Raw genomic sequence first — 113,414 nt, forward strand, 5'->3', positions numbered from 1 at the left:
TTGAGACCTGAGACCCGGTTATGGCCACCCGCTGCGCTATTTGCGGGCTGCGCGTGTGGCCATAACCTTAAAAAGCGCTTCTTCCCGACGTGCTACGGCAGCGAGTTTATCTCCCGTGACCTGGACCTATGGGCCTATGCCAACGATGTCACGCTGGACTTCTCACGGCCAGGAAAGCCGACCGACAACGGGTTCATCGAGGCGTTCAACAGCAAGCTCCGGTCTGAATGCCTGAACGCCCACTGGTTCATGAGCCTTGCCGACGCGCGCGAAAAGTTGGAAGCTTGGCGTCGACATTACAACGAGGACCGACCCCACAGCGCGATCGGATACAACGTCCCGATTGCCATGCATTATCCCGATGGCGTCACCGGCCCGTCATCGTGAGGCAGCCGGAAAAATCCAACTTTCGGCGGTCCAAGGTTGGGGAGCAGTGCATCGCCGTCGCGCATCAACATAGTTGTAGATTGAGAGAAGGGTCCCTGTTGCGCCCAGGAAGAGCAAGACAAGGTCGCGCACGATTTCAAAGCTCGTCATCAGCTGAACTCTTCGTTTGGAATGATCTTGTTACCCTAAGCGTTACCCTGACGGAGGATTCCGATTTTCAGAAGGAACACGATGAAGCAAAAAAGCCCTCCAAGTCACTGACTTGAAGGGCTTTTTATGGCTCCGGCGGTAGGGATCGAACCTACGACCAATTGATTAACAGTCAACTGCTCTACCGCTGAGCTACGCCGGAACACGAGGCGCGTATAGCAACCACGATTCAGGGCGTCCAGAGGATTTTGCGACAAAAGTGCAGGGAATTTCGGTAGGACGTCAGGTCAACCAAGCGACGCTCGCCTCGGAGAGCGGTTCATCAATGCCGACGCAAGATCGTCTTTGCAGATCAATGAGATGGGCGAGGACATTTCGTCGGGCTGCCGACAGAAGCGGGGCAGGGGTCTCGGTGTAGATCCGCGTGGCGAGGCCGATTGCACTGGCTGGACCGGATTCAAGCGCCGCGAGGATTGCCGCCTCGCGCGCCTCGCGATGCGCGACAAGCTCGGCCAGGCGATCCCCGGGCGAGGTCACCGGCGCACCGTGTGCCGGGTAGAAGACAGACCAGCGGTGCGCCTGGAGCCGTCGGAGCGAGGCCATGAAGGCCGTCAGGTCGCCGTCCGGGGGCGAAACCAGCGAGGTCGCCCAGCCCATGACGAGGTCACCGGAGAAGAGCGCGTCACCCCAGGCAAAGCCCATGTGGTTTCCGAAATGGCCCGGTAGATGCATCGCCGTCAGCCGCCAACCGTCTCCCTCCAAGCTTTCGCCCTCCCCAAGGGTGCGATCCGGGCGAAAGGATATGTCCACGCCCTCGCCACCGCCGACTGTGGCAGCGTCGGCAAGGCGCGCCATGTCGGGCGCCCGTCCGCTTTCAGCGTCTCCGAAGGCCAGCACCGGTGCGCCTGTCGCCTCTGACAGGCGCCGCGCAAGGGGTGAGTGATCGAGATGAGCGTGGGTCACAAGGATGGTGGAGATACGCTGGCTGGGCTCCAGCGCCCCGAGGATTGCGGCCTGCTGGCTCGGGTCGTCAGGCCCCGGATCGATCACGGCGATATCGCTCGTGCCGAGCAGGTAGGTGTTGGTGCCGCGATAGGTCATGGGCGAGGCGTTGGGAGCGAGGATGCGTCGCAGGCCGGGGGCGATCCTTTCCGGGATCAACGGGGAAGGGCGGAAATCTGGCTGCGGGTCGGTCATCGCGGAGTTGTCCATGGAACAGGGAACAGGGGCAGGGTAAGGCTTAGCCCATGACCTTCGCTTGGCTCAAACGCTACATGCCGCGCAGCCTTTATGGCCGCGCCGCGCTGATTCTCGTGCTTCCCGTCGTGACGCTCCAGCTGGTGGTCTCGGTGGTCTTCCTGCAGCGTCACTTCACCGGGGTGACAGAACAACTGAGCCAGGAGCTTGCCCGGACGGTCAACCTCGTGCTGTCAGAGGGCCCGGACGACCCGATCCTACCCCTCGCCCTGGAGCTGGACGTCGAGGAAGTCTCCGAGGAGGCCCTTCCGGAGGCGGACAGCCGGCGATGGTACGACCTGACCGGGATCGTGGTGAACGCCACACTGCGCGCGCGCGTCCACGGGTTGGAACGAGTCGAACTGCCGAACGACCGTAACCTCGTGCTTTTCATCGAACGCGACGGGCAGCTGTGGCGCGTGGAAGCGGCCAGGCGGCGCGCGTCGCCGCCCAACGCTCACCAGCTTTTCGTCAACATGCTCTTCTTCGGCGTGCTCATGACCGTTGTGGCCTTCATCTACCTGCGCAACCAGCTGCGGCCGATCACCCGGCTCGCCGACGCCGCCGAGGCCTTCGGCAAGGGGCAGGTGGTCCGCTATTCGCCGGCCGGTGCTGTGGAGGTCAGGGCAGCCGGGCATGCCTTTCTCGACATGCGGGCGCGGATCGAACGCCAGATAGAACAGCGGACGCTCATGCTCTCGGGTGTCAGCCATGACCTGCGCACACCTCTGACGCGGCTGCGCCTTGGCCTTTCAATGCTCGACGACGAAGATCGCGAGCCGCTGGAGCGGGACGTGGAGGACATGCAGCGTCTGATCGACGCCTTCCTCGCCTTCGCGCGTGGAGAAAGCGAAGCCGGGCCGCCTGAGGCGACCAATCCGGTGGCGCTGGTGCAGGGTATCGTCGAGGATGCCGTACGGAGCGGGCAACCGGTGAAGGTTGCCGATATCGAGGGCGAGGGCATCCTCGTGCTTCGGCCGACGGCGATGCGCCGCGCGATCGAGAATCTTATCGCAAATGCAGTACGTTACGGGACGATTTGCGAGCTTTCGGTGAAGATCACGCCGAAATCCCTTTGCATTCGCGTCGAGGATGACGGCCCCGGAATCGCGCCGGATGCACGCGAGCAGGCCATGCGCCCCTTTGTGCGGCTCGATCCCGCGCGCAACCAGGATCGGGGCACCGGTGTGGGCCTCGGGCTGGCCATCGCCGCGGACATCGCGCGCGCCCACGGCGGCGTGCTGCGGCTGGCGGAATCCGAGCGTCTGGGTGGGCTCCGGGCGGATATCGTGATCGCGCGCTAGACGCGGAGTGATCAGAACATCCGTTCGACCTGCCGGGCTCCTGCCGAGATGTCCTGACCGATGCCGTCAATCGTGGCACATGCGGACAAGAGGGTGAGTGCTCCGACAAGGATAACAATGGGTTTCATGCTCTGCCTCGTTCATTTTGCCTTGGGCGGCCGGTTTGTCCGGCCTGCCCGGCGCGTGGCTACAGCGCCGCGCAAGTTGATGCTACGTCACTCTTCCTCGTACCACCAGACGTCGGGTTGCCAACCGATCCAGTCCCCGTAGATCGGCAACTCCTCGGGATACTTCAGTTCCGCGGCATGGGCGATCCGGCTGATGTTCCACTGGTAGATCGGGATCACGTAACGCCCGGCGGTCAGCACGCGGTCGAGCGCCCGCGTCGCGGCGACGAAGTCCTCGCGGCTTTCCGAGTTGAGAAGGGTGTCGATCAGCCCGTCGGCCGCTTCGGAACACATGCCCATCATGTTGCGCGACCCGACCGTATCGGCCGCGTCACATCCCCAATAGCTACGCTGCTCGTTCCCAGGGGAGAGGGACAGGCCCCACCGGTGGTAGGTCATGTCGAAATCGAAATTGTCGGTCCGCTCGTTGTACTGGGCCGGATCGATAACCGTGATGCGGGGCGTGATCCCCATGCGTTCGAGTGCGCTGGCATACAGGTCGATGATCGACTGTTCCTCGGTCGCCCCCTGCGGAAGCACGATCTCGAAGGTGAAGGGCTGACCCTCCGCGTTGCGCATCCGGCCATCTTGAATGGTCCAGCCCGCATCGGCCATGAGCGAAATGGCCTTGCGCAGGTTCTGGCGGTTGCGGGCGCTTCCGTCGCCCATGGGCAGGCTGTACCCTTCGAGCGCGCCCTGAGGCAGCGTGTCAGCGTAGGGTTGGAGCATCTCGCGCACGCGCCCTTTGGCGGGGCCGTCCTCCATGCCCAGCACCGAGTTCGAGAAATAGGAGGCGATCCGGGGCTGTTCGCCGCCGGTCATAGTATCGTTGATGTACTCGAAGTTGAACGCATGCAGCATGGCGGAGCGCACCTGCCAGTCTGAAAACACCCCGCGGCGCGTGTTCATGACAAAGCCCGTCATGCCCGAGGGGCGCTCGTGCGGGATCACCGACTTGATGACGTCGCCGCTCTGGACGGCGGGGAAGTCGTACTGCGTGGCCCATTTCTGGGCATTCGTCTCACGGTTCGAGGTGACGAGCCCCGCCTTGAAGGCCTCGAAAGCGGCGGTCCCGTCGGTGAAGAATTCCATGACGATCTCGTCGATGTTCGCCTGGCCGCGCATGAAGGCAACGTCCTTGCCCCAGTAGTCGGGATTGCGCTTCAGCGTCACGCTGCGCCCGGGCTCGAAACTGTCGACCACGTAGGGCGCGGTCGAGATCGGAATGACATCAAGACCGCTGTCGGTGAAATCTCGCCCTTCCCACTGGGCCTTCTTCAGGATCGGACGCATCCCGATCAGAAGGGCAAGCTCGCGGTTGTCGGTCGCAAAGGTGAAGCGCAGGGACCGTGGCCCGGTCTGCTCCATCGTCTCGACCTGGTTCCAGACGCTGGCGTAGCGCGGATGCCCCTCGGTGCTGAGCGTCTCGTAGGACCACATGACATCGTCGACCGTCACGGGTGTGCCGTCCGAGAAGGCGGCTTCCTCGCGCAGCGTGAACTCCACCCATTCGCGCTCGGGGCCGACTTCCAAGGTCTCGCAAAGCAGGCAATAGAGCGTAAAGGGCTCGTCGTAGGAACGCCCCATGAGGCTTTCGTAGGCCAGGAACCGAAGCTGCCAGGGCGTGCTGCCCTTGAGGATGAGCGGATTGAGACTGTTGAAGCTGCCGACTTCGCCGGTGACGATGCGCCCGCCCTTGGGCGCGTCGGGGTTGGCGTAGGGCAGATGATCGTAGTCGGCGGGCAGCTGGGGCTCTCCGTACATCGCGATCCCGTGCTGTGGCGCGGCGCTTGCGAATCCGGCTGAAACCATCACTGCAAGAGTGGCCGTCAAGCCTCTAATAGAACGCGAAAAATCATGCTTCATGCCCGCAACACTTCCTCACTGCCCTTATTTTATTGGCTCAAACTGTACCGGCTGGACCGAGGCATTTCAAACTTTTAGCTTGGACTCCGGCGCTTAAACGCTTATAAAGAACTCACTGCTCGATAGGTTTCTTGCCTGTATGAAACCTGCCTCAATGACTGAACGCCGGCCTTGTGCCGGCGTTTTTTTGCCTTCCGCGCACTCTGTCACCTTTCCCCGAGCGGGGACGCGCGCCATGTTACGCTGCAGATGCAAACGGCGCTGAAGGAAGATCCAATGTCACTGCAAGGCAAGACCGCGGTTATCACAGGCTCCAATTCCGGCATCGGGTTGGGGGTCGCGCACGAACTGGCGCGCGCCGGGGCCGATGTGGTCATCAACTCCTTCACCGATGATGACGAAGATCACAAGCTCGCCGACGAGATCGCCAGGGAACACGGCGTGAAGGTCCGCTACATCCAAGCGGACATGTCCAAGGCGGACGAGTGCCATGCCCTGATCGAGAAGGCCGGCGCCTGCGACATCCTCGTGAACAACGCAGGCATCCAGCATGTCGCACCGGTAGAAGAGTTCCCGGTCGGGAAATGGGATGCGATCATCGCGATCAACCTCAGTTCGGCCTTCCACTGCACGGCAGCCGCGCTTCCGATGATGCGCAAGGCGGGTTGGGGCAGGGTGGTCAACATCGCCTCGGCGCACGGCCTGACGGCATCGCCCTACAAGTCCGCCTACGTCGCGGCCAAGCACGGCGTCGTCGGCCTCACCAAGACCGTGGCGCTCGAGACCGCGCAGGAGCCGATCACCGCGAACGCGATCTGCCCCGGTTATGTGAAGACCCCTCTGGTCGAGGCGCAGATCCCCGACACTGCCAAGAAGTACGACATGACCGAGGAAGACGTGATCCAGAAGGTCATCCTGGACCGCCAGCCGTCGAAGGAATTCGCGACGGTCGAAGAGATCGGCGGGACGGCCGTCTTCCTCTGCTCGTCCGCGGCGAACCAGATCACGGGCACGACAATCAGCGTGGACGGCGGCTGGACAGCGCTCTGAAACCGTCCCTGAGGCATTCCCGAGAGGCGGCCACATGGTGAAACGCATCAACCTTGCCCTCCAGGGCGGAGGCGCCCACGGCGCGTTCACCTGGGGGGTCTTGGACCGTATCCTCGAAGAGGACGGGATCGAGATCGCCGCGATTTCCGGCACTTCGGCGGGTGCCCTGAACGGGGCGGCGGTCAAGGCGGGTATCCTTGCCGACGGCAACGCCGGCGCGCGCGAAATGCTCGACTGGGTCTGGACCCAGGTCGCATCGCTGGACGACATGCGCATGCCGGCCTGGATGCAGGCTTGGCTGCCGTCGCCCGGCATCATCAGCAAGACGCTCGAGTACTCCTTGCCCTACATGCTGACCGATACGGCGTCGCGCATGGTCTCGCCCTATGCTTGGGGGCCGTTCTACAAGAACCCGCTGCAGCCCATCGTCGAAAAGCTCGATTTCGGGCGGGTCTGTGCGGACGCGGGGCCACGGCTCTGCATCTGCGCGACTTCCGTGCGTGACGGCAAGATCCGGGTTTTCACACGCCACAACATCTCGACCGAGGCGATACTTGCGTCCGCCTGCCTGCCGACCATGTTCCAGGCGGTCGAGGTCGAGGACCCTGTGACAGGTGTGATGGAGGCCTTCTGGGACGGCGGCTACACCGGCAATCCGGCACTTTTCCCGCTCTTCGAGCGTGATCTTCCGGACGACATCGTCATCATCAACATCAACCCGCTGCACAGGCAGGACCTGCCCGTGACGCCCCCCGAGATCCAGAACCGGATCAACGAGATCAGCTTCAATTCCTCGCTTCTCCGGGAACTGCGGGCCATCGATTTTGTGCAACGTCTGCTCGTGGAGCGGTCGGTGCCGGAAGGGACGATGAAGCGCGTGCTCGTGCACATGATCTCCGACGACGGGCTCATGAACGACCTTTCCGTCGCGACAAAGCTTGTCGCGGTCCCTTCGGTCATTGCCGAGCTGAAGGCCGCCGGGCGCCGCGCGGCGGGCGACTTCCTGCGGCTGCACTACGACGACATCGGCGAACGCCAGACCGTCGACCTGCGCAGCATGTTCGGCTGATCGCTCAGATCTCCCGCGATTCCAGCGCGGCCTTGGCATCCTTGCCGTTGGGATAGACAAGCCCCGCCGAGATCACCAGCTTGGCCGCGTCCTCGATGCTCATGTCGAGCTCGATCACGTCTTCCTTGGGAATGAACAGCAGAAAACCCGACGTGGGGTTCGGGGTCGTCGGCACGAAGACCGAGATCAGCCCCGCCATATGCGACGCCTTCTCCGCGATTTCGCCCCTTGCATCGGTCGAGATGAAGCCGATCGCCCAGATGCCCCGACGCGGATACTCGACAAGGCAGGCGGTTTCGAAGCTGCGCTCGCTCTGGGCAAAGACCGTCTCGGCGATCTGCTTGATGCCCGAGTAGATGGAGCGCACGATCGGCGTCCGGTCCACGACGCCCTCGGCCGCGCGGATCAGAGACCGCCCGATCAGCCCCTTGGCGATCCAGCCCACCATCAGCGTGAAGAGCAGGAACACCACAACGCCGACGCCACGGATATTGATGTTGATCCAATCGCTCGACGTCGGATCGGTGTTGCCGATCCAGCGGTTGATCAGTCCTTCGGGCTGGTAGGCGTCCGGCACAAAAGGCAGGACGAAGCCATCCACGAAGCCGATCACCGACCAGAGGAGCCATACAGTCAGGCCTACAGGGGCGATGACCACGATCCCCGTCAGGAATGAGGCACGAAGGCTGGAGAAAGCACCCGGGCCGCGTTTTTCGGGGTCGTTCGGGGTGGTCATCTCTTCTCTCGGGTCGTTCAGCGGGAAGCTAGGCAGTTTCTGCTGCCACTACAATGGTCCTCGCGCGGGATGGTTCACCGCCCCTCGGCCTTGCCCAAGGCCTGAGCAATACCAGCGGCAAGACGCGCGTTGTTGAGGACAAGCGCGATGTTGGCGGTCAGCGACCGGCCCTCGGTCAGCTCGTAGATCCGCTGCAGCAGGTAGGGCGTGAGATCCTTGCCGCTGATGCCATGCTCGGCGGCATCGGCATTGGCGCGCTGGATGACCGGCATCATGACGGCGCGCGGGATCTCGGCCTCGGCCGGGATCGGGTTCGCCACCAGTTGTCCGCCGGGCAGCCCGAGCGCACCCCGCGTCGCATGCGCTTTCGCAATCGCCTCGGCGCTGTCCATGCTGAGCGGCGCGCGCAGGCCAGCGTCGCGCGACCAGAAGGCCGGCAGCGTCTGCTGGCCGTAGGCGATGACCGGCACACCAAGCGTCTCGAGCACCTCGAGGGTCTTGGGCAGGTCGAGGATCGCCTTCGCACCAGCCGCGACGACGGTCACCGGTGTCTGAGCAAGCTCATGCAGGTCGGCGGAGATGTCGAAGCTGCTTTCGGCGCCCCGGTGGACACCGCCGATACCGCCGGTGGCAAAGACCTCGATCCCGGCGAGATGCGCGCCGATCATCGTGGCGGCCACGGTCGTGGCACCGGTTCCACCTGTCGCCATGCAGGCGGCCATGTCGGCGCGGCTCAGCTTGGCGACGCGCTGCGCCTGCGCGAGTGTCTCCAGCTGCTCGGCTTCGAGGCCGACGTGCAGCGTGCCCTCGATGACGGCGATGGTCGCCGGAACCGCGCCGCAGTCGCGGATGGTCTGTTCGACCTCACGCGCCATTTCGAGGTTCTTCGGCCAGGGCATGCCGTGGGTGATGATGGTGGACTCGAGCGCGACGAGGGGCAGCCCCTCGGACTTGGCCCGGGCCACTTCCCGGGAATACGTGGGGGTCATTCGGCGAGATCTCCGGAAACATGGGCGGCGGCAGCAGATAGCGCCCGGGCAAGTGCCGCGGGCCGGTCGGCGCCGTCGCGTTCGGCCGCGATATGCGCGGCCATGAAACTGTCGCCAGCGCCGGTGACGCGGGTGACAAGAACCTTTGGGGGCAGGGCGGTCAGAAGCCCGTCGGCCGTGGCGTCACAGCAAAGCTGCCCGCCGTTGGTGACGATGGCCCGCGCCGCCCCGCGACCGATCAGGGTGCCGGCAGCGGTTTCGGCATCGTCGAACCGGTCCTGGCACAGCAGGCCGGCTTCCTCGAGGTTGACGTAGAGCGTTCCGTGCCCGGCCCGCAGGAAGGGCAACAGGCGCTCGGCCTTGCCGGGGCTTGCGGGCGCGATGCGAAGATCGGCCCCGGCGAATGACTGCGCATGCGCGATCTCCTCGAGAAGCGCCACGGTCAGGTTACCGTCAAGCGCAACAAGCCCGCGCCAGGGCTTCGCCTCGGTCCCGAGCGCGCCGTCTTCGAGCGGACGAAGCACCTTGGCACCGGCGGCTTCGAGGGAATGGGCGTCGGCGATGGCCGCAACCAGGCCGTTCGCGCCCTCGATCGCCATGTAACGGTCCGTCGGAAGATCCTCGGATCTATAGAGAAATTCGGTCTGGATGCCGAGCGCCTCGCAGGTGGCGACAAGCGCGTCACCCTCGGTATCGCGTCCCACCGAGGACAAGAGCGCGGGCCGCAGCCCGAAGCGCGTCAGAGTGACGGCGATGTTCAGCGCCACGCCGCCCGGCAGACGCTCGATCCGGCCCGGCACGTCTGCACCTGGCTGCATGTGCAGCCGCGTACGTCCGATCACGTCCCACAGGACGGAACCGATGCAGAGAATGTCGGGGCGGGTCGTCATGGCCGCCTTGTGACGCGGCGCGCGAAAGGGCGCAAGAGCGGGCAGGGCACCAATGGGCTTTTCCCAGCGGCAACAGTCACTATGCTGCGCACGACGAGTCAAGGAGAGCCCAGATGAACGAGATGCCCAAGACCCAACCGGCGTTGAAGGCCAAGGATGCGCCCGACCTGGGGCGCTTCGACTGGGAGGATCCGTTCCGCCTGAGCGACCAACTCGACGAAGAAGAGCGCATGATCGCTGAAAGCGCGCGCGCCTACGCCTCGGAAAAGCTCGCGCCACGAGTGATCGACGCCTACAACGAAGAGAAGGTCGAGCCCGAAGTCTTTGAGGAAATGGGAGAAATGGGCCTTCTGGGTGTGACGGTCCCAGAAGAATACGGCGGTCTCGGCGGTTCTTACGTGTCCTACGGGCTTGTTGCCCGCGAAATCGAGCGGATCGATTCCGGCTATCGCTCGATGATGTCGGTGCAATCGAGCCTCGTGATGTATCCCATCTACGCCTACGGCAGCGAGGAGCAGCGCCAGAAATATCTACCCGGACTGGCAAGCGGCAAGCTGATCGGCTGCTTCGGCCTGACTGAGCCCGACGCCGGCAGCGACCCCGCCGGCATGAAGACGCGCGCCGAGAAGATCGACGGCGGCTACCGTATCACCGGTACCAAGATGTGGATCTCGAATTCGCCGATTGCCGACGTGTTCGTGGTCTGGGCCAAGTCGGACGCACATGACGGCAAGATCCGCGGCTTCGTGCTCGACAAGGGCATGAAGGGCCTGAGCGCACCCAAGGTCGGCAACAAGCTGAGCCTGCGCGCCTCGGTCACCGGCGAAATCGTCATGGAAGGAGTGGAAGTCGGAGAAGACGCACTTCTTCCGAATGTTCAGGGCCTTAAAGGGCCTTTCGGATGTCTGAACAGGGCCCGCTACGGCATCTCCTGGGGCGTCATGGGCGCCGCCGAGTTCTGCTGGCAGGCCGCGCGCCAGTACGGGCTGGACCGCAAGCAGTTCAACCGGCCGCTGGCGCAGAACCAGCTTTTCCAGAAGAAGCTGGCCGACATGCAGACCGAGATCGCGCTGGGGCTCCAGGCGAGCCTCAGAGTCGGCCGGCTGATGGACGAGGCGCAGGCCGCACCCGAGATGATCTCGCTCATCAAGCGCAACAACTGCGGCAAGGCGCTCGACATCGCGCGGATGGCCCGGGACATGCACGGGGGCAACGGTATCTCGGCCGAGTTCCAGGTGATCCGGCACATGATCAACCTCGAGACGGTCAATACCTACGAGGGAACACATGACGTCCACGCGCTTATCCTGGGCCGCGCCCAGACCGGACTTCAGGCGTTCTTCTGAGCAAGAGAGCAGCAGCCCCAATGGCTGCTGCGTTCGCCTATTTAAATCCGATAATCAGTATTATGTTGATATATGAACGTCCAGGAAATTCCATCGGTCGCAGGTTGGCTGATTGACGTCTCGATGTAACATCGCCGGGGCTATCCACGGTCTCGACACGAGGTAAGGTTTGACCGATAGTACGGCCTTCTTCAAAGACGTTGCAGGTCGCCCAACGCCCATATTCAATCCGTCCAAGTCCACGGTAGCAGATGCATTCGATACTCGTCCTCAACGGCCCCAACCTGAACCTGCTCGGGACCCGCCAGCCCGAGGTCTATGGCAGCACCACGCTTGCCGATATCGAAGAGATGTGCCGAAGCCACGCGGAAAGCTCCGGCGTCTCAGTCACCTTCCTGCAGTCCAACCACGAAGGTCAACTCGTCGACGCGCTGCATGACGCGCGTGGCACACATGACGGTGTCGTTCTCAACGCAGGCGCCTACACGCACACGTCCGTCGCGCTGATGGACGCGATCTCGTCCGTGCAGCTCCCGGTGATCGAACTGCACCTTTCCAATATCCACGCGCGTGAGAGCTTTCGTCACAAGAGCTATATCGCACCCGTCGCGCTGGGACAGATCTGCGGGTTTGGTGCCCGCGGCTACACGCTCGCGGTCGACGCGCTGATTGGTCATCTGGAGGCAAAGTCATGAAGCCGGAACTTCGCGCGGAAATGATCGAGCTGACCCAAGTCGACAGCGTCGAGCACCTCTGGCAGATGCACTGCCGCCGGATGGCGAGCTACGGGTTCGATCGGCTGCTTTACGGATTCACCCGGTTCCGGACGCCGAATTCACTTGGCGATCCGAACGATTTCATCGTCCTCACGAACCACGAACAGACCTATCGCCAAGGGTTCGTCGAAGGTGGCCTCTACAAGCATGCGCCCATGGTCAAATGGGCCCTCGAGAACGAAGGCCACTGCAGCTGGCGCGCGATGGTCGATCGGATTTCCAATGGACAGCTGACCGAGCAGGAAAGCAAGGTCGTGGAGTTCAACCTGAACCACAAGGTTCACGCAGGGTATTCGATCAGCTTCCGATCCGTTTCGAGCCGATCCAAGGGCGCGATCGCGCTCGTCGGCCGCGCCGACCTTACACAGGACCGTGTGGACCAGATCTGGCAGGAAAGCGGTGAGGACATCCTGCTGCTGAACAACATCGTGCACCTGAAGATCCTGACGCTACCGGTCACCCTGCCCCATCAGAACCTCACCCCCAGGCAGCGCGAAGCGCTGGAGTGGGTCGGCGACGGCAAGACCATGCAGGATATCGCCCAGATCATGGGTCTGACACAGGCCACCGTGGAGAAACATCTGCGCCTTGCCCGGGAAACGCTGAACGTCGAGACGACGGCCCAAGCCGTCGCGAAAGCGGCGTTCCACAACCAGATGTACATCCTGCCGGCCTGAGGCGAACGACTCTGATTTCCCGAGGCGCGTATTGCCTTTTCTCACTCCACCTGGAGTTGAACTCAGAAAGCGACGGAATTAAGCGCGTCAGTGCTATATTTCGAAAACCAAAAATCACCCTTCGCAAAAACCAAATATTATCAGCCGATTGCAATCAATGATGTCAAATTTCGCCTAGGTCCGGAAATCCGGACTTTTTTAACGCAACGTTAATTGTCAATGTAGGGGTGTTCCGTGAGTGGTGGCTTTGGCCATGGAACATAGGAGGAGCAACCCCGGCGATTTCCGGGCCAGGCTTCTCCTCCGGTCCCAACCGGAGCTGGTCGTAGCGTTGAAATTTGAGCAGCGCTGCGGCCGGCATCCTCGAACGACGCCCTGCCGTTTCATCCCCATTGTCCTGGCGGGGATCGCCAGAGGTTGGGAGTCGCCCGATGCCCGGGCGGCTCCCTGCTTTCTTTCGGACTTCAGCCCTGCGCCGCCTTGGCGACTTCGGCTGCGAAGTCTTCCTGTTCCTTCTCGATGCCTTCGCCGACCTGCAGGCGGACGTAGCCCGTGATGGTCGCGCCGGCTTCTTCTGCGGCCTTCTCGACCGTCAGGTCGGGATTCACCACGAACTGCTGACCCATCAGCGTGATCTCGGCGAGGTACTTGCGCATGCGCCCTTCGATCATCTTCTCGATGACGGCCTCGGGCTTGCCGGACTCGCGCGCGATGTCCATCTGGATCTGGCGCTCTTTCTCGACGGCGTCTGCGTCGAGCGAGTCAGCGTTCAGCGCCTGCGGGTTGGCCGCCGCGATGTGCATAGCAACCTGGCGGCCGAAGGCCTCGTCACCGCCGGTCATCGCGACGACGACGCCGATCTGGCCCATGCCGGGCGCAGCAGCGTTGTGCACGTAGGTTGCAACGGTTTCGCCCTCAAGCTTCACCATGCGGCGCACCGACATGTTCTCGCCAATCGTGGCGATCTTGTCGGTGATCGTATCGTTCACGGACTTGCCGTCGATCGTCGTGTTCTTCAGCGCCTCGACGTCGTCGACCGAAACGGCGGCGTCGGCAATCTTGGACACCATGTCCTGGAAGTCAGCGTTCTTGGCGACGAAGTCGGTTTCAGAGTTCACTTCGACGGCGACACCGGTGCCACCCTCGACCTTCACAGCGACAAGGCCCTCTGCCGCGGTACGACCGGATTTCTTGGCCGCCTTGGCAAGGCCCTTGGTGCGCAGCCAATCAACGGCGGCGTCCATGTCACCGTCGGACTCGGTCAGCGCCTTCTTGGCATCCATCATGCCTGCGCCGGTCATCTCGCGCAGTTCTTTCACCTGTGCAGCAGTGATCGCCATCTTCGGCTCTCCTCGTCTCGTCTTGCTATCGGGTGGCCCGGGGGCCACCCGCTCATGTCACGGATGCATGTCGCTTTTGCGACGGGCTCAGCCCTGCGCGGGCTCGGCAGCGGCTTCTTCGACCGGCGCGTCTTCCAACGAACCCAGGTCGACACCCGCGGCGTCGAGCTGCGCGGTCATGCCGTCCAGCGCGGCGCGGCTGACGAGATCGCAGTAGAGCGAAATGGCGCGTGCGGCGTCATCGTTGCCCGGGATGATGTAGTCGATGCCCTTGGGCGAGCAGTTGGTGTCGACCACGGCCACGACCGGAATGCCCAGCTTGTTGGCTTCTGCCACGGCGAGCTGCTCTTTCTTGACGTCGATGACGAAGAGCATGTCGGGAACGCCGCCCATCTCGCGGATGCCGCCGAGCGAAAGCGTCAGCTTCTCCTGCTCGCGCTCCATGTGAAGGCGCTCTTTCTTGGTGAGACCCTCGGCACCTGCGTCCATCTGTTCGTCGATCTGCTTGAGGCGCTGGATCGACTGGCTCACGGTCTGCCAGTTGGTCAGCGTGCCACCGAGCCAGCGGTGGTTCATGTAGTACTGGGCGCACTTCTCGGCCGCTTCTGCGACGGGTGCGGAAGCCTGGCGCTTGGTGCCGACGAAGAGAACGCGACCGTTCTTGGCGACGGTCTCGCGGATCGCGTTGAGCGCCGCGTCGAGCATCGGCACGGTCTGCGTCAGGTCGATAATGTGGATGCCGTTGCGCGCACCGTAGATGAACTCGCCCATGCGGGGGTTCCAGCGCTGCGTCTGGTGGCCAAAGTGAACGCCAGCTTCGAGCAACTGGCGCATGGAGAACTCGGGAAGAGCCATGCGTCTATCCTTTCCGGTTTATGCCTTGGCGAAGGATCAGCCCGGCGGGTGCCGGAACAACCGGTGGACCTTCGGGGATGTCTCCCCCGACGGCCCGCCTTCGCCTGCGGGATTAGTGAGCGCGCGTCTAGCGACGCTGGCGGGCAAGGTCAAGCGCAATCTCGCGCAACGCCCCTGCCCTTCGCGTCAGAGAAACACGCGCTCGATAAACCACCATGCCCCGACCAGTGCGATGAAGACCGAGGCCGGCATCGCAACGAAGCGGCGGTAGGCATGCAGGCGATCTACGAAGGTGGCCGAGGCGAAGCAAAGCAAGCAGAGCCCGGCAAGCGGCCACAACGCGGTCGGGGCGCTGACACCCATGCTCTGACTGAACGCCGGCCCGTCGAGGACAACACCGAGCCCTGCGAACCCCAGGGCCGTGATCGCATAGACCACCTGTCCCGTCCGCACGTCGGCATAGCCCGCGTCCACCCGTTGCGCGAGAAGCACCAGCATGAAGGCCAACGCGATCACCGTCAGCTGGCCGATCTCGACGCCGACGTTGAAGCCCAGAAGGCCTGCCACGAAGGCGTTCTGCGGCAGACCGAACTCCTGAAGGACCGAGGCAAAGCCCAACCCATGCAATAGCCCGAAAACGAAGACCACGACGGGCCGCCAGCGGTGCAGCCGATGCGAGAGCAGATTCTCGACCGCGACATAGACGATGGAGGCGGCAATGATCGGCTCCACGATGCTAGCGGGAATGCTCACGATCCCGAGCGCGCCAAGGGCGAGCGTCACCGTGTGCGCCGCCGTGAAGGCCGAAATCTGCCAGAGCAGCGGCCCCGCCCGCGTCGACAGAAAGAAAAGCCCCAGAACAAAGAGGATATGGTCGAGCCCCTTGGGCAGGATGTGATCGAACCCTACGGGGATATAGCCGAGGAAGGTCCCGAGCGCCCCCTTGGCGTTCCCGCCGGAAAGGTCGATGGGTCCCGAGGACTGTCCTTGCAGGTAGCCGGTGTAGCCCTCTTCGACGTCCATCTGGCGCAGCACGAGGGTGCCGTAGCGGGCGGGCCATGTCAGCTCCAGCGTCCGCGCGCTTGCGGGAAGCGCCCCCTCGATCATCAGAACCGTGTCCCGTGGCAGCGCGGTATTGCCCACCGGCGGCACACGGATCTCCGTCACCTCAAGCGGCACGTCCTCGCCCTCCGAGGTCACCTCGACCGGTTCGAGAATACCCGGCAGATCCTCCCGCAGCCGCTCGACAAGCTGCCCGGGTTCGAGGGCGCGAAGCGCGTCCACCTCCGACGCCACCCCGCTTCCATCGGTATCCTCGAGCCCTTCAAGATCGACGCCCGCCATCAGCGGCTCGATCCCGAGGCTCATCTCGATCTTCAGGGTATCGTTCTCGGTGATGAAGTCCGCGATGGCCGCGCGCACCTCGTGGGCACGCGCGCCTGCAGCCGCGAGCACGAAAAGCATCGCACCGATCATAACCCTCATGGACGCGGTCTCCCTGTTCCGTTCGACAGGATGGAGACGCAGCCTCGGGATGCAAGGCGCGGCCCCCCGCGCCCAGACAATTAACTATTTTTGTCGGCCATAAGACCTATCCGAGGGCATATCCCGCGCCGCGCACCGTCCGGAGGGGGTCGCCGCCACCGTTCTGACACAGTGCCTTACGCAGTCGGCCGATGTGGACATCGACGGTTCGGGTGTCGACATAGATGTCACGCCCCCAGACACGGTCCAGAAGCTGCTCGCGCGACCAGACGCGACCCGGTTTCTCCATGAAGGTGGTCAGCAGACGGAACTCTGTCGGGCCGAGCTTCAGAAGCGATCCGCTGCGTGTGACGCGATGCGTCTCCGAGTCGAGCACGATGTCCTCGTATTCGAGCCGCAGGCCCGCCGCTGCCGGTCGCGTCCGCCGCAGCTGTGCCTTGACCCGCGCCATGAGCTCGACGACCGAATAGGGCTTCACCACGTAGTCGTCGGCCCCGGTCTCGAGCCCGCGAACCCGGTCGACCTCCTCGGAACGCGCCGAGAGCATGATGATCGGCACGTTGCGGGTCTCGGGACGCGTCTTGATCTGGCGACAGACCTCGATCCCCGATACGTTGGGCAGCATCCAGTCAAGCACGATGATGTCGGGATGCTCTTCATCGAGAAGCATCAGCGCCTCCTCGCCGTTCTCGGCGCGGGCGACACGGAACCCTTCCGATTCCAGGTTGTAGCTCAGAACCTCCCTCTGGGCGGCCTCGTCCTCGACCACCAGCACTGTGGGTTGATCTGCGGCCATGCGTCAGTCCTCATCCCCGTTCAGACTCGGGCTCAGTCCCGCATCCGTCGACGTCCGGTCCGCCTTCACGCGGGTGTCCTCGGGTTTGCGGCCGGAGGTCAGGAAGACCACCTGCTCGGCAATCGAAGTGACGTGGTCGCCCATGCGTTCGATGTTCTTGGCGATGAAATGGAGGTGCATGCAGGCGGTGATGTTGCGTGGATCCTCGAGCATGAAGGTTAGGAACTCGCGGAACAGCGTGTTGTACATCTGGTCGACGTCGCGGTCGCGCTCGATCACGTCGAGCGCCAGCGCCTCGTCGCGCTGGATATAGGCGTCGAGCGCGTCCTTGAGCATCAACTCGACCTCGCGCGCCATGCGGCGCAGCGACGTGGCGGTGCCGCCGATGGCCTGCATCTGGACCAGCACGCCGGTCCGCTTGGCCATGTTCTTGGACAGGTCGCCGATCCGTTCGAGGTTCGAGGACATGCGCATGACCGACAACACGACCCGCAGGTCGGTCGCGGTCGGGGCCCGCAGCGCGATCACCCGCGCGGCTTCCTCGTTCAGTTGATCCTCCAATGCGTCGACGGCCGCGTCGCCCTTGCGCACCTCTTCTGCCAGTTCCTCGTCGCGGCTTTCCAGCGACTTGGCGGCCTTCATGATGGCGGCCTCGACAAGGCCGCCCATCTTCATGATCTGTGCCTGGATGCCTTCCAGGTCCCGGTCGAAGGCCGAGGCGATATGTTCGTGAAAATTGCTCATGAGTTCAGCCGATCCGCCCTGTGATGTAGCTTTCGGTGCGCTTGTCTCTGGGATTGGTGAAGATCGTCCCGGTCTCGTCGAATTCCACTAGATTGCCGAGATGGAAGAAGGCCGTCTTCTGGCTCACTCGCGCTGCCTGCTGCATGGAGTGCGTCACGATCACCACCGAGTAGTTCGCCTTGAGTTCGTCGATAAGTTCCTCGACCTGCGCCGTGGCGATCGGGTCGAGTGCCGAGCAGGGCTCGTCCATGAGCAGCACCTCGGGCTCCGTCGCCACGGCCCGCGCGATGCAGAGACGCTGCTGCTGCCCCCCCGAAAGACCGGTGCCGGAGGCGTCGAGCCTGTCCTTCACCTCGTCCCAGAGCGCACCGCGCCGCAGCGCCTTTTCGACGATCTCGTCCAGCTCGGCCTTGTTCTTGGCCATGCCGTGTATCTTGGGGCCATAGGCGACATTGTCGTAGATCGACTTGGGGAAGGGGTTGGCCTTCTGGAACACCATGCCGACCTTGGCGCGCAACTGCACCGGGTCGACGCGCTTGTCGTAGATGTTCTCGCCATCGATCAGGATCTCGCCCTCGATGCGGGCGATGTCGATGGTGTCGTTCATCCGGTTCAGACAGCGAAGGAAGGTCGACTTGCCGCAACCCGATGGGCCGATGAAGGCCGTCACGGTGTTGTCCTCGATGTCGACGTCCACGTCCTTGATCGCGTGAGTCTCACCATAGTAGACCTGCACGCCACGGGCGCTGATCTTCACTTCCTTCTGCTCCACGTCTCTCTCCGTATGGGGTGCGTCGTACATATCCATATACCCTTCTTACCAGCGACGCTCAAAGCGACGGCGCAGGACGATGGCCACGATGTTCATGGTCAGCAGGAAAACCAGCAGGACGATGATCCCGCCCCAGGCCTTCTCGTAGAAGATCTGGTCGGCCCGGGAGGCCCAGGTGTAGATCTGCGCCGGCATCGCCGAGTTGCTGTCGAGCAGCCCCTCGGCCACGCCGTCGGGATATTTCAGCGCCACGAAGCCGACCATGCCGATCAGCAGCAGCGGCGCGGTTTCGCCAAGCGCCTGCGCGAGGCCGATGATCGTGCCCGTCAGGATTCCCGGCATGGCCAGCGGCAGGACGTGGTGGAACACCGACTGCATCTTCGAGGCCCCGACCCCCAGCGCCGCGGCGCGGATCGAGGGCGGCACCGCGCGCAGCGCGGCGCGGGTCGAGATGATGATGGTCGGCAGCGTCATCAGCGTCAGCACGAGCCCACCAACAAGCGGCGCCGAGCGCGGCAGTCCGGCGAACTGGATAAAGAAGGCCAGCCCGAGGATGCCGAAGACGATCGAGGGCACCGCCGCGAGGTTCGAGATGTTCACCTCGATGATGTCGGTAAAGCGGTTCTTCGGCGCGAACTCCTCGAGGTAGATCGAGGCTGCCACGCCGATGGGCAGCGACAGGATCAGCACCACGGCCATCATGTAGAAGGACCCCACCACCGAGGCGCCGATGCCGGCGGCCACCGGGTTGTCGTCCGAGGCCTCGGTCCCGGTCAGAAACTGCCAGTTGAACTCGCTCGTGATGATGCCGTTTTCCTTCATCTCGTCGGCAAGGTCGAGATCCTCGGGCGTGAGGAACGTGGACCTTTCCTGTCCCTCGCGGGTAATCCGGCCTTTGAAGTAGCCGTCGGTACGGCTTGAGGTCGGCAGCTTGAAGGTCACCGCTTCGCCAAGCTGGTCCTCGTTCGCGGTGTAATAGTTGCGCAGCATGGCGCCGGGGCTGCCGATGATGCGCTCAACAGATTCCGGGTCGACATCCTCGCCAAGCTCGGCGGCCAGCGAGCCGACCAGCAGGTCCTGGTAGGCGCGCGTCTTGAAGAGCTGGTCCTCAGCCGCGGCATATTCTTCCTGCGTGACGGTCAGCTCTATCTCGACGACGGTCCGCGTAAAGGCGGGCAGACCCGAGGACAGGATCGACCAGACGAGCATGACCAGAAAGGAAAGCCCGATAGCGATGGCCGCGATCCCGTAGGACCGGAAGCGGGCTTCGGCGCGGTTGCGCTTCCTGGTGTTCACGTCGATCGTCAGGAGCGAGGTATGCTTGCGGGCGGTCGGTCCCGAGGCTCCGGGATTGTTGGTGGCGTCGGTCATTACTCGTACTGCTCCCGGTATTTGCGCACGATATAGAGGGCGAAGACATTGAGCCCGAGGGTGATGACGAAGAGCGTCATCCCCAGCGCAAAGGCGACAAGCGCCTCGGGACTCGTGAAGTCGGCATCGCCGGTCAGCTGGCTGACGATCCGGGTCGTTACGGTCGTCATCGCCTCGAAGGGGTTCATGCTCAGCCGGGCCGCGGCCCCTGCCCCGAGCACCACGATCATCGTCTCGCCGATGGCACGCGATGCGGCGAGCAGGATGGCGCCCACGATTCCCGGCAACGCGGCCGGCAGGATCACTTGGCGGATCGTCTCGGATTGCGTTGCGCCAAGCCCGTAGGATCCATCGCGCATGGCCTGCGGCACCGCATTGATGATGTCGTCGGACAGCGACGACACGAAGGGCACCAGCATGATCCCCATGACGAGCCCGGCGGTCATGACCGCGGTGGCACCGCTCATCCAGTCGACACCAAGTGCCCCGCCATCACCGAAGACATCCAGCAGAAAGGGCCCGACCGTCAGCAGCGCGAAAAGGCCGTAGACGATGGTCGGAATGCCTGCGAGAACCTCCAGCGCGGGCTTTGCAAAGGCGCGCACCGGCTTGGAAGCGTATTCCGACAAGTAGATCGCCGCGAATAGCCCGATCGGCACGGCCACGATCAGCGCGATGATCGAGATATAGAGCGTGCCCCAGAGCAGCGGCAGCAGGCCAAGCTGGCTGGTACCGTTCCAGCGCGTACCGAAAAAGAAGTCCCAGGCCGGATAGAGCCTCAGGAACTCCACGGTGTTGAAAACCAGCGACAACACGATTCCAACCGTCGTCAGGATTGCGATGCAGGCTGCGGTCAGGAGCATCATGCGGGTCATGAACTCGACCGCGTTGCGGGCGCGGTAGTCCTTGTCCGTCTTGACGAAGGCGATGGCGGTTCCGAGCAGCGATGCCGCGATGACGGCGAAGGCCCGCAGCGTATCGCCCCAGGCAGAAATCCCCATGTAGCGCTGTGCTGCCTGAAGCTCGGTCTGCGTCACGTCGCCGGAAAGCGCGACGCCGAGATCGGCAAGGCGGCCGCGTACATCGGTCAGGTCGGCCCTCATGTCAAATACCTGTTCGCGCGTCAGGTCACCTGCTCCGATTGCGTTGGACAGGCCTTCGGCCAGCCGCTGCACCTGCGTCATCACGAGGCTCAGCTGCCCAGATCCGAAGTCTGGATTTGCGTCGAGGATGATGCTCTGGACGGACTGCTTGATGACGATGGGCTGAACGGCGCTCCAGACGGCGAGCAGCAGCAGCGCGGGCACAAGCCCGGCGAGCAAGGCGTTCATGCCGTAGAAATTCGGTAGGGAGTGCAGGTTGCGGATGTTGCCCGAGGCCGACGACATCGCACGCCGCCGGGCGCCGACGTAGCCCAGCACCGCGACGACCCCGATGACGATGAGTATCCAGAATGGTGACATGATGACTTCCGCACCTGTGTTCGGGAAAGCGGGCGGCGCCAACCTGACGCCACCCGCCGCATTGCGCGTAGGACCCGGGGTCTTACATCTCGCTCATGGTGGTTTCGTTCTCGATCAGCGACTGGGTGTCTGCCAGTTCCGGATCGGGGACGAGGCCGTAGTTGGCAAGCGGGCCGCCGGGACCGGCGATCTCGTCAGCCATGAAGAACTGGGCGTATTCCTTGACGCCGGGGATCACGCCGATGTGGGCCTTCTTGATGTAGAAGAACAGCGGACGCGACACCGGGTATTCGCCCGACGCGATGGTCTCGGTCGAGGGCGCGACGCCGCCCATGGTGGCGACCTTCAGGCTGTCGGTGTTGTTCTCGTAGAACGCCAGGCCGAAGACGCCGACACCGTTCGGGTTCGACTGGATGCGCGCCAGTGTCTCGGTGTAGTCGCCGTCGATGTCGACAGACACGCCGTCGGTGCGGACGGTCATGCAGGCCTCTTCGGCGGCATCTTCGTCCATGCCGGATTCGACGAAGGCTTCCATGGCGCCGGAGTCTTCACAGCCCTGCAGCAGCACGTTCTCTTCGAAGACTTCGCGGGTGCCGTGACGTGTGCCCGGGATGAAGGTCAGGATCTCGGCGTCGGGAAGATCGCCGTTCACGTCAGCCCAGGTGGTGTTGGGGTTTTCCACGATCTCGCCGTCGACGGGCAGCTCGGCCGCGATGGCCTGGAACCAGTCGGAAGGCTCGAACGCGGTGAATTCAGGGCCGTCGATCTGGCTGGCGAAAACGATGCCGTCATAGCCGATGCGGACTTCGATGATCTCGTCCACGCCATTGTTGGCGCAGGTTTCGACTTCGCTGTCGCGAATGGGGCGCGAGGCGTTGGCGATGTCGATGGTGCCTTCGCCGACGCCTTCGCAGAAGCGTGCCAGGCCGGTGGACGAACCGCCCGATTCCACGACCGGGGTCGGGAAGTCGGTGTTCTCGCCGAACAGCTCTGCGACGATCGAGGCATAGGGCAGAACGGTCGAGGAACCGGCGATCTGGACGTTGTCGCGGTCCTGAGCGTAGGCGCCCGATGCGGAAACGGCAGCGATCGCCAGGGCGGAGGCGGTCAGTTTGACGTTCATGGAATGCTCCTGAGTTTCGGAATCGATCATCCCCACGATGATCTCCGCCGGCAGGGCTAGACCCGGCCGGCTATGCTTTTGTGACAGCCATGTAACGGTTATATGACACTCGACCGGTGACGCCGGAATTTTCACGGAATTTATCCCGCAAGGCCCGAATTCCTCTCGCGATCGGGAGAGAGCGGCTAAGCTGTCGTGCCGTATGGGTTATTTTCACCACTCTCCCTGCTCTGGACCGGGCTGACAGATGACGTTGCGGCAGATCATGCATTCGCAGCCCCTCGGGGGATCGTCTCCGGAGGGCGGAATGTAACAGGAAGTTCACGAACGCCGGACCGACCGGAAAGGCCTCAATCGACAGGCAGGATGATCGTGAAGGTCGTACCTTTTCCGCGCTCGCTGTCGACGCGCAGCCGCCCGCGGTGGCGGTTCACGATGTGCTTGACAATGGCGAGGCCAAGACCGGTGCCGCCCATCTCGCGCGACCGGTGATTGTCCACGCGGTAGAAGCGCTCAGTCAGGCGGGGAAGGTGGATCGGATCGATCCCCTGCCCGGTATCGGACACTTCGATCCGCACCCCCTGCCCGCGCAGCCTGGGCTCGTAGGTCGGCCCGGTCAGCGTCACGGTGGCGCTGGCCCCGCGCCCGGCATATTTGATCGCGTTTTCCAGAAGGTTCGTCACCACCTGACGAAGCTGGTCGGCATCGCCCATGATCGCGACACTCTCTGCCGGCAGTTCGGCTTGAAGCGTGACGCCGGCCTCCTGCGCGATGGGCATCAGCCCGTGGATCGTCGAGCGGATCAGCGCGGCCGGATCCAGACGCTCGGTGGGCCGCACCCGTTCTTCCGCCTCCACCCGGCTGAGCGAAAGCAGATCGCCCACCAGCCGGTTCATCCTGTGCGCCTCGGTCTCCATGATACCCAGAAACCGCTCCTGCCCGGCGGGATCGTTTCGCGCAGGGCCGCGCAGCGTCTCGATGAAGCCGATCAACGCGGTCAGCGGCGTGCGCAGCTCGTGGCTCACGTTGGCGACGAAATCGCGCCGCATCTGGCCGACCTGTTCGACGTGGGTCACGTCCTCGAAGGTGAGCATGGCACCTGCGCCACCTTCGAGCCCGACGGGCCGGACGGTCACGTGAAAGGTCGTGTCCTGCCGGCCGTCGTTGGTCAGGTACTCCGTGCGCCGAGAGGCGCCCTCGCGCAGGCAGGCCTCCACCGCGTCCAGAACCATGGGCTGGCGCAGGGCGGTGATGAAATGCCGCCCCTGCACCGCCTCGCCCAGAAGCTTGCGCGCCTCGGCATTCAGCGCCGCGATACGCTCGTCGCGCCGGATCAGCACCGCGGGCAACGGGCTGGCATTGACGAAGTCCTCGGCGCGGCCTTCCATCAGATCTGCCCTGCGGCCTCCAGCCCGGCGTCGAAGGTGGCCATCAGCGCCTCCGGCTCCTCCAGCCCGACTGAGACGCGGAAGAACCCCTCGGAGATGCCGATTGCACTTCGCCCCTCGGGCGTCAGCGCCCTGTGCGACGACGAGGCGGGATGCGACAACGTCGTGCCGACGTCGCCCAGCGTCGGGGCAAAGGCGATGCCGTCCGCGGCATGGGCAAAGGCATTGGCCGCTGCGCGACCGCCCTCGATCTCGAAGCTCAGCATGTTACCGCCCTGCCCCTTCAGCAGTCCCTGCGCGCGTGCCGCATCCGGATGATCGGGTCGGGTCGGATAGAGCACCCGCGTGACGCCCTGTCTGCCCGCAAGATGAGCGCCCAGCCGTTCGGCGGTGGCCTGCGCCCGGTCGAACCGCAGCTGGAAGGTCATCAGTCCGCGCTCGGCCAGCCAGCACTCGTAGGGGCTGGGCGTCATGCCGGTGGTCACCGCAAAGACCCGCATCCGCTGCGTCAGTTCCGGATCCTTCGCACCGACCCAGCCGAGCGTCACGTCCGAGTGCCCCGCCAGCAGCTTGGTGATCGAATGGATCACGATGTCCGCACCGTGCTCGAATGGCTTGATGGCCGCAGGCGTCGTGAAGGTGTTGTCCACCACCAGCAGCACGCCAGCCTCCCGGCAAAGCTCGGCGATTCCATCGATATCGGCGATCCGCAGCGTCGGGTTCGAGACCACCTCGATCACCACCATCTTCGTCTCGGGCCGCAGCGCCGCCCGGACCGAGGCCACATCCGTCGGGTCGGCCAGCGAGGTCGCGATCCCCAGCCGGGGCAGATCCTCGGTCATCATGCGCAGTGACCGGCCGTAAAGCTGGTTGCCACCCACAACGTGATCACCGGCCTTGGTCAGGCCGAGCAGCACCGCACTGACCGCCGCCATGCCCGAGCCCGTGACGACGCCGTCCTCGCACCCCTCGAGAAGGTCGATCCGCTGGCCTAGCACGTCGGCATTGGGGTGCCCTTCACGGGCGTAGGTATAGCCCGAAGACCGCCCCTCGTACTGATCGTCCAGCGAATCCGGCGTATCGCTGGCATAGACCACCGAGGGCATGATCGGCGTCACGACAGAGGTCGAGGCGCTCGCCGGCAGGCCGCCGGGACGCTGGAGGGTGGGTTTCATCGCCATGTCTTCTGGACCTTTCTTTCGTTCCAACCCCTAGAGCGGCGTCAGCCCCTCGGCGTAGCGCCGGGCATTCTGCTGGTAGTGAAGCGCCGAGGCCTCGAGCTTGCGGATCGCTTCGTCATCGAGCTCGCGCACCACCTTGGCCGGCATCCCCACGACAAGGCTGCCGTCGGGAATCTCCTTGCCCTCGGTTACCAGGGCCCCTGCCCCGATCAGGCAGTTCTTGCCGATCTTCGCGCCGTTCAGGATCGTCGCCCCCATGCCGATCAGGGTGTTCTCGCCGATGGTGCAGCCGTGCAGCATGACCTTGTGGCCGATGGTGCAGCCCGCACTGATGGTCAGCGGAAAGCCCATGTCCGTATGACAGACCACGTTCTCCTGAACGTTGGTGCCGGCGCAGACGCGAATTTCCTCGTTGTCGCCGCGCAGCGTGCAGCCGAACCAGACGCTGGCGTTCTCCTCCAGAACCACCTTCCCGATCAGGTTCGCATCGGGCGCCACCCATGCGGTGTCATCCACTTGCGGCGCGATGCCGTCCAGAGCGTAGAGTGTCATTCAAATCCTCCCTCGAATTGCGATTGCAGCATCCGCACGTGATCCGTCAGCCCCGGCTGCTGACTGCGCCGCAACCGCGCCGCCGTTACGATCGATTTCAACCGTTCCTCAGTCTGGTCAAGATCTTCGTTCACGAGCACGTAGTCGTATCCGTCCCAGTGGCTGATCTCGTCCCAGCTTTTCTGCATCCGCTTGGCGATCACCTCGGGCGCGTCCTGTCCCCGCTGGACAAGGCGGCGGTGCAGTTCCGGGATCGAGGGCGGCAGAAGGAAGATCGACAGGGTATGCGCCCCGAGGTCCGAGTTCCGGATCTGCTGGGCCCCCTGCCAGTCGATGTCGAACAGGACGTCCTGCCCCGCGTCGATGGCCTCGCGCACGGGCGCCTTGGGCGAGCCGTAGAAATTACCAAAGACATGCGCGTGTTCGAGCATGCCGCCATCTGCGACCGTGGCCTTGAAATCATGTTCGCTCAGGAACCGGTAGTCGCGTCCGTCGACCTCGCCCGGGCGCGGGTCGCGCGTCGTGGCCGAGACCGAGAAGACGATGCTCGGGTCCCAGGCACGCAGGCGCTTGGCGAGGGTGGATTTGCCGGCGCCGGAGGGCGAGGACAGGATGATCAGCAGGCCGCGACGGGTCGCCATATGTTACTCCACATTCTGGATCTGTTCGCGCATCTGGTCGATGGCGCTCTTGAGCGCGAGACCGGTCTGCGTCAGCGCCGCGTCCCCGGACTTGGAGCAGAGCGTGTTGGCCTCGCGGTTGAATTCCTGCGCAAGGAAGTCGAGCTTGCGCCCGACCGGGCCGTCCTGAGCCAGCAGGTCCCGCGCCGCACCGACATGGGCACGCAGGCGGTCAATTTCCTCGGTGATGTCGGCCTTGACCGCGATCATCGCAAGCTCCTGCGCCAGCCGCGCCTCGTCAGCGCCGCCGAACTCTTCCATCACCCGCGAAAGCTGCGTACGCAACCGCTCGCGGCGTTCCCCTTCCCGCGCATCCACCGCGCGTTCCGCCGCTCCGACCAGGTCTTCGATCTCGCTCAGTTGCCGGACCAGCACATCCTGCAGCATCCCGCCTTCACGCGCGCGCATCTCGACAAAATCGGTCAGCACGGCGTCGAAATCGGACAGCAGAGCGGCCCGTGTCGCATCATGGTCGGTCGCGGGTGTCTCTGTGGTCAGGACCCCGCGCAGGGCCACGATGTCCGCCGCAGTCGAGGGTTTCAGCGTCATCCCGCGGCCCATGGCCTCTGCCTCGATCCGCCCGATCGCGTCGAGCACCGCCCCGAGCTGTGCCGGGTCCAGCCGGGGTGCGGAACTCGACTCGTCGGAGCTCAGCCTGAGAGAGATCTGGATGTTGCCACGGGTCAGCGCGTCGCCGGTACGCTTCCGGACCGCCGGTTCGAGTCCGTCGATCCAGTCCGGCAACCTCAGCCTGAGGTCGAGGCCCTTGCCGTTGACCCCGCGCAGTTCCCAAGTCCAGCTCAGCCCCTGCCCGCCTCCCTGGAGACTGGCGAAGCCCGTCATCGATTGCCGCATTCCTGCGCTCCTTCGCTGAATTGGCCCTAGCCTCCGCGCAGGCGCATGGCAAGACGCGTCGAAAACGTGTAAACTGCGGATTAACCGAGTTTCGACTCTCGCGTCGCGTTAACCTTTTGGCCCGAAATGGGGCGAAATCGTGCCCGGAACCTGCTATCAACGTTTTGGTAACGGAGATTAAGCAGTCTGGTACGGTTGGGGGTTCCGCCCGGACCGCGCGGCGAAAGGAACGAAGATGCTCGGATCTGGTGGAAACGGACGCGATATTGTTTCTATGACGGACAGGGAAAAGGCACGGCGCCTCGCGCCCATCAGGACGGTCGAAGCCTACTGGCGCGGCTTGTGCGGCCCTGACCAGGTGCCGCTGCGTTCCCAGATCGACCCGCGCGGGATGGAAAATGCGCTCGAAAACGCCTTCCTGGCCGAACGCATCGCGCCGTCCCTCGCCAAGCTCAGGGTGGCAGGTTCGCATCTCTCCGACCTCATGGGCATGGAGGTGTCGGGCATGCCGCTCTCGACGCTCATCGCCCCTTCAGACCGGGATCGCCTTGGCCAGGCCATCGCGCGGCTCTTCAACGATCCGGCGATCATCCGCGCCACGCTGCGTGCCGAAGGTGGCTTCGGCAAGCCCGACATGGAAGCCCAGATGATCATCCTGCCGCTGCGCTCCGACATGGGCGACATCACCCGCGCGCTGGGCGCGTTGGTCAGCACCGGCCAGATCGGCCGCACACCGCGCCGTTTCAAGATCACCCAGATCGAGATCGAGCCCGCCCTCGATCCGGCGCTCGCCCCGGCGCCCGTTCCCGTCACGGAAGAACCCGCCGCAGCGCCCCGTGGTCTCTCCGAAGAGCAGGCTGGTTTCACGCACCGTCCGCAGCCCGCCGCGATCGAGCGCCCGCTCTCGGCCACCGCGCGCCGCGCGCCGCACCTGCGTCTCGTGGTCTCCAACGACGACTGAGCCAATCGGGCCAGCCACAACGGAAAACGGCGGCACCCAAGTGCCGCCGTTTCCGTTTCGAGCACTCGTGTTCGGCTGTCAAAGCGCCGCGATCTCGGCCTCGCTGCCACGCAGGCTGGTCAGCTCCTCGGCCACGAGGAACGCCAGCTCCAGCGACTGCGACGCGTTCAGACGCGGGTCGCAGGCGGTGTGGTAACGCGCCGAAAGCGCGTCCTCGGTCACCTCGTGAACGCCGCCGGTGCACTCGGTCACGTCCTGACCGGTCATCTCGAAATGCACGCCGCCGGGGATCGTACCTTCGGACTTGTGGATCGCAAAGAACTCCTGAACCTCGCGCAGCACGTTGTCGAAGGGCCGCGTCTTGTAGCCGCTCGACGACTTGATCGTGTTGCCGTGCATCGGATCCGAAACCCAGAGTACGTTGGCACCCTCTTCCTTCACGGTGCGGATGAGGCGCGGGAGATGCTCGCCCACGTTGCCGGCCCCGAAGCGCGAAATCAGCGTCAGCTTGCCGTGCTCGTTCTCGGGGTTCAGCTTTTTCAGCAGGATACGCAGATCCTCGGGCGTCATGCTCGGGCCGCACTTCAGGCCGACCGGGTTCATCACGCCACGCGCATATTCCACGTGCGCGCCGTCCGGCTGGCGGGTTCGGTCGCCGATCCAGATCATGTGACCGGAACCCGCGAGCCATTTGCCCGAGGTGGAATCGAGCCGCGTCAGCGCCTCTTCGTATTCAAGCAGCAGCGACTCATGGCTGGTGTAGAAGTCCACGGTGCGCAGCGTGTGCGCGGTCGCACTGTCAACGCCTGCGGCCTTCATGAAGTCCAGCGTATCGCTGATCCGGTTGGCCATCTCGCGGTACTTGGCCGCCTTGTTGCCTTCGGTGAAGCCCAGCGTCCAGGCATGGACCTGGTGCACGTCGGCATAACCACCGGTCGAGAACGCGCGCAGCAGGTTCAGCGTGGCCGCAGCCTGCGTGTAGGCCTGCAGCATCCGCCGCGGATCGGGAATGCGCGATTCAGGCGTGAAGGCCAGCTCGTTGATGATGTCACCGCGGTAGCTCGGCAGCTCGACGCCATCGACGGATTCCATCGGTGCCGAACGCGGCTTGGCGAACTGACCTGCCATCCGGCCGACCTTCACCACAGGCACCTTGGCGCCGTAGGTCAGGATCATCGCCATCTGGAGCATGACCTTGAAAGTGTCGCGGATCGCGTCGGCACTGAACTGGTCGAAGGCCTCGGCACAGTCGCCGCCTTGCAAAAGGAAGGCTTCGCCACGCGCGGCGGCACCAAGCTGGCTCTTCAGACGACGGGCTTCGCCCGCAAAGACGAGCGGCGGATACTTGGCAAGCTGGGCCTCAACGGCGTTCAGCTCGGCAGTATCCGTATACTCCGGCATCTGAACCCGCGGCAGGTTGCGCCAGTTCGTCTTGTGCCACTCCGTCATCGTCTCTCTCCGGGTCGTGAATTAAACTCATATTCAACTTGGACCCTCCCTATACCGAAGGCCAGACGCTCTGGCCATGGTTCTTTTCCGTCGCGTCTTGACGCTTTCGGGCAAACCTGCCCTTGTCGGTCCGGGCCGCGCGGAATGACGGCCTCCGTCAAGGAAGGGAAACGCCATGCCCCCCGACAGCCAGCGCCCCGTCGTCGAACTGACCGACGTGCCCCGCAAGCCGCGTCGCTTCGTCTTCGTGCTCCTGCCCGAATTCACCATGCTTTGCTTTGCCGCGGCGGTGGAATCCCTGAGGATCGCCAACCGCGTGGCGGACAAGAAGCTTTACGAATGGACCATCACGGGCGAAAGCGAAGGGGCAGACGACTCCGACGCCTTTGTCACCTGCTCGGCCGGCGTGACCTTCCGGCTCGACGGCCCACTGCCCGAACTCACGCGCGATGATACCATCATGCTCTGCGGCGGGATCGACGTGCAGAAGGCCTCGACCAAGCGGATGCTCAACTGGCTGCGCCGAGAGGCCCGCCGCGGCCTCAAGGTGGGTGGTCTCTGCACCGCAGGCTATACACTCGCAAAGGCGGGGCTGCTCGACGGCAAGCGCGCGACGATCCACTGGGAAAACCAGGACAGCTTCGCCGAGGAATTCGACGAGGTGAACCTGACCAAGTCGGTCTTCGTCATCGACGGGCACCGCATGACGACCGCCGGCGGCACCTCCTCGATCGACCTGATGCTCAAGGTCATCGCCGATGACCACGGCGAGGAACTCGCCAACGCCGTCGCCGACCAGCTCATCTACTCCTCGATCCGCACCGACCAGGACACGCAACGGCTCTCGGTACCCACGCGCATCGGCGTCCGCCATCCCAAGCTGAGCCAGGTCATCCAGATGATGGAGCAGAATATCGAGGAGCCGATCTCGCCCGCGCTCCTCGCCCAGCGGGTGGGCATGTCGACACGCCAGCTCGAACGGCTCTTCCGCCGCTACCTCAACCGCTCGCCCAAGCGCTACTACATGGAGCTGCGTCTCCAGAAGGCGCGCAACCTGCTAATGCAGACGGACATGAGCGTCATCAACGTGGCGCTCAGCTGCGGGTTCGCCTCGCCCTCGCACTTTTCCAAGTGCTACCGCGCCCACTACAACACGACGCCCTACCGCGAACGCGGCACCAGCGCGACACGCCTCTCGGTCTGACCGACGGGGGGAACCTGCCGCGAGGTTAGCCGTGCCCGGAGCCGAAGCCTAGACGCCTCACGTATCACGTTAGATTCGAGCAATATATAATTGCTATTGAACGCAAAAACAGACATCGGACCCCGGCCAGTTTAGCCCTTGCCATGCTGCGCATATCGGCGAGACGGCCCACGACGGTTGCCTGGCGCACCTCGCGTTCGCGTGAACTCTTTTCATTTGGAAGTGCCCCGCATAGGCTTCCGCGCGGACGAAAAGGTCCAACACAGGGAGTTGAACCACAATGAACAAGCTTCTCGCAGCCACCGCGGCCGCGGCGCTCTGCGCCGGTGCAGCGAACGCCGAAAGCCACACCCAGGAGGTCGGGATCGGCGTGATCCTGGGCTTCACCGGTCCGATTGAATCGCTCACCCCGCAAATGGCCGCCAGCGCGGAACTCGCGCTGAGCGAAATCAACGAGAGCGGCAATTTCCTCGACGGCGTCACGCTCGCGCCGGTGCGCGCGGACTCCACCTGCGTCGACAGCGCCGCTGCCACCGCAGCCGGCGAACGCCTCGTCACCACCGACAGCATCGTCGCCATCATGGGCGCGGACTGCTCGGGCGTGACCGGCGCCGTCCTGTCGAACGTGGCCGTGCCGAACGGAATTCCCATGATCTCGCCTTCCGCCACCTCGCCCGCGCTGTCGGACGCCGAGGACAACGGCCTCTTCTTCCGCACCGCTCCGTCGGATGCGCGTCAAGGTGTCGTCCTGGCCGAGATTCTGATGGAGCGCGACATCGGCGAGGTCGCCGTCACCTACTCCAACTCGGACTATGGCAAGGGCCTCAGCGATGCCTTCGCCGCTGCCTACGAGGACATGGGCGGCGAGATCACCATCAACCTGCCCCACGAGGACAACAAGGCGGACTACTCGGCCGAGATTGCCTCGGCGGCCTCCGCAGGCGGCGACGTCCTGGTCGTCCTCGGCTACTCCGACAGCGGCGGCCGCGGCATGATCCAGGCCGCGCTCGACACCGGCGCATTCGACACCTTCATGATGGGCGACGGCATGTACGGCGACGCGCTCATGGATGCGCTTGGCGACTACATGAACGGCTCTTTCGGCGCGGTTCCCTGGTCCGAGGGCGAAGGCGCGGAGATGTTCGCCAAGATCACCGAGGAGGCCGGCATCAACGGGGAAAGCTCCTTCACCCGCGAAAGCTACGACGCGGCGGCGCTCATTGCGCTGGCGATGATGAAGGGCGGCGAAGCCACCTCCGAGGCCGTGGCCGAAAACGTCATGAGCGTCGCCAACGCTCCGGGCGAGCCGATCCTGCCGGGCGAACTGGGAAAGGCGCTCCAGATCCTCACGGATGGCGGCGAGATCGACTACGTCGGCGCTTCTGCGGTAGAACTGATCGGCCCTGGCGAAGCAGCCGGCACGTACCGCCACTACGATATCGAAGACGGCGACTACACCACTGTCGAATTCAAGTGAGCGGCGCTTGACGCCGTTGAGCGGCCCGGGCAAATCCCGGGCCGTTTCGAATTGAAGACGAAGGCGCGGTCAACGCGCCGGTACAGGGATGACTACCGTGATCAGGGTCGAGGACCTTCACCGCCACTTCGGCGGTTTCCACGCCGTCGACGGCGCCACGCTCGAGATCGCCGATGGGTCGATCACCGGGCTTGTTGGCCCGAACGGTGCGGGAAAGACGACGCTTTTCAACGTGGTGGCGGGCGCTCTTCCACCGACGAGCGGCCGTGTCTTCATGGATGGCGAGGACATCACCGGCCTGCCGCCGCACGAACTCTTCCATGAGGGGCTGCTGCGGACCTTCCAGATCGCGCATGAATTCCCCTCGATGACCTGCCGTGAGAACCTGATGATGGTGCCGGGCAGCCAGTCGGGCGAAACCCTCTGGAACGCCTGGATCGGCCGCGGCCGCATCGCTCAGGAAGAGCGGGCGCTTCTGAAGAAAGCCGACGAAGTTCTTGATTTTCTGACCGTTTCGCACCTCAAGGACGAGAAGGCAGGCAACCTGTCCGGTGGACAGAAGAAACTCCTCGAACTCGGCCGAACCATGATGGTCGACGCCAAGGTGGTCTTCCTCGACGAGGTCGGCGCGGGCGTCAACCGAACGCTTCTCAATACCATAGGTGACGCAATTAAACGCCTGAACGAAGAGCGTGGCTACACCTTCTGCATGATCGAGCACGACATGGATTTCATCGGCCGCCTCTGCGACCCGGTCATCGTCATGGCCGAGGGCAAGGTGCTGGCAGAAGGCTCGATCGATCAGATCAAGTCCAACGACGCCGTGATCGAGGCCTACCTGGGCACCGGACTTAAGAACAAGGAGACGGCATCGTGAGCGCCATGACTTGCGCCGCCTGCCGGCGTCGCCCGGGGGCGGGCGCGCCTTCGGCGCCTCCGCGCGGGGGGCTCTGCCCCCCGTCCGCGCTATGCGCGGCCTCCCCCCGAGGTATTTCCGGCGAAAAGAAGCGGGCCGTTCCGGCCGGGAGGCGCGGATGAGTTCCGACCCCTACGGCGACCGCGGCAACCGCGACCGCTCCATCGCCAACCCCGACGGCATGGGCGAAATCGACGGCACCCGCCCCGCCGGCACGGCACGTCCAGGCGCAGGCGGCGCCTTTCTCGAAGGGCACGCGATGACCGGCGGCTACGGGCGCGGCGCCGACATCCTGCACGACTGCACAATCGCCGTGGAGCGCGGCGAGATCGCCGTCATCGTCGGCCCCAACGGCGCGGGCAAGTCCACCGCCATGAAGGCGGTCTTCGGCATGCTGGACATCCGGCAGGGCGCCGTGCTGCTCGATGGCGAGGACATCACCGCGCTCAGCCCGCAGGCGCGCGTGCGCAAGGGCATGGGCTTCGTGCCCCAGACCAACAACATCTTCACCTCCATGACGGTGGAGGAGAACCTCGAGATGGGCGCCTTCATCCGGCGCGACGATTTCCGCCAGACCATGGAGCAGGTCTACGACCTGTTCCCGATTCTGAAGGAAAAGCGCCGCCAGCCCGCGGGCGAGCTTTCCGGCGGCCAGCGACAGCAGGTGGCCGTGGGCCGTGCGCTCATGACCAAGCCCAAGGTCCTGATGCTGGACGAGCCCACCGCCGGGGTCAGCCCCATCGTCATGGACGAACTTTTCGACCGCATCATCGAGGTCGCCCGCACCGGCATTCCGATCCTCATGGTCGAACAGAACGCCCGCCAGGCGCTCGAGATCGCGGACCGCGGCTACGTGCTGGTGCAGGGCCGCAATGCCTATACCGACACGGGGGCGGCGCTGCTCGCCAATCCCGAGGTCCGGCGCAGTTTCCTGGGGGGATGAGCGCGGCGGCCCGGCCCCTGCGTCATACGGAGTGACAATGGACTTTCTCAACGCCTTCGTGGCCCTGTCGAATTTCGTGCTGATCCCGGCCATCGCCTATGGCAGCCAGCTGGCGCTCGGCGCGCTGGGGGTCACGCTGATCTACGGGATCCTGCGCTTTTCCAACTTCGCCCACGGCGACACCATGGCCTTTGGCACGATGGTCGCGATCCTCTTCACCTGGTGGTTCCAGTCCATGGGCATCTCGCTCGGGCCGCTGCCCACAGCGCTGCTGGCCATTCCCTTCGGCATCGCGGGAGCCGCGGCCCTGCTGCTGCTGACCGACCGGGTGGTCTACCGGTTCTACCGCGCGCAGAAGGCCAAGCCGGTGATCCTCGTCATCGTCTCCATGGGCGTCATGTTCATCTACAACGGGCTGACGCGCGTCGTGCTCGGCCCCGACGACCAGCGCTTTGCCGATGGCGAGCGCTTCCTGATCGGTGCGCTGGATTTCCGCCGCATGACCGGTCTCGAGGAGGGGCTAGCGATCAAATCGACGCAGGCGATCACGCTGGTGACCGCCATCATCGTCGTGGCCCTGCTTTTCTGGTTCCTGACCTACACCCGCACGGGCAAGTCCATGCGCGCCTATTCCGACAACGAGGATCTGGCGCTGCTCTCGGGCATCAACCCCGAGCGCGTGGTCATGGTCACATGGCTCATCGTTGCGGCGCTCGCGACCATCGCGGGCGTGCTCTACGGTCTCGACAAGAGCTATAAACCCTTCACATACTTCCAGCTGCTGTTGCCGGTCTTCGCCTCGGCCATCGTCGGCGGGTTGGGATCGCCACTGGGGGCCATCGCGGGCGGCTTCATCATCGCCTTTTCCGAGGTTGGCATCGTCTATGCCTGGAAGCGCGTCGTGGCGCACATGGTGCCCGAGGCCTGGGAGCCCGAGGGGCTGCTGCAGCTCCTCTCCACCGACTACAAGTTCGCCGTGAGCTTCGTGATCCTCGTGATCGTTCTGCTGTTCCGGCCCACCGGTCTTTTCAGGGGGAAAGCGGTATGACCCTGCGCACCTTCGGTCTTTTCGCCCTCGTCGCGGTGCTGATCCTCGGCACCGGCTTCGTGCAAAGCTGGAACTCGGCGCTGCTGATCCTGAACATGGGGCTGGTCAGCGCGGTCATGGCGCTTGGCGTGAACCTGCAGTGGGGCATTGCGGGACTCTTCAACGTGGGCGTCATGGGGTTCGTGGCGCTCGGCGGTCTGGCGGTGGTGCTGACCTCGGTCGACCCGGTGCCCGAGGCCTGGGCCGCGGGCGGCCCGCGCCTCCTGCTGGCGCTTGTCGTCGGTGGCCTCGTCATTGCCGGTGCGACGCGGATTTGGAAGCGCGTGCACCGCGGCTGGGCCGTGGCGACCTTCCTGATCGCGGGCTTCTTCGTCTACCGCTGGCTGCTCGACCCTGCGGTCGAGGCGGTCGAGGACGTGAACCCCGCCGCCACCGGCTACCTCGGCGGGCTTGGCCTGCCCGTGCTCCTGAGCTGGCCCGTGGGCGGACTGCTCGCCGCGGGCGCCGCATGGCTCATCGGCAAGATCGCCCTCGGCCTGCGGTCCGACTACCTCGCCATCGCGACGCTCGGCATCGCCGAGATCATAATCGCGATCCTTAAGGCCGAAGACTGGATGGCGCGCGGCGTGAAGAACGTGACCGGCCTGCCTCGGCCCGTGCCCTACGAGATCGACCTTCAGAACGATCCCGGCTTTGTCGAGGCGGCGGCAAGCTTCGGGATGGACCCGACCACCGCTTCGACAATTTACGTAAAGCTCGGATATGCTGCGCTTTTCTCGATCTTGCTGGTGATCCTTCTCGTGCTCGCGCAGCTTGCGCTCAAGTCGCCCTGGGGCCGCATGATGCGCGCCATCCGCGACAACGAAACCGCCGCCCGCGCCATGGGCAAGGATGTGACCGCCCGCCACCTGCAGGTCTTCGTGCTGGGCAGTGCGCTCTGCGGGATCGCGGGCGCCATGATGACGACGCTCGACGGCCAGCTCGTGCCGGGCACCTACCAGCCGCTGCGCTACACCTTCCTCATCTGGGTCATGGTGATCGTCGGCGGCTCGGGCAACAACCTCGGCGCCGTGCTCGGCGGTTTCATCATCTGGTTTCTCTGGGTTCAGGTCGAACCCATGGCACAGGGCGCCATGGGCCTCATTACTGCCGGCATGGCCGAGGACAGCGCAATTCGCGCGCATCTCATGGACAGCGTTCAACAGGTGCGGCTGCTGACCATGGGCGTGGTGCTTCTGGTGGTGTTGCGGTTCAGCCCGCGGGGCCTTCTGCCGGAACGCTGAGCCCTAAAAGGCCAATCGCAGCGATCAGCCGAGCGACGTCACCCAAAGAATGGTGGCGTCGTCCTCGCTGACCGAGACCACGTTGTGCCCCATGGTCGCGTCGTAATAGGCGCTGTCGCCCCGGCGCATCTCGATGGGCTCGTAGAACTCGGTGTAAAGCCGGACGACGCCGGTCAGCACATAGAGGAACTCCTCGCCGTCGTGGCGCACCCAGCCGTCGAATTCCTCCATGCTGCGCGCCCGGACCCGCGCCCGGTAGGGCAGCATCTTCTTGCGGGTCAGCGTCTCGGCCAGCAGGTCGTGTTCATAGGTCGTGGTGGCGTGGTGGTTGCCCTCGCCCGACCGCGTGACCGCCATCCGACCGTTGACCTTGTCGGCGCGTGGCGGGGTGAACAGCTGCGGGATCGTGATCTGCAACCCCACGGCCAGCTTGCGCAGCGCATCATAGGTGGGCGACATCTGCCCGTTCTCGATCTTCGAGAGCGTCGAGCGTGCGAGTCCGGCCTGCTTGGCGGCCTGCTCCAGCGTCCAGTCCTTCTCTTTGCGCAACTCGCGCACGCGCTGGCCCAAGTCTAGCGGCTCGGCGCCGTGATCGTCACCGTTTTCACGGGCGATGCGGATGAGGGATTTCGGGTCGCGCGTCATGGCGACCTGCTATAGGCCCGCGCCCCCGGCCTTGCAAGCGCGCCCGCCGGTGCCTAATCCGGAGCCATGCTGTCGCTTCATGATGACGGGGGCTTCGCCCCCTGCCCCGCGCCCTTCAACCTCGCCGCCCACGTGCTGGCTGCCGGAGCGGCGACGCCCGACAAGATCGCGCTTTCGGTGGTCAAACCCACCGGCGCGCGGCGCTGGTCCTACGGCAGGCTCATCGCGGCGGTGCGCGGCACGGCCACCGGGCTGCTGAACGCGGGCCTCGCCCCCGGCGACATCGTGTTGATGCGGCTCGGAAACGATGTCGAGTTTCCAATCGCCTACCTCGGGGCGATCGCGGCGGGCCTCGTCCCGGTGCCGTCCTCCTCGCAGCTGACCGAGCGCGAGGTCGCGGGCATCATCGACCACCTCGCGCCCGCGGCCATCCTGCGCGGTGAGGGCATCACCTGTCCGGACACGAACCTGCCGGTCTTCTCACACGAAGACCTCACCGCCTGGCAGAACCTGCCTCCGGCGGACTACCACATGGGCGATCCCGAACGCTGCGCCTACATCGTCTATACCTCGGGCACCTCCGGCACGCCCCGCGCCGTCGCCCACGCCCACCGCGCCATCTGGGCGCGGCAGATGATGATGACCGACTGGTACGACCTGCGGCCCGAGGACCGGCTCATGCACGCGGGGGCCTTCAACTGGACCTACACGCTCGGCACGGGTCTGATGGACCCCTGGACGCAGCGCGCCACGGCCCTCATCCCCGCGCCCGGTACCGATCCGGCACAGCTCGCCCTCCTGATGAAGCGCAACGACGCCACGCTTTTCGCAGCCGCGCCCGGCGTTTACCGCCAGATCCTCAAGTATCCCGTAGCGCCCCTGCCGCGCCTGCGCCACGGTCTGGCCGCCGGCGAGAAACTGTCCGAGACGATCCGCACCGCGTGGCACGATGCGACCGGCACCGCGATCTACGAGGCCTACGGCATGTCCGAGTGCTCCACCTTCATCTCGGCCGCGCCCGGACGGCCCGCGACCGGCGGCAGCCTCGGCCGCCCGCAGCGCGGCCGCCACGTCGCCATCGTCGATGAAACCGGCACGCCCGTCCCCCGCGACACCCCCGGCACCATCGCCGTGCACCGCGGCGATCCCGGTCTCATGCTAGAATACGTCGGCGCGCCGGACGCGACCCGCGCCAAGTTCACCGGCGACTGGTTCGTCACCGGCGATACCGGGCTCATGCGCGCGGATGGGCAGATCGACTACCTCGGCCGCGACGACGACATGATGAACGCCGGGGGCTACCGCGTCTCCCCGATCGAGGTCGAGGCGGCCCTTGCCGACCTTCCGGGCATCACCGAGATCGCGGTCACCGACATCGCCGTCCGCGAAGACGTCCGCGTCATCGCCGCCTTCTACACCGCCGAAGCCGACCTCGACGCGGATACCCTCAAGCACGCGGCGGCTGAACGTCTCGCACGCTACAAGTGCCCACGCGCCTTCATTCGCGTCGATGGGCTGCCCCGCAGCGCCAACGGCAAGCTGATCCGCCGCGCCCTGCGCGACCACGTCATCGACTGATTGCGCAAGCCTGCGGTTCGCCACGCCCCCGTTTCCTGTTATAGGGACGCAAACAGAAAGGCTCGACATGATCCAGCTCGACATCTTTTCCGATCCGGTCTGCCCCTGGTGTTACATCGGCAAGGGCTACCTCGACCAGGCTCTGCAGGCGAACCCCAACCACCCCTTTCAGGTCCGTTGGCTGCCCTTCATGCTGAACCCCGAGATGCCCGAAGCGGGCCGCGACCGCCGTGAACATCTCGAAGCGAAGTTCGGCAGCAAGGAAGCCGCCGCCGAAGCGTACCGGCCGATCCTCGAGCATGCCGAAAAGGCAGGCGTGACGCTCAATTTCGACAAGATCGAACGCACCCCGTCCTCGCTCCATGCACAGCGGCTGATCCACTGGGGCGGCGTCGAGGGCGTGCAGACCGCGGTCGTCTCCGCCCTTTTCAAGGCCTATTTCGTCGAAGGCCGTGACATCAGTGACTTCGACGTGCTCTGCGACATCGCCGACAGCTCCGGGCTCGATGCCGGGCTCATCGCGCGGTTGCTCAAGTCCGACGCCGACCGCGACGAGATCGTCGAACAGGACGCCGCCGCCCGGGGCATGGGGGTCTCGGCTGTGCCGACCTTCATCGTCGCCAGCCAGCATGCCGTTCCCGGCGCACAGCCGCCCGAGCTCTGGCAGAAGGTCATCGACGAGCTTGCCGCCGGGGCCGATCCGGCCGCCTGACAGACAGGCAGCAGGTCAGGGGCCGACCCCGGCAGGCGGGCCGGACCTTGCACCCCTCGTGGCGCAGGCGTAGCAGAAGGGGCAACCTCCAGGAGTTCCCATGACCGACGGCACGCCCGCGCCCCGGCAAAATGCCCCGTCGCGCAACGAGTTCATCGCGCTGATGGCGATGATGCTTGCGACGGTCGCCTTCTCGATCGACGCGATGCTGCCCTCGCTGCCCGAAATCGGCGAGGCCATGTCTCCGGACAACATCAACCGCGTGCAGCTCGTCATCACGAGCTTCGTGCTCGGCATGGGAATGGGCACCTTCCTGACCGGCCCGCTGTCGGATGCTCTTGGGCGCAAGCCGGTCATCATCGGCGGGGCCGCCGTTTACATCGCCGCCGCAGCCGTCGCCGCGTTTTCGCAACGGCTCGAGGTCCTGCTTCTTGCGCGCCTTGTCCAAGGCTTCGGCGCGGCCGGCCCCCGCGTGGTTGCGCTCGCCATCATCCGCGACCTCTACGCCGGGCGAGGCATGGCGCAGATCATGTCCTTTGTCATGATGGTCTTCACGCTGGTACCGGCGCTGGCCCCGACCATCGGCAACGGCATCATCGCGCTCGCCGGCTGGCGCGCGGTCTTTGGTGCCTTCGTGATCTTCTCGCTGCTCTCGGTCACCTGGCTGACCATCCGCCTGCCCGAGACGCTTCCGAAAGAGCAACGCCGCGCTTTCCAGCCCGCCATGATCGGCAGCGCTCTGCGCGAGATTTTCGCCCATCCGGTCGTGCGTCTTTCTCTTGTGGTGCAGACGCTCACCTTCGGCATGATGTTCGCCTTCCTCAGTTCGACCCAGCAGATCTTCGACGTGACCTTCGACCGGGGCGAAACCTTCCACCTCTGGTTCGGGGGCATCGCGGTCTGCGCATCGTCGGCGAGTTTCCTCAATGCCGTGCTGGTGATGCGGCTCGGAATGCGCTTCCTCGTGACCACCATGCTCAAGGTTCAGGTCTGCCTGACTGGAACCATGGTCGTCCTGCTCTTCGCGGGTCTCCATGGTCTGCCTCTCTTTGCGGTCTTCGTGATCTGGCAGACGTCGATCTTCTTCCAGGCCGGGCTCTCCATCGGCAATCTGAACGCCATCGCGATGGAGCCGATGGGACATATCGCGGGCATGGCCGCCTCGATTATCGGTGCCATCTCGACCATCCTCGCCGTCGTGCTGGGCGCCCCCATCGGTCTCGCTTTCGACGGCACGCCACGGCCGCTTGCAGTCGGCATCCTGCTCTATGCCGCGCTCGCGCTGCTTGCCATGCTGCGGCTGGGCAAGGCCGAGGAACGTATGGGAACGCACTGAACCGAGCCATGACGCCCGGAGGCGCACGGCTCAGGCTGCCGCCTGTTGCCCCTCTCCTGAGCCGGGCACCCGGAAACTCGACATGGTGTTGCTCAGGGTGCGGGCGTTGTCGCGAAGCCGCATCCCAAGTGCCGCGAGTTCCTCGCTCTGACCGGCAGTCTCCTGCGTCTTCTCGTCGAGCCGTGCGAGCGTGTCCGACAGTCCGCTCATCTCTTCCGACTGGCCCTGCGCTTCGTCACGGATGACCAGGATCATCTCGGAAAGTTCCGACACATGCCCCACGACCCGTGTCAGCCGCTCTCCGGCCTCGTTCACCAGCCGCGCCCCGTCGCTCACCTGTTCCTCGCTGCTCGAGATCAGTTTCTTCACCCCGGCCGCAGCATCCGCGGTCCGCTGTGCCAGCGCCTGCACTTCCCCGGCAACCACCGCGAAGCCGCGCCCCGAGGCGCCCGCGCGTGCAGCCTCCACCCCTGCATTCAGAGCAAGCAGGTTGGTCTGGAAGGCGATATCGTCGATCAAATCGATGATCTTTCCCACCTCGCCCGAACTTTCCTCGATCAGCTTCATCGCCGCCACGGCGCGGTTGGTCACCTCGCCGCCGCCCGCGGCCTCCTGGCGGGTCGCCCCGGCGCGTTCGGCCAGGGTCGAGGCGCGCTCGGCCGTTCCGGCGAGCCGGTCGGTCACATGTGACATGCCCGAAGCCGTATCGCTCAGGTCCCGCGCCTGAACCTCGCTCGTTGTGGACAGGGCACCGGTCACGCCCTCGACAGCGCGGGCCTCGTTGTCGAACTGATTCGCCAGGTCGCGTGCATCGTTCATCAGCGTGCCGACCTGGCCGATCGCCCTGTTGAAATCACGGCGCAGATCCTCGAACGCCGGTGGCAGGGCCACCTCGATCCGACAATCGAGATCACGGTCAGCCAGCCGTGCCAGCCGGGCCCGCAGTACGGAGATCGCTTGGGTCGCCTCGCGCGCGCTTTCCTGCGCGGCGGCTTCGGCTTCTTCGGCACGCTGGCTCTGCTCGGCCAGTGCCTGGCTTCGCTCGGCAACCTCGGCATCCATGGCGCTTTTCCGGGTCATGGCAAGGATCAGAACCGCGGCCTCCATGACCACGATAAAGGCGTGCAATGCAGTCCGTTCGATGTTCACCAGAATGGTGCTCGAGGGGAAGACCAGAGCAGGTACCAGCAGACCCAGCGCTGCGTGATGCACCGCGATGATAACGCAGGCGAACAAGAGCACCGGAACGCTGCCCAGAACCGACACGGCGGCAAGGATCACGAAATAGAGCATGTGACTGTCGATCTGCCAGGCGTGCCCCGAAAGCGAGGCCGTCAGCACGACCGCTTGCCCCACTAGGCCAAGCGTCAGGACATAGTTTACCAAGGCGGATTGCATCCGCAGGCTGACCAACGCAACGGCGACCAGCGTGGCCGAGGCGCCAGTGGCCAGCGGCATGCCTCCGACCAGGGCAAAGTCGGTAATCCCCTGAAGCAGCAGGATTGCCGCCGACAGAAGCGGGATGATCTGGGCAGGACGCAAGCGACCGATCCCGTCGAGCATCGTTTTCATTCGGACGTCACTCCACAAATGGCGGCAAGCGCCTCGCCTCCACGTACGGCCCAGGCCCCACGGGCCATGAGCACCGGCACCGGCACGGTCCCGTCGAAGACCGCGAGCGCACCGAACGCGGCGGCATAGGGGCCGACCGGTCGGCCTCCGGCTGCGATGGAAATCGCCACCGCCCCGTCGGACCACGGCGGGGCCACGACAAGCACCGGCTTGCCCGCCTCAGCCGGTGCGGATCCCAGCGCGACGCCCGCCGCCGCGACGGCCGCGCCCGCAAGCGCAATGGCGCCGAGCCCAGCGTCCAGACATTCCTTGCGACCCAATTCCATGTTGCGGAAATTGCGCCGAAAACCTTTCCAACTGATGAGGGCCGGCGAAATTTTCAGCCCGCGCTCCTTAGGCGGTGCGTCATTTCGGTATACTACTGCATACCGTACTTTCCCGTAACACCGTTTTGCTATAGGGCATCGGCAACGCCGACTCAGCCAAGGAGATGCTCCGCCATGTCGAAGATCAAGGTCGAGAACCCCATCGTCGAGATGGACGGTGACGAGATGACCCGCATCATATGGGACTTCATCAAGAAAAAGCTGATCCTGCCATACCTGGACGTTGACCTGCTCTACTACGACCTCGGGATCGAGGAGCGTGACCGCACTGACGACCAGATCACCATCGACGCGGCCGAGAAAACCAAGGAGGTCGGCGTCGCGGTCAAATGCGCCACCATCACCCCGGACGAGGGCCGGGTCGAGGAATTCGGCCTCAAGAAGATGTGGCGCTCGCCCAACGGCACCATCCGCAACATCCTCGGGGGCGTGGTCTTCCGCCAGCCGATCATCTGCCGCAACGTGCCGCGCCTGGTGCCCGGCTGGACCAAGCCCATCGTGATCGGCCGCCACGCCTTCGGCGACCAGTACAAAGCCACGGACATGAAGTTCCCCGGGCCCGGCACGCTCACCATGAAGTTCGTGGGCGAGGACGGCACCGTGATCGAGGAAGAGGTCTACAAGGCGCCCTCCTCCGGGGTCTACATGGGCATGTACAACCTCGACCAGTCCATCGTCGACTTCGCCCGCGCCTCCATGAACTACGCGCTGAACATGGGCTGGCCGCTGTACCTCTCGACCAAGAACACCATCCTCAAGCAGTACGACGGACAGTTCCTGCAAATCTTCCAGAAGGTCTTCGACGAGGAATTCGCCGATAAGTTCAAGGCCAAGGGGATCTGGTATGAACACCGTCTGATCGACGACATGGTCGCCTGCGCAATGAAATGGAACGGCGGCTTCGTCTGGGCCTGCAAGAACTACGACGGAGACGTTCAGTCCGACACCGTCGCCCAGGGCTTCGGCTCGCTCGGCCTGATGACCTCGCAGCTCATGACCCCGGACGGCAAGATCGTGGAGGCCGAGGCCGCCCACGGCACCGTCACCCGCCACTACCGTCAGCACCAGCGCGGCGAACAGACCTCCACCAACTCGGTGGCCTCGATCTATGCCTGGACAGGCGGGCTCAAGCACCGCGCCAAACTCGACGGCAACGCAGAGCTCCAGACCTTTGCCGAGACGCTGGAAAAGGTCATCGTGCAGACCGTCGAGAGCGGCCACATGACCAAGGACCTCGCCCTTCTGGTCGGACCCGACCAGGGCTGGCTCACCACCATGGGCTTCCTCGAAAAGGTGGACGAGAACCTCAACAAGGCACTGGCGGGCTGAGTCCGACCCCGCGCGCCCTGCCCACCGCGTGGGCGGGGCGCCTGCGCGGGCGCAGCGTCATGCAAGGCGGCGCTTGACCGGCGCAGGCTTTGCGGCTCAACCATAAGGCATGCTGCTTCTCGAAAACCCGCCGGCCGACCGGCACACACCGGTCGAAGACGTTCAGGGCATCCTGATCGGCGCCACGCTCGTCGCGCTCTCGATCCAGTTCCTGCGCGCCTCCGAGCTTTTTACCGGTCAGGTCGCCGGTCTCTCGCTGATCATCTCCTATCCGACGGGCTGGCCTTTCGGCCTGATCTTCTTCTGCATCAATCTGCCATTCTACGTGCTGGCCGTGCACCAGATCGGATGGCGCTTCACGATCAAGAGCTTCGCGACCGTCGCGCTCATGTCGACGCTGGCCGATACCCTGCCCTTTGTCCTGACGATCAACCCGCTGCACCCGGCGCTTGGGGCCACGCTCTTCGGCGTGCTCTCCGGAGTCGGACTCCTGTCGCTCTTCCGGCACGGCGCCACGCTCGGCGGTGTCGGCATCGTCGCGCTCTGGCTGCAGGACACAAAGGGGATCAAAGCGGGCCACACGCAGCTTTCCTTCGACCTCTGCGTATTCGCGGTCTCGCTCCTGCTGTTCCCCTGGCAGGTGGTCGGCTGGTCGCTGCTGGGCGCGGTGGTGCTGAACGTGATCATCACGGTCAACCACCGCCGCGACCGCTACGTCGCGCGCTCCTGAACGCTAGCCGAAGAAGACGTCATCAAGGTCATCCTCGCTCGCAGCAGAGGGAGAAGCGGCCGCAGGAGGCGTCGCCGCGGGCGATACGCCCAGGATCCGGTCATGCAGATCGCGCTCGGCCTGCATGGTGTAGATTTCGCGGATCGCATCGAGAACCTGCCTTGTCCGGTCGTTCGGCACCGAAACCGCCTTGCCCCTATCCGGGGGCAGCGACAGCCGCTCCGACATGTCCTTGGCGAAGTAGACGAGGCTCTGGCGCACATCCTCCACCGGGGATCGGCGGCTGCGCCAGTCGAATGTCTGCCCCATCGACGCCAGCGCCCCCGAAAGCGCCTCGACGTCTTGGCGCAATTGCTCGATCATGTCGTTCTCGGTCGTCTCCTGCGCGTCCTCGGCCTCGGCCACCTGGAAGAGCCCGGCCTTCTCCTTCTGTTCGTTGGACAGTTCCACGATCACCCTGGTGTTGACCCCGATCTGCACCGTCGTGCTGCGGAGCTGGCGCGAGACCTCCGTCATGGCATGACCGTCGTCGCCGCATCGCTCCGACACAAGAATCGCGTTGATCCCCAGCAGGTTCATGCGGTCCTCAAGATGCGACACCTGCATCGCCGTCTCCGCCCCACGGCTGTACAGTTCCGCGATCTGCGCCATGTCGGGTCCCACTTTCGTGCGCAGTGTCTCGAGCGCGGCAAGGCCCTCGGCGAAATTCGAGGAGTGTACCGAGATTTCCTTCAACACCTGCGCGGTGGCCGACCCGGCAAGCGCCGACATCAGTCCCATGGTCGCTTTCCAGGGCTTCTCGATCCCGGCGAGCTCCGGCAGGGTCGCCTCCACCGCCCGGTCGAGCGCCTCGACCGCGGCGGACATCTGCGCGGCGGCAAGGGTCTCCAGCACCTGTCGTCCCACCGCGTCGAGGTCCTCTGCCTCCTTCAGGATCGACCGAACGTGTTCCAGCCTCTGGCGCGCGGAATCCCCCGCCTGAAGATGCGAAACCGCCCGCTCCAGCGCGCCCATCAGGTCTGTCATCCCCGCCCCGGCGGACTGCGCTGCCTTATCCAGCGTGCTGTCCCCGGTCACCTGATGCATCAGCGTCGGAAGCTCGGCCCTCGTCCGACCCAGTTCCCTCGCACGGGCCACCATGGCCTGCACCGGCCCCGAGACGCTTGCCAGCTTATCGTCCGCAGCGCGCAGCTGATCGCGAAGCTGATCCATGCTGTCGCCCGCCTGCTCCAGAAGCTCGCGGACATCATTGGCAAACCGCGCGAGCGCGCCGTCACTGGCCGCCACCGTGCTGCTCACGATGCGAGCGTTGGTTGCGATCAAAGCTGCAAGTTTCATGTCGCGCGCCTGTTCCTGCAAGACACCTCGCAGGCGTGACGCATGCGCGCGCAGCGCCTCGGCCGTTTCGGTGAGATAGCGGTAGCGCGCCTCGATCCTCTCGATATGGGTTTGGGTCGCTTCGACGGCCCCGTTCAGCCGAGCACGGCCCTCACGGCCCCCGATCGCCGCCACGGTGACCAGCGTGGTGGAGGCTGCCTCGGCCTCCTCCAGCAGACCGAAAAGCTCTGCAGAGGCGGATTCGAAAATCGTCTCGATCCGTCCGGCCACATGATCCAGTTGGGCCTGCAGAGCAGGCCCGTTGCCTGTGGTAGTGGTCACAGATGTCATCGCGATACCGTGCTGGTGGAATAGCGCAGGATCTCGGCGGCAATCCGGTCGAGCGGCACCGCGCGGTCGGCGGCGCCCATCCGCATCGCTTCGCCCGGCATGCCCCAGACGACCGAACTTGCCTCGTCCTGGACCAACGTCTCGGCACCGGCCTCGCGCATCTCGCCAAGACCACGCGCCCCATCGTCGCCCATGCCCGTCATCAGGATGCCGAGCGCTGCGGGCCCCGCCGCGATGGCGGTCGAGCGGAACAGCACGTCGACCGACGGCCTATGCCGCGCCACGTAGGGGCCGGTGCGGACCTCGACGCGATACCCCCGGCCTTGGCGATGCAACAGCATGTGACGATCCCCTGGCGCGATCAGCACCCTGCCCGGCTCGGGTCGGTCGCCGTCGACGGCTTCGCTGACCTGAACAGCCGAGATCCCGTTGAGACGGCTGGCAAACGCGGCGGTGAACTTCTCCGGCATGTGCTGGACGATCACGACCGGCGGTGTCCGGGGATCGAGTTTTGACAGCAGCCGGGCCAGCGCTTCGGTGCCGCCAGTCGAAGCGCCGACCGCGACCACCGGTGCCATGTCGCGCGGCGCGACACCCCCCTTGCGCGGTGCGGGCAAGATCGCGTCAGCCGTCAGCTTTTCCGACTTGCTGTAGGGCGCGGGGCCCGGGGCGGGACGGGCGGCCTGAGGTCGTGCCGAGGCGGCCTCGTTCCGGCCGGCCATTGCCGCTGCGCGGATGGCATCCGACAGGCGGATCTGCGCTTCTTTCCGCGCCTCCACAGATCCCATCCGGGGCTTGCCGATCACCTCGCTCGCACCCGCCTCGAGAGCTTCCATGGCAAGCCTAGATCCCGCCTCGGTATGGCTGGAGCAGATCACCACCGGCAAGGGCCTCTGTGCCATGATCTTGCGCATGAAGGTCAGCCCGTTCATCCGCGGAAGCTCGAGGTCCAGCAGCATCACATCGGGAAGGGTACTGCGCATTTTCTCGGCGGCGTCAAAAGCATCGACCGCGGTGCCGATCACTTCCACCCCCGGGTCATCCCGCAAAAGGCTCTGAAGCGCCTGCCGGGCCGAGGCGCTGTCATCGACGATCAGGACGCGGATCCGGCTCATCCTCTTCCTCCGCTCTTGATGAAGGCGCCGGGCACGACCTGTGTCAGGTCCGGCTGCCGGACGATCATGGATTCCGAGTGCCCGACGACGAGGTACCCCCCTGGACGCAGCCGCCCGGCGCACGCAGCCACCACCTGACGCTGAAGGTCGGGCTCGAAGTAGATCAGTACGTTGCGCAGGAAGCAGACATCCACACCGTCCTCGATCTGGTAGGGAAACTCGGTCAAGTTCATCCTCTCGAACCGCACCCGGGCCCGCAGTTCCGGCACGATACGGCAGAGGGGCTCGCTGGCAGGCCCGCGCCCGGACATCACGTAGCGCGTCTTGAGCGGCCCGGGCACCGGCGACAGTTCCGCCGCCGCGTAGACGGCCTTGCGCGCCGAGGCGAGCACGCCCGTAGAGATGTCCGTCCCAAGGATGGCCCATCGCAGGCGGTCATCCTCGCGCGCCGCTCTGTCGAGCAGCATGGCCGCCGACCAGGCTTCTGCCCCGGTCGAGGCCGCCGCGCTCCAGAACCGGAAGCGAACCTGGCGCCCGGGCCCGGCGAGTGCCAGGGCCTCGGGGATCATCCGTCGCTCCAGCAGATCGAAATGCGCGACCTCGCGGAAGAAATCCGTCTTGTTCGTCGTCAGAAGATCGACGATCTCTCCCAGTTCCGAGGTCATCCCCCCACCTTCGAAAACGTAGGCGAGATATGTGTCGACGTCGGGAAGATCCAGCGCGATCAGGCGCCGCCTGAGCCGCGACTCGATCATTTGGTCCTTGGATGCCGACAGACGGATGCCGGTCTGCTCGTGGACGAGGTTCCGGAACCGCTCCAGGCGTGTGTTTGCCGCGCCGGGGCGGGCGATATCTCCGCTCGCCATGCTCACAGGCCCGCGACCTCTTCCAGTCCCAACGACGCGAGGTCGGCCTCGAAAAGACCGCTCACGTCGATCCGCGTGACAAAGTCACCGTGGCGGCGGCCGATCCCCGCAACCATCCGTTCGTTCCAACGCAGCAGTTCCGCCTCGGCAAGCGGTCCGCTGCCCGCCTCGTCCAGCTGCGTCACCTCGATTACCCGGTCCACCCGAAGCCCGATCGTCAGCAGCGTCGCGCCGCGGCCAGCGACCCGCAGGGCGATGATACGCGTCTCAGGCGCATCCTCGCGCGGCGGCTCTCCGAGCAGCAGGCGCATATCGATCACCGGGACCGAGAATCCGCGCCGATCCATGAGCCCCAGCAGCTGTCGAGGTGCCTTGGGAAGTGGCGCAAGGTCGCGTGCCTCGTGGATCTCCATCACTGGGGCCACAGGCAGGGCAAAGAGCGCGCGACCGATTTCGAAAGTCACCACGGTCTCTCCGACCCCGGGGTCGCCGACTTCGGACCATCGCCTGTCCGTGGCCACGCTCATGCGGCCGACCGACCACGGGTAAAGGCCGCATCGAGGTCATCCTCCTCGACGGACATGTCAAAGTCGAACCCGCCTGAGGACGGTTGCGACCTCTTTCGCGCGGACGGACGCGCGGAGTGCTGAGGCTTCGCAGCCCTGGGTGCCGGTATGGCAGTTCCCAGCCGGAAGAAGGCCATCGCCCCCGTGAGGGTTTCTGCCTGCGCCGAAAGCTCTTCGGCGGTGGAGGACAGCTCCTCGGCCGCCGAGGTGTTTTCCTGGGTGACCTTGTCGAGCTGCTGGATCGCCTGGTTGACCTGCGCGGCGCCGGTCGCCAGCTCCTGGCTTGCGCCCGAGATCTGGCTTACAAGCTGCGCGGTCCTCTCGATGTCCGGCACCAACCCGTCGAGCATGCTGCCGGCCGCCTCTGCTGCCTTTACCGTGTCGGCCGATAGTCCGCTGATCTCTCCCGCCGCGGTCTGGCTCCGCTCCGCAAGCTTGCGGACCTCCGAGGCCACCACCGCGAAGCCGCGCCCATGCTCCCCCGCGCGCGCCGCCTCGACCGCCGCATTCAGCGCAAGAAGATCGGTCTGACGCGCGATTTCCTGCACGATGAGGATCCGTTCGGCGATGGTCTTCATCGCCGTCACTGCATCCGTCACCGCCTGGCCCGAACTGCGCGCATCGTCGGCCGACTTCGCTGCCATCTGCTCGGTCTCGCGGGCGTTGTCTGCGGTCTGCCGGATGTTCGCGGTCATCTGCTCCATCGAACTCGAAGCCTCTTCGGTAGAGCTCGCCTGCTCCGTCGCGCCCTGGCTCAGTTGCTGAGAGGTCGAGGCCATCTCGGTCGCCCCGGTCGAGACGTTGGCCGAGCCCGACTGGACCTCTTCCACGATGCCGCGCAGCCGCTGCGCCATCGAGTTCAGGGCCTTCAGAAGGTCCGCGATCTCGTCATTGGTGCGCACCTGCACGGTATGCGACAGGTCGCCCTCGGCCACCTGTTCCGAGAACGCGACCGCCTGGCGCAGCCCGCGGGAGATGCTCAGCACGATCCAGGCGCCGGCCAGCGCGCCGGAGATCAGGACGCCGATCAACAGACCGATCATCGTCGTGCGCGTGGAGAGGTAGTTGGCATTCGCTGCGGCATCCGCATTCGCGAGATTTGCCGTCGCGGTTTCCAAAAGCTCATCGAGCTGATCCTCCATTTGCCGCCAGTCATCGGCGGCCTCGTCGAAGAGGATGCGGAAGGCCCCCCGAGTGTCCCCGGTATCCGCCAGCTCCATGGCGCGGATGTTGGCATCGCGGATCTGGGGTGCCAATTCCCGGTACACATCAAGCTCGCGTCGGCCATCCTCGTCCGCGATCCCGTAAAGCTCTTCGAGGATACGGGCATGGTCGGCGCGGTCCCCTTCCATCCGCTGCATCACCTCGCTCTGCTGCGCGGCGGTGTTGGCCAGGATGTAGTCGCGAACGTGGCGCTGGATCTTCACCTGTTCGACCGCGAGCCCCTCGGCGAGGCGGACCCGCGCGACACGGGTGTTGACGATGTCCCCGACGCGGTCGTTCATCTGCGCCATGCGGCCCAGGGCAAAGATGCTTCCCGCCGCAGTGGCCGCGATGAGCAGTAACAGGGTCACCGCAAGCTTGGTCTTGAGTGTAAGGCGCATCAGACTGTCTCCGGTTCTGCGTTCGGTTCGGCCCCTGTGGCGCCGTTCGAATGGGTGCGGCCTTGACCGCCAAGGAAATCCGCGAAGATCGCGTTGAGGTCGGGCACCGTCACGAACTCGCCCTGCCACCGCCCCACCGCCGCGACGTAGCGGGGCGGCCAACGGGTGCCCACCGGCGGGATTTCTTCCAGTGTGCCAGGGTCGAGCCGCGTAACCTCGTGGACAGCATCGGCAAGGATCCCGACCGTCGTGGCCTGTTCGGCCAGTGTGAGTTCGAGCACGAGAATTCGCACGTCGTCCTGCTCGGCCGGCCGCGGCATGCGCAGCGGCACCCGCAGGTCGGCGAGCGGCACGACCGAGCCGCGCACGTTGATGACGCCGGCGGCGAAATCCGGAGCGCCCGGAACCCGGGTGACCCGTACCTTTTCCAGCACCTCGCGCAGCCGCCCGGCGGCGACGGCAAGCACCTCGCCGTCGAGCCGGAAGGTCACCACATCGCCCGTGACGTCAGCCGGGATGTCCAGTTCGCTCATGCCGCTTCTCTCCCCGCGTCTGCCTCGCATCGGCCACGCTGTATGAGGTGCGGCACGTCGAGGATGAGTGCGACAGCACCATCGCCAAGGATGGTGGCGCCTGAGAATGTCTTGAGTTCCGCGTGAAGCGGCGAGAGCTGCTTGATTACCGTCTGATTGGAGCCGATAATCCGGTCGACAACGAGCCCGACCCGGCCCTCGCTGCTCGTCACTACCACCACCTTCTGGAACGGTCCCGGGCTGCCCTGGCAGTTCAGCAGGCCGCGCAGGCGGAGATAGGGGACGAGGCTGTCGCGGATGTCGAGAAAGGCGTTGCCGCCCCCGGGCCGCGCCTGCGCCGCGGGCAGTTCGACGATCTCGTCCACGGCGGCCAGCGGGATCACGTAGCGCTCGCCCGCCGTCTCGATCAGAAGCCCATCGATGATCGCCAGCGTCAGCGGCAGGCGCAGGGTGACCGAGCTGCCGTGGCCCGGCTCACTTGCCACCTGGATGGAGCCCCGCAGGCCCTCGACCGTCCGCCGCACCACGTCCATGCCGACGCCCCGGCCCGAAAGCTCCGTCACCTGCGAGGCGGTCGAGAAGCCGGGCTCGAAAATCAGGTTCAGCAGAGCGTCGCCCGCAAGATCGGTACCCTCCGCGATCAGGCCGCGCTCGATCGCGCGCGCGCGGATCGCATCGCGGTTCATTCCGCGCCCGCCATCGGTAACGGAGATCAGGACCTCCGCCCCGGAATAGCGCGCCGAGAGGACGAGCTTGCCGGCCTCGCGCTTGCCCTGTTCCAGTCGCTCCTCTGCAGCTTCAAGGCCGTGATCGGCCGAGTTCCGGATGATGTGCATGAGCGGCTCGGTGAGGCGCTCCACCACCGTCTTGTCGAGTTCGGTTTCCTCGCCCTCGACAGAGAACTCGATCGCCCGCCCAAGCTTGGCGGAAAGGTCATGCACCAGCCGCCGAAACCGGCCGGCGATCGTGCCGATGGGCGTCATGCGGATCGACATCGTCGTATCCCGCATGGCGGTGGCAAGCCGCCGGATATCCTCAGCCACCAGCATCAGGTTGGCGTCGCCCGACCGATTGGCGATCTCGATCAGCCGGGCCTCGGCGATCACAAGTTCGCCGACCCGGTCCATCATGTCGTCAAGCCGCTCCGCCGGCACCCGCATCAGCGCGGGCGCCTGGGCCGAGGTCGCGGGCGGCGCAGCCGTTTTCTCGACGGTGGCCGTGGCAGGGGCTCTTCTCCGAGTAGTCGAACCTTGACGCCGGTCGCCTTTGCGCCGGTCCCCGCCGGGCGGCATCAGTTCGAGCCGCAGGCCCTCTTCGTGGAACATGAAGACCGCGTGGATCTCGTCTTCGGTGACCTTCCCCGGAAGCTCCATCTCCCAGCCGAGGCAGAGTTCGAGCGGATCGAGATCCTCGAGCACGGGCAGCTCCCCAAGGATCGGTCGCGGGTCCGCGGCGCCGAGCGCGCGAAGCTCCTCGAGCACGATCTCGGGCCTGCCGCCAAGCGAAAGCGTGTCCGGCGGCAGGAAGAAACGCAGCTGCCAGTGACCTCCGGCGGTCTCCACGGCCTGCGGCGCGCCGGACTGACCGAGATGCAGCGTCAGCCGCTCCAGAAGCGGCTGCCCGCCGCCGTCGCCCGGGTTCCCAAGCAGATGCGCCACGTGATCGCGCGCGGCGAGGCTGATGGCGATCAGCTCGTCATCCACGGCGACAGTACCGTCCCGAACCCCTTCGAAGGCCGACTCGAACTGGTGCAGGAAGCCCGCGATATCCTCGCGGCCGAACATGGCCCCCGATCCCTTTAGGGTATGCAGGTCGCGGAAGACGCCGTCGATCAGCGCCCGGTCCGTCGGCCTGTCGCGCAGGGCCAGCAGCTGCGCCTCGAGGCTTTCAACAAGGCCCTCGGCCTCGGCAAGGAAGGTAGCAAGGGTTTCCTCGTCCATCATGAGCCCACCACCCGCGCCATCACGTTCAGCAGCTTTTCGCGATCGAAGGGCTTCACCAGCCATCCGATGGCGCCGGCCGCGCGGGCCTTCTGCTTGATCGTGTCGGCGCTTTCGGTCGACAGGAAGACGACTGGCACGCCCCGGTTCTGCGGCATCTCGCGAAAGGCCTTGCAGAAGCCCAGCCCGTCGAGCCGCGGCATGTTCTGGTCGGTGATGACGGCATCGGGGCGCATTCGGCCGGCCTGGTCCAGCGCGTCCTGGCCGTCGCTGGCCGTAACCACCGCGTAGCCTGCGCTCTTGAGCGTGCTGGCAATCATCTGGCGGACAGAGGGCGAGTCATCCACCACGAGAACGGTTCTCGTCATTGCGTCTGGTCCTCATGAAGCGAAATGGCCGGCGGATCGAGCGAGAGCACCGCATCGGCAGGGTGATCGAGGGCCAGACGTTCCCACGCGGCGCGCAGGGCCTCCGAGCGGCACAGATCCGGGGGCGGCTCCAGCCCGGACCGCAGGGCGGAAAGCAGTAGCTGCACACCTGCAGCGTCGACGGCCTCGGCCGAGGGCCATTGCGGTGGGTCCTGGAGAAGCATGTCGCGGGCGCGGTGGATGTCCGCCGCGACGAAACGGGCCTGGCCGGGATTCTCACTCATCACGCGGGTCTCCTTCAGGGTCCCTGAATGAGTAAGACCGAGTCGCTCAACGCCGACTGAACGCCAACCTCTCATTTCCGAGAGGAATAATCGGCATTTTTCCGGCACGTTTTCCGACACAAAGGTGCCCAAAATGCAAAGGCCCGGCCGAACCTCCCTGCCCCGCAAACGACAATCCCCGCGGCATCTTCACGCCGCGGGGATCCACTTGATCTCTGTTGTTCGGAAGCGTCAGAACGTCTTGCTGATCGAGACGATGAAGGACCGCCCGGGTTCGTTGTAGGTGTTGGCCCCGGCGCTGTTGGAAGTGCCCTCGCGCATCACCTGAGTGTCGAAGAGGTTCTTCACGCCGCCTTGCAAGGTCAGCCCGTTGTCGAAATCGTAGGTCGTCGTCAGGTTCACCAGCGTGTAAGGATCGCGGTCCTCCCGGTTCTCGATCTCGCCACCATTCGTGACCGATTTTTCCGGGCTTTCGATCGTGCCGTAGTGCGTCAGGCCGAGGTTGAACGACCAGTTCGGACGGTATTCCCAATCAAGCGAGGAGTTGATCGTGTAGTCGGGCACCAGCGACAGGGGCTGACCCGTCTGCAGGTTTTCCGAGCGCAGCATGACGGTGGCATTTGTCGACCAGCTCAGGGTGTCCGCCAGCGGCACGAGCAGGTTGCCTTCAAGCCCCTCGACCACGGCCTTCGGCGCGTTGTCCCAGCGGAAGATCTGGGTCTGATCACCCTCGGGGCCGACCACGAGTTCAGGTTCGAGCGAGGCACCGATCCGGTTCTCGTAGTCGTTCTTGAAGTAGGTCAGACCGGCATTCCAACCCGCGTCGTTGCGGTACGCGATGCCGATCTCCTTGTTCCACGAGGTCTCGTGTTCGAGATCGGGGTTACCGAGGATGTTGCAACCGTTCCCGCGCGACTCGTAGTTCACGGGACAACCACGCCCTCGCGTCCTGTAGACATAGTTCGGATTCAGCTGGAACAGGTTCGGCGCCTTGAATGCGCGGCTCACGCCCGCCTTGACGGTAATGTTCGACGTTGCTTCCCACGACGCATTGAGGCTCGGCGACCAGTTGACGCCCGCTTCGGAATGGCGGTCGACCCGGACGCCCGGCGTCAGCGTGAAGCTGTCGCTCAGCATCATGTTGCTTTCAACATAGAAGCCCAGCAGGTGTGCCTCCGACTCCGGATCACGTTCACCTGCCTCGTCGGTCCCCGGGATGCTCTCGCCGTTCTCGAAGCCCAGGCCCTGTTCGAGCGAACTGGGATCGTTCATCCATTCACCGCGGTACTCTGCGCCCAGCGTGATCGTCTGATCGACACCGAAAGCGCGACTGTAGATATCCCACTCCGACTTGGCTGTGACGTTGTCCAGAAGCGCGGTGTTGTAGTCGTCGGTGGAGTCGATCAGGCCTTCGCTGCCCCCGGCCAGCCCTTCGTTGAGGCGCCGGTTGTCGGTATGCTCCCACTGGAGGTAGCTGTTGACCTCGCCGAAGCCGTAGTCGCCCCGGTGTGTCAGCGCCAGCGTGCTGCGCTGCATCACGTTGGTTTCCTCGCCGATCAGGCTGTCGTCCACGCGGTCGACGCCCTGGAAGAGCGCGTCCCCGGCATAGTCGTTGCCCTGCCGGCTGTAGCCCAGCTCCACACCGTAGGTGTTCACCGAATCCGGCCGGAACTCGAGCAACGTGTTGAAGTCCCAGTTATGGACCCCCTCACTGCCCGCCGCGACGCTTTCGCCCTCGTCGGTGGCATCCTCGTTGATGTCGGCATCATCCCCCTCGCTCTGGTTGTAGCTGAGGTAGCTCCGGTACGAGAGCCGGTCCGTCAGTGGCCCAGACGTGACGATGTTGGCACGGTAGGTCGCGCCTTCCTTGTCGCTTTCAGGCACCTCGCTGAAAAGCTTGACCGTCGTCTCCCGTTCCGTCGGGGCCTTCGTGATGATGTTCACCACGCCGCCGGCCGACCCCGACCCGTAACGCGCCGCGGCAGGACCGCGGATGACCTCGATGCGCTCGATCGCCGAGGGCGGCACCCAGTTGGAATCGCCGCGCGTGTCACGCTCGCCCGACCGGCCCATCCGCACCGAGTTGCGCGACAACGCCGGACGTCCGTCGATCAGGATCAGGGTATTCTCCGGCCCCATGCCGCGCAGGTCGATCTGGCGATTGTTGCCGCGCTGGCCCGTCGTCGTGTTGCCGGTCAGGTTCACGCCCGGCTGCGTCTTCACCAGCTCAGAGACGTCGTTCGTCACGAGGTATTCCTCGACGTCCTCGGCGGTGATGGTCGAGGCGCCAAGCGCCTGTTTCAGTTCTTCCGAGGCCGCGTCGATCACGATGGTGCCGAGCTCCATCGAGCCGTCGTCGCCCATCGTGATCGTGCCGTCCTGCGCGGCGGCGTTGGTCGCGCTCAGCGCGCCCGCCAGCGCCGTGGTCGCCAGCACGCGACCGAAGGACCCGCCTGCGCGGGCCTGCCGTGAATTTGCCATGTCTCATCCCTCAGACCGGTGTTTCGAGGGGCGTGTCGTCGGGCTGGATGGCGTAGCAGGCTACCTTGCGGAACGAATCTGGTTTGAAACCCCTGAGGCGCTCTTAACCCCCTCCGCGCATTCCTGACAAATTGACTAAGCCTTTATCGGGGTCGAGTGTGTCGCTTTTGCACCGCCCCGCTCGGCCCTTGCCATTTCGCGTTCGAGCGCCTGCACCAGTCTCTCCGAATGGACCTCCGCCAGCAGCGCCCCGTGCGTGCACTCCAGCGGCGCGACACTCAGACCCAGGGCATAGGGCCGCCAGAGATCGGGCCGCAGGTCGGTCCCCGCGTGATCCAGCGCCGCCTGCACGTGAAGCACCGGCGCCCGAAGCACAGGCTCGCGGTGCCCGCGCACCAACCGGTTGGTCGCCTGGACCGACCGGATGACCCCGTCGAGCACGGCTTCCGGAAGCAGCGCCAGCGGATGCCCGCGGTCTCGCAGGAAGGCCAATATCTCCGCCTTGCCCTGCAATTCAGGATGCGCCTCCGGGTCGTACCCGGCGATGGCCAGCAGCGCCCGCAGCGCCGCGCCCGGCGCGGGCTCGGGTTCGTTGCGCCAGCACTCCGATGGATAGGCATCCAGCAGCCCCACCAGCCCGGTCTCGCGCCCGCGCGCTTCAAGCTCGGCCGCCGCCGCGTGAGCGATCAGCCCGCCCAACGACCAGCCCATCACGTGCACCGGCCCCTCGGGTGCCAGCGCCTCGATCCGGTCGGCATAGCTGCGGGCCAGCGCCGAGAGGCTTTCGGGCACGGGCTCTGTCGGGTCCAGAAGCGGCGACTGAACCCCGATCAGCGGCCGGTCCTCCAGCGCCGCCGCAAGCCCCCGGTAGCACCAGGCAATCCCGCCGGCTGGATGCACGGCAAAGACCGGCGGCCGTCTGCCTCCCGACAGCTGCAGAATGGGCCCCAGCCCGCTGTCCCGCTCCGCCGCACCGATCCGGCGCGCAAGATCCGCCAGCACCGGCGCCTCGAAGACCGCGCCCAGCCCCGGGTCCAGCCCCGTGGCCTCCGCAATCCGACGGGTCAGGCGCACCGCCTTGAGGGAATCCCCGCCCGACAGGAAGAAATCCGTCTCGGGCCCCGCGGCCTCTCCCAGCACTTCCGCGTAGAGCCCGGCGAGCAGCGCCTCCATCCCCGGCGCCGGCGGCCGCGTCGCCCCGCCAAGCCGTCCCGGATCGGGAAGCGCCCGGCGGTCGAGCTTGCCATTGGGCGTCAGCGGCAGCGCCTCCAGCACGACGATCCGTGCCGGACGCATCGCCGCCGGCAAGCAACCCTCCAGCGCGGCCTGCATCGCCGCCTCGTCCGCTCCGCCGGATGCCACTGCCCAGGCCACCAACTGCGCCGCGCCGTCCAAACCGTCACGCGCCAGCACGACGCACTGCAGCGCAAGCCCGGTGCCCAACAGCGCCGCCTCAACCTCGCCAGTCTCAACCCGTACGCCGCGGATCTTGACCTGCCCGTCTGCGCGCCCCTCGAAGACCACCTCTCCGTCAGACCGCACGAAAGCCAGGTCGCCGGTGTCGTACATCCGTTCGCCGGGCACGAAGGGATCCGCGACGAAGCGCTCAGACGTCAGTTCCGGCTGGCCAAGATAGCCCTCCGCCAGTTGGCGCCCTGCAAGATACAGCCGCCCCGTCACTCCGTCCGGCACCGGCCGGAGCGCGGCGTCCAGAACGTAGAGACGCGTGTTCCAGACCGGCCGCCCGATCGGCACCGATGCGCCCTCTTCGGCGCCCGAGGCCTCGTGGAAGGACACGTCCACCGCCGCCTCGGTCGGCCCGTAAAGATTGTGCAGCCGCCCCGCGATCACCTCGTGGAACCGCCGCGCCATGGCCGAGGGCAGCGCCTCGCCGCTGGCGAAGACATGAGCGACGCGCAGGCCCCGCGCCTCGGGCGCCTCGAGGAAGAGCGACAGCATCGAAGGCACGAAATGCAGCGCCGTGATGCCCTCGTCGCGGATCAGTCCCGCGATGGCCGAGGGGTCGCGATGCGCACCCGGCGGGGCCACCACCAGCGTCGCGCCCGAGAGCAGCGGCAGGAAGAACTCCCAGACCGAAACGTCGAAGGTCGTGGGCGTCTTCTGCAAGATCCGATCCCCCGGCCCGATCCCGTAAGCCGCGCGCATCCAGAGCAGCCGGTTCACGATCGCGCGGTGACTGACGACCACCCCCTTGGGCCGCCCGGTCGAGCCCGAGGTGAAGAGCACGTAGGCCGCATCCTCCGGCACGGGCCCCGCTGGCGCCGCGCCCTCACTGGCCCAGTCCTCCGGCGGCAGCACGTCTTCCGCCGGAAAGCCAGCCTTGGCCAGCACCACGCCGGGCGCCGCGCGCTCCAGCATGTCGGCGCGCCGCGAGCTGTCGTCCTCGGGGTCGAGCGGCACATAGGCCGCCCCGGCGCGCAGCACCGCCACCAGCGCCACGATCAATTCAAGGCTCCGCGGCAGCGCCACCGCCACACGGCCCCCCGGGCCAACGCCACGCCCCGCAAGCTGCCCCGCCAGCGCCGCCGACCTCCGGTCGAGTTCGGCAAAGCTCAAGGCGGCCTCACCGAAGCGCACCGCCTCGGCCTCCGGCACCGCGCGCATACGCTCCTCGATCAGCCCGGCCAGTGTGACATCCGGCACCTCCTGCGCCGTGGCATTGCGCCCGCGCAGATGCCGCTCCGTCTCCGCGGGTGTCAGCGTCGGCACCTCCGACAACCGCTCGGTTGCACAGGCCGCCCCGAGAAAGTCTATCAACCGGTCGAGGTGTCCCGCGATCTCGTCCTCATCGTAGATCGACGGGTTCGCATCCACCTGCAGCCGCAAGCCGACCCGCGCATCGCCCCGGAATGCGATCGTCATGTCGTCTACCGACCCCGCGCCGGTGATTTCCATCTCCGTGTGCAGCCCCGGCAGCGCGGGCGCAGGATCGAAGGGCAGCACGTTGATCAGCGGCCCGTGTAGCCGTCGCCCTGACCCAACGCGCCCCAGTTCGCGCCGCAGACACTCGCCGCGATACCGCCCGTGCCGCCGCATGGCAGCCAGCGCGCCCGCGCCCGCCTCAAGCACCGCGTCCAGCGGCGCGTCCTCCTCGGGCTCGAACCGGAACGGCAGGACATTCACCTGCGTGCAGGGGACCCGCGCCGCGGATGATCCCATGCGGTTCATCAGCGGGATCCCGGGCACGCACTCGCCCTCGGTGCCGAACCGCGACAGGTAGGCCGCCGACAGCACCGTCACGGCCTCCGCCCAGTTTACGCCTGCCCGCTCCGCCCGCGCCAGCAGGGCCTCGCGCAGCGCCTCGGGCACCGGGCGCTCGACCCGCCGGAAGCGGCCCGAGCTCACCGGAACACCGGCCTTCACCGACCGCACATCGCCCATGCCCTCCAGCGTCTCGTGCCAGTAGGCCCGGTCCCGCGCCTCGCGCGCGGACCCGGCATAGGCCGCCTCCATCTCGAACATCTTGCCGTAGCCGGCAAACCCCTCGGACGGCGCCTCGCCGGCCACGCAAGCCGCGTAGAGCGCCGCCAGCCGGTTGGTCATCAGAACGTTGGCATAGCCGTCGCCCGCGAGGTGGTGGACCTGCTGGCTGACCGCCCAGCGATCCCGCCCGAGCCGCCAGAGCGTCACATGCCCCACGGGACCTGCACCCAGATCCGCCGCCTGCCAGAGCCTCTGCCAGATGGTGTCCCGCGCCGCACTCTCGGGGTCCTCCTCAGCGGAAACGTCCACGTAGCCCACCTCGGGCACTTCCCCGGCCAGCCACTGCACCGGACCATCGGTGCCTTCGGCAAAGCGCAGCCGCAGCGCCTCGGTCTCCTCGACGAGCGCCGCCAAGGCCCGCCGCATGGCGCCCTCGTCAAGCCGCCCCGCGATCCAGAGCACCTGCCCGGTGTTGAAGATGGGGTTCGAGGGGTCCTGCGCCTGCGCGTACCAGATCCCCTCCTGCGCGGCACTCAGCGGCCGCGCGCCGCTCATGCCCGCACCCGCGCCACGATCTCCCACCATTCGCCCAGCGTCTCGCGCTCCATGAAGGCAGTGTAATCCAGCCCAGGCTGCAGCTTTTCCCACTTCGTCAGGAGGTCCATGGCCTGAAGCGAATCCAGCCCCAGATCGACGAGGTTCTCGTCATCCGTCACCGCCTCGGGCGGCATCCGCACCGCCCTGGCAATATCGTCCCGCATCATCTCGAGGGTCAGGGTCTCGTCGCTCATGTCGCCTCCGTCTCGCTGGCCTGTGCCTGAAGCTGCGCCCGCAGCTCGCGCCGGCTGATCTTGCCCACCGCCGTGGTACCGAGGTCCGACACCAGCCGGATCTCGTCGGGGATCTTGAAGGCGGCGATGTCGCGGCCCCGCATGAAGCCGCGCAGCACCCGCGCCTCGGGCGCGGCGCCTTCGCGTGGCAGCACAAAGGCGCAGGTCCGCTCACCGTGCCGCGGGTCTGGGACCGAGACCACCACCGCATCAAGCACGTCGGGATGCGCGATCAGATGATCCTCGATCTCCTCGGCCGAGATCTTCTCACCCGCCCGGTTGATGTGATCGGACGCGCGGCCCAGCACCTCCAGATGCCCGCTCTCGCGACGCCGCACGATGTCGCCGGTCCGGTAGAATCCTTCCGCGGTGAACGACTTGGCATTCGCCTCGGGCGCCGCGTGATAGGCGCGGATCGTGTAGGGTCCGCGCGTCAGCAGGTGCCCGCTGCCGCCAGTTGCCACTTCGCGGTCCTCATCATCCACCACCCGGATCTCGTCATCGGGGGAAATCGGCCGCCCCTGCGTCGACACGATCACCTCCTCGGGATCGTCGAGCCGTGTGTAGTTCACCAGCCCCTCGGCCATGCCGAAGACCTGCTGGAGCCTGCATCCCAGCGCCGGCCGCACACGCCGCGCCGCACCGGGCAGGAACTTCGCCCCGCCCACCTGCAGCACCTCGAGCGTTGGAAGCTCTGGCGCCTCGGCCTCGGCAGCCTCCAGCCAACGCAGCGCCAGCGGCGGCACCAGCGCGGTGATCGTCACGCCCTCGTCCCGCACCATGGCGAAAGACGTCTCGGGCCTCGGATCGGGACACAGAACCACGCGCCCGCCCGCGTAGAACACCCCAAGCCAGCCCGGCGAGCTCATGGTGAAGTTATGCGCCACCGGCAGCACCGCCATGTAGACGCTCTGACCGTGCAACCCGCAGATGCGCGCACTTTCGCGAAGGGAATAGATATAATCGTCGTGCGTGCGCGGGATCAGCTTGCTGAGCCCCGTGCTTCCGCCCGAAATCTGCAGAAAGGCCACCGCCTGCGGATCGGGATCGCCCGGCAGCGCCGCGGCATCCCCCGCCACATGCGCAAGCCCCTCACCCGCGCGGCCCGGCTCGGACACCACCACATGGCGCAGATCCGGCAGCTCTTCCGCCAATTCCCCGGCCAGCGCCGCGTGATCGAAACCGCCGATCTTCCGCTCGGTGATGATCCCCGCCGCCTCGGAGGTCCGCAGCAGATGCGAAAGCTCCACCTTCCGATGCGCGGGCAACGCATAGACCGGCAGCATGCCTGCCAGGAACAGCCCGAAGACCGCTTCCACGAACTCGGGCACGTTGCCCATCTGGACCAGCACCCGGTCGCCGGGACGCAGCCCCAGCGCCAGCAGCCCCGCGCCGAACCTCTCGGCCCGCTGCAGCAGCGCCCCGTAGCTCCAAGACGCCCCGCCGCCCTTCATCGCGATGCGCTCGGGATGCGCCGCCGCCCGGGCGCGCAGCAGCGCGGGGAAGGTCTCCCCGCGCCAGTAGCCTTTTGCCATGTAATCCCTGGCCAGATCCGCGGGCCAGGTCTGCTCGACAGGTCTCATGCCACCCTGCCTCCCTGCTTGCCTCTTGCCTCAGCCCTCGGGCGTGATGCGAGTGATGTGATCGCCGGTGGGGTCTTCCGCCCCTTTCGACTTGTTCACGACCAGCACGCCACCTTCGGGGGCCGGGGTCAGGTGATTGGCAAAGCTGCCCACCGCCATGTTGCCTGCGATCTCGCCGTCGGGGGTCAGGGCCACGACCGTGCCCGCGCCACGCAGCGCCACGTAGGCCAGCCCGCTTTGCGGATCGAAGGCCACGTTCAGCGGCTCGGCCCCGACCATGACCTCGTGCAGCACCTCGCCGCTCGCCGCATCGAGGATCAGCACGTTGTCGCTGCCCATACCCGCGGTGAAGATCCGGTCGCTCTCGGCGTCGTAGCTCACGCCGATCGAGCGTTGCGACAGCGGCAGCTGGTAGACGGCGGTCTGTTCGCCGCTGGCCAGATCGACCACGGCCACCTCGTCGCTGCCGAGGCTGACGACGACAAGCCGCCCGTTTTCCGGATCGAGCTGAAGGCTCGCCGTGCCGAACTCGCCGCGCCGCTGGCCCGAGCTCAGCTCGATCGGCTCCAGTTCCTCGAGGCTCTCGGTGTCGAAGACATGCACCAGCGGCTCGAAGGTCGCGGTCACATAGGCCTTGCCATCATGGACCGCCACGTCGCGCGCATGGCTCACGGCGCCCGGCTCGAACTGCTTTATCAGCGACAGGTCCTCGGTGTCATAGACCGCCACCGTGTTCTGCCGGGTGTTGGTCACCCAGACCTGCCTGGCATCTTCGGCCACGCCCACGCCGTAGACGGCGAACACGCCACCGTCACGCCCGTCCTCGCGGGCCGGTGCCGGCTCGGGCGTCACCTCAGCCACGATCTCCAGCGTCTCGGGATCGAGCTTCAACAGCTTGCTTTCGCTCACCGGCGGACGCCCCACCGCCGAGGTCACGTAGAGCGCACCCTGCGCCTCGGAGGCCGCCACCTGGTAGAGCCCCGGCACCAGCTTGTTGGCCTGCGTCGCGAAGGCGCCGCTTTCCTCCAGCACGGGCGAGACCTTGAGGTCGAAGACCATGGCATAGTCCGGCCCCGCGACCTCGGCCACCACCGGATAGATCCCCGGCGCAGCGCCCTCGGGCACCTCGACGGACGCCGCGAACTCGCCCTCTTCGCCAACTTCCAGGCCCTCGGCCACGACCTCGCCGCCCTGGCGCAGGGTCACCACCTGCCCGGGCGTGAAGCCGCGGCCTGACACCATGGCGGTGCCCCCGGCGGCGATGGGCGAACGATTCTCGCCGCTTGCGTCGATCTCGCCCTCGAAGGGACGCGCAAGGCTCTGGAAGGGGTCGGCGATCAGTGGGGTTGCGGTCAGCGCGGCAAGGGCAATCGCAGCGCAGCTCCGGCGCAGCATCGAACGGGACATGGCGTCCTCCGTCTGGGCGAAGCAGGGCTTCGCGGTATTGCAGGGAATTGGCTGCAGCGACGCGGACGGTCTAGCTGTGGCTGAGCGGGGCGCGGATGCGCCGCTTCGCACTGTGTGCCTAGAATACCCGACAGATAGGGTCAAGTATCAAAGCCGCCTCATCTCCCCATGCTCGAGGCCGCCTCGAACACCGTCCGCAAGGATCTGCCGAAACTCTCGCCATGGCTGAGCCCCGGGAACACCTGCAATTCGCCCGGCACAGCCGCATCGCGCAGCGCGGCATCCAGACGGCCGATCGCGTTCTCGGGCAACGCATCGCGCATGGCGACAAGGTTTTGCGCCTTCGGGTTCTGCGGCCGCGTCGCCCGCGCACGCTCCGCCCCGCCTACGTGCAGGTCCAGCGGCGCCTCTAGTGCGACCTCGCCGATGCGCTCCAATGCCCGCGCATAGAACGCGGCATGATCCCACCAGAGCGAGGGGCTCGCCGAGACGAAATGCCGGAACGGCACCTCTCCGAACAGCGCCGCCTGCAGCACGAAAAGCCCGCCGTAGGAATGCCCCCAGAGCCAGCGGCGGCCGGGGTCGAGCGGCGCCAGCGCCTCCGCCCGCGGCAGGATCTCCTCGCCGAGCCTGCGCAGATAGGCCGCGGCACCGCCCGCGCGCCGGCCACGCGGGTCCTCCAAGGCGCCCTCGTCCCCCGGCGGCGTGTAATCCCGCGCGCGGTCCTCGGTCGCGAACCGACTCTCTACCGCGTGGCCGTGCGCCACGATGGCCGGGCCACCCCGCATGGCAAGATCGGCTAGCAGTTCTTCGTCCAGCATCGCGGCCACCGCATGACCGTCGAGCGCATGGATCGTGCGGAAGCCACCCTCCGGTACCGGCCCCTTCGGCCAGGCCACCCGCACAAGGTGATCCGCGCCGCCCGTGGGTCCCGGCACGGTAAAGCGCGCGGTCTCGTAAAACGCCGATCCTGTCTCGAACACGGTCGGTCCCTCCACCACCTGCTGCGGCCGCGCGCCGGCCATTCCGGCCAGCAGGAGTCCGGCGCCGGCCCCGAGGACCCCGCGCCGCGTCGCACGCGTGTTTCCTTGCATGAAAGCCATCTCCAAGCCTGAACCGCCGGGAAATCCCGGCACTTTCAAAAGCTGGCAAAGATGCTGGCTCGCGGCGTGATAGCGCCGCCGTCGCCCGGGTGCAATTGGCGCCCGGCGAGGTCGGCGGGTGCCCGCACGCCCACTGAACCCAGCGGAAAGTCCTGACAGTGGGTTAATCCGAAGAGGTAAGCCATTGATTTTGCTGACCCGAGAAAATGTCCCGCCCCGGGACATTCCCAGGACGGCCCCAGTCTACCCCTTCTCCTCGCCGATGACGGAGCCGAGGTTCACCCCCACCACATCGCCGATCTTCTTCATCGCGGGCAGGCTCACGGCCATGTCCAGGATCGCATCGACCGTGTGATCCACCGGCGACGCGGCGCCACCCTCGGATCCGGTGCGCCCAAGGCCCGTGACGTGGTTGATGGAGATGCCCTTTATCTTCTCGGCCGGTTTCACCATTTCGCCGATGATCGAGGGCAGCGCGGCAAGCCGGGCCTTTTCCAGCTCTAGCGCCGCAAGCTCCGCCGTCCGGCCGTTCTCGGCGGTGATGCGCGCGGCCTCTCCATCCGCCTCGGCCTGCCGGGTCAGGCGCAGGGTCTCGGCCTCGCCGCGCCTGATCTCGGAGCGGGTCTGGGCGGACAGCTTCTCGCTTTCGACGGTGATGCGGATGCGCGCGGCCTCGGCCTCGGCGTCCTGCTGGGCGGCCATGAGGGCGAGCTGCCGGCGGCGGTCGGCCTCGGCCAGTTGGCGCAGGGTGGCGAGGTCTTCCTCGGCCTGCACCACGGCGCCCTTCGCCTCGGTCGCCTCGGCCCGCGCGCGGCTTTCCTCCATGCTCTTCGCGGCGGTCTTGATGGTCTTGTCCTGCTCGGCGATCTCGAGCGCCCAGGCTTGCGCGATCTCGGCCTCGCGGATGGCCTGTTCGCGGCCCAGAGAAGCCGCCTGGATGGCGCGCTCCATGGCGATGCGCGCTTCGGCGGCCTCACGCTCGGCCTCGGCCTTGCTGCGCGCGACCTCGGTCAGCTGGCGCGCCATGAGGGTCTCGATCTCCTGCGTCTGGGCGATCTCGGCGCGGCGCTGTTCCAGCTCGATCTCGAGCTTGCGGCGGTTCGCCTCGACCTCGGCCCGGCGTACGCTGACCTGGCTTTCGCCCTCGATCTCGGCGCGCTCCTTCTTGGACTTGGCGATGACCTCGGCCAGCTTGCGCATCCCCACGGCGTTGAAGGCGTTGTTCTCGTCGAGCGAGGCGAAGGGCGTCTGGTCGAGCGCGGTGAGCGAGACGGAATCTAGCTGCAGCCCGTAGCGCCCGAGCGTGTCCGACAGCGCCTCGCGCACCTCGCGGACGAACTCGGTCCGGTTCTCGTGCAGCTCGTCCATGCTCATCTGTGCGGCGACGGCGCGCAGGGCGTCGACCATCATGCCGTCGATCAGCGATTTCAGCTGGTCGGGCTGGAAGGTGCGGCGGCCCAGCGTCTGGGCGGCGCGCACGATGGCACCGTCCTCGGGCACGACCGAGGCGTAGAATTCCGCGCCCACGTCGATGCGCATGCGGTCGCGCGTGATGAGCGAGCTGTCACCGGCGCGCACCACCTCCATGCGGATGGTCTGCATGTTCACGCGGCTGACCTCGTGAAAGTAGGGGATGGCGAGGATGCCGCCGTCCACCACCACGCGCCGCCCGCCCACGCCGGTGCGCACGAGGCTCACCTCGTTGGTGGCACGCTCGTAGAACCAGGCCGCCAGCGCGATGGCGATGGCCGCCAGCGCAAGGACCAGGATGATCCATCCAAGGGCACTCATGTCTCTCTCCTCCCTCGGGCCGCGCCGCAGCGGTCCCCGTGTCGTTTGGCAGGTGCCGGGGCGATCCCCCCGCCCCGGCACCGCAGCCCACGGCGACCGCCCCAACGGCCGCATCGGGCCTCTCGACTTGTGTCGTCAGAACACCGGCGGGAAATGCCGGCCGCCGCGATCGAGCGTGATCCAGCGCAGTTCGGTGAAGGCGTCGAGCGACCAGCGCCCGCCGTAGCGCCCCACGCCCGAGGCCTTGACGCCGCCGAAGGGCACGTGGGGTTCGTCGTTCACGTTCTGGCAGTTCACGTGGCAGATGCCGGTCTCGAGCCGCGCGGCAAGCTGCATGGCGCGGGATTCGTCGCGGGTCCAGACGGCGGCGGTCAGCCCGTATTCGGTGTCGTTGTTGAGCGCCGCTGCCTCGGCGTCGTCGCGGAAGGGCGCGATGATGACCACGGGGCCGAAGGTTTCGTCGTTCCAGATGTCCATGGAGGCATCGACGTTGGTGAGCACCGTGGGTTCGACGTAGTTGTCCCAGGCATTGCCGCCCAGCTCCACGGTGGCCCCCTTGGCCACGGCGTCGTCGATCAGCGCCTTCACGCGGACCGCCTGCCGGGTGTTCACCAGCGGGCCGATGACGTTGTCCTTGTCGCGGGTGTGCCCGGTCTTGAGCTTGCGGGCGCGGTCGAGGAACTTCGACAGGAAGGCGTCGTAGATCTTCTCGTGCAGCAGGATCTTCTCGGTACTCATGCAGATCTGGCCCTGGTGCATGAAGCTGCCGAAGTTGGCCGCGCGGGCGGCGGCGTCGAGGTCGGCATCTTCCAGCACGATGAGGCTGTCCTTGCCACCCAGTTCCACGCAGGCCTTCTTCAGGTGCGCGCCCGCCTTGGCGGCGATGTGGCGGCCCACGGCGGTGGAGCCGGTGAAGCTGATCGCCTTGACGTCGGGGTGTTCGATCAGCGCGTCGCCCACAGCGCCGACGCTTTCGCGTGAACAGGTGACAACGTTGAAGACGCCCTTCGGGATGCCCGCCTCCTCGAGGATCTCGCCGAAGTAGAGGCCACCGGCGTAGGGCGTGTCCTCGGAGGGTTTCAGGACCACGGTGTTGCCGGCGGCCAGCGCCACGGCAAAGCCCCGGGCGGTGAGGATGCCGGGCATGTTCCAAGGCGAGATCACCGAGACCACGCCGAGCGGCCAGCGGGTGGCGGTCATGAACTTGCCGTGCTCGCTCGGGAGCACCTCGCCCACGTTGTGGTAGCAGAGCGCGGCGGCGCTGCGGAAGATCTCGGAGACATAGCCCGCCTCGAACTTGCCCTTGCCGAACCAGCCGCCGCCCTCGCCCATGGCGACGCCGACGAAATCCTCCTGCCGGCGGTCCCAGACCTCGGCGATGCGGTGCAGGGCGCGGGCGCGTTCGTGGAAGGGCAGCGCCGACCACGCCGGGAAGGCGGCCTTGGCGGCGGCCACGGCGCGGTTCACGTCCTCGGGCGTGCCGTCGGGGATGCGCGCCCAGACGGAGTTGTCCGAGGGGTTGAGGTCCTCGAAGGTGCGGGCGGCCGGGGTCCAGGCCCCGTCGATATACATGCCCCGGATGGTGGGCGCGGTCTGCTGGGTGTCGAGCATGGCTCAGGTCTCCTCTTTGCGGGGCCGGGCCGGGCGCCAGTCGCGGGCGCGTGCCGCGGCGTCCTCGATCTCGGCCAGGATGGATTGCAGGCGGTCGTCCGACCCGGAGGTGAGGTCGGGAAAGGTCGGTGTGCTGCGCGGCGTCGCCTCGGGCCGGCGGGCCGGTCGGACGGTGCCGCCGCGCTGGCGGCTGAGGTCCGCGGCGCGGGCGACCATGTCGGTGACGGGCGCACCCAGCACGCGGTCGGCCTCGCTGCGGGCCGCGGGGGCCGGGCGTGGCGCAGGTTGCGGGCGCGGTGGCGGGGCCGCCGCCGGGGCGGCGGGCTGCGGCTTGGGCGCAGGCGCAGCGGTGGGCGCGGGTCTGGGCCGCGCCGAAGGCAGCCCTGCCAGCGCCTGCGCGGCGATGTCGGAGGGCGCGGGCCCCTTCGCCGGGCGCGGTCGCGCGGCGGGTGCCGGGGTCTTGGGCGCCGTGGTTTTGCCCGCCACCGCCCCGGTCGCCGTGCCACCGCCGCCGAGGTAGGCCGCCTGCACCGCCGGGTCGCTGCGCAGGTCGGCGGCTCGGCCCTCGTGCACGATGCGGGTGTTTTCCAGCAGGTAGCCGCGATCCGCGATGGCGAGGCTCTGCTTGGCGTTCTGCTCCACCAGCAGGATGCCGATGCCGGTCTCGCGCACCAGTGAGAGGTTCTGGAACAGCTCCTTGCAGAGCAGCGGCGAGAGGCCGAGCGAAGGTTCATCCAGCGTCAGCAGCGCCGGGTTCGACATCATTGCGCGCCCGATCGCCACCATCTGCTGTTCGCCGCCCGACATGGTGCGCACCACCTGTCCGCGCCGTTCGCCGAGCTTGGGGAACAGCGTCATGACCCGTTCGAGGTTGGCGCCTTCCTCCTCGCGCGCCCGGTCGGAATAGGCCCCGAGCGTGAGGTTCTCCTGCACGGTGAGGTCGGGAAAGACGCCGCGCCCCTCGGGCACCAGCGCCACGCCTTCCTCGACGATGCGGTGTGGCGGCAGGCCGACGAGTTCGGTGCCGTTGAGCGTGACGGAGCCCTGCACCCTGCCCTCGCAGATGCCGGACACCGCCTTGAGCAGCGTTGACTTGCCCGCGCCGTCGGCGCCGAGGATCACGACGATCTCGCCTCGGTTCACCCGAAGCACCGCCTCGTTCAGCGCCGGATGCTTGCCGTAGGCGACGGAGAGGCCGGTGACGTCAAGCATGGCGGGGGTCCTTCCTGTCGGCGCCCCACAGAGCCGGGGTGCGCCCGACCTTGAGGGCGCCTCGCTGCCCGAGCTTTGACGCGAGCACTTCAAAGCCCCTATGTTGGGTGTTCTGCGCGCGACATCGCCAACGCGCCCTCTGTGGGGAGGTCGGGCGCGGCCCGGCGTGCCGCCGGGCACAACAGACTTCGGTCCGGGCGCGAAAGGCCAAACGCTCAATCATCGTCATCCCCCAGGTAGGCGCGGATCACTTCCGGGTCAGCCAGCACGTCGGCGACCGCGCCTTCGGCGATCTTGGTCCCGCTCGCCATGACCACGCAGCGGTCGCAGAGCGAGCGGATGGCATCCATCACGTGCTCGACAAGGATCACGGTGCGGCCCTCGTCCCGCAGGCGGCGGATCAGCGCGATACCTTCCTCGAGCTCGGTCGGGTTCAGCCCCGCCAGCCATTCGTCCAGCAGCAGCACCTTGGGATCACCCGCGAGCGCCCGCGCCAGTTCGACCCGCTTGGTGTCGATGTAGGTGAGCTGCCCCACCTTCAGGTGCCCGCGTCCGGCAAGGCCCACCTGTTCCATCAGCGCTTGCGCCTGCGCGTTGGCCTCGGTGCCCCAGCGGCGGCGGTGGCCGAAAACGGCGCCCGCCTTGACGTTCTCCAGCACCGTCATCGAGGGCAGCAGGCGTACCAGCTGGAAGGTCCGCGCCACGCCCTTGCGGGCGATGTCCTGCGCGGCAAGATGCGTGATCGGCGCGCCGCGCAGCGAGATCGTGCCCTCACTCGGCATCAGCGCCCCCGAGATCAGGTTGAGCGTCGTGGACTTGCCCGAGCCGTTCGGCCCGATGAGGCCCAGCACCTCGTGCTCGGTCACGTCGAAATCCATGCCGTTCACGGCCACCAGCCCGCCGAAGCGCTTGGTGACGCCGCGCAGGGACAGGACGGGCGAGACCATCCTCATGCGTAGCCCTCCGCCCGGTTCACCCGCGCCCGCGCGTCCTCGATCAGGCCGACGAAGCCGCGTGGCAGCACGTAGACGATGACGAGGAAGGCCACGCCCAGAAGCAGCGTCGTCTGGTTCGGCACGCTGGCCGAGATGCCCTCCCACAGGAAGGTGAAGGGGATGACGCCGACGACCGGCCCCCAGAGCCGCCCGGTGCCGCCCAGAAGCGCCATGATGACCACCTGGAAGGAGAGCATTGGCGTGAAGGCGAGGATCGGCTCGATGTAGACATAGCGGGGGGCGAGCACGGCGCCGGTGATCGCGGCAAAGGCGCCGGGCACCATGAAAAGCAGCACCTTGGCGCGCGCTGTATGAATGCCGGAATGGCGGGCCACCTCCTCGTCGTCGCCGATGATGCGCAGGGCAAAGCCCAGCCGCGAGCGCCCGATGAGCCAGCCCAGCAGCCAGACGAGGCCCGCGAGGCCCAGCAGCTGCCAGTAGATGTGCGCCTCGGTGATGGAGGTCAGGACGTAGATGCCCTTGGTGCCCGACACCGTCTGCCCCCAGGTGATGATCTGGCGGATGAACTCGGCCAGCCCGAGCGTGAAGATGACGAAGTAGACGCCCGAGAGGCGCAGCGTGGCGAGACCCACGAGCGCGGCCAGCGCGGCACCGATGAGGCCCGCGAGCGGCGGCAGCACCCAGTAGGGCAGATGCTCGATCCCGAGGCCGGTGGTATAGGTGCCCACGCCGAAGAAGGCTGCCGTGGCGAGCGAGATGTAATGCGTGGGCCCCGAGAAGAGCGCCCATGACGTGGCGAGCACCGTGTACAAGGCGATGGTGACGCCGATGGTGAGCCAGTAGGCCGTGGTGAGCAGGGGCAGGCAGGCGGCGACGCCCAGCAGCACGGCGGTAAGGGCAAGGCCCTGCCAGTTCTTGGCGGTCAGGCGCATGGGGTGCCTCCCTTGCAGGGTGAGACGGAGCCGGGCAGCGCCCGACCTGGCGGGCGCGTGTCCTTCCCGTGTTCGGAGCGGGCCGCAAGATTTCCGCACGTCGGATGATCCCCGCACGACACCGCCAAAGCGCCCTCCTGCCGGAGGTCGGGCGCTGCCCGGCGTGCCGCCGGGCGGGACCTCATTCCAGTGGCGCGGATCATGCCGTCTTCCTTCCGAACAGCCCCTGCGGGCGGAAGAGCAGGATGGTGACGAAAAGCAGGTAGGCGGCGGCGAGCGTCAGGCCGGGGTCGATGACGCTGGCCACGAAGGTCTCGAGCAGCCCCAGCATGAGGGCCGCGACCACCGTGCCGCGCACGTCGCCGACGCCGCCCATGATGACGATCACCAGCGCCTTGAGCGTGAAGAGCACCCCGGTCGAGGCGTCGAGCGTCAGGAAGGTCGAGATCAGCGCGCCGCCGGTGGCCGTAACCGCTCCGCCAAGGGCGAAGGCGAGCGCCGCGAGCCGCCCCACGTCGATGCCCACGAGCCGTGCGCTGTCGGGCGCCACCGCGATGGCGCGGATCGACATGCCCGGGCGCGAGCGGTTGAGCCAGAGGTAGAGCGCGCCGCAGATGGCCACGGCCGCCACGAAAGCCGCCAGCCGGTTGGCCCCGTAGGTGCCGCCCAGCAGGGCCACGGGAAAGCTCAGGTAGGAATAGCTGAAGTAGTCGCCACCGAAGACGGCCAGCATGATCCCCACCGCCACGAAGCTGAGACCGAAGGTGGTCAGGATCGCGTCCACCTCGAGCTGGCCGCGCGATTTCGCGCGTTTCACCAGCGGGCCCAGGAAGACCATGTAGATCGCCCAGTTCAGCGCGAAGGCCAGCGGCGCCACCAGCACGACGGTCAGGAAGGGGCTCACCTGCCCTGCACCGTAGAGCCAGAAGGCAGCAAAGGCGCCGGCCACCAGCATCTCGCCGTTGGCGAGGTTCATGATCCGCGCCATGCCGTATTGCAGGTTCAGCCCCATCGCGATCAGCGCGTAGGTGCCGCCCAGCAGCAGGCCCGTGACGATCACATCCATCTTGCTCTCCAGCCCGGAAGGGCCCGGCACGAGCATCCCCGCGCCGGGTCGGTGTCCTCAGTTCCAGTCGGGGCCTGCCAGGACCGGCACGGCGCCCTCGCGCCCGGTGGAGGCGACGCCCTTGAAGACGCCGTCCTGCCACTGGCCGACGGTCCAGAAGGCGGTGTTGTTGTTGTTCTCGTTGAAATCGAGAACCCCGATCACCGTGTCGAAGGCATGGCCCTTGATGAACTCGATGATCGCCGGGTTATCGAGACTGCCGACCTCGCGGATGGCTTCCTCGAGCACCTGGAACGAGCTGTAGACCATGGCGCTGGCCCAGTAGTCGGGCTTGGCGCCGGTGACCTCTTCGTGCCGCGCGGCGTATTCCTGGAAGGCCTCGCCGTCGGCGTGCACGCCGCCGATGCCCAGCACGCCCTCGGCGTCGTCACCGAAGCGGGCCTGGTAGGCCGGGAAGGCCGTGCCCACGGCGGTGAAGAAGGCCCCCACCTCGAGCCCCTCGACGATGGCCTGTTCGGTCAGCGCAAAGGTGTCGGGCGGGTAGGACCAGGCGATGAAGGCATCGGGTCCGGCGGCCTTGGCCCCCTTCATCACTGGCGAAAGGTCCTGCGTCCCCAGCGGATAGGAGGTCTCGTAGACGATGTCGTAGCCCGCCGCCTCGAAGGCCGGGCCCGCCTGGTTCATGAGCTCGATGCCGAAGGCGTCGGCCACGTTCACCATGGCAAGCTTGTTGCCGATCACGCCCTCGTCGCGCAGCGCGTCCATGGCGACCACGGTGCTTTCGACGATGGCCTGCGCGCCGCCCAGCGTGAAGAACACGTTGGGAAACTGCTGCGACAGCTGGTCGGCCTGATCGGTGGTGGCGGTCGCGGTCACCATGGGCAGGCCGAAGCGGTTGTAGATCGGCGCGGCGGCAAGGTTGAGACCCGTGGAATAGGGCGGCAGCACGATGTCGGCCTCGTCCTGGCTCACCAGCCGCTGCACGGCCTTGATGGTCTCGCCCGGGTTGGTCTGGTCGTCGTACTCGATGACCTCGACCATGTACTGCGCGTCGCCGACCTGAAGCCCGCCGCGGGCGTTCACGTCATGCGCCCAGAGCTGCACGTTGGGCCAGTAGGTCACCGCCGCGCCGCCGGCGAGCGGCCCGGTCTTGGGCGCCACCGCGCCAATGGTCAGCGTCTCCTGCGCCAAGGCCGGCACGGCCACGCCGGCAGCAAGGGCCGCGGCGGCGAGCGCCCCGAAAGTCCTGCGTTTCATCATGGGTTTCCTCCTCCCTGTTGATGTCATGGCCGGGGGCTCCCCTCCCCCAGCCGCTCTGCCTGCGGCACGTCGCGTTCCGTCAGCCATTGCAGTTCCGTGAATTCCTCGATGGCGGCATGTCCGCCGAAGCGGCCGTAGCCGCTGTCCTTGAGCCCGCCGAAGGGCATGTTGGGATCGTCGTAGACGGTCGATCCGTTGACATGCACCACGCCCGCCTCGAGCCGCTGGGCCACGGCGCGCGCCTGCGCCATGTCGCCGCCGATGACCGAGACCGAAAGCGCGAAGGCGCTGTCGTTGGCCACGCTCACCGCCTCGTCGACATCGGCCACGCGCACGATCCCCGCGATGGGGCCGAAGACCTCTTCCTCGTAGAGCCGCATTCCGAAGGCCACGTGATCGAGCAGCGTCGGCTGGACGAGATCGGCCAGCGCCTCGCCCCCGGTGACAAGCTCCGCCCCCTTGGAGACGGCGTCGGCGATCAGCCCGCGCAGGCGCGTCGCCGCCTCGCGCCCGATGAGCCGACCGAGCGGCGCGCCGCCCTGCCCCGCGCGCAGGCGCTCGGCCTCGGCGCGGAAGGCGGCGACGAAGGCCTCGGCCACCGCGTCGACCACGATCACGCGGTCGGTGGACATGCAGATCTGTCCCTGGTTGAGGAAGGTGGCATGGGCCGCGACGCGCGCCGCGGCGGGAATATCGGCATCGCCCAGCACCAGCATCGCGCCCTTGCCCGAAAGCTCCAGCAGGTTGCGCTTGAGATGCCGCGCGCAGCTGAGCGCCAGCTGCCGCCCCACGCGGGTCGATCCGGTGAAGTTCACGCGCCGCACCGCCGGGTGCGCGATCAGCGCCTCGGCCACGTCATGGCCCTGGTCGGGGGCGTTCGACACGAAACCCAGCACGCCTTCGGGCAGCCCGCCTTCGCGCAGCGCCTGCGCCACCAGCGCGTGGGTCGCGGGGCAAAGCTCGGACCCCTTGAGCACCACGGTGTTGCCAAGCGCCAGCGGCGCCGCCACCGCGCGCACCGCCAGCGTCACCGGCGCATTCCACGGCGCGATGCCCAGCACCACGCCCGCCGGACGCCGCCGCAGGTGATAGCGCATCCCCTCGGGCGCGCCGCAGGCAGGGCCGTCGCAGCCCGTGTCGACGAGCGTGCTGGCCTGCATCAGCATCCGCTGGGCCAGCGTCAGGTTGAAGGCAACCCAGTCGGGCGTGACGCCAAGCTCGCGCCCGGCCAGGTCGGCAAGCTCGGCCCCGTGGTGGTGCAGCCGGTCGGCGGCGCGCACCAGCATGGCGATGCGCTGCGCGCCGGGCAGTGCCGCCCATGCCGGAAAGGCCAAGGCGGCGGCGTCGGCGGCCTGCTCGGCCTCCGCCACGCCCATCGGCGCGGACGACACCTCCCTGTCCGGGGACAGCGCGCGCTGCGCGCCCTCCCCGGCGTTCCCGGCATGTTTCACGGCGTCCTCCCAAACGTCGCGGCCCCCGTGGCGCGGGGCTCCTCCTGCCCCTGTCGCGCCTGCGGCCGGTCTTCATAGGACCCCTTGACGGCGGGCCGGTAAATATCGAATTGTCGGAAATTCTTTGCAGTGTGAGGGAAAAAGCGTGCCTGCATCGCATCTTCTGGGCGCCGATGCGGCGCCGGGGCTTCGGGCCGAGAGGCTGCGACCGGCGCTGCAGACGCGGGTGCTGGGGCGCGCGGGCACCGGCGCGGGGGCGCAGATCCGGGCGCTGCACCTGACCCGCGGCGCGGCGCAGCTGCGCGGCCCGGACGAACGCACGCTCACCGCGCCGGTCTTCGCCTGGATGCCCTGGGACGAGGCACTGCGGCTCGACCTCGGCGCCTCGGCGCAGGGGGTGCACCTGCTGGTCGATCCCGGCGCGCTCGAACGCGCCCTGCACCACCGCCCCGAGGCCGCCACCCTGCGCTTCATCGCCGGGCGCACCACGGTGCTCCAGCTCGGCGCCGACGCGGCGGCGGGGACCGCCGTGCAGGGCTGTCTCGACGGGATGCTGTCGGAGACGCAGGGCGCGGCGGCGCTGGCGCCCGCGGTGATCGACTCGCTCCTGCACGTGCTGCTGGTGCTGCTCTACCGCGGCCAGCCGCAGGCGGTGCAGGCCGAGGCGCGGGGCACCACGGCGCTGGGCACGCGCTTTGCCGCGCTGGTCGAGGCGCATTTCCGCGACCACTGGACGGCGCAGCGCTACGCCCGCGTGCTGGGCATCTCGCGCGACCGGCTGAACGACATCTGCCAGCGCGATTTCGGCCGCCCGCCGGGGGCGCTGATCCGCGAGCGGCTGCACCTCGAGGCGCGGCTCTACCTCGAGAACTCGGCCCTTTCCATCGACCAGATCGGCGCGCTGCTGGGCTTTTCGGCCACGCCGCAGTTCGCGCGGTTCTTCCGCGCCAACGAGGGCCAGCCGCCGGGACGGTTCCGCGCCGCGCTGCGCCGGGGCGACGGGGCCGAGATCGGCGGACACGCCGCGCCCTATGCCTGGCCCTGACACCTCCGGTTGCGTCGCGCTTTCCTCGCGCCACCAGATATGGCAGGACTGACAGGCCAGACGACCGGAGCCCCCATGCCGCCCTTCCGCTTCATCCATGCCTCGGACCTGCACCTGGGCCGACGCTTCGCCAACATCCCGCAGCCGCCCGACGGCAACATCCGCGGCCGGCTGATGGAGGCGCGGCACGCCGCCATCGGGCGGCTGGCGCAGGCGGCGCGGGATCACGGCGCGCACCACGTGCTGATCGCGGGCGACACCTTCGACACGGCCACGCCCTCGCCCCACGTGCTGCGGCAGGCGCTGACGGCCATGGGCGAGGATGCGGGCGTGCAGTGGTGGCTGCTGCCGGGCAACCACGACAACCTGCGCGACGCCGAGGAGCTCTGGGCGACCCTCGCGCGCGACGCGCCCGCCAACGTGCACGCGCTGGCGACGCCAGAGGTCCGGCAGATGGCCGAGGGCGTCAGCCTGCTGCCCTGCCCCGTCACGCACCGCGCCACCGGGCGCGACCTGACCGCCGAGATGCCCGGCACCGCGACGCCCGAGGGCGATATCCGCCTCGGCCTCGCCCACGGCGGCGTGGTGGATTTCACCGAGGACGGCGCGGCCATCCCGCCCGACCGCGACCGCAGCGCGCGGCTCGACTACCTCGCGCTGGGCGACTGGCACGGTCGGCTGACCGTCTCGGACCGGGTGCACTACCCCGGCAGCCCCGAGCAGGACCGTTTCAAGCACGACCGGCGCGGCGGCTGCCTTGCAGTGACGCTTGGCGCAGGCGCGCCCGAGGTCGCCGAGGTCGAGACCGGCAGCTTCCTCTGGCGCGAGGCGGAGCTTCCGCTGCTTGCCGAACAGGACGCCGACAAGGCGCTGCGCGACGCGCTGCCCGCGACGGGGCGGCGCGATATCCTCCTGCGGCTGCGCGCCACCGGCTGGGCGCGCCTGCCCGAACAGGTGGCGCTCACCCGCGCGGCCGAGGATGCCGCCCCCGACTTTGCCCATTTCGAGTTGCGCAGCGGCGCGCTCGGCACGCTTTATGAAACCGCCGACCTCGACGAGATCGACCGCGGCGGCGCGCTGCGGCTGGCCGCGAATGCCCTGCGGGACGAGAGCGAGGACGAGACCCGCGCCGAAACCGACCGCACCATCGCCCGCGCGGCGCTCGCCCGCCTCTATGCCTACGTGAAGGAGGACAGCGCATGAAGCTGCGCGCCGTCACCCTCGAAAACGTCCGCCGGTTCACCACGCCCGCCCGCATCGACGGGATCGGCGACGGGCTGAACGTGCTCTGCGAGCCGAACGAACACGGCAAGTCCACGCTCTTCGACGCGATCCAGGCACTGTTCTTCAAGGCCCACGGATCGCGCGACCGCGAGGTGAAGGAGCTTCAGCCCCACGCGGGCGGCGCCCCGCAGGTGAGCGTCGAGGTCGAGACCGAACAGGGCCTGCACCGGATCACCAAGCGCTGGCTGTCCAAGCCGCTGGCCGAGGTCACCCGCGACGGGCGGCTCATCGCGCAGGCCGACGAGGCCGAGGACTGGATCGCCGGTCTGCTCAGCGGCGGGCAGTCCGGGCCCGCGGGCCTTGTCTGGGTGCGGCAGGGCATGACGCATCTGACGGCAGGCGCGAAGAAGGACCAGGAACAGGCGCTCGAGGCGCGGCGCGACCTCATGTCCTCGGTCACCGGCGAGGTCGAGGCCATGACCGGCGGGCGGCGCATGGACATGGCCCTGACCCGCTGCACCGAGGAACTGGCCACCTATGCCACCGCCACCGGGCGGCCCCGCGCGGGCGGCCCGTGGAAAGCGGCGCAGGAGCGGGTCGAAGAGCTGACCGCCGCGCGCGACCAGCTCTCCGAAACCGCCCGCGCCCTGCACGACGCGCTGCGCTCCCGGAACCGCAGCCGCCGCGAACTCTCTGAACTCGAAGAGCCCTCCGAGGTGCAGGCCCGGCAGGACAGGCTCGCCGAGGCGCAACAGGCCTTCGATGCCGCGCAGGGCCATGCCCGCAAGGTCGAGGAGCAGGAGCGCGCCGTCGCCGCGGCCCGGCTGGCCCGCGACCACGCCGTGTCGCGCCGCGACGCGCTGCAAGGCGCGTTGGCTGAACAGCAGGCCGCGCAGAAGGCCGTCACCGAGGCCGACGCCGCTGCAGCCGCAGCATCCGACGCGACCGAGGGTGCTGAGGAAAAGCGCAAACAAGCAACCGAGGATCTGGAAAGGGCAAAGGCCGCGCGCCAGTCCGCTGCCGAGGTGCTCCAGCGCGCGCGCCACGCACAGGCGGCCCGCGACGGAGCCGCCCGGCGCAAGGAACTTCTGTCCCGCATCGAACAGGCCGAGGCCGCGCGCAAAAATCTCGAGACTGCCCGCGCCGCCGCCCGTCACGGACCCGACGCGCAGACCCTGCGCAGGCTCGAAGACCTCGCCCAGGCGCTCGCAACCGCCCGCGCCACCCGCGACGCCGCGGCAGCGCAGCTTGTCATGCGCTACGAGGATGGCGCGGCGCAGGTGACGCTCGACGGCGCGCCCCTGCCCGACGGCACCTCCGTGGCGGCACCGCATGGCGGACGCCTCGCCCTGCCCGGTCTCGGCACGCTCGACCTGCGCCCCGGCCCCGGCGGCGCGGGCGAGGCCGAGGTGGAACAGGCGCAGAGGGCGCTGGCCGCCGCGCTCGAAAAGCTGGGGCTGCCCGATCTCGCCGCCGCCCGGACCGCCGCCGAGGCCCGGCAGGCGGCCGAGGCCGAGGCGCGCGAGGCCGCCAGTCTGCTCGACGCCCACGCCCCCGACGGCATCGACCCGCTGCGCGAGGCGCTGGCACAGATCCCGCAGCCGCAGGAGGAAACCGACGACCTGCCGCCACTGCCCGAGGCCGAGGCGGCGCTTTCAACGGCCGACGCGACGCTGGCGGAGGCCCAGTCCGCTCAGGCCACCGCCAGCGACGGGCTTTCGGAGGCGCGCAGCCGGTCGGCCAGCACGCAGGCCGCCTTGCAGGCTGCGCAGGACCGGCTGGCCCGTGCCAAACAGGCCCTAGAAAAGCTGGGTGACACCACTGCCGAGGCGCTCGCCACCGAGGTGGCGCAGGCCGAGACCGCTCTGACGCAAGCCTCCGGGACGCTGGCGACGCTCAGGGAACAGGCCCCCGACCTCGCCAGCGCCGAGGCCCACCTGAAGCGGGCAAAGTCCGCCGAGGAAAACGCCCGCAGTGCCATCGCCCGCCTGCGCCCCGAGATCGCGGCGCTGGATGAGCGCATCCGGCAGGGCGCGGGCGAGGCCGTCGAGGAGCGGCTGGCCGAGACCGAGCAGGAACTCACCGCCGCGCAGGCCGACCTCGACCGGATCGAACACGAGGTGGCGCTTCTGAACCGCCTGAAGGAAGCGCTGGAAAGCGCCCGCGCGTCGGCGCGCGAAAGCTACTTCGCGCCCATCGCGGCGGAGCTGAAGCCGCTCTTGCAATTGCTCTGGCCCGAGGCCGAACTTACCTGGGAGGACGCCGCGCTGCTGCCCGAAGCGCTGGTCCGCGACGGTCAGGAGGAACCCATCCGCATCCTATCGGGCGGCACGCAGGAACAGGTGGCCCTGCTGACGCGCCTCGCCTTTGCCCGGATGCTGGCCCGCGACGGGCGCCACGCGCCGGTGATCCTCGACGACGCGCTGGTCTTCACCGACGACGACCGGATCGAGCGGATGTTCGACGCGCTGCACCGGCAGGCGGGCGACCTGCAGATCCTCGTGCTGACCTGCCGCCAGCGCGCCTTCCGCGATCTCGGCGGCCGCGCCCTGCGGCTGGAGAGCGTGGAAGGCTAGAGGCGGTGTCGGGCAAGCGGCGGCCCGTGGGATGGCGCCTCGACCTCGGAGGTCGCCGCTTTATTCCGGCCAGATCCGACCGCCCTTCGAGCGGGACGCTTCCTTGCCAAAGCGCCAGCCCGCGGGAACGGGCCGGCGCTTGCCCGGCGGCGCTGCACGCCTTGTTCCGGGCAAGGGGGTCTACCGCGGTGCCATCCGGATCGCCCCGTCGAGGCGGATGACCTCGCCGTTGAGCATCGGGTTCTCGACGATGTGGCGCACGAGCGCCGCGAATTCCGCCGGATCCCCCAGCCGCTGCGGGAACGGGACCTGCTTGCCGAGGCTGTCCTGCGCCTCCTGCGACAGCCCCTCCATGAGCGGCGTCAGGAACAGCCCCGGCGCCACTGTGCAGACCCGGATGCCGTGCTGGGCCAGGTCGCGCGCCATGGGCACTGTCATCCCAACGACGCCCCCCTTGGAGGCTGAGTAGGCCACCTGCCCCACCTGCCCCTCGAAGGCCGCGACCGATGCGGTGTTCACGATCACCCCCTTATTGCCGTCCGCGTCCAGCGGCTCCTGCGCGGCCATGATAGCGGCGGCGCGGCTGGCGATGTGGAAGGTGCCCATGAGGTTCACACGCAAGGTCTTCTCAAAGAGCGCCGCGTCATGCGGCGCCCCGCGCGACACGGTCTTGGCCGCGGGCCCGATCCCCGCACAGCTCACCGCCACATGCAGCCCGCCGTCGCGCTCGGCCACGCGCGCGAGCGCCGCGCCCACGGCCTCGGCATCGCTCACGTCGACCTCCTCGAAATGCCCGCCGAGCTCGGCGGCAAGCGCCTCGCCCTTCTCGGCGCTCAGGTCGAAGAGGGTGACGGTGGCTCCGGCCTCGGCCAGCGCCCGCGCCGTGGCGGCACCAAGCCCCGAGGCCCCGCCGCTCACCGCGGCCACGATCCCCTTGCGAATGTCCATGACGGTCTCCTCCCCGCACTGTTTGTCTCCGAAGAAACAAAACCTCAAAGGCAGGAGCCCCGCAAGCCCTCAGCGTGCGGTCAGCGTCAGCTCCACCGGCGCGCAGCCGTCCACGGTGCCGTAAAGCACGTCGCCCGGCACCGTCGGGCCGACGCCCGAGGGCGTGCCCGTCATGATCACGTCACCCGCCTTGAGCGAATAGAGCCCCGAGAGGTGCTGGATCAGCGGGACGACCGACCAGATCATGTCTGAGAGCATGCCCTCCTGCCGCAACTCGCCATTCACGGTGAGAGCGATGCGCTGGTCCGTGACCTCGCCGAAGCGCGACCCGCGGGTGATCGCCCCGATCACCGCCGAGCCCTCCGAATCCTTGCCCATGTCCCAGGGTCGCGCGGTCTTCTTCGCCTCGGCTTGCAGATCGCGGCGGGTCATGTCTAGCCCGACCGCATAGCCCAGAACCGCGTCCATTTCGGAGCCCCGAGACACCGGACCGTCGAGCGCGACGACGAATTCCACCTCGTGGTGGTAGTCGCGCGTGGTCTTCGGGTAGCGCAGCATGGACCCGGACCGGGCCAGGTGATGACAGGACTTGGTGAAGTAGAAGGGCTGCTCGCGGTCCACCTCGCTGCCCATCTCTGTAGCGTGGGCGGCGTAGTTGCGCCCGACACAAAAGATCCGGCCCACCGGGTAGACCTTGTCCTCCCCCACGATCGGAAGCCAGGGCTGGGGTCGCGGATCGAACAGATATTCCATGAATCCTCCGGGATCGGGTCTTTTGTTTCGCTGGGATTTCAAACGGGATGACCGGAAGACGCAAGGGGGCGGGGATGCTGGGCACCTATGCGTGGGGCTCATGGCTCGGGGAACGCTCGCCGCAGCCAACGTCATCCTGCGCCCAGGTCTCCAAAATCGGGCGACGCCGCTCCCCGCCCGGAACAAGGGGCGTCAGCCCCGCCGGGCGAGCGCCGGACCGTCCCCGCGGTCCGGCGCTTTTGAAATCGGGCGCGGCGTTCAACTGTCTTCCGGGTTGGCGAGAATAAAGTGCCCACCCCAGAACTCGCAGCACCAAACTACGGTCCGACGCGCGCCCGGCTCGCCCCGGAACGCTCTGCATTTTCTAAAGCGGCCCGTCCTCGAGCACCCCGTCCGCCGACATCTGGGCATAAAGCAGACCCTCGCGCAGGCCTCGATCGGCGACCGACAGGCGGTCCGTGGGCCAGAGCCGCAGCAGCGCCTGCAGGATTGCGCTGCCCGACATGATGAGCGCGTGCCGGTCCGTTCCGATCCGCGGATCGCGGCGGCGACCCTCGGGGCCAAGCTCAAGGTAGCGCTGGATCACCGCCTCGATCTGATCCGAGGTCATGCGCAGCCCGTCCACCTTGGTCCGGTCATAGCGCTTCAGACCGAGGTGGCTCGCCGCCACGGTCGTGACCGTGCCGCTGGTGCCCACGATCTGGAAGCCCTCGCGCGCCTGTTCGTCCTTGTAGGGCGCGAACTCGGCGAGGTTCTCCTCGAAGAACCAGCTCATCAGCGCATAGCGCGCGGCGTCATCCTCCACGTCGGAAAACTGATCGCGTAGCGTCGCCACACCAAGCGGTACGCTGATCCAGTCCACCACCTTGGCGGTCGGAAAGGGCGTGTCCGGCGGGTGAAAGCCTGCGTGAAGCCGCATGATGGCCCGGGGCCTGTCGCGCATGGGCACACGGCTGAGATCGATCCAGACAAGCTCGGTCGAACCGCCGCCGATGTCGACCACCAGCAACTGCTCAGTCTTGGTCGAAACCAGTGGCGCGCAGGAGATCACCGCAAGCCGCGCCTCCTCCTCGGGCTGGATGATCTCCAGCTTGAGGCCGGTCTCGCGCCGGACATGCCGGATGAAGTCGCGCGCGTTCTGGGCCCTGCGGCAGGCCTCGGTCGCGACAAGGCGCATCCGTGTCACCTTGTGGCGGTTGATTTTCTGGCCACAGACACGGATGGCACTGACCGCGCGCGCCATGGAGGCACGCGACAATCGTCCGTGCCGCTCGAGCCCCTGCCCGAGCTGCACGGATTTCGAGAACGAATCCACCACGTGGAACTGACTGCCCTTGGGCTGGGCAATCAGCATGCGGCAGCTGTTCGTGCCCAGATCCAGCGCGGCATACAGCGCACTGGAATCGGGCGGAGGCGGCGCGGTGCTCTCGACCGGTTTCGGGAAAGCGCCCGCACCTCTGGGACGCTTTGGCGCCATGATCCGAGCGCCTTTTTCCGATATTTCAAGTTGTCTCCACCCTAGGGCAGACCGGAGGTGTCGCGCAAGGGTCACATCCCCGGCGTTAAGCTCCCGAAAGGCGAAGAAAAATCTCTCCCGGCACTTGCCTTTACAGCGGTTCGCGCGCTGCCAATCAGACGACTCGGATGACATGAATTCGGCGCATTATCATCATGGAAATTATGAGCCATGTTTCCGGTTGGCCGCGCCCGCCCCCCGGCCTACCCTGCGCCCTGCCGCAAAGGGGCCGGGACAAGTCGGAATGCGACGCCGCCATCATCACCCGTCCCGATAAAGAGGCCCGAAGGAACGGAGGAATCAGGCATCATGCCCGACGTCACCATCGTCTACTGGCGCGACATCCCGGCCCAGGTCATCGTCGGCAAGGGCCGCCGGGGCCACAAGATGCCCCTGCCCGAACGCTTCGAGCAGGCCATCGACCGGGCCGCCATGAAGGTGGGAGCGTCCGACACCGATGCCTACCTCGCCGAATGGCGCAAGGCCGCGCCCTATTCGGTCGAGGGCGATCCGTCCGAGGTTGCCGCGCAGGAAGCCGCGCGGATCGATGCGGAATTCGATCGCGACCGCCTCAAGGCGCTGATCGACAACGACGGCCGGGCATGACACCACCCCGCGCCCTCTGGGAGAAGATGATGGCTCTGCTCAATTTCCGGAAAACCGGGGCCGCGCGCCCCGCGGGTGCCTCGCTCGAACCCTTCCTCGAGGGATACTCCATCGAGGTCATGCCGCGCACGGCTTCGAAGATCGAGGATTTCCGCGCGCTCCTGCCCGAGGGCACCCGCGTCTACATCGCCCACATCGAGGGCACCCCGATCGAGGAGATGGTCGATACGGCCAAGCGCCTCGCCGACGCGGGCTACCCGGTCATGCCGCACTTCCCCGCGCGCATCATCAAGGACAAGGCGGTGCTCGCCGACTGGATCTCCCGCTACCAGGGCGAAGCCGGGATCGACCAGGCGCTGCTGCTCGCCGGTGGCGTGGCTCGGCCGCACGGCGACTTCCACAGCTCCATGCAGCTGCTCGAAACCGGTCTCTTCGACAAGGCGGGCTTCAAGCGCCTGCACGTGGCTGGCCACCCCGAGGGCAACCGCGACATCGACCCCGACGGCAGCCACGCACAGGTCAACGACGCGCTGACCTGGAAGCAGGATTTCTCGACCCGCACCGATGCCCAAATGGCGCTGGTCACCCAGTTCGCCTTCGACGCCGATCCGATCATCGCCTGGTGCGACCGCCTGCGCGACCAGGGCATCACCCTGCCCGTCCACATCGGCATCGCCGGCCCCGCCAAGCTGCAGACGCTGATCAAGTTTGCCATAGCCTGCGGCGTTGGCCCCTCGGTGAAGGTCCTGCAGAAACGCGCCATGGACGTGAGCAAGCTGCTCATGCCCTACGAGCCGACCGAGGTGCTGGAAAAGCTCGCCGCCCACAAGGCCACCAACCCCGACTTCCAGATCGACCAGGTCCATTTCTTCCCGCTGGGCGGGATCAAGGCCACGGCCGAATGGGCGCGCGACAACGGCGGCGCCTCTGGCCTGCCGGCCGCGGCACGGGCTGTCGGCTGACCTCGTGACACGCGCACTCCTCTTCGACCTGGACGGCACGCTGCTCAAGTCCGATCCGCTGCACATGCAGGTTTTCTCGGACATGTTCGCCGAACGCGGCATGACCCTCACCGAAGAGGACTACGCCCGCCGCATCCACGGACGCCACAACTCCGAGAGCTTCCCCGAGCTCTTCCCCGGCGAGGACCCCGTGGCCCTCGCCGACGAAAAGGAAGCCCGCTTCCGCGACATGCTCTCGGGCGGCTTCCCGCCCATGCCCGGCGCGACCGCACTGCTCGACCGTGCGGCGCGCGAAGGCTGGGGCCTTGCCGTGGTGACCAATGCACCAAGGCTGAACGCGCTCCACATGCTGCGCGCCATCGGTCTCGAACAGCGCTTCGGGGCCCTCGTCATCGGTGACGAATGCGCCCGCGCCAAGCCCGACCCGATGCCCTACCAGCAGGCCATGCAGGCCCTCGGCGTCACGCCGAACCACGCCGTGGCCTTCGAGGACAGCGGCTCGGGCCTGCGCGCGGCGCGCAGCTCCGGCGCCTTCACCGTGGGCGTCCGCTCCGCCGAAGACGATTTCGCCCTGCGCAACAAGGGCGCCCAGATCACCATCGAAGACTTTGAAGACCCGGCACTCGAGAGCATACTCGAGCGCCTGACAGGAGAGGCACAGACATGACCCGCACAGTAGTCGAGTCCAAGACCAAAACCGCCGTCATCGGCTTTGACGAGCCCTTCTGCGTCATCGGCGAGCGCATCAACCCCACGGGCCGCAAGAAGCTCGCCGCCGAGCTCGAGGCCGGCGATTTCTCGACCGTGGAAAAGGACGCGGTGGCGCAGGCCGCCTGCGGGGCCAACGTGCTCGATGTGAACGCGGGCGTGGTCTACAACTCCAACCCCAACCCCAACGAGACCGAGCCGCCGCTCATGCGCAAGATGATCGAGCTGGTGCAGGGGCTGGTGGACACGCCGCTCTGCATCGACAGCTCGGTCCCCGAGGCGCTCGAGGCGGGTCTCGAGGTCGCCAACGGCCGCCCGCTGCTGAACTCGGTCACGGGCGAGGAAGAGCGCATGGAGCTGATCCTGCCGCTGGTCAAGAAATACAACGTGCCGGTGGTGGCGATCTCCAACGACGACACCGGCATCTCCGAGGACCCCGACGTCCGCTTCGCCGTGGCGAAGAAGATCGTCGAGCGCGCCGCCGACTTCGGCATCCCGCCGCATGACATCGTGGTCGATCCGCTGGTCATGCCCATCGGCGCCATGGCCACGGCGGGCAAGCAGGTCTTCACGCTGGTCCGCCGCCTGCGCGACGAGCTGGGCGTGAACACCACCTGCGGCGCCTCCAACGTCAGCTTCGGCCTGCCCAACCGCCACGGCATCAACAACGCCTTCCTGCCCATGGCCATGGGCGCGGGCATGACCTCGGCCATCATGAATCCCTGCGCCCTGCCGGTGCCGGCCTCCAAGATTGCCGAGAAGCGCGCCGCGGTCGAGGCGGCGGGCATCGTGCTGCCCGAGGACATGGACGACGAGGCCTTCTGCCAGCTCTTCGGCCTCGGCAGCACCCGGCCCAAGCCCGGCTCCGAGATGGCCGCCATCCGCGCAGCGAACCTGCTCACCAACAACGACCCCCACGGGGCCGAGTGGATCAGCTTCAACAAGCCGGGCGGCAGTGACGGCGGCCCGACCAGCGGCCGCCGCGGTGGCGGACGCCGCCGCCGGGGCTAACAGACACGGAGGAGGCGCGGGCCAAAGGCCAGCCCGCGCCCCCGCGCCCGACCAGGCTACGGGGGCAACGCAGCACACGCTCCCGAGCGGTTAAAGCCAACCGTTCCATCCCTCTCTCGGCACCCAGCCAGCCAATACAACGGCCGGCATCCCTCACCGCGCCGTGCGCTTCTTCTTGGCTCAAATACTCCGGGGGAGTCCCGAAGGGACGGGGGCAGAGCCCCCTCTGCCCTTCAAGCTTTCTCAACCACGGGTCGATTGGTTGAAAGTCGAGCCGTTGTCGCCGTCAGGCCAATGGGCCGTGCGAATATCGACAAATCGGGTCATCGGCCCGACATTAATCCCAGGGAAGTTGCTCTCCCGGCAAAACGCGACCGAAGACGTTCTCTCGGTGCCAGCGAAGGTTCTCCGGATGCGGCGCATTCCTTGGATCCTCGGGCCCGACAAGCTTGCCCTCAGGGGCCAGCAACCGCCCCACGACCTCACCGGGAACCTTGTTGTGCGACACGAGAATGGTCTCGCAGTCTTCGGCGACTGATATCAAACCACGGTCAAACATCCAGTGCAGCGTCCCCGACAGCGCCAGTCCATTGCGCACGGCATCGCTGCCCTGGCTCTCCACGGGACGGGTATGCGCGGCCTGAACTTCCGGCCGACCGCCACCATTGCGCAACTTCAATCCCGACATCGCGCAACGATAGCCGTAAGCCTCGCGCACCTTCCTGCGAAAGGCGACTTCGCGGTAGGGCTTCCTGATCAGTCGCTCGAGAACCGGGCGCTCGAAGGGCTCCGCCCCTCATCAAGTGCAGCCGGCTCAGGATCATAGCGCGTTGCTTCGATCCGCTCCAATTCCTGCGGCAGCCCAAGATTGACGATGCGGGCGAAATCCACCTCTGGCAGGCGCCTGACGGCCAGCTGCACCGCGCCGCCCCTTTTCGGCGTGCCATCGGGTTCAGTCAAAGCCGCTTCCATAGGCCGACCCCCTAACAGCCTCGGCACCTCACGATCGAATGGCAGGAACGTCCCCGGTGCGATCATCGCAAGGAAGCGTCCGTCGGCGCCAGGCTTCGGAATCACGCGCTCAATCTTCGCAACCGCGAAGTACCCGCGCGGCCCCGCCTTGACCGGCTCGTAGTAGACGACCCAGTCCCCCACGGCTTCTTCAACCGACTTCAGGTAGGAGCGCGGGAAGTCATAGACAACGTCCGGCTCATCCTCGTAGATCGAGTCGGCCTTGTGCAGGAGGACCAGCTTCACCATGCACCCAGGAAAGCCTTAAAAGGCGCAAATGCAAGGAATTCGCAGGCAATCTGCACCCACCGGTCACTAAGCACCATGATGATACAGCGGTGCAGCCCGGAACGGCCCTGATCTCGTATCTCGACACACCGACTGCGGGACATTCCTAACGCCAGGTTAATTCGTGTATCTAACCCATTGATTCCTATAGTGCTCAGAAATGTCCCGGTCCGGGACACCACCCAGGCGTCCCGCACTCATTCCTTCCGACGGCTCTTCCAGCCCCCCCGCCTCCGGGGCCCGGTGAGCTTCACCTGCCCCTCGAGAAGGACCGCCGTCATGGGATGATCCTCGGCCGGGCCGTGGCGTTCCAGCAGGATCCGAAGCGCCTCGCCCTGGTCCAACTCCTCGGGCAGCGACAGCGCCCAGTCGAGGAAGATGCTGCGGCATTCCGGGGCGCCCACGCCCTCGATCCGGTAGGCCTCGGCGATCAGCCCCTTCGGGTCCGCCGTGTCCTTAGGATTCCCCTTCATGCCTCCTCCTTCGCCGCGGGTAGCGCGGCATCGATGATTTCCGCAGCCTCGCCCGCGGCCGCCTCCAGCCGCGCCCGAAGATCCGCCATGTCGCGGCTGCCGGTCAGCCGGGTAAGGAAGGCGCAGCCCCCCGATCCGAGCTGCATGGGATCGAGCCGCCCGTCGGTCACCAGCCGCGCCCCGATCTGCAGCGCCCAGGCAAGGTCATGTGCCCGGGTCAACGCCTCGACCCCGTCCTCCGACACCAGCCCCGCCTCGCAGGCCACCTCCAGCGCCGGCCGCGTGCCCGTCACCGCCCGGCCCGCGATCAGCGTGCAGGCCTGAGCAAAAAGCTCGATGTCCTGCATCCGCCCGCGCCCCAGCTTGGGATCCCAGGGGTCGCCCTGCCCCTTGGCCGCGGCGATCCGGGCGCGCATCTTAGCCAGATCGCCCAGCACGTCCAAGCTGTCACGCGGCACCGCCAGCGTCCCGTCCCGAAAATCGGCCACGTCCTTCGCCAGCGCCTCAGGCCCCACAATGATCCGTGCCCGGGTCAGCGCCATCCGCTCCCAGGTCCAGGCCTCGCGGTCGTGGTAGTTCCGGAAGGCCTCCCAGGATGCCGCCACCGGCCCCTGGTTGCCGGAGGGTCGAAGCCGCATGTCGACCTCGTAGAGCTTCCCCTCCGCCATCGGCGCCGTCATCGCGGTGACCAGCGCCTGCGTGAGGCGGGCATAGTAGAGCCGCACCGGCAGCGGTTTCCGCCCCTCCGACTGCTCCGCCCCATCGGGGTCGTAGATCACAATCAGATCGAGGTCGGAGCGCGCGTGCAACCGGCCAGCCCCGAGGCTCCCCATGCCCATCACAACGGCCCCGCGTCCCGGCGCAGGCCCGTGCTTGCGGGCGAACTCGGTCTGAACCCGCGGCCAGAGCCCGGCGACGCAGGCAGAGGCAAGATCGGCATAGGCCTGGCCTGCCTCTCCGGGGCTCATCATGCCCCGCAACAGATGCACCCCTATCCTGAAGTGCCACTCCCGGGCCCAACGGCGCGCCTGGTCCAGTTCCCGCTCGTAGTCCCCGGCCTCACGTTCAAGACGCTCGCAGAGGCCCCGCTCCAGGGCCTCTCGTCCTGGCCAGGGCCCGAAGAATTCGCCCGCGATCACCGCGTCGAACACGTCCGAATTGCGCGACAAGTACCGTGCGAGATCGGGTGAGACTGAAACGATGTCGACCAGCAGGTCGATCAGATGCGGGTTTGCCTCGAACAGGGAAAAGAGTTGTACACCTGCCGGAAGCCCCTGAAGGAAACCGTCGAAGGCCACGAGCGCCTCTTCCGGCTTGGCCGCTTCTCCGAGACGGCGGAGGATTTCGGGCCGGAGGCGGCGAAAGATCTGGGTGGCCCGCTGGGACCGCAGGGCCGGATAGCTCGGCCAGCGCCCCGGCAGCTCGCTGTTCTCGAGCGGATCGGGCAGGTCCGGCTCTTCACAGCCCTCGTCATCAGGGGCGAAGAAGCCTTCGATCAACTGATGCACGGCCTCGAGGCGCTCGACGAGATCGCGCTCCAGCTCGGCCCTGTCCCGTCCCATGAGCGCCGCAAGACGATCAAAGCCCTCGTCACTCGACGGCAGGTCATGGGTCTGGGAGTCGTGGATCATCTGCACGCGGTGCTCGACCTCGCGAAAGGCGCGGTAGTTGTCCGAAAGCGTGTCGGCCACGTCCTGCGGGATCCAACCCTTGCGTGACAGCACCTGAAGCCCCTCGACGGTGCCACGCACCCGAAGGTCCGGATCACGACCGCCGGCGATCACCTGACGGGTCTGGGTGAAAAACTCTATCTCGCGGATCCCGCCGCGCCCCAGCTTCACATTGTGACCGGGCAGCGTGATCGGTCCGTGAAGGCCGCGGTGTTCTCGAATGCGCAGCCGCATATCGTGGGCATCCTGGACCGCGGCAAAATCGAGGTGCTTGCGCCAGACGAAGGGCCGCAGCGTTTGAAGGAAGCGCTCGCCGGCCTCGATATCGCCCGCACAGGGGCGCGCCTTGATGTAGGCGGCGCGCTCCCAGGCGCGGCCGAGGCTTTCGTAGTAGCGCTCTGCCGCTTCCATGGACATGCAGACGGGCGTCACCGCAGGGTCGGGCCGCAGCCGCAGGTCGGTGCGGAAGACGTATCCCTCACCGGTCTGATCGTTGAGGGTTGCCGCCATGCGACGGGTCGCACGGATGAATGCGGCGCGTGCCTCTTGGTAATCAGCGGGATCGATGCGATCCTCGTCGAAGAGGCAGATGAGGTCGATGTCGGAGGAATAGTTGAGCTCGCCCGCGCCCATCTTGCCCATAGCAAGCACCGTCATGCCCGCCCCGGTCGGAACGTCGCCCTCACTGGCACCGGGCAGCTTGCCGCGCGTGATCTCGCGACGGATGGCGTGTTCGAGCGCCTTCTGCACCGCCAGGTCCGCGAAGCGGGTGAGCCGCCCGGTCACCTCCTCCAGCGGCCAGACGCCCGCAAGATCCGCCAGACCCGTCAACAGGGCGACCCGACGCTTTGCCTGGCGCAGCGGGACGGAAGGATCCTCGGTCAGATCGCGCAGCTCGTCCAGAAGCGCATCGAAGGCGGCTTCCGGGTCATCAAGCGCCCCATGGAGCCACCCCGCCTCTTTCTCGATCAGTGTCTTGAGGTAGGGGCTCGAACCGCCCGCGCCCTCGATCAGCCCGGCGATTGCATCGTCGGTGTCAGGGATGGCCCCACGGCTTTCGGCGCCTCGGTCAGGCTCAAACGGGCGTGGCGATCTCGTAATGCGGCTGGCAAAGGTCATGGCCTGCAACATGCTCGAAAGGCGGAAGAAATGCCAATGCCTTTCGACAGCGAAAGCCCGGCGCGCGGCCGGGCTTTCTATCGGTCATCTCAGTCCTCGTCGGGATCTGCTTCCTGATCGGCCTTGGTGTCGTGTTCCTTGCCGGGTTTGTGTTCCGGCGGGGAATAGGTCGTGTAGAGCTTCAGAGGACCCGAGCCCGTGTTGACGAAATTGTGGTACTTGCCGGATGGGACAATCGCCACGTCGCCGGCTCCACATTCCTTCTCGTCCTCGCCCAGCGTCGCTGTGCAGGTGCCTTCCACAAAATAGAGAAGCTGGTCATGGCCCTCGTGGACCTCGCCCCCGATCTCGCCACCTTCGGGGATGGTCATCAGGACGAGCTGCGTGTTGTCGCCGGTCCAGATCACCTCGCGGAACTGGTCGTTCTCCTTCGCGAGCTTCTCGATCGGCATAATGAGCTTGTCGCGTTCAGCCATGTTTTTCTCCTTGCGTCGGTTGCAGGGAGAACGCCCGCAGGTCGTGCGGGTTCCTGTCAGGCGCGACTGTCGGGAAGCGAGATGTTCGCGACCTGTTCGGCAATCGGATCGGTCGAGAGCGGGTGCGTGTCGGCCTTGTAGTCCTCCGGTGCGCCCATGCGCTCCCAGCGGCCCCTGCGGTAGACCTCGAGCGCGGAGAACTGGGCCTTGTAGCCCATCTTGTCGCTGCCCGGCACCCAGTAGCCGAGGTAGACGTATGGCATCCCCATCTCGCGCGCGATCTTGATGTGGTCGAGGATCATCCAGGTTCCGAGGCTCGATTTCTGAAGCTCCGGATCGTAGAAGGAATAGACCATCGACAGCCCGTCATCGAGCATGTCCGTCAGACAGACAGCGATCAGGTTGTCGTCCTGATCCGTGTATTCGATCACCCGGGACCGGATCGGCGTTTCCTCGATCATGGCCGCGAACTCGAAGACGTCCATGTCCGCCATCCCGCCATCAGCGTGGCGTGCATCCAGGTAGCGGCGGAACAGCTCATATTGCTCTTCCGTCGCCCAGGGGCTGGAGGCGCGGCGCCGAAGGTAACCGTTGCGCTTCGTCGCGCGGCGCTGCGATTTCGAGGGCTCGAAACGCGCGACATCAATGCGCGCCGAAAGACAGGCCGCGCAGTCCGAGCAGCTAGGGCGGTAAAGCACGTTCTGCGACCGGCGGAAGCCCTGTTTCGACAGACCGTCGTTGAGTTTCTGGGCCTGATCACCTTGGAGCGCCGTGAACAGTTTCCGCTCCATCCGACCGGGAAGGTACGGACAGGGCTGAGGCGCGGTCACGTAGAACTGCGGCGCAAGAGGAAGCGAGTGACGCATTGGGTACTACCGTTGCGGGGAAATCTTAGTAAAACGGTAACAACGAAAAGGGAGGCCGCCAAGCCCCCCAAATAAAGCGAGGTTAAGAGCAGCTCAGGCCCGCCGGTTCAACATGACGGTGCCCAGAACCAGGTCTGTCAGTCCCTGCCCGCGTTCGCTGAGCATCATCAAAACGACCGAGACGAGCTGGACCGGAAACATCGAGACCGAGACGGTGTAGCCAAGCGTGTGCAGCAACGCCTGCCCCGGGTCGAGCCGGTTGCCGAAGCCGTCGCGCAGCTCGATCGACATGAGCCGCATGCCCAGCGTCGCGGATTTGCCCGAGATCGTCGCCCAGCGATAGACGAAGCCGACCGCGATCCAGATCATTGGAATGAAGAACAGCCCCACGATTGTGATCAGCGCGATGGGCAGCGTGATGACCGCGATCAGCACGATGTCGAAGACCCAGGCCATGGCACGCTTGACCGTGACGTCGGCGTAGAACTCCGGCTGCATCGCAGGATCCGGAAGATGGCTGAAAGTGTCGGAGTACATGGCCCCTGGTTCCGGTTGCATATCGGTTTCCATATCATAGCGGATGGCCCCTCGCGGGGCCATGCTGCATTCGGTTCGTCTCAGGCGCTCTGCTGGGTCTCGTCAGCCATTTCGCGGGCCTTGCGGGCGCGTTCGTCCATAAACTGGTCGAATTCGGCCTTGTCCTTGGCTTCGCGCAGCCGTTCGAGGAAGGATTCGAAGGCTTCCTGTTCGTCCTGCAGACGGCGCAGGGTTTCTTCCTTGTAGGCGTCGAAGGCGGCGTTGCCGGTGCGGCGCATCGCGCCGGCGGCGTAGCGCATGTGGTGCTCGCGGCGGCGGCCGCAGGATTTGCTGAACATCCGTTTGCTCCAGATCATGTAGGCGAGGATCGCAAGGCCGACAGGCCAGAAGAAAATGAAGCCGAGAACCATGAGGGCGATCCAAGCGCCCTTGCCCTTGTTGTCGAGCCAGGCTTCGGCCCGTGACAGCCAGCCAGCGGTGGCGGGAAGGCTGTTCGGGTTTGCGGCGGTGGTCATGGGTGTCTCCGTTCCTCTATCGGTTATGTGAATGCCTTTCACATCACGAGAGATGCGCATTGCCCTGCCCCCCTTCAAGGGTGATGTGAAGGTTTTTTACATTTTTCGAGAGATACGAACATCTGAGGCCCGGGCGCCTGCGATCGGCGTTCAGGCCATGTCATCGCCCGGCGCGGCAGCAGCGCTCTCAGCCGGTGAACTCGGCAGGCCTAGCCTGCGTCAGATCCTGCAGCCTGTTCGGGTCGATGGGAAAAACATGACGCGGCGTGCCGGCCGCGGCCCAGACCGTTTCGAAGTCCAGCAGCCGGGTGTCGAGCCAAGCGCGGATCGGATTGAGATGCCCCACAGGCGCCACGCCCCCTATGGCAAATCCGGTCTGCGCCCGGATCAGCGCAGCGTCGGCCTTGCCAAGCGGTTCGCCGACAAGCTCGGAGGCGCGTGCGTCGTCGACGCGGTTGCCGCCAGCGGTCAGGAACAGCACCGCTTCCCCGGTTTTCTCGGCGCGATAGATGATCGACTTGGTGATCTGGTCCAGCTCGCAACCGACACTGTCGGCGGCCTCTTGCGCGGTTCTTGCCTGACCGACCTCGCGGATATCCACCGCGAGACCGGCCTCCTCGAGCGCGCGGCGCACCCGCGCGAGGCTCTTGCTCATGTCGTCCCCGTCAGTTCGGCATCAAATCGGGAACGATGGTGACGATGCCGGGGAAGAAGAACAAGAGCGCCAGCCCCGCCACCTGGATCAGCACGAAAGGCAGGACGCCGCGGTAGATGTGGCCCGTGGTGACCTCTTTCGGTGCCACGCCGCGCAGATAAAAGAGCGCAAATCCGAAGGGCGGCGTCAGGAACGAGGTCTGCAGGTTCACCGCGATCATGATGGTCACCCACTTCGGATCGAAGGTCCCGCCGTAGATCACCGGGCCGACGATGGGCACCACGATGTAGATGATCTCGAGGAAATCGAGCACGAAACCCAGCACGAAGAGCACCAGCATGACGATGAGGAAGACCTTCACCTCGTTGTCGAAGCTGCGCAGGAACTGCTGGATGTAGTGTTCGCCCCCGAACGAGATCACCACGAGGTTCAGCAGCTGCGAGGCGATCAGGATGGTGAAGACCATGCTGGTGACCTTCGCCGTCTCGCGCACGGCCGGCGTCAGCACACCCGCAGTGTAAAGCACCCAGCACGAGAACAGCAGTCCAAAGAGCGCGTAGAGATAGAAGATCTGCGCCGCGACGAAGGCGATCCAGCTTTCGACACCAGCGGACTCGGTGTTGATGCGGAGGTCGAAGTTGATGCCGACCAGGATCAGCAGGATGACCGCAAAGGTCGACCACAGGATGATCCGCGGGCTGCGATCCTGTTCGCCGAGCTTGCGATAGGCGGCCAGCATGATCGCCCCCGCCGCCCCGAGCGCCGCAGCAGGCGTCGGGTTCGTGATCCCGCCAAGGATCGAGCCCAGCACCGCAACGATGAGGACGAGGGGCGGAAATACGACGCGGACAAGGTCGTTGGTGGCAAGCCTCTGGGCCGCGTGACGACAGCCGTAGAGCGCGACCAGCCAAGGCACGATCATGAGCAGCACCGTCGCGCCCGCAGACATGTCGGCCGGGATCAGGAAGGCGTCGATCAGCAGCCCGAGCCCGAGGCCAGCCGCCCCGATCCAGATCGGCCTCGGATCTTCGGAGGGTGCGATCCCCCTTCCGAGCGACAGCGTCAGACCCAGCAGGATCGTGATCAGCGCGATCCCGGTTCCGATCGGCGGCGCGTTCTCGATATAGGCGGCGCGGATCTGCTCAATCTCCTCCGGGGAGCGGCGCAGGCTTTCGGTCTGGCCGCCACCTTCATCGATGGCCTGCTGTTCGGCCACGGCACGGTCCCAGGCCGATTGGCCGTGCAGTTCGATCATCGCATCGCGGCATTGCTCAGAGACATTGGTGCGCAGGCTCGCGCCCTCCCCGGCTTCGGAAAAGGTCGAGACGACGATGGACTGACTGCCGACGAGGCCCACCTGAGCGGCCAGTATTGTGCCTGCGATCAGCGCCACCGGAACGCCGAGGTACCAGGTGAAAGCCTCGTTGCGCGTGACCGGTTCGGAGCCGCTTTCACCCAGTTCCACGGCCGGGGCCTTGGAGGGGTTCAGGACAGCGAAACCGAAGGCGTAGACAGCATAGAGAACGGCAAGCAGGATGCCCGGCAGCAGCGCCGCCTGGAAGAGTGTGCCCACGGAAAGAACCGCAGGTTCGCCAAGATAGGTCAGCGCGTCCGTGCAGCCGAGGCTGTTGGCCCGGTTTTCCTGAGCGGCCGCATAGATATCGCCCGCCAGCGTGCCCAGAAGGACGATCACGATGGAGGGCGGGATGATCTGCCCCAGCGTGCCCGAGGCGGCGATGACGCCGGTGGCAAGCTCGGGCGAGTAGTTGTTGCGCAGCATGGTGGGCAGCGCGAGCAAGCCCATCGTGACCACGGTCGCCCCGACGATGCCGGTGGAGGCCGCAAGGAACGCCCCCACGACGACGATGGAGACGGCAAGCCCGCCCGGCAGCGGACCGAAAACGCGCGCCATGGTGGTCAGCAGGTCGTTGGCGATCTTTGAGCGTTCCAGCACGATGCCCATCAGCACGAACATCAGCACGGCAAGCAGCGTCTCGATGCTCTGTCCCGCGATGACACGTTCGTTGATGCGGTTCACGATGAACGAGAGGTTGCGGTCGAGCGCCACTTCCCAGCCGCGTTCGAACACCGGCATCGCGAAGCGGGGCAGCTCCGGGTAGCGGAAGATCGAGATCGTATCGGCCGGCACACCGCTGGCCACGAGAGCGTTGTAAGCCTCGGACCCGGTGTCGATGCCCTGGTGGATCAGCAGCCCTGCGCTGTCGAGCACAGCGATGATGCCAAAGGAAATCACCCCCGCGCCGCCGATGGCGAAGGCCACCGGAAAGCCCGAAAGAATGGCGGAAAAGAGCGTGAGAAAGACGATGATCAGGCCGATCTCGACACCGTCCAGTCCGAAGAGCATGGTATTGTCCCTGCCTTAAAGTTCCGCGTGCTCGTAGGGTTCTTCGCCCTTTTCGAGAACGTCGTAGTCGAGATATTTGCCTTCGCTTTCCGGGCCTTCCCGCCATTCAAGATAGGAGCGCCAAAAGAAGGTGATCCCCTGCAGGAAGATCATTCCGCACATCAGCACGATCAGGACCTTGAAGAGGAAGTAGGCGGTAAAGCCGTTGGGGCTGAAGCCGATGGTCTCGACGTTCCAGCGCAACGCCCGTGCCTTCATGAGCAGCCTGTCGAGATCCTCGGAGGCGGAGGGGTTGGGCACGATCAGGTGACGCCAGAGGAAGAACCACGAGTAGAGCCAGATCAACGTCGCCATGGGCAGCACGAAGAAGAGCGAGCCGAACATGTCGATGACCTTCTTGGTGCCGAACTTGACCGGGGAATAGATAAGGTCGACCCGTACGTGTCCGCCCTGAACGAAGGTGTAGGCAAGGCAGAACACGACGACCATGGCATTGTAGAGCTTCAGCTCTTCCGACCACCAGCTGACGTCCAGGCTCACCCCGACGCCCAGCCCAAAGCTCAGGTCGGGACGCGCGAAGACGCGCTGTGTCAGCACGATCAGGACCTGCTGGATGACCATGATCAGGCCGGCCCAGGCAAAGAAGCGGCCCACCGAATTGGAAAAGGCCTCGAGCCCCCGGACGAGCGCCCAGAGAAAACCGGTGCGCCAGATCCCGACACCCGTCAGGACAAGGAAGGTGGTGAAGACCACGAAGAAGAATTCGGTCGAGGCGCCGTAGTAGACGAACCGCATGATCGCCTCCTTGTCGCTCCAGTCGAGCCAGAGCGCCGGATGCGTCACCGCATAAGCGAGATTCCAGAAGGATATCAGGATGTTCTGGACAAGCGCCAGGAGGCCGCTTCCCAGCGCCTCGAGCACCATCGCGAGACCGGATGTACCGTTATCGTCCATCGCCCCGATCTTTCCCTGTTATGGTTCGTTGGCATGGTCCGCGCACGCCCCAGCCTTCTTCGGGACCGGGGGCGCGGCGAACCATCGAAGGCCCCGGCCAATCTGCGCCGGAGCCTTCTGACTTGTCGCTACGTCCGGATCAGAGACCCATCACGCGGTTACGCTGCGCCGAGAATGCGCCCTCGGACTTGGCGATCCAGGTCGCCGAGGACCGCAGGCTCTCCATGTAGCTGTCGTAACAGGTCTTGTAGAGTTCATCGCCCATGGGCTCGTCCACCACTTCCCGTGCGGCGGCGCCAAAGGCATCCCAGACGGCATCGGGGAATTCCATCACCTTGACGCCGCTGGACTGCAGACGCTGCAGGGCCGCCGAATTGTTGGCCATGAAGAGCGACATGGTCCAGAGGTTCGAGGCGCGGGTGACCTGCTCCACGATCTTCTGCTGCGTCGGCGTGAGGCTGTCGTAGACCTCGAGGTTCATGGTCAGGTTCAGGTTCGGCCCGGGCTCGTGGAAGCCGGCGGTGTAGTAGGTCTTAGTGATCTCCTGGAAGCCCGCCTTTTCGTCCGCCCACGGGCCGATCCATTCGGTGCCGTCAATCGCACCGGAGGATAGCGCCTGGTACACCTCGCCGCCGGGCAAGTTCTGCACCGATGCGCCGAGCTTGCCGAGCACCTGGCCGCCCTGCCCCGGCATGCGGAACTTGAGGCCCTGGAAGTCCTCGGGGCTGTTCATCTCCTTGGCGAACCAGCCGCCCGACTGCGGACCGGTATTGCCCGCCGGGAAGGGTTTGAGCCCGAAGATGGAGTAGAGCTCGTTGCCGAGATCCATGCCGCCGTCATGATACCACCAGTTGGCGTATTCCATGAAGTTCATGCCGAATGGGATCTGGCTGAAGAAGCTGATCGCCGGGTGCTGACCGAGGAAGTAGTAGTCCACGCCGTGGTACATGTCTGCCTGCCCGGCGGAGACCGCGTCGAAGACTTCGAAAGCGCCCACAAGCTCGCCCGCGGCCTTGAGGTCGATGGTCAGCTGGCCGTCGGTGGCTGCGGTGATCTGATCCGCGCAGTACTGGGCCGAGTCATGCACGCCGGCAAGGCCACGCGACCAGGTCGTGACCAGTGTCAGCGTGCGTTTGCCCTGGGCATAGACCGGGGCAGCAAGCGTCGACGCGGCAGCCGTGGCGCCACCCACGGTGGACGCCCGAAGAAAGGAACGACGATCCATTATAATCCTCCCATAGATATTCTGCGCGTCACGTCTCCTCACGCGCCGCGCGGATCGCTTGAGTTTTTGCAGCTTATTTCACGATCACGTGGGCTTGGAATACCCACTCATACGGAGATCCTGCGGAATTCCCGCGCGGTGCCGTAGCGACACCTTCCGCCGGCGCGCGGCAAGACGCAGCGAACGCCGCGTTTTGCCTTCCCAAACGGGGTGATCGGGTCCTAAATCACCGGATGCGCGGCACCCGTCATCCCCGGCTCAGCTATGGCCACAAGCTCTACATGCTTGCGGCCATCCCGCTGATCCTGTCGGCGGCGGCCATCGCGCTTGTGGTCGCTCACCAATCGCGGATGCTGGCCGAACGCGAGATCCGTGGGCTGGAGGAACAGCTGATCGCCGCCAAGAAGCAGGAGCTGCGCAACTACGTGACGCAGGCCCGCAACGGGTTCTATTTCATCTACGGTGGCGCCGCGCCCGACGACGCCGAGGCCAAACGGCGCGTGGTGCAGATCCTCGCGGCCATGATCTACGGAGAGGACGGGTCCTTCTTTGTCTATACCTATGATGGCATGAACCTCGTCTCACCGCGCCGGACAGAGCTCATCGGCCAGAACCTTTCCGGCATGCGGGACAGCACCGGAACGCCGGTCACCGACCGCCTGATCGAAATCGCGCGACAGGGATCGGGTTATCATTCCTACCTCTGGCCCAAACCATCGACCGGCGAGGAAGCCGAGATGATCACTTTCGTCATGGGCTTTCAGGACTGGCAATGGGCCGTGGGCACCGGGGTCTGGATAGACGACGTGCTTGCCACGGTAGCCGCAGCACGCGCCGAGGTCGAGGCGCGGATACAGCGGACCTTTCTCTATATCGGGGCGATCACCCTGACGGCGCTTCTGATGGTCTATGCCTCGGGTCTTGTGCTCAACATCCGCGAAAGGCGGCTCGCGGATGCCAAGCTGCGCGAGCTCACGCAGCGGGTCTTCGAGGCGCAGGAAACCGAGCGCGGCCGGGTGGCCCGGGAACTGCACGACAGCATCAGCCAGATCCTTGTGGGCGTGAAGTACGCGCTCGACATGGCCGGACGCCGTGTCACACAGGGGGACCCGCGTGCGTCCGAGGCGCTCGACAAGGGTGTTTCGCATCTCTCGACGGCGATCAACGAGGTGCGCCGGATCAGCCGTGACTTGAGGCCCGGGGTGCTTGACGACCTCGGCCTCGGGCCCGCCATCAAGGCGCTTGCCGACGATTTCCGGGTCCGCACCGGGATCGAGACCGAATTCCAGACCGTCGTCTTTCGCAATCGGCTCGATCAGCCGGCCCGCATCGCGCTTTACCGCATCGCGCAGGAGGCGCTCACCAACATCGAGCGGCATTCCGGTGCCGACCACGTCAGGATCGATCTGCGCGGTCACAGGGCCGGCGCAACCCTGAAGGTCGACGACAATGGTCATGGTCTGGGCGAACGTGGCTCAGGTCACGGCATCGGCCTGCGCAACATGCAGGAGCGGATGGATCAGCTTGGCGGGACGCTCCGAATCTTGTCGTCGCGCAGTGGCACCACTATCGAGGCGCAGATCCCGCTCAGCCATATGCTCCCGCCCGAGCAGGGCAATCTCAGCGAAGAAAGGGCTCAGGCATGACCCCTCCCACACGCGTCGTCGTTGTCGACGATCACCCTATGGTTGCCGAGGGCATCGAGGCGATCCTGGAGAGTTACGACGACATCACCGTCGTGGCGACGCTGTCGGACGGCCGCATAATTATCGACCGGCTGGACGAACTGACCCCCGACGTCATCCTGATGGACCTCAACATGCCGGGGCTGGGCGGGCTTTCGGCGACCGAGATGATCCTCGAGCGGCGTCCCGAGACGCGTATCCTGGTGCTGTCGATGCACGACAGTCCAGAATATGTCTCCACCGCGCTTTCGCACGGCGCGCGTGGCTACGTGCTCAAGGACGTGCCGACCGAGGAGATCAAGAAGGCGATCGATGCCGTCATGGCGGGAGAGCGCTACCTCTGCACGGGCGCAAAAGGCGCGCTTGCCCCGCAATCCTCGGGGCGCGAGCAGTTGACCAACCGCGAGCAGATGGTGCTTCTCCAGCTGGCGCTGGGTAAGTCCAACAAGGAAGTGGCGATCGCGCTGGATATCTCGGTGCGTACGGTCGAGACGCACCGCAAGAACCTCAAACGCAAGCTGGGTATTTCAAGCACCGCCGGCCTGACCCGCTACGCGATGGAACACGGCGTGTTGCAGGGAACGGGCGTCAGCGTCTGACTGTCCCTGAAAGGCTCAGAGCTCGATCCCCGGGACATCACGCGCCGCATCTTTATCGTGGTAAGAGGCGGGCATCACGCTTTCAACATGCGACGCCGCCGCGCTCTTGTCGCGGTCATGGCCCGGCAGGTGACCGATCAGCATCGCCGCGCCGATCAGCCCGGCCAGCAGAAGCGCCTTGCATAGATTGAAATCGCGGTGAAACGTGCTGCGGGACATGGGTGCCTCCATCTTCGACGGCGTGTGGGCTGCCTCACCATGCTGTCATCCCGCGATCCGGACAAATCACGTTGGCGCGCTTTCTGTTGCAAAGCGCCCCCCTTGATCATGTCCCTCCTCGCCTCACCTTCCCTACTGCAGCACCGAGCGGCGCCCACGCGTGAAATTTTCGTAAAGCGCCCAAGGGCAGCCACGCAATTTTTTCTACATTTTGTCCATTGACGCCTTTGTCCCTTCTGCATAGTTTCCGCCCCACGTGAAAAGGAGTCCCCCGAGTGAGCACCCTAGTGGTCATCGTAGGCAGTTGGCGCATGGCCCGGTAACCGGAGACCAGACCGGTACCCCATGCGCCCCCGACCGGTTCGGGGGTTTTTTTATGCGCGAAGCACAAACGAAGACATGACGTCGTAAACGGAGACACGGCAATGACACGTCAGATGACCGGCGCGAAGATGGTGGTTCAGGCCCTCAAGGATCAGGGCGTGGACGTCGTATTCGGATATCCCGGCGGCGCCGTACTACCGATTTACGACGAGATCTTTCAGCAGAACGACATCCGCCACATCCTTGTCCGTCACGAACAGGGCGCGGTGCACGCGGCCGAGGGCTATGCCCGATCCACGGGCAAGCCCGGCGTCGTTCTCGTGACGTCGGGCCCGGGCGCGACCAACGCCGTGACCGGGATCACCGACGCGCTGATGGATTCGATCCCGCTTGTCGTCCTGACCGGGCAGGTTCCGACCTTCCTGATCGGCACCGATGGCTTCCAAGAGGCCGACACCGTCGGCATCACGCGCCCCTGCACCAAGCACAACTGGCTGGTGAAGGACACCGCGCGTCTGTCGGCAACCATCCACGAGGCCTTCCACGTGGCGTCCAGCGGCCGCCCCGGCCCGGTGCTCGTCGACATCCCCAAGGATGTCCAGTTCGCGAGCGCCGAATACCAGCCCCGTCCGCGCAGCGCCCCCAGCTACTACCAGCCGCAGGTCAAGGGCGACATGCAGCAGATCGAGCTGCTGGTCGAAGCGATCGAGTACGCCGAGCGTCCCGTCTTCTATACCGGTGGCGGCGTGATCAACTCGGGGCCCGCGGCCTCGCAACTTCTGCGCGAACTGGTCGAGGCCACCGGCTTCCCGATCACCTCGACCCTGATGGGCCTTGGCGCCTATCCGGCCAGCGGCAAGAACTGGCTGGGCATGCTGGGGATGCACGGGCTCTACGAGGCCAACCTCGCGATGCACGGCTGCGATCTGATGATCAACGTGGGCGCACGCTTCGACGACCGGATCACCGGCCGCGTCGACGCCTTCAGCCCCCGGTCGCGCAAGGCGCATATCGACGTCGATCCCAGCTCGATCAACAAGGTGATCAAGACCGACATCCCGATTGTCGGCGACGTTGGCCACGTTCTCGAAGACGTGCTGAACCTCTGGAAATCCCGCGGTCGCAAGGTGAACCGCGAGGGCCTTGCCAAGTGGTGGGCCTCGATCTCCGAATGGCGCAAGACCGATTGCCTGGCTTTCAAACCCTCGCCCCAGACCATCAAGCCGCAGCATGCGCTGACCCGGCTCGAGGCGCTGACCAAGAGCTACGATCGCTACATCTGCACCGAGGTGGGCCAGCATCAAATGTGGGCCGCGCAGTACCTCGGCTTTGAGGACCCCAACCGCTGGATGACCTCCGGTGGGCTCGGCACCATGGGCTACGGGTTCCCGGCATCGATCGGGGCCCAGGTCGCGCATCCGGACTCGCTCGTCATCAACGTGGCGGGCGAAGCATCCTGGCTGATGAACATGCAGGAGATGGGCACCGCGGTGCAGTACCGCCTGCCCGTTAAGCAGTTCATCCTGAACAACGAACGGCTGGGGATGGTGCGCCAGTGGCAGCAGCTCCTGCACGGCGAGCGTTACTCGCATTCCTGGTCCGAGGCCCTGCCCGACTTCGTCAAGCTGGCCGAGGCCTTCGGCGCCAAGGGCATCCAGTGCAAGGATCCGGCAGACCTCGACGACGCGATTATGGAAATGATCGAATACGATGGCCCCGTGATCTTCGACTGCCTGGTCGAGAAACACGAGAACTGCTTTCCGATGATCCCCTCGGGCGAGCCGCATAACAAGATGCTGCTGGGCAAATCCGGAACCGACGAGACCATTGGCGCGAAAGGCGCGATCCTGGTCTGAACCGCGTCCGGGGACCTCTGCCCGCGGGAACACCTCCACGGAACGCGACGCCCGAACTCAGCAAGAAAGACACCCAAGATGTCCGCTCTACACATCAAGAAAGGCTCGACCAAGCATTCGGCTTACAACCTGCGGCCGAATTTCTCGGACGTGCAGGAAACCCACACGCTTGCCGTTCTGGTCGAAAACGAACCCGGCGTACTGGCCCGCGTCATTGGCCTGTTTTCGGGTCGGGGGTACAACATCGACAGCCTGACCGTGGCCGAGGTCGACCACCAAGGACACCGCAGCCGTATCACGATTGTCACCACCGGCACACCTCAGGTGATCGAGCAGATCAAGGCACAGCTAGGACGGATCGTGCCCGTTCACGAGGTTCACGACCTGACCGTCGAGGGGGCCTCGGTCGAACGCGAGCTTGCGCTGCTCAAGGTGACAAGCGGGGGTGACAAGCGCGTGGAGGCACTTCGACTTGCCGACATCTTCCGTGCAAATGTCGTAGATTCGACGCTGGAGAGCTTCATATTCCAGATCACCGGATCGCCCGAAAAGATCGATGCTTTCGCAGACCTGATGCGTCCACTTGGACTGGTCGAATTGGCGCGAACCGGCGTGGCGGCGATGGCTCGCGGCCAGGAAGCCCTCTGAAAACACCGCTTTGAAATGCAAAAGACGGGGCCTCGGCCCCGCCTTTTGCATGTCGCATCACCGAATAGATTATCATCGACGCAGACAGCCGGGGAGCCACCGCCTATCTGTTCTGGCGACGATATGCCGTCGTCGAGCTTTACGGACACATTCCCCCTCAGAAACGCATCCAACCTCGCCGCTGGCTTTGCATCAGGAGGCCCGGCGCGTCAGGAAGTCGGAGATCCGAATAACGTCGGCCGGCTTCTTGGCCCGCCGCTTTGGCAACCTTGCCCGAAGCATGGCCGGAAGCTCGGGCGCATGACCGAGCATGATGCGCTTTGGATTGCGGACACGGCGCATATCCTTCTCTTCCCGACAGTCGAACTGGATCAGGTCGCCGGCGTCAAGCGCGACGCCATCATGGATCGCTTCCTCCGTTTCGCTGTAATAGGCGAGATTGCCTTGGTCTTCGCACCAGATAACCGCGCGGCTGTCCTGCGCATCAGCCCAAAGCACGACCCCCATCATCTGCTCACCCATCATTAACTCCTATCGAACACACCCGGCTGTATCGCCTGTCACACCCACACACTTCGTTCATCCAAGGTAAGAATCACATTCTCCAAGACGCGACACCCCCCTTGATTTTTGTGTCGGCGAGGACGATAGTTGGCGCGATTTAGCATCACACCTGACGCTAATTAGCGACAAACGAAGTCAAGGGCCTGAACACCTGCGGACGGCAGCGGCTCTGTATAACAACGAAAAAACACAAGGCTGCGCCATGGCCCCTCGGGCACAACACGTTGACGACAATTCTCCCAGTCCTGCGGAATTGCGCAGTCGACTAGGTGCGAATTTGCGCCAATTGTCGGGAAAAGCAGAGTCAATTTCGGCGCTATGCCGTGACTTGGGCATCAACAGGACACAATATAACCGGTATCTCGCGGGCGAGAGCTTTCCCCGCCCTGATGTGCTTCACCGAATCTGCCAGTACTTTGGTGTTGACGCTCGTATCCTTCTCGAGCACGTCGATGAACTCGAGGCCAGCGAATCTGACGCGCTTCGGCATCCAGCTGTCGCCGACTTCGTAGGTCGCAGCGCACGGAACCTCGAAGAATCCGCGTTCCCTAGTGGTTTCTATCGGTTCACAAGACGCAGCTTCCTTGACACGAATCGTTTCGTGCAAGCTTTGGCCTACGTCTACCGACGGGACCAGAGCTGTTTCATGCGCGGTTTCGAAGCCAAAGAAGCAATGCGCCAGCAGGCTCTGGACACCTCACCGAGGACACGTGAGTTCCGCGGTATCCTTCTGGCACAGGAGGACGGCGTGGCGGCACTTCTGAGCCGCTACGGCGCGACGACCGCCTCTTTCAACTACCTTGCTCGGGTACCAACTTTCGAGAACAACTTCTGGGTTGGCTATACCGCGAGAACGGTGCGCGAGGGGGTCGCCGGGAGGCGGTTTGAAAGGCTCGTGATGGAGTATATCGGGCGAGACACGGGCAAGGTGCTTCGGGCCGCGAGAACGACCGGGTTTTGCGGCATTGATGATCTCGTGCCCTACCATCGGACGCTGCTGAACCCCGAACAGCCGATCACCTGACTACCTCGCCCGCCGTCTCACCTGCCGGCGGTTGCGCCAGCCCCGCCTTGGCGAGGGCGTAGAGATGCCAACTCGCGTGGCCAGCGACCGGAAGGGCCACGAGCAGTCCGAGTAACCCCGGCAGCATCGCCAGGAAGACCAGAGCCGCCAGGAAGGCGCCCCAGCCCAGCAGCACCACCGGGCGAGAGGCGACGTACTGGAAACTCGTGATCATGGCGGTCACGAAATCCACCTCGCGGTCGAGCAGCAGCGGCAGGGCGAGTACCGAGATCATGTAGAGCACCGTGGCGAAGCCCGCCCCCACCACGCCGCCGAAGAGGAGCATGGTGATGCCCTCCCGCGTCAGGTAGATGTCGAGGCTGCTCATGACGTTGGTCATCGTGGAAAGCCCGAGGAAAAGGGCGAAGATCGTATGGCCGAGAAAGAACCAGAACAGGAACACGATGAGGATCACCGCGCAGAGCGAGGGGAGCTGCCGGGCCGACTGGTTCACGACGACGGTCACGATCGGGCCCCAGTGCAGCGGCTCGCCGGCCTCGATACGGCGGCTGGTCTCGTAGAGGCCGGTGGCCGCGAAGGGGCCAATGAGGGGAAAGCCGATGGCGGAAAGGACCAGCCAGTAGCCGCCTTAACCAGATTTTAGGAGTGTCCCGCGGTCGAGGGAGGTCGCGACCGGGGCTCTGCCCCGGACCCCGGAATATTTCCCCGCCAAGAAGAAGCAGAGGACCCGCGCTTCTTTTCGCCCCAAATACCTCGGGGGAGTCCCGCAGGGACGGGGGCAGAGCCCCCTGCCCGGCCCGCCAAGGTTCTCGGTCAGTCCTCGGCGGTGGCCTCGGCGCGGCTTTTGCCGGCGACGTTGAGCGCGAGGGTCGCGGCCATGAGGCCGTCGAGATCGCCGTCGAGCACGCCCGAGGTGTCGGCGGTCTCGAAGCCGGTGCGCAGGTCCTTCACCATCTGGTAGGGCTGCAGCACGTAGGAGCGGATCTGGTTGCCCCAGCCGGCGTCGCCCTTGGCCTCATGCAGGGCGTTGACTTCGGCGTTCCGGCGGTCGAGCTCCATCTGGTAGAGCCGCGATTTCAGGGCCTTCATGGCGATGTCGCGGTTCTGGTGCTGCGACTTCTCCGAGCTCGTCACGACGATGCCGGTGGGGATGTGGGTGATCCGCACCGCCGAGTCCGTGGTGTTCACGTGCTGGCCGCCCGCGCCGGACGACCGGTATGTGTCGACGCGGATTTCCGAGGGGTTCACCTCGATCTCGATGTTGTCGTCGATCACCGGGTAGGCGCCCACGGCGGCGAAGGAGGTTTCGCGCGTGCCCTTGCCGAAGGGCGAGATGCGCACCAGCCGGTGCGTGCCGCTTTCGGACTTGAGCCAGCCGTAGGCGTTGTGACCCTTGATCTGGTAGGTCACGGACTTGATGCCCGCCTCGGTGCCAGGTGTCTCTTCCTGCAGCTCGACCTCGAAGCCGCGCTTTTCGGCCCAGCGGACGTACATGCGGGCGAGCATCTGGGCCCAGTCGCAGGCCTCGGTGCCGCCGGCGCCGGACTTGATCTCGAGGAAGCTGTCGTTGGCATCGGTCTCGCCATCCAGCAGAGCCTCGAGCTCTTTCTTGGCGGCGCGTTCGACCAGCGCGCGCAGCGCCGTCTCGGCCTCGGCGATGACCTCCTCGTCCTCTTCCATCTCGCCCAGCTCGATCAGTTCGACCTGGTCATCGAGCTCCTGCTTCATCCCGGTGTAGGTGTCCATGGAATCGACCAGGGCCTGGCGGTCGCGCATGAGCTTCTGCGCGGCGGCGGGATCGTCCCAGAGGTTGGGATCCTCGACGCGGGCGTTGAACTCTTCCAGCCGGTGCTGGGCGGTCTCCCATCCCATCCGCTGTCGGAGCAGGTCGAGCGACTTTTCGATCTTCTCGACGTTGTTCTGGGCTTCGGCGCGCATGAGCGTTCCTCGTGGTTCCTTCAGGCCCCGCGTGATAGCAAGCTGGCCGGTGCATCACAAGGTGGCGTGGCATGACGGAGCGGCTGCAGGAGGTCATGGCGGACTGGGGGCTGACCGCGCCCCAGCCGCTGGCGGAAACGGGTATCGCGCGGCTCTTCACAGTCTCCGACGGGACGACACGCCGGGTGCTGAAGCTCTACCACGGGGACGGAATGGGCAACGAAGCCGGCGGGCTGGCGCTGCTGCGCCACTGGCAGGGCAGCGGTGCCGCGGTGAGGGTCCGGCGCGCCTGCGCGGACGTGGTGCTGATGGACCTTCTGAAAGGGCCGACGCTGGGGGACATGGCGCGCGCCGGGCAGGATGCCGCCGCCTGCGCGGCGCTCGCGGGCATCGCGGCGCGGCTGCACCGGGTGCCGGGCCTGGCCGCGGGGCTCACGTCTCTCGAGGTCTGGTGCGCGCCCCTGCTGGCCATCAAGGTTGGGCCAGACTGTCCCGAGAGCCTCCGCCGCGACATGGAGCGCGCCGCGGCGCTTTGCCGGGCACTGCTGGGGTCGGCCCCGTCACCCGTGGCGCTGCACGGGGACCTGCATCATGACAACGTGATCCTCACGCGGGACGGCCCCATGAGTTTCGATCCCAAGGGGCTGATGGGCGACGCGGCCTTCGAGCTCGCCAATGCCCTGCGCAATCGGAAGGGCTGCGGGGCGCTGCAGCGCGACCCGGAGCACATCCTTCGCTGCCTGGACCTTTATGCACGGGCGCTGTCGGTGCCCCTGCCCCGCATGGCCGGCTGGGCCGCGGCCAAGTGCGGGTTGTCGATCGCCTGGCGGGCCAAAGGCGTCCTGTCAGGTGATGCCGAGGCGGACCTGCTTGCCAGCTTGCTGGAAGCCGCGGAGCGGGTCCGGGCGGCTCAGTAGAGGCCGCCCGAGCTCAGCGTGCCGAAGCTTGCCCGCGGGCCCACCACGGCCTTGCGCCCGGTCGAGGTGGTGACTTCGCGGGCCTCCTCGCCACCCGGCTGGATGCGGTCGAAGTCGCCCGACATGGCCCAGCCGCCGTCGAACTGGATACCGAAGAGCGGCTCTTCCCCGGCGCGGAAGCACTCGGAGACCACGTTGTCGCCGCTGGCACTGTCGGGCAGGCGTGCCCCGGTGAAGCGGTCGATTTTTATGAACTGGCATTCGTCGGGGATATTGAATTCGCCGCCGCCGTATTTCTGCACGGCCTTCTGCATGAAGCTCTGGAAGACGGGGCCGCACATGCTCGACCCATAGGCACCGCGGCCCAAGCTGCGCGGCTGGTCGTAGCCGATGTAGCAGCCCGCGACGATGTTCGAGGTGAAGCCGATGAACCAGACATCCTTGGCGTCGTTGGTGGTGCCGGTCTTGCCCGCGGTGGGCACCGGCAGGTTCACGACGCCCGAGGCCGTGCCACGCTGCACCACGCCCTGCATCATGGAGGTGAGCTGGTAGGCGGTGACGGCGTTCATGATCCGGTCGCGGTCGTTGACGACCCAGGGCGCCTGGCCCTGTGGCAGCGCGGCGTCGTCGCAGTTGACGCAGACGCGGCGATTGCCCTCGGCCGCATCGTGAGAATAGATCGTGCGCCCGAAGCGGTCCTGCACGCGGTCGACCAGCGTGGGTTCGACCCGCTCGCCGCCGTTGGCGAACATCGCGTAGGCGGCGACCATCCGGTAGAGGGTGGTCTCGTCCGCGCCGAGCGAGTTGGCGAGGTTGCGGCCCATGTGTTCGTAGACGCCGAAGCGTTCGGCGTAGCGGCCGACGGTGTCGAGACCGACCTCCTGCGCGAGGCGGATGGTCATCAGGTTGCGCGACTGCTCAATGCCGGTGCGCAGGGGCGTGGGGCCGTAGTACTGGTTGGAGGAGTTCTGCGGGCGCCAGACGCCTTGGGGGGTGTTGATCTCGATCGGGGCGTCGACAACGATGGTGGCCGGGCTGTAGCCGCTGTCGAGCGCGGAGGCGTAGACGAAGGGCTTGAAACTGGAGCCCGGCTGGCGAAGCGCCTGTGTCGCGCGGTTGAAGACCGAGTCCTGGTAGGAGAAGCCGCCCTGCATGGAGATCACGCGGCCGGTGTTCACGTCCATGGCCATGAAGGCGCCCTGCACGCGCGGCACCTGGCGCAGCGACCAGCGCTGGAAGCTGCCGTCCTCGGTGACCTCGCGGACGTGGATGACGTCGCCGGGCTCGAAGTTGTCGTAGAGGTTGCCGGAGAACCAGGAGGTGTCGGAGCGCGGCACGGTGTTGCCCCGGGGATCGTCACTCTCGACGCCCTCGATGCCGATGACAAGCTCCTGATCGCGGACCTCGCGCACGACGGCGGGATACCAGTAGCCGTCGAGATCCACGTCGCGGGCGACGCGCACGTCCTGCAGCGCCGGGCGCCATTCCTCGGGGTCATCGAGAAGGTCTGCGTCGATGCTCTTGCCCGTGCCGCGCCAGCTGCCGCGGCTGCGGTCGTAGTCCTCGAGCGCGTGGCGCAGGGCGGCGGCGCCCTCGACCTGCATCTCGCGGTCGAGCGTCGCGCGCACGGAATAGCCGCCCGAGAAGAACTGATCCTCGCCGAAGTCCTCGGAAAGCTGGCGGCGGATCTCGTCGGTGAAGTAGTCGCGCGGGGGCAGCGAGCGGTGATAGGGTTCGAAATCGCCGTTCTGGACCGAACGCACCGGCATCGCCACCTCGCGCTCGTAGGTGGCCTCGTCGATGTAGCCGTTCTCCTGCATCTCGCGCAGCACGTAGTTGCGGCGGTCGCGCAGGCGGTCCTTGTTGCGAACCGGGTGCGTGTTCGAAGGCGCCTGCGGCATGGAGGCGAGGAAGGCTGCCTCGTGCGGGGCGAGCTCGGACAGGGACTTGTTGAAGTAGGTCTGGGCGGCGGCGGTGACGCCGTAGGAGTTCTGGCCGAGGAAGATCTCGTTGAGGTAAAGCTCGAGGATCTTCTCCTTCGAAAGCGCCTCTTCCACGCGCGAGGCAAGGATGATCTCCTTGATCTTGCGCTCCGCCTCGCGGTCGCCCGAAAGCAGGAAATTCTTCATGACCTGCTGGGTGATGGTCGAGGCGCCGCGCACCGTCTGGCCGCGGCTCTTGACCGCCTCGAAGGCGGCCACGGCGATGCCGCGCGGATCGTAGCCCTGATGGCTGTAGAAGTTCTTGTCCTCGGCGGAGATGAAGGCCTGCTTGATCATGTCCGGGATCTCGGCCGCGGGCGTGTAAAGACGCCGCTCGCGGGCGAATTCGTCGATGACCTGGCCCTCGGTCGAGTAGATCCGGCTGATCGTGGGCGGCGTATACTGCGCCAGCCGCTCGTGGCTGGGCAGATCGCGCCCGTACATCCAGAACACCGCCCCGATGGTGAGCGCGATCATCATCGCGCCCAGCGTCAGGACGCTGAAGATGGAACCGAAGAACGAAAGGATGAAACGAGTCACGCGCAGCCTGCCCCTTTTGCCGTGGGATGGCAGTATAGGGCAAACGCGGTGCGGTCAAAACACATCGGGGCGAGAATGCGCCGCGGATCGCCGTTCCCCCTGCGGCACAGTTTCGGCGCTTATTCTTGGTCCAAATATCCCGGGGTGAATGGCGCGCTTGCGCGCCAGAGGGGCGGCGCCCCTCCTGTTACTGCCGCCGCAGGCGCGCAGTGGCGGCATCCTCGACCGCCCAGGCCTCGATCCCGTCGCGCAGGCCCGAGGCCATGCGCGCGCGCCAGGCCGGATCCTGAAGCAGTTCAAGGTCGCGATGCGTCGAGAGGAACCCCACTTCCACCAGCACGGAGGGGATGTCGGCCGCCTTCAGAACCGAGAACCCTGCCTGCCGCAGCGGGCGCTTGTGCACCACGCCCACCGTCTCCTCGATCCCGGTGACAAGCTGGCGAGCCAGCGCCTCGCTGCGCGGCGCGTTGTCGAGCCGCGCGAGATCGGTGAGCACGTCCACCACGCGGTCGTCGGCGCCCGAAAGGTCGATCCCGGACAGGATATCGTCGCGGTCGTGGCGTTCGGCCAGCGCGGCCGAGGCGGCATCCGAGGCCTCCTCCGAGAGCGTGTAGACGGTGGCGCCGTGCGCCACGCCCTGCTCGATCGCATCGGCATGCAGCGAGATGAAGATGTCGGCGCCGGCCTGATGGGCCACCGCCACCCTTGCTTCGAGCGAAACAAAGACGTCATCCGTGCGCGTCAGCACGACGCGGTAGCCGCCGGAGCGTTTCAGGACCTCGGAAAGCTCGAAGGCGAAGGTCAGCATGAGGTCCGCCTCGTCCACGCCCTCGCGCTGCGCGCCGGGGTCGACGCCGCCGTGGCCAGGATCGAGCACCACGGTGAGGCGCTCGTCCTCGGGCGCGGCAGGACGCACGGCCGTGGCCGGCGGCAGGTCCCAGCTTGCGTCACGGGGCGCGCCGGCGTGACGCGCATAGGTTTCGGGGTCGATCTTTTCGAGCTTGAGGCGCAGGGTGGCGCCGCCCGTGTCGGGCGAGAGCGCGAGCCCGGCCTCGGCCAGCTCCATCGGTCGGGCGAGATCCAGCACCATGCGCGACCAGCCGGGACGGAAGCCCCCCATGCGCAGCGAGGTCACGCGGTCGCTTCGGTCGATCACGGCAGGATCGGCGTCGGCCCAGTCGACCTCGCGGAAGTCGAGCACCATGCGCGGCGGGTTGTCGAGGGTGAAGACCCGCCAGGGCACACCCTGGCTCAGTTCCAGTTCCAGGACGGTGCCGCCAAGAAATCGGTCCCGCAGGTCGGCGCCTTCGAAACGCGCGAGGCCGCTGGCCGTCTCCGCGGACTGCTGCGCGACAGCCGCCGTGCCCCAGAGCACGGCGATCAGGAATAGGAGTGGTCTGCTCATCGCCTCGTTCCGGCTGTTTTGCCGGGAGGCCTAGCACGGAACGGCGGCTGATGCAGCCCTATCCGCGCTTCGCCATGAAGGTGGAGAGACGCTCCAGCCCCTCCTCGATGGCCTCGGTGTTCTGGGCGTAGGAAAAGCGCAGCGTATGGTGGCCGCGGATGGGGTCGAAGTCGAGCCCCGGGGTCACGGCGACGCCCGCCTCGTCGAGGATCTGGCGTGCGAAAGCGCGGCTGTCGTCGGTGAGGTGGCTGACGTCGGCGTAGACGTAGAAGGCCCCGTCGGGTGGCGCGATGCGGTCGAAGCCTGCCTGCGGAAGCCCCTCCATCATGAGCTGGCGGTTTCTGGCGTAGACCGCGTGGTGGCCTTCAAGCTCGTCGAAGCCCGAAAGCGCGCCGAGCGCGGCGACCTGCGCCGCGTGGGGCGCACAGATGAACATGTTCTGGGCGAGGCGCTCGACCTGCTTCACGTTCTCTTCGGGCAGGACCAGCCAGCCGACGCGCCAGCCAGTCATCGAGAAATACTTGGAGAAGGAGTTGATGACGACCACGTCATCGCTGATCTCCAGCGCCGAGACCGAGCGGCCCTCGAAATGCAGTCCGTGGTAGATCTCGTCCGAGAGGAACGCGGCGCCCTTGGCCTGCGAGGCGCCGATGAGGCCCGCCATCTCGTCGCGGCCGAGCATGGTGCCGGTGGGATTGCCCGGCGAGGCGATCATGAGACCGTCGAAATCGAGGTCCTTGAGATCGTCCGGCACCGGCTGGAAGCGGTTTTCCTCGCCGGTCTCGATCTCGAGCGCCTCGAGGTCGAGGGCGCGGATGATCTGCCGGTAGGAGGGATAGCCGGGCCGGCCCATGGCCACGCGCTGCCCCGCATCGAAGAGCGCGATGAAGGCGAGAAGAAAGGCGCCGGAGCTGCCGGGGGTGATGATGATGCGGCCGGGATCAAGGTCGATGCCGTACCATTTGCCGTAGAGATCGGCGATGCCCTGCCGCAGCGCAGGCAGGCCCGGTGTCACCGTGTAGCCCAGCGGGTCTTCGTCCTTCAGCGCCTGAGCGAGGGCGTCGCGGGCGGCCGCCGGGGCCGGGGTGGAGGGCTGTCCGACCTCCATGTGGATGATATGGCGTCCCTCTTGTTCCGCGGCGGCCGATGCTTCCATCACCTCCATCACGATGAAGGGATCGACTTCTCCGCGCCTTGAGTTCCGCATGACCACCTCTCTACACTGCCTCGGGTAAGGACCCGTTAGTGCGATAGGAACCTCCCCGTCAATGTTTGCCCCCCGGCTCCTGGGCCTCGGCCTTGCCCTGCTGCTGCTTATGACG

The 113,414-nt window shown here is 66.3% G+C and carries 101 protein-coding genes, 1 tRNA gene and 2 pseudogenes (1 of these 104 running past the window's edge); 34 read left to right on the forward strand and 70 right to left on the reverse strand.

Annotated elements, in window-relative coordinates; all coding sequences use genetic code 11:
• On the forward strand, nt 1-387 hold a 387-nt coding region (locus tag C8N44_RS09300; protein WP_245412992.1), incomplete at its 5' end, for an integrase core domain-containing protein.
• Nucleotides 388-664: 277 nt separating this feature from the next.
• Here C8N44_RS09300 and C8N44_RS09305 read toward each other — a convergent pair.
• Together C8N44_RS09305 and C8N44_RS09310 are read right to left on the reverse strand one after the other, a co-directional pair.
• Nucleotides 665-739: transfer RNA gene (locus tag C8N44_RS09305), tRNA-Asn, on the reverse strand.
• Between the two features lie 80 nt (nt 740-819).
• Entirely contained in the window at nt 820-1,734 is a 915-nt protein-coding gene (locus C8N44_RS09310; protein ID WP_107975925.1) for an MBL fold metallo-hydrolase, read from the reverse strand.
• Between the two features lie 50 nt (nt 1,735-1,784).
• Between C8N44_RS09310 and C8N44_RS09315 the strand changes: the two genes are divergently transcribed.
• Entirely contained in the window at nt 1,785-3,077 is a 1,293-nt protein-coding gene (locus C8N44_RS09315) for an ATP-binding protein (protein ID WP_107975926.1), read from the forward strand.
• 11 nt (nt 3,078-3,088) lie between these two features.
• Here the strand turns inward: C8N44_RS09315 and C8N44_RS09320 are convergent, their stop codons facing one another.
• Together C8N44_RS09320 and C8N44_RS09325 are read right to left on the reverse strand one after the other, a co-directional pair.
• A complete protein-coding gene (locus C8N44_RS09320) occupies nt 3,089-3,205 on the reverse strand; it encodes an entericidin EcnA/B family protein (RefSeq protein WP_107975927.1) in 117 nt (38 codons plus the stop codon).
• Nucleotides 3,206-3,292: 87 nt separating this feature from the next.
• A complete protein-coding gene (locus tag C8N44_RS09325; protein WP_107975928.1) occupies nt 3,293-5,110 on the reverse strand; it encodes an extracellular solute-binding protein in 1,818 nt (605 codons plus the stop codon).
• Between the two features lie 276 nt (nt 5,111-5,386).
• On the opposite strand from C8N44_RS09325, the gene C8N44_RS09330 reads away from it, so the two are divergent.
• The gene (locus C8N44_RS09330) at nt 5,387-6,160 is read left to right on the forward strand and encodes a 3-hydroxybutyrate dehydrogenase (protein ID WP_107975929.1); all 774 of its coding nucleotides are present in this window, start codon (nt 5,387-5,389) and stop codon (nt 6,158-6,160) included.
• Nucleotides 6,161-6,194: 34 nt separating this feature from the next.
• A complete protein-coding gene (locus tag C8N44_RS09335) occupies nt 6,195-7,229 on the forward strand; it encodes a patatin-like phospholipase family protein (RefSeq protein ID WP_107975930.1) in 1,035 nt (344 codons plus the stop codon).
• 4 nt (nt 7,230-7,233) lie between these two features.
• Here C8N44_RS09335 and C8N44_RS09340 read toward each other — a convergent pair whose 3' ends face one another.
• The 3 genes from C8N44_RS09340 to C8N44_RS09350 all read right to left on the reverse strand — a co-directional run bounded on the left by C8N44_RS09340 (nt 7,234) and on the right by C8N44_RS09350 (nt 9,844).
• Nucleotides 7,234-7,965 (reverse strand): DUF502 domain-containing protein, encoded by a 732-nt coding sequence (locus C8N44_RS09340; RefSeq protein ID WP_107975931.1) that lies wholly within the window; start codon nt 7,963-7,965, stop codon nt 7,234-7,236.
• A 74-nt stretch (nt 7,966-8,039) separates the two neighbouring features.
• The gene (locus tag C8N44_RS09345) at nt 8,040-8,954 is read right to left on the reverse strand and encodes a pseudouridine-5'-phosphate glycosidase (RefSeq protein WP_107975932.1); all 915 of its coding nucleotides are present in this window, start codon (nt 8,952-8,954) and stop codon (nt 8,040-8,042) included.
• On the reverse strand, nt 8,951-9,844 hold the full coding sequence (locus C8N44_RS09350; RefSeq protein WP_107975933.1) for a PfkB family carbohydrate kinase: 894 nt from the start codon (nt 9,842-9,844) through the stop codon (nt 8,951-8,953). Before C8N44_RS09350 ends, C8N44_RS09345 begins: the two co-directional genes overlap by 4 nt.
• A 122-nt stretch (nt 9,845-9,966) precedes the next feature.
• Between C8N44_RS09350 and C8N44_RS09355 the strand changes: the two genes are divergently transcribed.
• The 3 genes from C8N44_RS09355 (at nt 9,967) to C8N44_RS09365 (ending at nt 12,643) form a co-directional block, all read left to right on the forward strand.
• Entirely contained in the window at nt 9,967-11,190 is a 1,224-nt protein-coding gene (locus C8N44_RS09355; RefSeq protein WP_373282704.1) for an acyl-CoA dehydrogenase, read from the forward strand.
• A gap of 251 nt (nt 11,191-11,441) precedes the next feature.
• A complete protein-coding gene (aroQ, locus tag C8N44_RS09360; RefSeq protein ID WP_107975935.1) occupies nt 11,442-11,885 on the forward strand; it encodes a type II 3-dehydroquinate dehydratase in 444 nt (147 codons plus the stop codon).
• Nucleotides 11,882-12,643, forward strand: a complete 762-nt coding sequence (locus C8N44_RS09365) for a LuxR family transcriptional regulator (RefSeq protein WP_107975936.1) — start codon at nt 11,882-11,884, stop codon at nt 12,641-12,643. The genes aroQ and C8N44_RS09365 overlap by 4 nt, the downstream gene beginning before the upstream one ends.
• 464 nt (nt 12,644-13,107) lie before the next feature.
• On the opposite strand, the gene tsf is transcribed toward C8N44_RS09365, so the two are convergent.
• The 14 genes from tsf to C8N44_RS09435 form a co-directional block, all read right to left on the reverse strand.
• Nucleotides 13,108-13,983 carry a translation elongation factor Ts gene (tsf, locus tag C8N44_RS09370; RefSeq protein WP_107975937.1) on the reverse strand — a complete coding sequence of 292 codons (876 nt, stop codon included), beginning with the start codon at nt 13,981-13,983 and terminating at the stop codon, nt 13,108-13,110.
• 87 nt (nt 13,984-14,070) lie between these two features.
• Nucleotides 14,071-14,838: a 30S ribosomal protein S2 gene (gene rpsB, locus C8N44_RS09375; RefSeq protein WP_107975938.1), complete on the reverse strand. Its 768-nt coding sequence runs from the start codon at nt 14,836-14,838 to the stop codon at nt 14,071-14,073.
• A 186-nt stretch (nt 14,839-15,024) separates the two neighbouring features.
• Entirely contained in the window at nt 15,025-16,323 is a 1,299-nt protein-coding gene (locus C8N44_RS09380) for a HupE/UreJ family protein (RefSeq protein WP_107975939.1), read from the reverse strand.
• A 106-nt stretch (nt 16,324-16,429) separates the two neighbouring features.
• Nucleotides 16,430-17,119: a phosphate regulon transcriptional regulator PhoB gene (phoB, locus tag C8N44_RS09385; protein WP_107975940.1), complete on the reverse strand. Its 690-nt coding sequence runs from the start codon at nt 17,117-17,119 to the stop codon at nt 16,430-16,432.
• A 3-nt stretch (nt 17,120-17,122) separates the two neighbouring features.
• Nucleotides 17,123-17,863: a phosphate signaling complex protein PhoU gene (gene phoU, locus C8N44_RS09390; protein WP_107975941.1), complete on the reverse strand. Its 741-nt coding sequence runs from the start codon at nt 17,861-17,863 to the stop codon at nt 17,123-17,125.
• Between the two features lie 4 nt (nt 17,864-17,867).
• The gene (gene pstB / locus C8N44_RS09395) at nt 17,868-18,665 is read right to left on the reverse strand and encodes a phosphate ABC transporter ATP-binding protein PstB (RefSeq protein ID WP_107975942.1); all 798 of its coding nucleotides are present in this window, start codon (nt 18,663-18,665) and stop codon (nt 17,868-17,870) included.
• A 15-nt stretch (nt 18,666-18,680) separates the two neighbouring features.
• Entirely contained in the window at nt 18,681-20,006 is a 1,326-nt protein-coding gene (gene pstA / locus C8N44_RS09400; protein WP_107975943.1) for a phosphate ABC transporter permease PstA, read from the reverse strand.
• Nucleotides 20,006-21,469, reverse strand: coding sequence for a phosphate ABC transporter permease subunit PstC (pstC, locus tag C8N44_RS09405; protein WP_107975944.1), 1,464 nt, complete (start codon nt 21,467-21,469; stop codon nt 20,006-20,008). Before pstC ends, pstA begins: the two co-directional genes overlap by 1 nt.
• An 82-nt stretch (nt 21,470-21,551) precedes the next feature.
• The gene (locus tag C8N44_RS09410) at nt 21,552-22,592 is read right to left on the reverse strand and encodes a substrate-binding domain-containing protein (protein WP_107976035.1); all 1,041 of its coding nucleotides are present in this window, start codon (nt 22,590-22,592) and stop codon (nt 21,552-21,554) included.
• 350 nt (nt 22,593-22,942) lie between these two features.
• Nucleotides 22,943-23,980 carry a sensor histidine kinase gene (locus C8N44_RS09415; RefSeq protein WP_107975945.1) on the reverse strand — a complete coding sequence of 346 codons (1,038 nt, stop codon included), beginning with the start codon at nt 23,978-23,980 and terminating at the stop codon, nt 22,943-22,945.
• The gene (locus tag C8N44_RS09420; RefSeq protein WP_107976036.1) at nt 23,980-25,155 is read right to left on the reverse strand and encodes a trans-sulfuration enzyme family protein; all 1,176 of its coding nucleotides are present in this window, start codon (nt 25,153-25,155) and stop codon (nt 23,980-23,982) included. The genes C8N44_RS09415 and C8N44_RS09420 overlap by 1 nt, the downstream gene beginning before the upstream one ends.
• Before the next feature lie 36 nt (nt 25,156-25,191).
• On the reverse strand, nt 25,192-25,713 hold the full coding sequence (locus tag C8N44_RS09425; protein ID WP_107975946.1) for a gamma carbonic anhydrase family protein: 522 nt from the start codon (nt 25,711-25,713) through the stop codon (nt 25,192-25,194).
• The gene (gene gmk / locus C8N44_RS09430; RefSeq protein ID WP_107975947.1) at nt 25,710-26,354 is read right to left on the reverse strand and encodes a guanylate kinase; all 645 of its coding nucleotides are present in this window, start codon (nt 26,352-26,354) and stop codon (nt 25,710-25,712) included. The genes C8N44_RS09425 and gmk overlap by 4 nt, the downstream gene beginning before the upstream one ends.
• A 3-nt stretch (nt 26,355-26,357) precedes the next feature.
• Nucleotides 26,358-27,248 (reverse strand): YicC/YloC family endoribonuclease, encoded by an 891-nt coding sequence (locus C8N44_RS09435; protein ID WP_107975948.1) that lies wholly within the window; start codon nt 27,246-27,248, stop codon nt 26,358-26,360.
• Between the two features lie 274 nt (nt 27,249-27,522).
• Between C8N44_RS09435 and C8N44_RS09440 the strand changes: the two genes are divergently transcribed.
• Nucleotides 27,523-28,209 carry a PAS domain-containing protein gene (locus C8N44_RS09440; RefSeq protein WP_244641049.1) on the forward strand — a complete coding sequence of 229 codons (687 nt, stop codon included), beginning with the start codon at nt 27,523-27,525 and terminating at the stop codon, nt 28,207-28,209.
• Between the two features lie 78 nt (nt 28,210-28,287).
• Here C8N44_RS09440 and C8N44_RS09445 read toward each other — a convergent pair whose 3' ends face one another.
• A complete protein-coding gene (locus C8N44_RS09445; protein WP_107975950.1) occupies nt 28,288-29,658 on the reverse strand; it encodes a class II 3-deoxy-7-phosphoheptulonate synthase in 1,371 nt (456 codons plus the stop codon).
• Nucleotides 29,659-29,833: 175 nt separating this feature from the next.
• Between C8N44_RS09445 and C8N44_RS09450 the strand changes: the two genes are divergently transcribed.
• The 6 genes from C8N44_RS09450 (at nt 29,834) to C8N44_RS09475 (ending at nt 36,529) form a co-directional block, all read left to right on the forward strand.
• Entirely contained in the window at nt 29,834-30,862 is a 1,029-nt protein-coding gene (locus C8N44_RS09450) for a GlxA family transcriptional regulator (protein WP_107975951.1), read from the forward strand.
• Nucleotides 30,863-31,142: 280 nt separating this feature from the next.
• The gene (locus tag C8N44_RS09455; RefSeq protein ID WP_107975952.1) at nt 31,143-32,339 is read left to right on the forward strand and encodes an ABC transporter substrate-binding protein; all 1,197 of its coding nucleotides are present in this window, start codon (nt 31,143-31,145) and stop codon (nt 32,337-32,339) included.
• Nucleotides 32,340-32,436: 97 nt separating this feature from the next.
• Nucleotides 32,437-33,216, forward strand: coding sequence for an ABC transporter ATP-binding protein (locus C8N44_RS09460; RefSeq protein ID WP_107976037.1), 780 nt, complete (start codon nt 32,437-32,439; stop codon nt 33,214-33,216).
• A gap of 157 nt (nt 33,217-33,373) precedes the next feature.
• Nucleotides 33,374-34,198: an ABC transporter ATP-binding protein gene (locus C8N44_RS09465; RefSeq protein ID WP_107975953.1), complete on the forward strand. Its 825-nt coding sequence runs from the start codon at nt 33,374-33,376 to the stop codon at nt 34,196-34,198.
• 37 nt (nt 34,199-34,235) lie between these two features.
• The gene (locus C8N44_RS09470) at nt 34,236-35,246 is read left to right on the forward strand and encodes a branched-chain amino acid ABC transporter permease (RefSeq protein WP_107975954.1); all 1,011 of its coding nucleotides are present in this window, start codon (nt 34,236-34,238) and stop codon (nt 35,244-35,246) included.
• A complete protein-coding gene (locus C8N44_RS09475; protein WP_188758697.1) occupies nt 35,243-36,529 on the forward strand; it encodes a branched-chain amino acid ABC transporter permease in 1,287 nt (428 codons plus the stop codon). The genes C8N44_RS09470 and C8N44_RS09475 overlap by 4 nt, the downstream gene beginning before the upstream one ends.
• A 24-nt stretch (nt 36,530-36,553) precedes the next feature.
• On the opposite strand, the gene C8N44_RS09480 is transcribed toward C8N44_RS09475, so the two are convergent.
• A complete protein-coding gene (locus C8N44_RS09480; RefSeq protein WP_107975955.1) occupies nt 36,554-37,174 on the reverse strand; it encodes a helix-turn-helix domain-containing protein in 621 nt (206 codons plus the stop codon).
• Nucleotides 37,175-37,240: 66 nt separating this feature from the next.
• Here C8N44_RS09480 and C8N44_RS09485 point away from each other — a divergent pair, with 66 nt between their 5' ends.
• From C8N44_RS09485 to C8N44_RS09495, 3 genes are all read left to right on the forward strand, one after another.
• Complete coding sequence (locus tag C8N44_RS09485) at nt 37,241-38,752, forward strand: class I adenylate-forming enzyme family protein (protein WP_107975956.1); 1,512 nt, start codon at nt 37,241-37,243, stop codon at nt 38,750-38,752.
• A 67-nt stretch (nt 38,753-38,819) separates the two neighbouring features.
• The gene (locus C8N44_RS09490) at nt 38,820-39,464 is read left to right on the forward strand and encodes a DsbA family oxidoreductase (protein WP_107975957.1); all 645 of its coding nucleotides are present in this window, start codon (nt 38,820-38,822) and stop codon (nt 39,462-39,464) included.
• Between the two features lie 100 nt (nt 39,465-39,564).
• On the forward strand, nt 39,565-40,800 hold the full coding sequence (locus tag C8N44_RS09495) for a multidrug effflux MFS transporter (RefSeq protein WP_107975958.1): 1,236 nt from the start codon (nt 39,565-39,567) through the stop codon (nt 40,798-40,800).
• 30 nt (nt 40,801-40,830) lie between these two features.
• Here the strand turns inward: C8N44_RS09495 and C8N44_RS09500 are convergent, their stop codons facing one another.
• Both C8N44_RS09500 and C8N44_RS09505 read right to left on the reverse strand, forming a co-directional pair.
• Entirely contained in the window at nt 40,831-42,372 is a 1,542-nt protein-coding gene (locus C8N44_RS09500; protein WP_107975959.1) for a methyl-accepting chemotaxis protein, read from the reverse strand.
• Nucleotides 42,369-42,698, reverse strand: coding sequence for a hypothetical protein (locus C8N44_RS09505; protein WP_107975960.1), 330 nt, complete (start codon nt 42,696-42,698; stop codon nt 42,369-42,371). The genes C8N44_RS09500 and C8N44_RS09505 overlap by 4 nt, the downstream gene beginning before the upstream one ends.
• Nucleotides 42,699-42,872: 174 nt before the next feature.
• Here C8N44_RS09505 and C8N44_RS09510 point away from each other — a divergent pair, with 174 nt between their 5' ends.
• Nucleotides 42,873-44,087 (forward strand): NADP-dependent isocitrate dehydrogenase, encoded by a 1,215-nt coding sequence (locus C8N44_RS09510; protein ID WP_107975961.1) that lies wholly within the window; start codon nt 42,873-42,875, stop codon nt 44,085-44,087.
• Nucleotides 44,088-44,196: 109 nt separating this feature from the next.
• On the forward strand, nt 44,197-44,817 hold the full coding sequence (locus tag C8N44_RS09515; RefSeq protein WP_107975962.1) for a YitT family protein: 621 nt from the start codon (nt 44,197-44,199) through the stop codon (nt 44,815-44,817).
• Nucleotides 44,818-44,820: 3 nt separating this feature from the next.
• Here the strand turns inward: C8N44_RS09515 and C8N44_RS09520 are convergent, their stop codons facing one another.
• From C8N44_RS09520 to C8N44_RS09630, 23 genes are all read right to left on the reverse strand, one after another.
• Nucleotides 44,821-46,476, reverse strand: coding sequence for a coiled-coil domain-containing protein (locus C8N44_RS09520; RefSeq protein WP_158274029.1), 1,656 nt, complete (start codon nt 46,474-46,476; stop codon nt 44,821-44,823).
• A gap of 5 nt (nt 46,477-46,481) precedes the next feature.
• Nucleotides 46,482-47,600, reverse strand: coding sequence for a protein-glutamate methylesterase/protein-glutamine glutaminase (locus tag C8N44_RS09525; RefSeq protein WP_107975964.1), 1,119 nt, complete (start codon nt 47,598-47,600; stop codon nt 46,482-46,484).
• Nucleotides 47,597-48,466 carry a CheR family methyltransferase gene (locus tag C8N44_RS09530; RefSeq protein WP_107975965.1) on the reverse strand — a complete coding sequence of 290 codons (870 nt, stop codon included), beginning with the start codon at nt 48,464-48,466 and terminating at the stop codon, nt 47,597-47,599. The genes C8N44_RS09525 and C8N44_RS09530 overlap by 4 nt, the downstream gene beginning before the upstream one ends.
• Nucleotides 48,467-48,468: 2 nt before the next feature.
• A complete protein-coding gene (locus C8N44_RS09535) occupies nt 48,469-48,993 on the reverse strand; it encodes a chemotaxis protein CheW (RefSeq protein WP_107975966.1) in 525 nt (174 codons plus the stop codon).
• Complete coding sequence (locus tag C8N44_RS09540) at nt 48,990-50,636, reverse strand: methyl-accepting chemotaxis protein (protein ID WP_107975967.1); 1,647 nt, start codon at nt 50,634-50,636, stop codon at nt 48,990-48,992. Before C8N44_RS09540 ends, C8N44_RS09535 begins: the two co-directional genes overlap by 4 nt.
• Nucleotides 50,636-51,169 carry a chemotaxis protein CheW gene (locus C8N44_RS09545; RefSeq protein ID WP_107975968.1) on the reverse strand — a complete coding sequence of 178 codons (534 nt, stop codon included), beginning with the start codon at nt 51,167-51,169 and terminating at the stop codon, nt 50,636-50,638. The genes C8N44_RS09540 and C8N44_RS09545 overlap by 1 nt, the downstream gene beginning before the upstream one ends.
• A complete protein-coding gene (locus C8N44_RS09550; protein WP_107975969.1) occupies nt 51,166-53,112 on the reverse strand; it encodes a chemotaxis protein CheA in 1,947 nt (648 codons plus the stop codon). Before C8N44_RS09550 ends, C8N44_RS09545 begins: the two co-directional genes overlap by 4 nt.
• Nucleotides 53,109-53,477, reverse strand: coding sequence for a response regulator (locus tag C8N44_RS09555; RefSeq protein WP_107975970.1), 369 nt, complete (start codon nt 53,475-53,477; stop codon nt 53,109-53,111). Before C8N44_RS09555 ends, C8N44_RS09550 begins: the two co-directional genes overlap by 4 nt.
• Nucleotides 53,474-53,761, reverse strand: coding sequence for a hypothetical protein (locus C8N44_RS09560; protein WP_107975971.1), 288 nt, complete (start codon nt 53,759-53,761; stop codon nt 53,474-53,476). Before C8N44_RS09560 ends, C8N44_RS09555 begins: the two co-directional genes overlap by 4 nt.
• 231 nt (nt 53,762-53,992) lie before the next feature.
• Nucleotides 53,993-56,242: a FepA family TonB-dependent siderophore receptor gene (locus C8N44_RS09565; RefSeq protein WP_107975972.1), complete on the reverse strand. Its 2,250-nt coding sequence runs from the start codon at nt 56,240-56,242 to the stop codon at nt 53,993-53,995.
• 135 nt (nt 56,243-56,377) lie between these two features.
• The gene (locus C8N44_RS09570; RefSeq protein ID WP_107975973.1) at nt 56,378-60,241 is read right to left on the reverse strand and encodes a non-ribosomal peptide synthetase; all 3,864 of its coding nucleotides are present in this window, start codon (nt 60,239-60,241) and stop codon (nt 56,378-56,380) included.
• Nucleotides 60,238-60,477 carry a phosphopantetheine-binding protein gene (locus C8N44_RS09575; protein WP_107975974.1) on the reverse strand — a complete coding sequence of 80 codons (240 nt, stop codon included), beginning with the start codon at nt 60,475-60,477 and terminating at the stop codon, nt 60,238-60,240. Before C8N44_RS09575 ends, C8N44_RS09570 begins: the two co-directional genes overlap by 4 nt.
• A complete protein-coding gene (locus C8N44_RS09580) occupies nt 60,474-62,099 on the reverse strand; it encodes a (2,3-dihydroxybenzoyl)adenylate synthase (RefSeq protein WP_107975975.1) in 1,626 nt (541 codons plus the stop codon). Before C8N44_RS09580 ends, C8N44_RS09575 begins: the two co-directional genes overlap by 4 nt.
• 30 nt (nt 62,100-62,129) lie before the next feature.
• Entirely contained in the window at nt 62,130-63,506 is a 1,377-nt protein-coding gene (locus C8N44_RS09585; protein ID WP_107975976.1) for a YncE family protein, read from the reverse strand.
• 158 nt (nt 63,507-63,664) lie between these two features.
• Nucleotides 63,665-64,600, reverse strand: coding sequence for an alpha/beta hydrolase (locus C8N44_RS09590; protein ID WP_158274030.1), 936 nt, complete (start codon nt 64,598-64,600; stop codon nt 63,665-63,667).
• A gap of 252 nt (nt 64,601-64,852) precedes the next feature.
• Nucleotides 64,853-66,400, reverse strand: coding sequence for a flotillin family protein (locus tag C8N44_RS09595; protein WP_107975978.1), 1,548 nt, complete (start codon nt 66,398-66,400; stop codon nt 64,853-64,855).
• Nucleotides 66,401-66,535: 135 nt separating this feature from the next.
• Nucleotides 66,536-68,011 carry an aldehyde dehydrogenase family protein gene (locus tag C8N44_RS09600; RefSeq protein WP_107975979.1) on the reverse strand — a complete coding sequence of 492 codons (1,476 nt, stop codon included), beginning with the start codon at nt 68,009-68,011 and terminating at the stop codon, nt 66,536-66,538.
• Between the two features lie 3 nt (nt 68,012-68,014).
• The gene (locus C8N44_RS09605; protein WP_107975980.1) at nt 68,015-69,223 is read right to left on the reverse strand and encodes an ABC transporter ATP-binding protein; all 1,209 of its coding nucleotides are present in this window, start codon (nt 69,221-69,223) and stop codon (nt 68,015-68,017) included.
• Between the two features lie 215 nt (nt 69,224-69,438).
• Nucleotides 69,439-70,170: an ABC transporter ATP-binding protein gene (locus tag C8N44_RS09610; protein ID WP_107975981.1), complete on the reverse strand. Its 732-nt coding sequence runs from the start codon at nt 70,168-70,170 to the stop codon at nt 69,439-69,441.
• A 2-nt stretch (nt 70,171-70,172) separates the two neighbouring features.
• Nucleotides 70,173-71,111 (reverse strand): branched-chain amino acid ABC transporter permease, encoded by a 939-nt coding sequence (locus tag C8N44_RS09615; protein ID WP_107975982.1) that lies wholly within the window; start codon nt 71,109-71,111, stop codon nt 70,173-70,175.
• 199 nt (nt 71,112-71,310) lie between these two features.
• On the reverse strand, nt 71,311-72,177 hold the full coding sequence (locus C8N44_RS09620) for a branched-chain amino acid ABC transporter permease (protein WP_107976039.1): 867 nt from the start codon (nt 72,175-72,177) through the stop codon (nt 71,311-71,313).
• Nucleotides 72,178-72,234: 57 nt separating this feature from the next.
• Nucleotides 72,235-73,434: an amino acid ABC transporter substrate-binding protein gene (locus tag C8N44_RS09625; RefSeq protein ID WP_107976040.1), complete on the reverse strand. Its 1,200-nt coding sequence runs from the start codon at nt 73,432-73,434 to the stop codon at nt 72,235-72,237.
• A 26-nt stretch (nt 73,435-73,460) separates the two neighbouring features.
• On the reverse strand, nt 73,461-74,888 hold the full coding sequence (locus tag C8N44_RS09630) for an aldehyde dehydrogenase family protein (RefSeq protein ID WP_244641051.1): 1,428 nt from the start codon (nt 74,886-74,888) through the stop codon (nt 73,461-73,463).
• A gap of 145 nt (nt 74,889-75,033) precedes the next feature.
• Between C8N44_RS09630 and C8N44_RS09635 the strand changes: the two genes are divergently transcribed.
• The 3 genes from C8N44_RS09635 (at nt 75,034) to C8N44_RS09645 (ending at nt 79,733) form a co-directional block, all read left to right on the forward strand.
• Entirely contained in the window at nt 75,034-75,933 is a 900-nt protein-coding gene (locus C8N44_RS09635) for a helix-turn-helix domain-containing protein (RefSeq protein ID WP_107975983.1), read from the forward strand.
• 75 nt (nt 75,934-76,008) lie between these two features.
• Nucleotides 76,009-77,136 carry a metallophosphoesterase family protein gene (locus C8N44_RS09640; protein ID WP_107975984.1) on the forward strand — a complete coding sequence of 376 codons (1,128 nt, stop codon included), beginning with the start codon at nt 76,009-76,011 and terminating at the stop codon, nt 77,134-77,136.
• Nucleotides 77,133-79,733: an AAA family ATPase gene (locus C8N44_RS09645; protein ID WP_107975985.1), complete on the forward strand. Its 2,601-nt coding sequence runs from the start codon at nt 77,133-77,135 to the stop codon at nt 79,731-79,733. Before C8N44_RS09640 ends, C8N44_RS09645 begins: the two co-directional genes overlap by 4 nt.
• A 180-nt stretch (nt 79,734-79,913) precedes the next feature.
• On the opposite strand, the gene C8N44_RS09650 is transcribed toward C8N44_RS09645, so the two are convergent.
• The 3 genes from C8N44_RS09650 to C8N44_RS09660 all read right to left on the reverse strand — a co-directional run bounded on the left by C8N44_RS09650 (nt 79,914) and on the right by C8N44_RS09660 (nt 82,911).
• Nucleotides 79,914-80,681 carry an SDR family NAD(P)-dependent oxidoreductase gene (locus C8N44_RS09650; protein ID WP_107975986.1) on the reverse strand — a complete coding sequence of 256 codons (768 nt, stop codon included), beginning with the start codon at nt 80,679-80,681 and terminating at the stop codon, nt 79,914-79,916.
• Nucleotides 80,682-80,750: 69 nt separating this feature from the next.
• On the reverse strand, nt 80,751-81,434 hold the full coding sequence (locus C8N44_RS09655; RefSeq protein WP_107975987.1) for a fumarylacetoacetate hydrolase family protein: 684 nt from the start codon (nt 81,432-81,434) through the stop codon (nt 80,751-80,753).
• A 364-nt stretch (nt 81,435-81,798) separates the two neighbouring features.
• Nucleotides 81,799-82,911, reverse strand: a complete 1,113-nt coding sequence (locus tag C8N44_RS09660; protein ID WP_107975988.1) for a Ppx/GppA phosphatase family protein — start codon at nt 82,909-82,911, stop codon at nt 81,799-81,801.
• 348 nt (nt 82,912-83,259) lie between these two features.
• Between C8N44_RS09660 and C8N44_RS09665 the strand changes: the two genes are divergently transcribed.
• From C8N44_RS09665 to C8N44_RS09680, 4 genes are read left to right on the forward strand one after another with little or no spacing between them, the layout of a single operon-like run.
• Nucleotides 83,260-83,556, forward strand: coding sequence for a virulence factor (locus C8N44_RS09665; RefSeq protein WP_107975989.1), 297 nt, complete (start codon nt 83,260-83,262; stop codon nt 83,554-83,556).
• Nucleotides 83,557-83,585: 29 nt separating this feature from the next.
• Nucleotides 83,586-84,518, forward strand: a complete 933-nt coding sequence (locus tag C8N44_RS09670; protein WP_107976042.1) for a methylenetetrahydrofolate reductase — start codon at nt 83,586-83,588, stop codon at nt 84,516-84,518.
• 4 nt (nt 84,519-84,522) lie between these two features.
• Complete coding sequence (locus tag C8N44_RS09675; RefSeq protein WP_107975990.1) at nt 84,523-85,185, forward strand: HAD family hydrolase; 663 nt, start codon at nt 84,523-84,525, stop codon at nt 85,183-85,185.
• The gene (locus C8N44_RS09680; RefSeq protein ID WP_107975991.1) at nt 85,182-86,237 is read left to right on the forward strand and encodes a methyltetrahydrofolate cobalamin methyltransferase; all 1,056 of its coding nucleotides are present in this window, start codon (nt 85,182-85,184) and stop codon (nt 86,235-86,237) included. The genes C8N44_RS09675 and C8N44_RS09680 overlap by 4 nt, the downstream gene beginning before the upstream one ends.
• Nucleotides 86,238-86,574: 337 nt before the next feature.
• On the opposite strand, the gene C8N44_RS23815 is transcribed toward C8N44_RS09680, so the two are convergent.
• The 12 genes from C8N44_RS23815 to C8N44_RS09735 form a co-directional block, all read right to left on the reverse strand.
• A complete protein-coding gene (locus tag C8N44_RS23815) occupies nt 86,575-86,955 on the reverse strand; it encodes an HNH endonuclease (protein WP_244641052.1) in 381 nt (126 codons plus the stop codon).
• Between the two features lie 38 nt (nt 86,956-86,993).
• Entirely contained in the window at nt 86,994-87,497 is a 504-nt protein-coding gene (locus C8N44_RS23820; RefSeq protein ID WP_244641053.1) for a hypothetical protein, read from the reverse strand.
• Nucleotides 87,498-87,733: 236 nt separating this feature from the next.
• Nucleotides 87,734-88,009, reverse strand: coding sequence for a hypothetical protein (locus tag C8N44_RS09690; RefSeq protein ID WP_107975992.1), 276 nt, complete (start codon nt 88,007-88,009; stop codon nt 87,734-87,736).
• Nucleotides 88,006-90,798, reverse strand: coding sequence for a bifunctional [glutamate--ammonia ligase]-adenylyl-L-tyrosine phosphorylase/[glutamate--ammonia-ligase] adenylyltransferase (locus tag C8N44_RS09695; protein WP_107976043.1), 2,793 nt, complete (start codon nt 90,796-90,798; stop codon nt 88,006-88,008). Before C8N44_RS09695 ends, C8N44_RS09690 begins: the two co-directional genes overlap by 4 nt.
• An 89-nt stretch (nt 90,799-90,887) precedes the next feature.
• Nucleotides 90,888-91,274 carry a cupin domain-containing protein gene (locus C8N44_RS09700; RefSeq protein ID WP_107975993.1) on the reverse strand — a complete coding sequence of 129 codons (387 nt, stop codon included), beginning with the start codon at nt 91,272-91,274 and terminating at the stop codon, nt 90,888-90,890.
• A 56-nt stretch (nt 91,275-91,330) separates the two neighbouring features.
• Nucleotides 91,331-92,140, reverse strand: a complete 810-nt coding sequence (locus tag C8N44_RS09705) for an arginyltransferase (protein ID WP_107975994.1) — start codon at nt 92,138-92,140, stop codon at nt 91,331-91,333.
• Nucleotides 92,141-92,233: 93 nt separating this feature from the next.
• On the reverse strand, nt 92,234-92,698 hold the full coding sequence (locus C8N44_RS09710; RefSeq protein WP_244641054.1) for an RDD family protein: 465 nt from the start codon (nt 92,696-92,698) through the stop codon (nt 92,234-92,236).
• Nucleotides 92,699-92,757: 59 nt separating this feature from the next.
• Nucleotides 92,758-93,252: a DUF2852 domain-containing protein gene (locus tag C8N44_RS09715; RefSeq protein ID WP_373282703.1), complete on the reverse strand. Its 495-nt coding sequence runs from the start codon at nt 93,250-93,252 to the stop codon at nt 92,758-92,760.
• A gap of 127 nt (nt 93,253-93,379) precedes the next feature.
• Nucleotides 93,380-93,847, reverse strand: coding sequence for a YbaK/EbsC family protein (locus tag C8N44_RS09720; RefSeq protein WP_107975997.1), 468 nt, complete (start codon nt 93,845-93,847; stop codon nt 93,380-93,382).
• A gap of 10 nt (nt 93,848-93,857) precedes the next feature.
• Nucleotides 93,858-96,212 carry a TRAP transporter large permease gene (locus tag C8N44_RS09725; protein WP_107975998.1) on the reverse strand — a complete coding sequence of 785 codons (2,355 nt, stop codon included), beginning with the start codon at nt 96,210-96,212 and terminating at the stop codon, nt 93,858-93,860.
• A 15-nt stretch (nt 96,213-96,227) separates the two neighbouring features.
• Entirely contained in the window at nt 96,228-97,166 is a 939-nt protein-coding gene (locus tag C8N44_RS09730) for a TRAP transporter small permease subunit (RefSeq protein ID WP_188758699.1), read from the reverse strand.
• Between the two features lie 139 nt (nt 97,167-97,305).
• Nucleotides 97,306-98,391 carry a TRAP transporter substrate-binding protein gene (locus C8N44_RS09735; protein ID WP_107975999.1) on the reverse strand — a complete coding sequence of 362 codons (1,086 nt, stop codon included), beginning with the start codon at nt 98,389-98,391 and terminating at the stop codon, nt 97,306-97,308.
• Between the two features lie 233 nt (nt 98,392-98,624).
• Here C8N44_RS09735 and C8N44_RS09740 point away from each other — a divergent pair, with 233 nt between their 5' ends.
• Both C8N44_RS09740 and C8N44_RS09745 read left to right on the forward strand, forming a co-directional pair.
• Nucleotides 98,625-100,037 (forward strand): cache domain-containing protein, encoded by a 1,413-nt coding sequence (locus tag C8N44_RS09740; RefSeq protein WP_107976000.1) that lies wholly within the window; start codon nt 98,625-98,627, stop codon nt 100,035-100,037.
• Entirely contained in the window at nt 100,034-100,675 is a 642-nt protein-coding gene (locus tag C8N44_RS09745) for a response regulator transcription factor (RefSeq protein ID WP_107976001.1), read from the forward strand. The genes C8N44_RS09740 and C8N44_RS09745 overlap by 4 nt, the downstream gene beginning before the upstream one ends.
• Before the next feature lie 15 nt (nt 100,676-100,690).
• On the opposite strand, the gene C8N44_RS09750 is transcribed toward C8N44_RS09745, so the two are convergent.
• Nucleotides 100,691-100,894: a hypothetical protein gene (locus tag C8N44_RS09750; protein WP_107976002.1), complete on the reverse strand. Its 204-nt coding sequence runs from the start codon at nt 100,892-100,894 to the stop codon at nt 100,691-100,693.
• A gap of 425 nt (nt 100,895-101,319) precedes the next feature.
• On the opposite strand from C8N44_RS09750, the gene C8N44_RS09755 reads away from it, so the two are divergent.
• Both C8N44_RS09755 and ilvN read left to right on the forward strand, forming a co-directional pair.
• Nucleotides 101,320-103,074, forward strand: a complete 1,755-nt coding sequence (locus C8N44_RS09755; protein ID WP_107976003.1) for an acetolactate synthase 3 large subunit — start codon at nt 101,320-101,322, stop codon at nt 103,072-103,074.
• 78 nt (nt 103,075-103,152) lie between these two features.
• Nucleotides 103,153-103,722, forward strand: coding sequence for an acetolactate synthase small subunit (gene ilvN / locus C8N44_RS09760; RefSeq protein WP_107976004.1), 570 nt, complete (start codon nt 103,153-103,155; stop codon nt 103,720-103,722).
• A gap of 192 nt (nt 103,723-103,914) precedes the next feature.
• Here the strand turns inward: ilvN and C8N44_RS09765 are convergent, their stop codons facing one another.
• The gene (locus C8N44_RS09765) at nt 103,915-104,244 is read right to left on the reverse strand and encodes a hypothetical protein (RefSeq protein ID WP_107976005.1); all 330 of its coding nucleotides are present in this window, start codon (nt 104,242-104,244) and stop codon (nt 103,915-103,917) included.
• Nucleotides 104,245-104,488: 244 nt separating this feature from the next.
• Here C8N44_RS09765 and C8N44_RS24105 point away from each other — a divergent pair.
• Together C8N44_RS24105 and C8N44_RS24110 are read left to right on the forward strand one after the other, a co-directional pair.
• Nucleotides 104,489-104,728 (forward strand): annotated as a pseudogene (locus tag C8N44_RS24105) (helix-turn-helix domain-containing protein); the annotation flags it as partial.
• Between the two features lie 204 nt (nt 104,729-104,932).
• Nucleotides 104,933-105,310, forward strand: coding sequence for a hypothetical protein (locus C8N44_RS24110; protein ID WP_308421226.1), 378 nt, complete (start codon nt 104,933-104,935; stop codon nt 105,308-105,310).
• Here the strand turns inward: C8N44_RS24110 and C8N44_RS09775 are convergent.
• Both C8N44_RS09775 and prfB read right to left on the reverse strand, forming a co-directional pair.
• Nucleotides 105,303-105,932 (reverse strand): annotated as a pseudogene (locus C8N44_RS09775) (DUF2189 domain-containing protein); the annotation flags it as partial. The gene C8N44_RS24110 and the pseudogene C8N44_RS09775 overlap by 8 nt on opposite strands.
• A 191-nt stretch (nt 105,933-106,123) precedes the next feature.
• Entirely contained in the window at nt 106,124-107,248 is a 1,125-nt protein-coding gene (gene prfB / locus C8N44_RS09780) for a peptide chain release factor 2 (protein ID WP_107976008.1), read from the reverse strand.
• 71 nt (nt 107,249-107,319) lie between these two features.
• Here prfB and C8N44_RS09785 point away from each other — a divergent pair, with 71 nt between their 5' ends.
• Nucleotides 107,320-108,165: an aminoglycoside phosphotransferase family protein gene (locus C8N44_RS09785; RefSeq protein WP_107976009.1), complete on the forward strand. Its 846-nt coding sequence runs from the start codon at nt 107,320-107,322 to the stop codon at nt 108,163-108,165.
• Here C8N44_RS09785 and C8N44_RS09790 read toward each other — a convergent pair.
• The 3 genes from C8N44_RS09790 to C8N44_RS09800 all read right to left on the reverse strand — a co-directional run bounded on the left by C8N44_RS09790 (nt 108,159) and on the right by C8N44_RS09800 (nt 113,299).
• Nucleotides 108,159-110,687 (reverse strand): penicillin-binding protein 1A, encoded by a 2,529-nt coding sequence (locus C8N44_RS09790; protein WP_107976010.1) that lies wholly within the window; start codon nt 110,685-110,687, stop codon nt 108,159-108,161. The genes C8N44_RS09785 and C8N44_RS09790 overlap by 7 nt on opposite strands.
• 187 nt (nt 110,688-110,874) lie before the next feature.
• Nucleotides 110,875-112,092, reverse strand: coding sequence for an N-acetylmuramoyl-L-alanine amidase (locus C8N44_RS09795; protein WP_107976011.1), 1,218 nt, complete (start codon nt 112,090-112,092; stop codon nt 110,875-110,877).
• Nucleotides 112,093-112,150: 58 nt separating this feature from the next.
• A complete protein-coding gene (locus C8N44_RS09800) occupies nt 112,151-113,299 on the reverse strand; it encodes a pyridoxal phosphate-dependent aminotransferase (protein WP_107976012.1) in 1,149 nt (382 codons plus the stop codon).
• A 61-nt stretch (nt 113,300-113,360) separates the two neighbouring features.
• Here C8N44_RS09800 and C8N44_RS09805 point away from each other — a divergent pair, with 61 nt between their 5' ends.
• On the forward strand, nt 113,361-113,414 hold the 5' portion of the coding sequence (locus C8N44_RS09805) for a M48 family metalloprotease (protein WP_107976013.1). It continues 1,272 nt past the right edge of the window; only the first 54 of its 1,326 coding nucleotides appear in the window; it begins with the start codon at nt 113,361-113,363; its stop codon lies off the right edge, out of view.

It is taken from the genome of Allosediminivita pacifica (assembly GCF_003054175.1).
GTDB lineage: Bacteria > Pseudomonadota > Alphaproteobacteria > Rhodobacterales > Rhodobacteraceae > Allosediminivita > Allosediminivita pacifica.

Excerpts from the sequence above, each read along its gene's own strand:
- C8N44_RS09310 (WP_107975925.1), bottom strand. The coding sequence starts at position 1,734 with ATGACCGACCCGCAGCCAGATTTCCGCCCTTCCCCGTTGATCCCGGAA.
- C8N44_RS09315 (WP_107975926.1), top strand. The coding sequence starts at position 1,785 with ATGACCTTCGCTTGGCTCAAACGCTACATGCCGCGCAGCCTTTATGGC.
- C8N44_RS09320 (WP_107975927.1), bottom strand. The coding sequence starts at position 3,205 with ATGAAACCCATTGTTATCCTTGTCGGAGCACTCACCCTCTTGTCCGCA.
- C8N44_RS09325 (WP_107975928.1), bottom strand. The coding sequence starts at position 5,110 with ATGAAGCATGATTTTTCGCGTTCTATTAGAGGCTTGACGGCCACTCTT.
- C8N44_RS09330 (WP_107975929.1), top strand. The coding sequence starts at position 5,387 with ATGTCACTGCAAGGCAAGACCGCGGTTATCACAGGCTCCAATTCCGGC.
- C8N44_RS09335 (WP_107975930.1), top strand. The coding sequence starts at position 6,195 with ATGGTGAAACGCATCAACCTTGCCCTCCAGGGCGGAGGCGCCCACGGC.
- C8N44_RS09340 (WP_107975931.1), bottom strand. The coding sequence starts at position 7,965 with ATGACCACCCCGAACGACCCCGAAAAACGCGGCCCGGGTGCTTTCTCC.
- C8N44_RS09345 (WP_107975932.1), bottom strand. The coding sequence starts at position 8,954 with ATGACCCCCACGTATTCCCGGGAAGTGGCCCGGGCCAAGTCCGAGGGG.
- C8N44_RS09350 (WP_107975933.1), bottom strand. The coding sequence starts at position 9,844 with ATGACGACCCGCCCCGACATTCTCTGCATCGGTTCCGTCCTGTGGGAC.
- C8N44_RS09355 (WP_373282704.1), top strand. The coding sequence starts at position 9,967 with ATGCCCAAGACCCAACCGGCGTTGAAGGCCAAGGATGCGCCCGACCTG.
- aroQ (WP_107975935.1), top strand. The coding sequence starts at position 11,442 with ATGCATTCGATACTCGTCCTCAACGGCCCCAACCTGAACCTGCTCGGG.
- C8N44_RS09365 (WP_107975936.1), top strand. The coding sequence starts at position 11,882 with ATGAAGCCGGAACTTCGCGCGGAAATGATCGAGCTGACCCAAGTCGAC.
- tsf (WP_107975937.1), bottom strand. The coding sequence starts at position 13,983 with ATGGCGATCACTGCTGCACAGGTGAAAGAACTGCGCGAGATGACCGGC.
- rpsB (WP_107975938.1), bottom strand. The coding sequence starts at position 14,838 with ATGGCTCTTCCCGAGTTCTCCATGCGCCAGTTGCTCGAAGCTGGCGTT.
- C8N44_RS09380 (WP_107975939.1), bottom strand. The coding sequence starts at position 16,323 with ATGAGGGTTATGATCGGTGCGATGCTTTTCGTGCTCGCGGCTGCAGGC.
- phoB (WP_107975940.1), bottom strand. The coding sequence starts at position 17,119 with ATGGCCGCAGATCAACCCACAGTGCTGGTGGTCGAGGACGAGGCCGCC.
- phoU (WP_107975941.1), bottom strand. The coding sequence starts at position 17,863 with ATGAGCAATTTTCACGAACATATCGCCTCGGCCTTCGACCGGGACCTG.
- pstB (WP_107975942.1), bottom strand. The coding sequence starts at position 18,665 with ATGTACGACGCACCCCATACGGAGAGAGACGTGGAGCAGAAGGAAGTG.
- pstA (WP_107975943.1), bottom strand. The coding sequence starts at position 20,006 with ATGACCGACGCCACCAACAATCCCGGAGCCTCGGGACCGACCGCCCGC.
- pstC (WP_107975944.1), bottom strand. The coding sequence starts at position 21,469 with ATGTCACCATTCTGGATACTCATCGTCATCGGGGTCGTCGCGGTGCTG.
- C8N44_RS09410 (WP_107976035.1), bottom strand. The coding sequence starts at position 22,592 with ATGAACGTCAAACTGACCGCCTCCGCCCTGGCGATCGCTGCCGTTTCC.
- C8N44_RS09415 (WP_107975945.1), bottom strand. The coding sequence starts at position 23,980 with ATGGAAGGCCGCGCCGAGGACTTCGTCAATGCCAGCCCGTTGCCCGCG.
- C8N44_RS09420 (WP_107976036.1), bottom strand. The coding sequence starts at position 25,155 with ATGAAACCCACCCTCCAGCGTCCCGGCGGCCTGCCGGCGAGCGCCTCG.
- C8N44_RS09425 (WP_107975946.1), bottom strand. The coding sequence starts at position 25,713 with ATGACACTCTACGCTCTGGACGGCATCGCGCCGCAAGTGGATGACACC.
- gmk (WP_107975947.1), bottom strand. The coding sequence starts at position 26,354 with ATGGCGACCCGTCGCGGCCTGCTGATCATCCTGTCCTCGCCCTCCGGC.
- C8N44_RS09435 (WP_107975948.1), bottom strand. The coding sequence starts at position 27,248 with ATGCGGCAATCGATGACGGGCTTCGCCAGTCTCCAGGGAGGCGGGCAG.
- C8N44_RS09440 (WP_244641049.1), top strand. The coding sequence starts at position 27,523 with ATGACGGACAGGGAAAAGGCACGGCGCCTCGCGCCCATCAGGACGGTC.
- C8N44_RS09445 (WP_107975950.1), bottom strand. The coding sequence starts at position 29,658 with ATGACGGAGTGGCACAAGACGAACTGGCGCAACCTGCCGCGGGTTCAG.
- C8N44_RS09450 (WP_107975951.1), top strand. The coding sequence starts at position 29,834 with ATGCCCCCCGACAGCCAGCGCCCCGTCGTCGAACTGACCGACGTGCCC.
- C8N44_RS09455 (WP_107975952.1), top strand. The coding sequence starts at position 31,143 with ATGAACAAGCTTCTCGCAGCCACCGCGGCCGCGGCGCTCTGCGCCGGT.
- C8N44_RS09465 (WP_107975953.1), top strand. The coding sequence starts at position 33,374 with ATGAGTTCCGACCCCTACGGCGACCGCGGCAACCGCGACCGCTCCATC.
- C8N44_RS09470 (WP_107975954.1), top strand. The coding sequence starts at position 34,236 with ATGGACTTTCTCAACGCCTTCGTGGCCCTGTCGAATTTCGTGCTGATC.
- C8N44_RS09475 (WP_188758697.1), top strand. The coding sequence starts at position 35,243 with ATGACCCTGCGCACCTTCGGTCTTTTCGCCCTCGTCGCGGTGCTGATC.
- C8N44_RS09480 (WP_107975955.1), bottom strand. The coding sequence starts at position 37,174 with ATGACGCGCGACCCGAAATCCCTCATCCGCATCGCCCGTGAAAACGGT.
- C8N44_RS09485 (WP_107975956.1), top strand. The coding sequence starts at position 37,241 with ATGCTGTCGCTTCATGATGACGGGGGCTTCGCCCCCTGCCCCGCGCCC.
- C8N44_RS09490 (WP_107975957.1), top strand. The coding sequence starts at position 38,820 with ATGATCCAGCTCGACATCTTTTCCGATCCGGTCTGCCCCTGGTGTTAC.
- C8N44_RS09495 (WP_107975958.1), top strand. The coding sequence starts at position 39,565 with ATGACCGACGGCACGCCCGCGCCCCGGCAAAATGCCCCGTCGCGCAAC.
- C8N44_RS09500 (WP_107975959.1), bottom strand. The coding sequence starts at position 42,372 with ATGAAAACGATGCTCGACGGGATCGGTCGCTTGCGTCCTGCCCAGATC.
- C8N44_RS09505 (WP_107975960.1), bottom strand. The coding sequence starts at position 42,698 with ATGGAATTGGGTCGCAAGGAATGTCTGGACGCTGGGCTCGGCGCCATT.
- C8N44_RS09510 (WP_107975961.1), top strand. The coding sequence starts at position 42,873 with ATGTCGAAGATCAAGGTCGAGAACCCCATCGTCGAGATGGACGGTGAC.
- C8N44_RS09515 (WP_107975962.1), top strand. The coding sequence starts at position 44,197 with ATGCTGCTTCTCGAAAACCCGCCGGCCGACCGGCACACACCGGTCGAA.
- C8N44_RS09525 (WP_107975964.1), bottom strand. The coding sequence starts at position 47,600 with ATGAGCCGGATCCGCGTCCTGATCGTCGATGACAGCGCCTCGGCCCGG.
- C8N44_RS09530 (WP_107975965.1), bottom strand. The coding sequence starts at position 48,466 with ATGGCGAGCGGAGATATCGCCCGCCCCGGCGCGGCAAACACACGCCTG.
- C8N44_RS09535 (WP_107975966.1), bottom strand. The coding sequence starts at position 48,993 with ATGAGCGTGGCCACGGACAGGCGATGGTCCGAAGTCGGCGACCCCGGG.
- C8N44_RS09540 (WP_107975967.1), bottom strand. The coding sequence starts at position 50,636 with ATGCGCCTTACACTCAAGACCAAGCTTGCGGTGACCCTGTTACTGCTC.
- C8N44_RS09545 (WP_107975968.1), bottom strand. The coding sequence starts at position 51,169 with ATGAGCGAACTGGACATCCCGGCTGACGTCACGGGCGATGTGGTGACC.
- C8N44_RS09550 (WP_107975969.1), bottom strand. The coding sequence starts at position 53,112 with ATGATGGACGAGGAAACCCTTGCTACCTTCCTTGCCGAGGCCGAGGGC.
- C8N44_RS09555 (WP_107975970.1), bottom strand. The coding sequence starts at position 53,477 with ATGACGAGAACCGTTCTCGTGGTGGATGACTCGCCCTCTGTCCGCCAG.
- C8N44_RS09560 (WP_107975971.1), bottom strand. The coding sequence starts at position 53,761 with ATGAGTGAGAATCCCGGCCAGGCCCGTTTCGTCGCGGCGGACATCCAC.
- C8N44_RS09565 (WP_107975972.1), bottom strand. The coding sequence starts at position 56,242 with ATGGCAAATTCACGGCAGGCCCGCGCAGGCGGGTCCTTCGGTCGCGTG.
- C8N44_RS09570 (WP_107975973.1), bottom strand. The coding sequence starts at position 60,241 with ATGAGCGGCGCGCGGCCGCTGAGTGCCGCGCAGGAGGGGATCTGGTAC.
- C8N44_RS09575 (WP_107975974.1), bottom strand. The coding sequence starts at position 60,477 with ATGAGCGACGAGACCCTGACCCTCGAGATGATGCGGGACGATATTGCC.
- C8N44_RS09580 (WP_107975975.1), bottom strand. The coding sequence starts at position 62,099 with ATGAGACCTGTCGAGCAGACCTGGCCCGCGGATCTGGCCAGGGATTAC.
- C8N44_RS09585 (WP_107975976.1), bottom strand. The coding sequence starts at position 63,506 with ATGTCCCGTTCGATGCTGCGCCGGAGCTGCGCTGCGATTGCCCTTGCC.
- C8N44_RS09590 (WP_158274030.1), bottom strand. The coding sequence starts at position 64,600 with ATGCAAGGAAACACGCGTGCGACGCGGCGCGGGGTCCTCGGGGCCGGC.
- C8N44_RS09595 (WP_107975978.1), bottom strand. The coding sequence starts at position 66,400 with ATGAGTGCCCTTGGATGGATCATCCTGGTCCTTGCGCTGGCGGCCATC.
- C8N44_RS09600 (WP_107975979.1), bottom strand. The coding sequence starts at position 68,011 with ATGCTCGACACCCAGCAGACCGCGCCCACCATCCGGGGCATGTATATC.
- C8N44_RS09605 (WP_107975980.1), bottom strand. The coding sequence starts at position 69,223 with ATGCTTGACGTCACCGGCCTCTCCGTCGCCTACGGCAAGCATCCGGCG.
- C8N44_RS09610 (WP_107975981.1), bottom strand. The coding sequence starts at position 70,170 with ATGGTCTCGCCCGTCCTGTCCCTGCGCGGCGTCACCAAGCGCTTCGGC.
- C8N44_RS09615 (WP_107975982.1), bottom strand. The coding sequence starts at position 71,111 with ATGCGCCTGACCGCCAAGAACTGGCAGGGCCTTGCCCTTACCGCCGTG.
- C8N44_RS09620 (WP_107976039.1), bottom strand. The coding sequence starts at position 72,177 with ATGGATGTGATCGTCACGGGCCTGCTGCTGGGCGGCACCTACGCGCTG.
- C8N44_RS09625 (WP_107976040.1), bottom strand. The coding sequence starts at position 73,434 with ATGAAACGCAGGACTTTCGGGGCGCTCGCCGCCGCGGCCCTTGCTGCC.
- C8N44_RS09640 (WP_107975984.1), top strand. The coding sequence starts at position 76,009 with ATGCCGCCCTTCCGCTTCATCCATGCCTCGGACCTGCACCTGGGCCGA.
- C8N44_RS09645 (WP_107975985.1), top strand. The coding sequence starts at position 77,133 with ATGAAGCTGCGCGCCGTCACCCTCGAAAACGTCCGCCGGTTCACCACG.
- C8N44_RS09650 (WP_107975986.1), bottom strand. The coding sequence starts at position 80,681 with ATGGACATTCGCAAGGGGATCGTGGCCGCGGTGAGCGGCGGGGCCTCG.
- C8N44_RS09655 (WP_107975987.1), bottom strand. The coding sequence starts at position 81,434 with ATGGAATATCTGTTCGATCCGCGACCCCAGCCCTGGCTTCCGATCGTG.
- C8N44_RS09660 (WP_107975988.1), bottom strand. The coding sequence starts at position 82,911 with ATGGCGCCAAAGCGTCCCAGAGGTGCGGGCGCTTTCCCGAAACCGGTC.
- C8N44_RS09665 (WP_107975989.1), top strand. The coding sequence starts at position 83,260 with ATGCCCGACGTCACCATCGTCTACTGGCGCGACATCCCGGCCCAGGTC.
- C8N44_RS09670 (WP_107976042.1), top strand. The coding sequence starts at position 83,586 with ATGGCTCTGCTCAATTTCCGGAAAACCGGGGCCGCGCGCCCCGCGGGT.
- C8N44_RS09680 (WP_107975991.1), top strand. The coding sequence starts at position 85,182 with ATGACCCGCACAGTAGTCGAGTCCAAGACCAAAACCGCCGTCATCGGC.
- C8N44_RS23820 (WP_244641053.1), bottom strand. The coding sequence starts at position 87,497 with ATGGTGAAGCTGGTCCTCCTGCACAAGGCCGACTCGATCTACGAGGAT.
- C8N44_RS09690 (WP_107975992.1), bottom strand. The coding sequence starts at position 88,009 with ATGAAGGGGAATCCTAAGGACACGGCGGACCCGAAGGGGCTGATCGCC.
- C8N44_RS09695 (WP_107976043.1), bottom strand. The coding sequence starts at position 90,798 with ATGACCTTTGCCAGCCGCATTACGAGATCGCCACGCCCGTTTGAGCCT.
- C8N44_RS09700 (WP_107975993.1), bottom strand. The coding sequence starts at position 91,274 with ATGGCTGAACGCGACAAGCTCATTATGCCGATCGAGAAGCTCGCGAAG.
- C8N44_RS09705 (WP_107975994.1), bottom strand. The coding sequence starts at position 92,140 with ATGCGTCACTCGCTTCCTCTTGCGCCGCAGTTCTACGTGACCGCGCCT.
- C8N44_RS09710 (WP_244641054.1), bottom strand. The coding sequence starts at position 92,698 with ATGCAACCGGAACCAGGGGCCATGTACTCCGACACTTTCAGCCATCTT.
- C8N44_RS09715 (WP_373282703.1), bottom strand. The coding sequence starts at position 93,252 with ATGCGCATCTCTCGTGATGTGAAAGGCATTCACATAACCGATAGAGGA.
- C8N44_RS09720 (WP_107975997.1), bottom strand. The coding sequence starts at position 93,847 with ATGAGCAAGAGCCTCGCGCGGGTGCGCCGCGCGCTCGAGGAGGCCGGT.
- C8N44_RS09725 (WP_107975998.1), bottom strand. The coding sequence starts at position 96,212 with ATGCTCTTCGGACTGGACGGTGTCGAGATCGGCCTGATCATCGTCTTT.
- C8N44_RS09730 (WP_188758699.1), bottom strand. The coding sequence starts at position 97,166 with ATGGACGATAACGGTACATCCGGTCTCGCGATGGTGCTCGAGGCGCTG.
- C8N44_RS09735 (WP_107975999.1), bottom strand. The coding sequence starts at position 98,391 with ATGGATCGTCGTTCCTTTCTTCGGGCGTCCACCGTGGGTGGCGCCACG.
- C8N44_RS09740 (WP_107976000.1), top strand. The coding sequence starts at position 98,625 with ATGCGCGGCACCCGTCATCCCCGGCTCAGCTATGGCCACAAGCTCTAC.
- C8N44_RS09745 (WP_107976001.1), top strand. The coding sequence starts at position 100,034 with ATGACCCCTCCCACACGCGTCGTCGTTGTCGACGATCACCCTATGGTT.
- C8N44_RS09750 (WP_107976002.1), bottom strand. The coding sequence starts at position 100,894 with ATGTCCCGCAGCACGTTTCACCGCGATTTCAATCTATGCAAGGCGCTT.
- C8N44_RS09755 (WP_107976003.1), top strand. The coding sequence starts at position 101,320 with ATGACACGTCAGATGACCGGCGCGAAGATGGTGGTTCAGGCCCTCAAG.
- ilvN (WP_107976004.1), top strand. The coding sequence starts at position 103,153 with ATGTCCGCTCTACACATCAAGAAAGGCTCGACCAAGCATTCGGCTTAC.
- C8N44_RS09765 (WP_107976005.1), bottom strand. The coding sequence starts at position 104,244 with ATGGGTGAGCAGATGATGGGGGTCGTGCTTTGGGCTGATGCGCAGGAC.
- C8N44_RS24110 (WP_308421226.1), top strand. The coding sequence starts at position 104,933 with ATGCGCGGTTTCGAAGCCAAAGAAGCAATGCGCCAGCAGGCTCTGGAC.
- prfB (WP_107976008.1), bottom strand. The coding sequence starts at position 107,248 with ATGCGCGCCGAAGCCCAGAACAACGTCGAGAAGATCGAAAAGTCGCTC.
- C8N44_RS09785 (WP_107976009.1), top strand. The coding sequence starts at position 107,320 with ATGACGGAGCGGCTGCAGGAGGTCATGGCGGACTGGGGGCTGACCGCG.
- C8N44_RS09795 (WP_107976011.1), bottom strand. The coding sequence starts at position 112,092 with ATGAGCAGACCACTCCTATTCCTGATCGCCGTGCTCTGGGGCACGGCG.
- C8N44_RS09800 (WP_107976012.1), bottom strand. The coding sequence starts at position 113,299 with ATGCGGAACTCAAGGCGCGGAGAAGTCGATCCCTTCATCGTGATGGAG.